The following is a 115,343-nucleotide window of genomic DNA, read 5'->3' on the forward strand; positions in this document are numbered from 1 at the left end:
TCGTATGGCCGATGAACTGATATCGATGGACGGATCAATCCGGCTCGAACTTTCGCCGGCCGGCAAAAAACAACCCCTCGCTGCCGATTAGAGAAAGCTGGCACATCACACAGCGAACATGGACCTCGCGTATATGATGGCCATGCTTTGATATTCCGATCGCCGGCGACGGATTGTTAACCACACCGGAAGCACAACACTGCCAGAGGTGATGCGTCTGCCGAGGTGATATTTCATGCGTCGATGGCTAGAAAAAAGAACGGCGGCAAGCTACCATCTGGTTATCGCGATCTGTGGCTGCAGCGAAGCTGTTGGCGTTAGAAATCCGGTGCAAAATCGGGACCCTCAACGTAAATCGGCCAACTGGAACTGGTTCTCAAACGTTTTCATGAAGATTTCATAGTGACGATGATGTATTATAAAGTCCGTGAGCCTATACTGTATACGGGATTGGAAAGGGAATCGGTGTTGCTCAACTTGGAGTCGGGCGGATATTTCTCTGTCAATTCTGTAGGAGATAGGGTTTTGTCTATCTTGATGAAACGACCCAGTACGGTAGAAGAGTTGACCTATGAGATCACGCTGGAATACGCGATCTCGCGAGAAAGTGCTGAGCGGGATATTCAAGGATTTGTCCAGGATCTGGTCGAGCAGGGACTATTGGAAACAGTAGATGGTCGAGACGGCTCGTGAGCACATTGTGCAGAAGCTAACCCGTCTATCATGGCCTGAAAGGTTTATTGCGGCCGAGGCTTGGCTGAGGATGCTATGGATTGCGGGCCTCCTCAGAACGCCTTTTCGCAAACGTCTCTTCGTGACCAACTCCTCGACGGGAGAATCCAGGCTGTCGCACAGCCAGGTCGAACGCATGGCTTGGTTGGTGAATGCGACGGCAAACAGGCATGTCAAACCGATGACGTGTTTGGAGCGCGCTTTAACCTTGCAATCCCTCCTTGCTAGGCACGGTTGCCACGCCAGCCTTCGATTCGGGGTTCGGAAAGGTGATGCAACTGTCGAGGCGCACGCCTGGCTCGAAGGCGTTCCCGGTCTGAGTGACCCATTGAGTTTTGATTTCATTCCACTCAAGAATTTCAGTGAACGGCATTGCCAAAATTGACTGCGGGCGCTCCGCCGAATTCAAAAAATTCTTGCGCATTCGTCGGCCTCTTGGCCGGCGTCCGAGTGTTCAGCAATCAGCCTGTTCCTGGTCTGGCGCAATGTGGCTACTACGACCTGGATGTGGAGATCCTTTTTTACAGCCAGGGACGCACCAACGCCGCCCCGTCAGCCGGAAAAGGAAACGGGGTTCCATTCCATCGCGCTACGGGCCTGAGGGGGCATATTGCAGAGGATGGCCGTTGGGCTGCAATCGACGAAGGCTCGGATCAATGGCCGGACCGCGCCGTGTGCATACGTCGTGTTCTCCCATTTTTGGCTGCACTTCAGGGGAAAGTTACACTTCACGCTTCAGCGGTGGCGACCCCAGCGGGGGTCTATGCATTTGTCGGGGCGAGCGGCGCCGGCAAGTCCACCCTTTCCTCCTGTCTCGAGAAATTTGACCTGCGCGCGGTGGCTGATGATCTGCTGCCTTGCCGAATGCAGGGTGACTTCGTGGCTGTACCCCTCGGCCAAGATGACACGCTACCGCTGCGGGGACTGTATTTCCTCTCCAGGCAAGACAGTTTGGAAAGCGCCCGCCGCACACCATTAAACAGCGCGGACTGCCTGAAGCGACTGCTTGTTCACGGTTTCGGTGAGATCAGCATAAAGACAGCATGGGCGACACAGTTCGCGGCATATACCAGCATCGCGCGTACTGTTCCCTCTTACGATCTGGTGGTGCCAGACGCTCTGCCCCGTCTCAATGCCAGTGTGGCCGCAGTTAGGGAAATGATTGCCGAGCAAGCATTCCAAGCCGTTTCACACCCGGCGGAAACCTGAAGATGGCCGGCATAGCAGGCATCGCCCACTGGGGTTCGAGACCGGCACCACGCGATTTGGTTGAAGGTATGCTGGAGGTGATCCGACACCGCGGCCCCGACGGGCTCTTTGCTGGGGCACGGAAGAATATTGCTCTCGGGCATGCCCAGTTCAATCTGAACGAGCGCGAGCGCAACAAGACGCAGCCAATTTGGCTGCCGGACGGCTCCTGCGGCTTGGTGGCCGATGCGCGCTTGTACAATCATGAAGAACTTTGGCGGGCTCTCGGTTCCGTCACCTGGTTCAGGGATACCCCGTCCGACGCCGAATTATTGCTTGCCGCCTACCAGCGCTGGGGCGAGCAGGCGGTGCTCAGGCTCCGTGGTGACTTTGCTTTCGCTGTCTGGGACGAACGAAAGGGACGGCTGTTCGCGGCGCGTGACCCTTTCGGAGTAAAGCCATTCTTCTACCACACGGATTCGGTCGGAATCCGCTTTGGTTCGGAGCCTAAGCAACTGCTGAGGCTTCCTGGTGTGACCACCGAGCCGCATGATGGGGTAATAGCGGATTACCTTTATCGCGGCATACACCGCGCCTTCGAGGAAACATTTTTCCTTGGAGTGAATCGCTTACGAGCCGGACATTTCCTAATCGCCGCCAACGATCGCTTGTATCAGGAGCGTTTTTGGCCGGCATCTGCATCGCCTGAGGATTTCCGCGGCTCGCCTGGTGAGTGCGCCGAACAGTTCTACTTCCTGTTTCGGGAGGGCGTGCGGCAACGGCTGGACATGGATGCTTTGGCGGCCATGGAACTGAGCGGCGGCTACGACTCGTCCGCGGTCGTGCTGGCTGCGGCCGACATTTTTAAGTCGCGGACGCCGTCTTCGCCACGACCCGTCACCATCTCCCAAACCTATCCCGAATTCGCCTGTGATGAAAGCGTCTACAGTGATGCCATTGCCGCACAGACCGGCTTCGAGCATCTCCGTGCCGTCGCGCCGTGTGAAAATTTCGCGCCCGGCCTGCTGGGGGAACTGCAGAAGGTTGACGCTCCCACCCCAGAAATCTTTTGGCAACGACGCTCGGAAGCCACAGCCTTGTTGCGCAACCGCAACTGCAAGGTAGTCCTGACCGGACAGGGGGGGGACGATCTGGTTTGGGATCCGGACTACGAACTGGATCTCTGGCGTTCGCGTCGCTACCTGAGCGCGATCCGGTATTGCCTGTACGATCCCAGGGTGATTCGCGAAAAAGCCACGCGGTCGTGCCTGAAGCGGCTCGTCCGCCAGTCCATAGGTCCAAGGCTCATTCGGATTTTGCAGCGCGGGCGCGAAAAGCCCGTCAGGGAAATCTTTGACTGGATCAACGTCAGCCTGTTGGAAAAGCATCAATCCTATCTGGACCGAAATGCGTTTGCCGGGGAGAGGCCCGTCTACGCTGACCTTGCCCGCGACTCGATCAGCAACTGGCTCACCGAGCCGGCGTTTTTGCGCATGATCGAGCAGGAAGAATGTCTGTCCGCATATGCAGGCGTTGAATTGCGCCACCCTTTTCTCGACCAGAACCTTGCCGAATTCGTTCTGTCGGTTCCTTTCGAGACACGGCTGCAACTGGCGCCTTCATTCAAGGCCATTCTTGTTGCCGCGCTGGGACATCGTTTGCCGGAGAAAGTGCGACGTCGAGCCTCCAAAGCCGCTTTCGATGACTACTTCATAAGCTTGCTAACCACGAGCCGGCCTGCCCTGCTGAATATGGTGTCAGATACGACTCGGTTGGCTTCGGAGCGCTACGTGAAGTTGCAATGCGCAGCTAAACAATGGGACAGGCCGCTGTCAGCCGATTCCGGCTGGTTTGCCGGCGCGCGGAGCGTGTGGCAGCCAGTTTTTTTGGAGATCTGGTTGCAAAACCTGGGCGATGCCACTAGGACATTCTGAGGGCGGGTGCACATCTTTGGAGAAGCACCTCATGAAATGCAGCGAGAAGAATGCCGATTCTATGGGTACCGTTCCAGTTAAGTGCGTTTACGACAAACCTACACTAACCCGCTAGGCTACCTGCCGCAGGCGACCCAGAAATCCGAACCTACTGTGGACGCATCACCGACCAATCCGAGTAGACCTTAGCTAGAACTAATCTACTTCGATTCGGGCTCATGTCCAATGCGGGAGTGGGTAATCGTAAATTAATGCCACTAGGACATTTTGACGGTGGTGCAGATCTTTGGAGTAGCACCTCATGAAATGCAACGAAAAGGAAGCCGATTCTATGCGTACTGTTCCTGTTAAGCGCGTTTACGAGAAACCTGTACTGACCCCGCTGGGCCACATGGCGCAGGTCACTCAGAAATCAGGGGCTAATGTCGACAACGTGATAAATCCGACTCGTGCAAACTAACCAGTGTGCGGTCTGCAACGATTCGCACTCATTGTTACTCTATCTGGGACACTTGGTCTAGACGCCTGGGAGTCGGATTCGATGTCCTCCAACAAGGGTTGTGGCTGGGTTTACTAGACAATCAGCACCTGGATGAGGTCGGGCGTGTTCAGTACGCCTGCTGGAGCAAATACGGCGACGAAGCCTACAATCTATCGGGCTTACTGCCATGGGAGGAGAGGGTAGTAGGAAACTACTACCCCAGCAACTGTTCCATTCTCGTCGGCGCGGCAGGTGGCGGGCGCGAGCCGGTCGCCTTGGCGCGCATGGGTTATCGTGTGGACGGTTTTGATAGTACACCGGTGTTGGCCGAATGCTATCGGCAACTTATGGAGCGCGAACAGCTTCCGGGCAAAGTCTTCGATGCCGGCGCAGGCCGCGTGCCCGACGACGTAAAGGGTCAGTATGACGGCGTTGTTATTGGCTGGGGCGGCTATATGCACATCCCCGGTCGTGGGAACCGGGTCGCCTTCTTGACTGCCCTGCGCAGGCACGTTGCCGCCGGAGCCCCTCTGCTGCTATCCTTTTTCTGCCGACGCGAACGCTCACGTCGCCACGATTGGATTTACGCCCTCGCTCTCCGGGTACGCAATCTGCGGCGCAGCCGTGATCCTGTGGAGTACGGTGATACGCTCGCCAGCACTTTCGATCATTTTTTCACCGAAGCTGAAATCCGCACCGAACTGGCGGAAGCTGGGTTCGAGCTCATCGATTACCGTGAGTCCCCTTACGGGCACGCCGTCGGCCGCGCCGTCTGAGCGATCGTCTCCGAAGCACCGAGTTCAGTTGAGCCAGCCTAGGCGACGCTGAGGCGTCGTGTGGACTTACTCGGCGCTTGTCATAATGCCCTCGTCCAGCTTGAACACCCGATCAGCCAGCGCCAGGCTCGCCGGTCGGTGGGTTATCAAAAGCACCGTCCTCTGTCGCAGCACATCCACGCATGCCTGCAAGAACTCGCGCTCCCCCTCTGGATCGAACATAGCGGTCGCTTCATCGAGTATTAGAATCGGCGGATCTTTTAACAGCGCCCGAGCCAACGCCAACCGCTGCTGTTGCCCTCCGGACAGCCGCACGCCCCGATCGCCGATTGGCGTCTGGTAGCCCTGCGGCAGTTGCATGATGAAATCATGCGCGCGGGCCGACCGTGCTGCTGCCTCGACGTCATGCTGTGTGGGCTCAGGCCGCCCATATGCGATGTTGTCGCGGACGCTGGCGTTGAACAGCAACACGTGCTGAGGCACAACCCCTATCTGGCTGCGCAGGCTATGCAAGGAAACCGTGGCAATATCAACGCCGTCGATGAAGATGCTTCCCTTGGAGGGCTCATGCAATCGCATAAGCAAATGCGCCACCGTGCTCTTTCCTGCGCCGTTGGGACCTATGATTGCTATTGTCTCGCCCGCGGCGACGGATAGATCGAGGCACCTCAGTGCAGGCTCACGCCCCGGGTAAGTGAACGTGACACCGCGGAATTCGATATTGCCGTTTATTTTTCCCATCTGCCGGCCCGCATGCCAACTCGGCTCAGGCTCTTCGGCCAAGACTCTTGCGAGCCGGCTCAGCGCTCCGCGCGCGCGCTGGGTCTGTCCATAGACATCTGCGAGCCCGGCCATCGGCCGCGCCATTACCTGGGCGTAGAGGAGAAAACTCACCAATTGAGGCACGGTGAGAGCCCCATCGCCAATTTGCCTTTGGGCCAACCAAAGCATAACAACGACCGCGGTCGCCGTTACAAGCTGAACCCCCGGCCCCAATGCGGCATGGATGGCGCGCTCCTTGGCGCTCAGGCTGACGACGCGCTCGATTTGGCTCCGATAACGCTGCGATTCTTGCTGTTCGCGCGTGAAGGTCTTGATGGCGGGAAGCATGCTGAGGTTTTCCTCAGCAATGGCGATGGCAATGGCATGCTCCTCCTGAAGTTGGAGAGCCAATGGCCGCATGCGTCGTCCGAAAATTTTAAGCAGTAGATAGAGCAATGGAATAATGATTGCAGCGAACATGGCGAGAAGGGAATCGATTCGGAACATTAAAGCCAATGCCCCGCTGACGGTGAAGAAGAGCGGCAAGGCAGCAAGTGCAGTGCCGCTGATGTAATCGCTCACGACATACACATCATGAGTAAGTAACGCGAGCGTATCGCCGTGACGCCGCCGGTGGGAGAAGGCAAGCGGCAACGCCTGAAGATGGTCGTAAACTCGGATTTTCAAGTCCGCCAGTATTCGTGTGGTCGTCCCGCCAAGCAGGTATATATTGCTGAATTTTAAAACGGCCTGTACCGCGAACAGCGCCAATGCTCCTAGAAAAAGTACCTGGATATTGATCGTGCTGCTGCCTACTCGTTCCTGGAGAAACGTTTCAGCAAGCCTGCCACCAAGCCAAGGCATGACCAACAAAGCAGCGCTTTCGCATAGCATCAATATAATGCCGACGGCCAACGCCAGGCGATAAGGTGCCGCTAATGTCAGCAGCATGTTTGTCTCACTAATTTTCGACAATCTGTTCATAGTTCCACAAGAGATCGATCGACGTGATCTGCTGGAGTGAGCACCAAGAGGCAGGCTGCATCCTCAACCGCGGTAGAATTTCTTACGATTTCGGAATCACGCGCCCGCAGGGAGACTCAACTATCCCGGCCGCGTAAATACTTCAAAGACCCGGCTAGGGCCCGGCGTAAGTAGAGCCAGGGCAGCCACGATAGGTTTGCCTGGCGATATTTTTGCCTCATATGGATTGCCGGCGGGAAGAAGAGTTCGGCCAGAAAACCGGACCTGTTTCGCACGCCTCTCGCGGCCTGGAAGTCCATCCATATTCGGTTCGACCTGGACCCACTAAGATAGCGCGAAGCGGTTTCTGTCGGCCCAGGACGGGAAAGCGCGCCGGACACGGCTTCTGGTATAGTGGTATGAAAACGGGCTTGGCTCCCCTCAATGCCGTCCAGGCAGGTCGCCCGCAATCCTTTACGCTCGGCAAGTTCAACAAATTCATTGCGTTGCGAAGGCGTTAGCATCGAAAACAGAAGCTGAATGTCGTAGAACCAGATCAGTCGATCGCCGCCATAATGGGCCGCGTCATCGACGTAATACAAAGCGTGCTTGTGGACCGCTCGATGCATGCAGGCGAGCACGAGCGCGTGCACTGGATCAGCTGCGAGGGCACTCGCGCCGAGGTTCGGCAGTGGCCGGGCCTCGGAGCGCAATTCTTCATACGAGAACAAATCTGACAGGAGTGTGGAATTGGCGATCCGCCAATGCAAATCGAGCGTGTGTTCCTGATTGGAGGCGGGGTCTGTCCAGCTATAGCTCGTCTGACCGCTAATGACATCCGCTCTTATTCCCAGTTCACGAAACCCCAGGGTTTCTAATGCCTTGGCTACCCGATCACGCGTGCCCGACGGCACAAGGAGGTCCGTGTCACCTCTTGTACGCAGGAAAGGCGCCGGATAGACATCGTAGGCTAAGGCCGTGCCTTTGAACAGAATTGGATGGATGCCAATGGCCACTAGCCGCTCCAGTACTTGATTCAGCATGTACTGGTGACGCATCTCCCACATTGCTTGAGCAGTGGCCTGCTGACGACAAGTAGCCAAGACAACGTCCGGCCAACCCAGATCTCCGCGTTCGCGATCTGCAATATAGTGATGAAGCAGCGCCTGTACCCCGTGATAAGCACTTCGCTCGATGAAGCGGTTCACGAAATTATTGTCGCCGTATTCCGGCCAAGTCGGATTTTCGCGACGTAGGGTAGCACAAAGCAGCTCGTCAATTCCCTGCATGACTAGAGCTCCGTTGCAGAGATCCAACAGCGCCCTTGGGGCCCGGCGCTCTGGCAGATTGTTGTCATTCGTTCGGGCCTGGCCATCTGTTCGCTGCTGCGTTCATCGCAAGCTTTGACATCGTCTGATGGGCATTGGGGACGAGGCTGTCAAGTTGGCAGCGGGGTAGCGTGCCGCGAGAGCGCTGTCGCATCACTAACGTGCTCAACTGTCGCATTACTAAACGGCTGCTACACATTTGTCCGGGTCGGACAATGTGAGCGATGGCTGGGCTTCCTGGAAGCTTTTCGAACTTTCTGGCTCGCGCCTCAGCCCGCATTGCGTGTGCTTATGGGTGATATTGGGATACGAGAATCGGTTTTGGGAAAGATTTGACGAGGCATCGACTCTCTGGCGCCCGTCCCACCGGGAAGTGAACGGCAGCACGATACCTCCGCCAGGTTCGTCATGCTGAACGGCGGCATGCGCCGCATGTCGGCCGTAGAGGGGATCTTTCCTGTTACCCGATAGCAGACGTTGCCGGCGACCACCCTGGACATCGTAGTTACGCCATTTGCCGACCTTAATTGCGTTTCTCCAAACCTGCCGTTCGCGCTACAGCCTGATACGACCCGTAGCTGACCTTCCTGCGGAGAAGAGCGAAGGCAAGCTTCCTCGTGCGCGCGCCGTGCCGGGTGTATGTTGCTGATATGAGTTTGGCCGACGCCCATTAGGCTCTCACGCGACCTAGCAGGGCGGGTCAGCAACGGGAGGAAGTTATGGCAGACGTGACGCTAAGGAATCAGAACTCCGAGCTTGTTCGGCGCGGTTATGCCGCGTTCAACTCGGGAGACATGGACACGCTCACGCAAATCATCGACGAATCCTGCGCGTGGCATACTCCGGGGAAAAGTCCGATCGCCGGAGACTACGAAGGCCGCGAGGCGACCTTTGGCCAGTTCGGCCGCTATGGCGGCGAAACCAAGGGGACCTTCAGGGCCGATCTTTTGCATGTGATGGCGAGCGAGGACGGACGCGTGGTCGGCGTCCATCGCGATACCGGGGAGCGCAACGGCAAACGGCTGGATGTGCTCTGTTGCATTGTCTTCGACATCAAGAATGGCAAGTTGATTGACGGCCGGGAGCACTTCTACGACCTCTACGCCTGGGATGCGTTCTGGGCTTAGCCTCGCGAGTTATCCCGGGCGGCACGCGAGACTGCCCCGGGGTCCGGCCCGGATGAGTCAGCTCAGGGGCGCTACTTGCTCGTTGGGACGAGACCAACGACCGCTTCCCACCCGATTGCGACGCTGGTTCTTCGAATGGGTTCCAATTCGCCCGCCGCTGGTAGGCTTGTTCGCGCCAATAGCCGAAATTCCTGAGATCGAGCATCATGACCACATCGCCGCGAGCCGGCTGAGGGGAGGCGGATATGATAAGGATATGATAATCTAAGATGGTGGCTATGCCTGTCGCGCTGGCGCTATTTAGGGAGGTCAAACCAAATGAGCGGTGGGCTGCAATTTGACGAAGAGACCAGCCGAAAGGTCGAGGCGCTCTATCTAACTCCGGACGTGGTCGCACAGCGGTGCCAAGTGTTAAAGGCTCTGCAGCTGAGGGAGGGTGAACGGGTTCTCGATATCGGTTCCGGCCCCGGACTCCTGGCCTATGACATGGCAGCTTCAGTCGGGCGTGACGGCCGTGTGTGCGGCATTGATATCAGCGAAGACATGCTAGCCATGTCGAGAAAGCGCTGCGCCGACCTGCCTTGGACCGAATACCAGCGGGCAAATGCAACCAACCTACCGTATCCGGATAGCAGTTTCGATGCCGCAGTATCGACTCAGGTCTACGAATATGTTGCGGATATTCCGGCAGCCCTTGCGGAGCTTTGTCGGGTAACGTGTCCGGGCGGTCGCGTGGTCGTTCTGGACACGGATTACAGGTCGTTGGTGATTCACACGGAGGACGAGGCGCGCATGGGGCGGGTGTTATCGGCCTGGGAAGAACATTTCGTACACGCCGGGCTACCCCGCATCTTGTCAGGGCACCTCCGCGACGCCGGTTTCACGATCCGACAACGCAACGTGATCCCGATGTTCAATCCCGAATACCACGATAACACCTACGGCAAGCGTGCGCTGGGTATCATGGCGTCGTTTGCGGTCGGACGCAGAGGCGTGTCCCAGGAGGAAGCAAACGCCTGGCTTGCTGAATTCGCCGAGCTTGGCAAGCAGGGGAAGTTCTTCTTCAGCCTCAATCGTTACCTCTTTGTTGCGGACAAAGTTGCGGCTGCGTGACTGGGACAGTTCCAGTGGAATCGCAATGTCACGGTAGGGCCATCAGTGCTGGTTGCCGCGAAGGTCAGCTATCGGGCAGCAAAACAAGCTGATGAAGGGCCGTTCAGGGTCAGTTCACGTCGATGCACGCAGCCCACCTGAAGGTCCACATCTGACATTCCGAGCCTCTAAGCGGCAAGTCCGCCAACGGCCCCGATCAGGTCGTTCGGTGCATCGCCGCCCAGGCGTCCGCAAGTGCGGCGTTGTGCCGTTTCGGAATGGATGTCCTGGGGCAGGATCACTGATCAATATAGGGTCAAAGTCGCATAGATATGCAACATGGGACTGACAATCGCAGAAGTTCAATTATGGAGGTGGCACGCTAGGCCGCGCTGTCCTTGACTACTCGTAACTTGTGCTTACGCAGCCTTTGGGGAGCGGCTGCCTTGCCTTCGCCGCTTGTATGCTGCGCAAACTCAGCTATGGGACAGGGTCGGCCGAGCAAATAGCCCTGCATTTCATCGCAGGCTTCCGCACGCAGAAAGCTCAGTTCCGCGTCAGTTTCGACACCCTCCGCCAAGACGGGGAGCTTGAGACCTCGAGCAAGCCCGAAGACCGCGCGCATGACGGCGGCCGCCTCGTCGCTGGTATCCACCGCACGGACAAGGGACTGGTCGACCTTGATTTTGTCGAACGGGAAGGCCCGCAGGTTTGACAGCGATGAGTAGCCGGTGCCGAAATCATCCATCGCGATCTGGACGCCCAGGTCTTTGAGCTTGTGCAAGACCGCGAGGGCCCGCCCAATATCCTTGATCAGCGACGATTCTGTAATTTCCAGCTCGAGGCGGGACGGGTCCAGGCCGGTTTCTTTCAGAACCTCCTCGACCAGCTCCGGGAGATTGCCGCCATGGAGTTGTACGGCCGAGACGTTGACGCTGACTCCCAGTGGTCGGTCCCACGTCGCCGCCTCGGCGCAGGCCGTGCGCAACACCCATTCGCCGATCTTCAGGATAGCGCCGCATTCCTCCGCGATCGGAATGAACACCGTCGGGGCGATGGCACCTCTCGTGCCGTTATCCCAACGAAGGAGCGCTTCGAAGCCGAAGACCCTATTGGAGTGAAGCTCTGCTTGCGGCTGAAAGACGAGACTGAACTCGTTGCGTGAGATCGCATGACGGATGTCGTGCTCGAACTGACGTCGATCGTGTAGATGCTCACCCATAGACGGTTCGAAAACGCGATAGATGCCGCGCCCTTCCAACTTGGCCTCATAAAGCGCCGCGTCAGCATGGCTCAGAAGGGTCGCGCGATCGGGCGCATCGTTCGGGAAGACAGCGATGCCGATGCTGGTTCCGATAGTGACGCCGGCGGGTAGGTTCACGCCGGTCTCGTCGAAAGCGTTCAAAATGGCTTCAGCGGTGCGCGTCGCATACGCTGGGCTCGGCAGGCCTGGAACGATCACAGCGAACTCGTCGCCTCCCAAGCGCGCGACCATATGCTCCGGCTTGAGGACGTTCTTAATCTTCTCGGCCACACACTGGAGTACGGCGTCCCCGATCAGATGGCCGAAGAGGTCGTTAATCTCTTTGAAGCGATCGAGATCGAGGAAAAGGACGGCAAGGCACCTGTCGGTCCCACGATGCGCCGCGAATTCTGCCTCCAGCTTCTCGTTGAAGCTCGTGCGGTTCGGGAGCTTAGTCAGGGGGTCGTGGTGAGCAAGGAAGTGAATTTGCTCCTCCGCCCGCTTACGCCCGCGGATATCGCGCACCGCCACGACCTGATGCTGCTTACCGGCATAAAGGATGTTATGTCGGATCAGCTCGACCGGGATCATACTGCCGTCGGTTGCGCATAGCTCGGCCTCCAGCGGCTTTCGGGCGGTGGCCGTGAGTTCGCCCTGCGAGACGGTGGGGAAGAAAGACTCGAGCAAGCGGCCGACAGGCTGAGAGCCATCGACACAGGCAAGGGCGGCGAAGCTGTGATTGGCTGCCACGATCGTCGTCTCGTTGTACACAACCAGCCCCTCGACGGCGGCGTCGGCCAGCTCTTGCATACGCGCCGTCTCCCCAGCGCGACGAAGATCGCGCAGATCGAGGACAAGACCGACAAGGGCCAGAAGAATGATCACGATCGAAGCGAGCGCAAGTCCGATTGCCATCCATTCCGCTGGCAGCGCCGTGGCCGAAACGACGATGCGAGGATCGGGCACGATCGCGGCCGCGCCCATCGCAGTGAAATGATGGCTGCAAATCGCGACCGTCAGCACCAACGCCCCGAGTGCCTTCCACTTGATCGTGTTGGCCTGAAGGGCAACTGGCAAGGCTGCGGCACCGAAGAGTCCACCGAGGGCGATCGACACTGCGACGAGCGGCATATCCCAGACGACGCGGCCCGCGATCTCGAAGGCAGCCATCCCAGTATAATGCATTACGGCGATACCGCCCCCCACGATCATCCCGCCGATCCAGCGTGCATACGGAACGCGGGGCGACATGCCGACGGTGAGGCCGGTTCCCGTCAAAGCGATCGCGGCGACCAGCGAGACGATCGTCAAGGCGATATTGTAGCCGCTCGGCACTGCGGGCTGAAAGGCCAGCATGGCGATGAAATGCGTTGACCAGATGCCGAAACCGGTGGCGACCGCAGCTACTGCGAGCCAGATCCGTCGCATTTCGCGTTCGCTGCGCCCGACATGATGGAGGAGGTTGACGGCCGTGAACGAGGCCAGGGCGCAGACCAAGGCCGCCAGGGCAACCAGACGCAAATCATGCTGCGTCGCAATGCAGGTGTAGACTTTCAACATGCTCTCCCCCGAAGTCGGTTACGAGCTTCGGAGAGAAACCTAGGGTCAAACCTTGAAGAAATGCTTATGAGGGCAATTCAACTTGACGACTTCTTCCCTGGGATGGGCATTCGCGCGACCGCTTTAGGGCGCTTTTCTGACATTCAGTCAAAATCAAAGGCGGAAAGATGTCGGTCTCCACGCGTTGGCCGGGGCTGTAACTGCCCTTGGCGTGCTCGGAGGTTAGGGCAAGTGGAACGATGTGCCCATCGCAGTGTTAAATGGCGAGAAGAGTTGAGGCAGTACAGATGGATGATCTCAAAGAGACGGCATTGATCGCGCGGCTTGCGGCGCGGCACCAGTTGTCAAGGGACGCGGTAAAAACCGTGCTGCGTGCCCTGCGCTCGGGCGGCGGTTCCATGGCGCAGTTCAGCCATGCCGAATTCGGCGGCATGTCGCAGTGGTCATCAGGCATGACAATGGTCGGCGACATGTTCAACGATGCGCTGAGGGCGAAGCTGAACGCGGTGGCCACCGATCTAGCAGCTTATCTACGGGAGAATCCTGAGGTCGCCCATAAAGACCCTGCCGAAGTGAGCTATAGATCGCAGCAGCAGGTATCTGAAAGTTGGCCGGGCGGACTCGGCACACCCTCATCGACCGGATCGCAGAACCATTTGCGCTACGCGATCTATCCTGACACGCGGCGACTGGTCATCGAGGATGCCGGGCAGCGTACGGTCTACGACACCGGCGATCACGTTATCTCGGGGATCGTCCAGGCGCAAAGTACGGATGCGACACTGACATTCCGCAGCCAGAACGGCTTTGTGCGGCTCTCGGAGCTGAAGAAGGTCGATGCTTAAGGTGTGGCCTTATTAATGCCTCGCGGTGGTGCTCTCGGCCGGCGCCACTCATCGCAGCGCGAGGCGCCTAAAGACGTCCTTCTTCTCCATGTTGCGTTTCCGCCGCCACTCCGTCTGCGGCGCGCTCCAGGGCGACCATTTTCTTAATCAAGGCCAGCAGATCGCGACCGAGGGCGCCCCCCTTGCTGACCATCGGTGAGGGCCACCATCGCGCCCGGTCACAACCGCAGCACGACCAGAAAAGCGCCAAGTTCGGATTTTAAGGCGTTGTTCAGCTGATGTTCAGGCTCGATTCTTGCAACTCGGCCACATTCGCCCCGTGGGGCGCGGCAGAAGGACTTACACCATGAAAGCGCTAGGCATCATGACTGCCGTTGGCATCGCCCTCATCGCATGCATGGGAGTAGCGGCGGCCGATCCGTGGAAGGATGAAAGCGACAACGGGCGCTGGCTCCGCAGCTACGAACGTGGCGACGACTATTGGCGCGGCGGCGGACACCGCTATAATCGCGAGGGCTCCTACAAACGTGCGTACAAGGAGGAGTACCGACGCGGCCGCTGCAAGATCGAGCGGAAGTGGGACGACGACGAGTATAAGGAAGAGATCAAGTGCAAGCGCGGCGGAAGGCGTCCCGTCTAAGACTATTATCGGTACTGACGAATTCAAGTTCTCATTTGTCGAGGCGATTCGGATCGAACTCGGCTGTTCACGTTTCGGACGCGCTTGCGCACTGTTGATGAACGCGCAGGAACGACCCCCCTTGCGGGACCTTCCCCGAGGGCAAGAGCATGGGCAAGTCCCGACCTCATAGCAGACATCCTTACTCGTCAGGCCACCCGTTCCACGGAATATCTCCGCTTCAGCGGCCTCATCCAAGAGATTTCCGCCTACTCCATCAATCTGGGGTATAGTTGGGAGAACAGGGCAGCCCCCGCAGCCGAAGAGGAGAAGGGGCGTGGATATCGCGGCATGGCTACGGAGCCTCGGCCTGCAGCAATACGAGCCGGCTTTTCGCGACAACGATATTGAAGCTGAAACGCTTCCTCAGCTCACGGCCGACGACCTCGTGGCGCTCGGGGTCACATCGATTGGTCACCGCCGCAGGCTGCTCGCCGCCATCGATGCCCTACGCGCGACTTCGGATACGGCGGCCACGTCGACCACGCGATCCCTGGCGGCGGTCTCAGGGGCAGCCCCGCCGTTTCCAGAGGCTGAGCGGCGGCAGCTAACGGTCATGTTCGTCGACCTCGTTGGCTCCACGGCGCTCGCCGCGCACCTGGACCCCGAGGACATGCGCGAGGTGATCGGGACCTACCACCGCCGCATTGCCGAGACGGTTGGTCGCTTCGGCGGCTTCGTCGCGAAGTACATGGGCGATGGAGTCCTGATCTATTTCGGCTGGCCCCAGGCCGACGAGGCCGATGCCGAGCGCGCAGTACGCGCCGCCTTGGCCACGCTGGAAGCGGTTGGCCAGATTGCGCCCGCCGATGAGCGGTTGTCCGCACGCGTCGGCATCGCCAGTGGCCTCGCCGTCGTGGGCGACCTGCTGGGGGCCGGGGCCGCACAGGAGCAGGCTGTAATCGGCGAGACCCCGAACGTTGCCGCGCGGCTACAATCCCTTGCTGATCCTGGATGCGCAGTGATCGACGCGGAAACACGGCGGCGCATCGGCGGCCTGTTCGAGTGCCGCGAGCTTGGTGCGGTTCACCTCAAAGGGCTAACCGGCCCTGTCCGCACCTGGCAGGTGCTGGGCGAGGCCATGGTTCAGAGCCGCTTCGACGCGATGCATCCGGCCGCCCTCACGCCGCTGGTCGGGCGCGATGACGAGCTCGATCTGCTGCTGCGCCGCTGGCGGCAGGCGAAGGGCGGCGAAGGGCAGGTCGTGCTCATCGCCGGCGAGCCCGGCATCGGCAAGTCCCGCCTGATCGCTGCGCTCGAGGAGCACGTAGCTGGAGAGGTGCATCTCAAACTCAAGTACTTCTGCTCGCCCCATCACCGTGAGAGCGCCCTCCAACCGATCATCGCACGCTGGAAGAACGAGGTAGGCTTCGTGGACGGCGAGCCTGCGGAGGCTCGGCTCGACAAGCTGGAAACCCTGCTACACCCACTCGCCGCCTCGCATGAGCTGGCGCTCATTGCCGAGATGCTCGGCGTGCCGGGTGGCGAGCGGTACCCGCCACTGGCTCTCGGCCCGGAGCGCAAGAAGGAGCAGACCTTCGGGGCACTGCTTCACATCCTCGATGAACGGGCCTGCCGATCCCCCGTGCTGATGCTGTTCGAGGACGTGCATTGGGCCGATCCAAGCTCGCTGGAGCTGTTGGACAGGTTGATCATGCGCTTGGCCTCGCTGCCAGTGCTGGTGGTCATCTCCTTCCGGCCGGAGTTTGAGGCGCCCTGGGTCGGTCTGGCGGGTGTGACCTTGATGGCGCTGAGCCGTCTCAGTCCGCGTCAAGCCGCGACGCTCGCCTCTCAGGTGGTCGTGGGCCAAGCATTATCGGCCGGAATGCTGGATCGGATCGTGGCGCAGACCGACGGTGTGCCCCTGTTCATCGAGGAGTTGACCAAAGCCGTGCTGGAGAGTGCCAGCCAGCCCGATGCTGCTGTCTCGCCGCTTCCGATCCCGAGCACTTTGCAGGCTTCACTGACCGCTCGGCTGGATCGGCTGCCGGCCGCCAAGCAGGTGGCGCAGATCGGCGCGGCACTCGGCCGGGAGTTCAACCATGAGCTGCTGGCCGCCGTGGCGGGACTACCCGAGGCAGCGTTGGCGCAGGGACTGGACGAGCTCGTCAATTCTGGTCTTGCGTTCCGGCGCGGCACGCCGCCCGAGGCGACCTACACGTTCAAGCACGCGCTCGTGCAGGACACCGCCTACGTGAGCCTCCTGCGTGGCACACGCCAGAAGTTGCACGCCCGGATCGCCCAGGTACTGGAAGAGCGCTGGCCGGAGGTGGTCGAAACCCAGCCTGAGCTGCTGGCCCATCACTTTACCCAGGCGGAACTGACCGAGCGGGCTGCGGACTACTGGCAGCGGGCCGGGGAACGCACCTTCCGGCGCTCGGCCGTTGCGGAAGCCATCGGCCATCTCACCCGGAGCATTGACCTCGTGCGGACCTTGCCCGAGAGCCGCGCCCGGGCAGAGCGCGAACTTCATCTTCAGACTATGCTTGGTCAGGCGTGCATTGCCCGGTACGGCCACGCAGCACCTGAGACCGCCTCCGCTTTCGCCCGGGCGCAGGAGTTGGTAGAGGCCGTAGGCGACGCATCACAACAGTTTCCTGTGCTGTATGGGTTCTGGGCTGTCCAATTCGTACGCATGGCGCTTCCCGAGCAGCAGAAGCTGGCCAGGCAAATTCTCGCCTTGTCCGAGCTGCACCCAGACCCGGAGCGGCTGTGCTTGGCGCACCGGATGTGCGGCGCGACAGATGAGGTGGGGGGCGAGCTGCTCGCCGCCCGCGAGCACCTCGAGTGTGCCGTTGCGCTGTACGACCCGGAACGGCATGGTTCGACGGCCTTTGTTTTTGGCCAAGACCTTGGCGTGTCCGCGCTCGCCCACCTGACCTGGGTGCTGTGGCTGCTGGGCTACCCGGATCAGGCATCCCGCCGACAAGCCGAGGGATTGGCCTTAGCCCACCGGGTCGGCCATAAGAACACCCTCGGGTTTGCCCTGATGTACAGCGCGCTGGTGGGGGCTTTTGGCCGCGACGACAGCGCGGCCGCGGCGCATGCGGCGGTGTTGCTGGAGCTGGCCCGGGAACACAAGTTGGATCTATGGGCCGCCAGCGCGACGGTGGTCCAGGGCTGGGCCATGGCTCGCCACGGTCAGGAGGCCGCCGGGATAGAAGCGATCCAGCGCGGGCTTGCGGATTGGGGGAAGAGCGGCGCGGCGTGGATGCGTCCGTTCTTCCTGGGCCTGCTGGCCGAGGCTTGTGCCCTCTCGGGGGACATGCAACGGGGGCTCGGTGCACTGGATGAGGCTCTGGCAGTGGTCGAGGGGACAGGGGAGCGTTGGCCGGAGGCCGAACTGTATCGCTTGCGCGGGCAGCTTCTGGCAGCCCTGCCGGACGGAAGACCAGATGAGGCGAGCGCCGCATTTGAGCACGCGATCGAAATCGCCCGACGTCAATCCGCGAAGTCCTGGGAGTTGCGTGCGGCCACCGGTCTTGCCCGGCTCTGGCGCGACCAAGGCAAGCCTGCCGATGCCCACACCCTGCTCGTGCCCGTGAATGAGTGGTTCTCCGAGGGCTTCGAGACCCCCGACCTCAAAGGGGCCAGGGCGCTGCTCGACACCTTGAGGTGAATAGAGTCCACGCTACCCCTTGGCAGCATTCGAAAAGACCACCCGTCCCAGCCATTTACCGAAGCGAGACTAGGGGGAAATTCTGACATTGCAGAATCATTGTCGAGTAGCTCAGCCAGTCAGCTTTCGCCCTTACAGATACGGGCGGGCGGGAGCAAAGCGTCCGAAACGCGATATTCGAAGTGGTCACAGCGAACGGTGGAGAAATGGCGCTCCTTGCTGGTTTCGATGGGTGGTACGGCAGGTTTCCACCCACCGAAATGCCTTTCGCGGAGCCGGGTCCCGACCGTTTCCACGCGCTCTGAGGCGCTGTGGCGCAAATGGGTTTCCCGCCTCCCGGTGTCGAGCGGTCTTCGCATACATCGCGATTGCCCTTCCCAAACTCGAATTCCAACGCCTCCGCTGATCTCCGCCGCTAGCTGTTAGCGGCTGCAGGCGATGGTTCTCTGTAGCGTTCGCCGCTCGTCATGATCGCCCCAGATCATACGCGCCATCTTGTTGGCGAGCGCGACCGCGGCGACCTTTGCCGTGCGACGCCCAAGGAGTTGGACCAGCCAAGGTCGCCTGGTTCCGTGGCGCTGCGCATACAGAATGACTGCGAGCGCGCTGGTGCGCGAACACCAGGCGCTGCTCTCCATTGCGGCGCGGCTTGAAGATGTCGGACGTCTCGCGGCGGAAGAGGCACTTAGGATCCTGCGCGACGGGGCGAACCCCGGGGACCTTCCGATCGTGCGGGCGACGGACTTCGCTTATGTCGTAAATGTGGAGGTGGCCAAAAAGCTGGGCCGCTACCCACCCTTCGTCTTTCTGCAAGTGGCCGAGGCGGTGAACAACTGATCCTGGGCGTAGACGAAAAGCACCCCGGGGTTGGGGAATGAACGCCCGCTTCTGGCGCGACCGGCTCGTTTCAGCGACGACTGCAGACTGACCTTGTTTATACCGAAGTGCAGCGACCACTTGCTAGATCGCTCTTCCCGCGCCTCCATGTTCAGCACGCGCTCGTAGACACGGCACGTGGTCGCGACCTCGTTAACACAGAGCACAATATGCTCGAGCGCGTTTGCATGTCTTCAGTTTATCCCCCGCCGCGATCAAGCGCGAGTTGGTGCGCAAGACTGTGTCGACCCTTCCGCGACCGCCGGAGAAATCGATGGCCAAAACCTGACCCCAATGCCGTTCTGCTGACCTCTGACCCAATGCAGCGATTCGGTTGACTCCGGATTAGCCCGGAACCCCAGGCTATGATACCTTTTCCGCAGTGTATCCGGCGTCATTTCTGTAAATCGTGTGACGCACATGGGCTTTCTCATGGAACGCAAGCTTGCGGCGATCCTTGCCGCTGACGTCGTAGCCTACTCGGCCCTCATGGAAGCGGACGAAGCGGGAACATTCGACCGGCTGAAGGCGGGCCGTAAGGAACTGTTCGAGCCCGAAATAAATAAGCACCATGGCCGCATTTTCAAACTGATGGGCGACGGCCTGTTGGCGGAATTTGGTAGCGTTGTCGATGCTGTCGAATGCGCGGTGACTCTCCAGCGCGGCATGGCGGAGCGCAATGCCAGTGTCCCCGAAGGCAAAGGCATCGAGGTCCGTATCGGAATCAATCTGGGAGAGGTGATCGTCGAAGGCGAAGATCGCTACGGCGAGGGCGCAAATGTTGCAGCGCGACTGCAACAGCTCGCTGAGCCGGGTGGCATCTGCGTGTCAGGGAAGGTATCGAAAGAGGTCGAGAAGAAGCTGGCCTTCAGCTTCGAGCCGATGGGCGAACAGCGGATGAAGAACATCGCAGAGCCGATCGCCTGCTATCGCGTGAATCTGCAAATCGCACCGCCGGCTCAGCCTGACCGACCCGTGTCGGCCGCGCCCAACTGGCCCAAAAGGGCGGCAATCGCCGTTTTGCCGTTCAACAACATGAGCGGCGATCCCGAGCAGGAGTATTTTTCTGACGGAATCACCGAGGACATCATTACCGATCTGTCGAAAATCTCCGGCCTCCACGTTGTCGCCCGCAACACCGCGTTCATCTACAAGGGCAAGCTAATCAATGTGCAGCAGGCGGCACAGGAGCTCGGTATTAGATTCGTGCTGGAGGGTAGCGTCCGCAAGGCCGGATCGCGCGTTCGTGTTACCGGACAGCTCATCGACGGCAAAGACGGCAGCCACGTCTGGGCGGACCGCTACGATCGAGAGCTGACCGACATATTTTCTATTCAAGACGAAATCACGCACGCCATCGTCGATCAGCTGAAGATCAAGCTGCTGCCCGAAGAGAAGAAAGCACTCGCGGCAACTCCGACAGAGAATGTCGAAGCCTACACCTACTACCTAAGAGGCCGGCAATTCTCCCACATGTGCTCGAAGTCATACGTGCTCCTGGCGCGGCGCATGTTCTCTAAGGCGGCGGATTTGGATCCGAACTATGCTCGCGCCTATGCTGGAATTGCTGACTGCGATTCGATCCTTCAGTCGTGGCATCATCACGCTGATGTCTCCATCGATGGCATCCTGGCGATGAGCGCCAAAGCACTGGCGCTCGATCCCAACTTGGCCGAGGCACATGCCTCCCGCGGGCTTGCGCTTCAATTTGGTGGGCGCCATGAGGAGGCGATCGCCGAATTCGAGCATGCGCTCGCACTCGACCGCAATCTTTACGAAGCCAATTATTTCTATGCCCGGTTCTTCTTCGAACAGGGCGATTTCCAAAAGGCGGCCGAATTCTTCGAACGCGCCGTTCAAATCCGGTCCGACGACTACCGCTCTCCTGTTTTGCTTACAGCTGTTTACCGCTCGCTTGGACGGCATGTGGACGAGGAGCGGTCGGCGCGGCTAGGGCTGGAGAGGGCTGAACGCGAACTCAATCTGCACCCTGAGAATTCAGGTCCTGCCCAATTAGGCGCGCTTGCGTTGGCGCATCTCGGCGAACGTGACCGGGCAAAGGATTGGGCGGCCCGTACCTTGGCGATAGACCCCGATGACCTCCTTGGCCAGTACAATATTGCATGCGTCTATTCGCAGCTGGGCGACCTTGACGCGGCAATCGACCTGCTGGAGAAGGTGCTTCCTCACAGAAGCTCCGAGCAGATCCTGTGGTTCAAGAACGACTCCGACCTGGACCCCATCCGCAGCCATCCGCGTTATCAAAAGCTGCTTGAGTCGATCGGGGCCTAGCGAGCGCCGACTAAGTGACCACATTTTAGATGACATCGCCGAGGGCGGGCGAGACCTCTCGGGTTCCGGTTCTGGCGCTATCGAGGCAACGCCCGCTTCAGGTTCTCAGCATGCCGACATGATCGTCAAAGGGCCGGGTCGGGTCGATTCGAGCCGTGCGCGAGGGGCAGCTTTTGAGAAGGGCCATGAATGTCGCGATATGGCGCATCTTTCCAATTGGGCACAGGCAGGGCACTTCCGCTCCCACGAGTGAGAAGTTCAGCGAACTTCCGTCTATCCGTTTCGTGTTCGCGCTTTGATCTTCCTTAGCGTTGTTTAGCGGGAACCCAGCGCTAGCCCTCCATTAGGGGATTATTGCCCGTGGCCAACCTGAAACGTCTTCAGTGAGTTTGGTGAGCCGTCATTGCGCCGCCGTTCCCGCACGCCAAGGACGTTTCCTTCGGCTCCGGATAGGCCGCCGTTAATTTCTTGGCACAATCTTGGCGAATTCGCACCGCCCGCGCCTCCGCAGACGATGCGAATTTCGACGCTTCTGCGGTATTGCTTTCGGCAACTCCGCTGCAGAAATCACTGCCTAACCGGCTGCCAGCTCAATATCGCACGCCCTCGCCAGCTCAGTATTTGGCTTTTCCGCGCCAAGCGGCGTGGCCCACCCAGCCTTCTCAATGACACCGCGCCGATTGTAGCCCTGTGCGGCTTTGAGCTCGGCAAGCAGCTCTACCGACCGGGGATCGCTTTTTGACTGTGCCAGGCAATATGGTGTCATGGCGGACGCCACGGCTGCGACAGAGGCGCTTTCCGCCATCTTCTGAGCGGTGCCGCCTGTGACCCATCCGCCCCAAGTAAAACCAACAATTGCGAGCGCAATGGCTCCGGCACCCGCGCCGAAAAGGCCGGGTTTCGTCCATGTGGGGATTTGCATGATGTGTCCGATCTTGATCTGGACAAGCGCGCATGATTGCGCGCGAGACGTTAACTGTATCACCAAATTGTTGCAGACGGTGAGAATTCGTGAGGCGTTAGCCTAAACGCGGCCGGCATCAGAGGCGTGGGAAGCAAGCAAGTCCGCTGGACAGGTCTATTTCCGTGCAAACTGCGCCCGCAGCAAATCAACTCGGGACCGGACGTCGCTGAATTTCTCTGTCGCGTAGATGCCGTGGCCCGGCGCTGCTGCTGAAAAGTTTGTCCCGCCGCCAGAACTATTTGGCTCGAACTTGATGATCTGATCAAAATTCAGCATGAACTTGGTGCCGTTCGAGTCGGTCAGATCGCACGCTGTTTCCTTCCCGACGTTCGCTTGAACGCCGAGCTCGCTAGTTCCGTTTTGAACCAATGGACGCTTTCCGTTGCTGTTGCACTTTTTCGCCAGAAAATCGAGCAGTGCTCGAAGTGCAGCAGGCTGGTGGCGGTTGGCCGGAAACACCGCGTTGATGCTGCCGCCCTTGCGCCCATAAGCCGGTAGGACGCGAACGAGCGAGCCCCCGTCCAGATAGGGCTGTGTCATGGCGTCAGGCAGGATGGCGATGCCGATGCCCGAGAGGGCGGCGCTTAGCTCCGCATGCGGGCCGGTCACACTGATGCGGCCCTTGACCTCAACTTCAACCCGGCCGTCAGGCCCATCCAGTTCCCAGATCTCTTCGCCTCGGTCGGAGGTGAAAAGAACGAAGTCGTGGTGGGCAAGATCGCCAAGTCTGCGCGGCGCAGGATGGTCTTGGAGATAGGCCGGACTCGCGACCAAAATCATCGACGAAAGGCCGAGACGACGCGTGAGATAGGTCGAGTCCGGCTGCTGACCGGTGAGGATAGCGAGATCGGCCTGCTCCTCCAGCGGATCGACCGCGGTGTCCGTGAGGCGAAGCGCAATTCTCACGCTCGGATGCAGGGACAAAAACTCCCGCAGCCACGGAATGAACGACATAGTCGCGAAGGTGATCGGAGCGGTAACGCGCAAGAGGCCTGTCGGCTCGGCTCGCGATGCCGCCACTGCTTCACCCGCCTCCGCGATCAGCGCCAGTCCGCGCGAGGTCGTTGTGTAGAAATTGCGGCCTATGTCCGTGAGTTCGACCTTGCGCGTGGTGCGATAGAGCAGTTGTGCGCCAATCGCCATTTCCAGCCGGGCGACGATTCTGCTGATGGACGCGCGTGGCAGACCGAGCGTGCGCGCGGCGGACGTAAAGCTACCCGCCTCGGCCACTTGGGCGAAGACCGCAACGTCGTTAAGGTCAGGAATTTGTTGTCCGACTGGCAACACTGTTGTTCAACTGTCCTGTCTACAGCGACAATACTTCGCGTGCCACGTTCCCGCAAGGCGCCGTCCTTCTGCGGCGCGAAGTAGGAAGGAGCAGGGTCATGACTGCCAAAGAGAACAACAAATCAGGTTCCATCAATCGTCGCATCGTGTTGCAATCGGGCGCTGCGCTTGGATTGCTTTCGATGACCAGGCCGATCTGGGCACAGACTGTGAGTGAACCTGTGGTGCTCATCACAGGCACCAGCACTGGTTTCGGCAGACTGATGGCGGAAGGGTTTGCCAAAAATGGTGCGCGGGTAATTGCGACGATGCGCGACCTGAACGGCAAAAACGCCGCGGCCGCGCAAGAGTTGCGATCGCTTGCCGGCTTCGCAACGCCGATCGAAGTTGTCGAGATCGACGTGCTCTCCGATGAGTCTGTAGCAGCCGGCGTTGCTCGGGCGATGGAGAGTGCCGGCCGCATCGACATCGTTGTCAGCAATGCCGGCATCGTCGTGCCCGGCCCGGTCGAACTTCAGCCGCCTATGGCTTTTGTGTCGAACATAGACACCAACCTAGGCGGCGCGCTGCGCCTCTACCGCGCAGTTGTCCCGCATATGCGGGCGCAAGGCAGCGGCACGATTATTCAGATGTCGAGTGCGCTCGGGCGCGCAATAGATCCGATGCTCGGCGGATACTGTGCCTCAAAACTCGCCGTCGAAGCAGCAGCCGACGCGCTGGGTTATGAGGTCGCTGCCTCGAACATAGAGGTTGCGGTGGCGCAGCCGGCCGGCGCCTATCCGACACAGCTCCAGGCCAATGCCATCCGCTACTGGGAGCGAATGCTGACGACCCTGAACGAAACGGACCGAGTCAAGCTCAAGACCTACGCCCCGCATATCGAGGCGATGCTGACCGACCTGGCACCTGACACCGCACTCGATCCACGTGAGGTGTCGGACGCTGTCATTGCTCTCGCGGCAACAAAATTCGGCACGCGGCCGGGCCGGCTGACCGTCGGTCCTTACAGGGATGGCATTGATCCCGTGAACGCTGCACATGAGCAGCTGCAAAACGACATGATTTCGCACAATCGCATCGCCGATTTGCTGATGCTGAAATAATGATGTGCGCTCTGCCGGCCGGTGGTCGAAAGCCGCCGGCTCGCGCACAATTGAACCACCAACCGTCGCGCCGCGTTGTATGCAAAGCGCTTCGAGTTTGGTGACCCGGATGATACCCGAAAACACGACGTCGACTGCCTTGGAACACTATCTGGCCTGCCCATCAAAATGGTCGAGTGTGGGCAACTACAAAGGTCCGCTCGTCCTGCGCAGGCGCGTCGAACCTGCTCGGGTGGACAGCTGGTTCATTCCAGGTACTCCCGACCCGTGGATTGTGTTGATGACCGGCGGCAAGCGCACTGTCGAAGTGCGCGACGGCAAACGATGGCGAAAAGCGATATCGGGTCCAGGCCAGGTCGGTGTCACCTCGCCAAGCACGACGACCGAGATCCGCTGGCGGAGCGAAAGCAGCGCACCGGTCGAAACTATCCACCTTCATATCGATAGCGTTTTCTTCCGGCGGGTTACCGCCGAATGCGGCCGCGGCGATCCGAATGCGATCGAGATCACCAACGCCTTATCCGAGTCCGATCCTCTGATCGAGCGGCTACTGAGCACGCTGGTTCCGCAACTGCGCGGACCTGATCCTTCGGGCCATATGTTCGCAGACGCCGCTGCCGAAATGATCGCGATCCATCTCTTGCAGCGCTACTCCACTAGGTCTGTCATAGTGCGAAACGCCGAAACAATATCGCGCAAAAAGCTGCGGCAGGTGGAAGACTTTGTCGACGCGAACCTCGGCGAAAACGTGACGCTGGACGAAATGGCGCGCGTGGCCTGCATGAGTGTTTTTCACTTCGCGCGATCATTTAAGCAGAGCACGGGCGAAACGCCGCATGCATTCGTCCGTCTGCGAAAACTTGAGCACGCCAAGCGCATGCTTGCCGAAACCGACTGGGACGTTCGCCGCGTGGCGCGCGCGGTCGGCTACACGAATGCCAGCCATTTCGCCGCAGTGTTCCGCGAGAAAAGCGGGGTCACGCCCGCTGCCTACCGACAGTCGATCCGCTAGACGAAAACAAAAGCAAGACGCCGGCATCGGCAGCAAAAACCCGGCATCGGGTCATTCTAATTTAGCTGGAGACAACCGCATGACAGGAGTCTCCCATGAGCATGCCTTCTCAGCAGACAGCTTTCACTGTGAATCGACGTAGCCTGCTTAAGAACATTGGAGCAGCGGGCGCAGCCGCCGCAATCTTACCTGCAAATAGCCTTGTCGCCGGCCGCGCTTTCGCCCAAGAGCCACAAGGCGATGTCGTGATGCGCCCGATCCCGCGCACCGGCGAAATGGTGCCGGCGATCGGACTTGGCACATTCATGACATTCGATGTCGTGCCTAGCGGCGAACGCGCGAAAATTAGCGAGGTCGTACGCCTCTTCTGGGAAGCCGGCGGACGCATGTTCGACACCTCGCCCCTTTACGGCATGTCGGAAGTGAACCTAGGCGACTTTGCCTCCGCTCTTCAGATCAGCGGAGATATGTTCATCACCAACAAAATCTGGTCAACCGGCGACTATCTGGCCGATGACAGCCATGCTGAGCGCAGCCTCGAAGTCTCAATGGAACGCCTGTGGCGCAAGCATATCGACGCGATGCAGTGTCACAGCCTGGTCAACGCCGAGATCGTTATTCCGCTGCTCAATGCCTGGAAGAAAGAGGAGCGGATCCGCTTCATTGGCGCGTCACATCACGATCCAGCCTATTTCGACCCGCTTGCCACTTGGGTCGAGAGCGGCCAGCTCGATTTCGTGCAGGTGCATTACTCCATCCATACCCGCAAAGCCGAGGAACAGGTGCTGCGCGCCGCAGCCGATCAAGGGGTCGCCGTCGTCGTCAACATGCCGCTGGAAAAGGCGCGACTTCACAAGATCGTCGCCGGGCGGCCGCTGCCAGACTTCGCCGCAGACCTTGGAATCGAAAACTGGTCACAGTTCTTCCTGAAATGGGTCATCGCACACCCGGCCGTCACCTGCGCTATCCCGGCTACGTCCAATCCGGAGCATGTCCTTGAAAATGTCGGCGCGATGCGCGGCGAATTGCCCGATGAAAAAATGCGAGCAAGAATGGTCGCCTTCATGGAAGAGCTCCCCGGTTTCGCTGAGCTCAACGAAAAGGGCGCTGCGTCCTGGTATCCGAACAAGAACTACAATGGCCTCGTCGGACAGGCGCAAGCGGAACTGCGCGAGCGGACTTGAACGACGTCAAGTCAATCAAAGCAGCGACGGGCGCTGGACAAGCGTCCGCTGCTGACCCTGAAGTCGACCCTTGCCACGGAGGCTAACGAAAGCGGAATCTATTCGAGTCTTCGCGTTTGCCAGGGCAGACGAGTGGCTCATGAAGCCGGATCAGCCACGCGTTGATGCAGGGTTCCTCGATACACTGCAAACCGAAATCCCGCCCGAAGGTCGGCTGATGGTGGGAGTTGACATCCACCCAGAATGATCAGAGCCATAGCGGCCGCTTCCAACGGTCCGGGCGGCGACAGGCTACTCGTTCCAGCGGCCTTCTCGGAGCTTGTGCTGCCATTGCCGGCGGTCACGAGTGCCGTCAACAGTCGGCGCGATGTTATAGGCCGGCGCCCATGTTCTTGTTGATCTCCCAATCCAGCGTCAGCCGGTAGAGCCGGACGACTTCGGACCAAGGGGTGTGAAGCGGTCCGCACATTGTGTTCTGCCTCAGTTTGCCGGGATGTTGGGAACTTTGATGAGACCGCGCCTCCAGCGGCCGTCGCCGCATCCGTCCTCATCCAGGCATTCGCTCCTTGCCATCACCACTGTCCTGCTCCGCGTCGAAGTGGACGCCGCCGGGTTATCTCCCTGCCGGCAGCTGAACTGCGGGCGATTAGTGTGCGACCGCTTGCCGAAGCAAAGATGATCGGCAGGTGAGCTGGCGGGATGAATGCAAGCCGCGTTCCCGGATTGGAAGCGGCGGGCCTCGGAGCGCTATGAGTCTCGCGCCCCGGCACTAGCTAGCCACAACAACAAGGTCCAGACGCTATTGTTCCCACCCTGAGCCCAAGCCGTCGGACGCGCCCAGTAGGAAATTGAACTGCCGGGTGGACGAACTGCAAAAAGCCCGCTGCGGGAGGAGGTGCAGCGGGCTCTCTATTTGGGCGAACTCGGGAGAAGGTGAGTTCGCTGTTTGTCAGCATCGCATCTGGGAGGAGTAGATGGCCAACAGCAAAAAACTACGGACATCCAATTGAATTCGCAATGCACAATAAATTTATCGCACCTGCGAAAGGGTCGCAGAGCTTGCTGGAAAGCCACCGGAGGCAGCTTCGTCACGCGGATTCCTGTCGAAGCGTTCGGTCGCGTCCCTACAGGTGGTGTAGCTCGGCGGTAGCGAAGCCGCTCGCGAGCGCCCTCGATAGCGCTGTAGCGAGCGAGCGGCTTTGCGGTGGTCATCGACAGTTCGCCGGTAAGGTCGGGTTGCTGACACCAACCTGATTCGAAGGAACCATCGATGACCGACGACATGATGAACCTGCGCGCGCTCGTGGAAAAGACTCCGGATTCCGATCTTTTGCGCGAGATGATTGGCTTTGCCGCCGAGCGGCTGATGGAGCTGGAGGTTGGGGCCGCCACCGGCGCCGCCTATGGCGAGAAGAACCCGTTGCCCCCGGCCCAGCGCAACGGCTATCGCGAGCGCGACTGGGAGACGCGCGCCGGCACCGTCGAGCTGCGCATCCCCAAGCTCAGGAAAGGGCTCCTACTTCCCCGGTTTCCTCGAGCCGCGGCGCATGGCCGAGAAGGCGCTGACCGCCGTCATCCAGGAGGCCTACGTCCAGGGTATCTCAACCCGCTCGGTCGACGACCTGGTCAAGGCCATGGGCATGAGCGGCATCTCCAAAAGTCAGGTCAGCCGGCTGTGCGAAGAGATCGACGGTCTCTGCTTCATCCGAGTGCCCGAGCCCAATTAAGCAGCGATGCGCTTCCTCGGAAAGGTTGTCGATGTAGTTCTTGGCCATCAACACCTTGATTCCGTGCATGAACTTTTCCGAGGAGCGCGAGTCGCGCGATAGCACGACGCTTTCCTTGACGAGGTGGATCTCAATCTCCAATTCGTCGAGTGTCACCCAATCCTTGAGGTTGCGGTAGAGACGATCGGTCTTCTCAACCAGGATGATGCGTACGTTGTCAGACGCAGTACAAGCGCCTCGAAGATCGCCTCCAGGCTATGTATCTGGATAAGCTCGACGGACGTATCGACAATGCTTTCTATGATCGCATGTCGACGCAATGGCGAGTGGAACAGACGCGTCTGCTACGCGAGATCGAGCGGCACAGCGAGGCGCAAGAATCATACATGGAGGACGGCCTGCGGCTCCTGGAACTGGCCCGTGATGCCAGCCAACTATTTGCGAAACAGGCCGCAAACGAGAAAAAACGCCTCCTGAATTTAGTGCTGTCGAACTGCAAATGGGATCGCGGTGAAGTTCGCGCAAACTTCAGGCAACCTTTTGACTTGCTTGCAGATTCAGCGGCTGCAGCGGCGTCGAGCGATGCCACCAGGGCGAAAATGTCCACAGGGCATCCAGTTTGGCTGGGGCGCCAGGATTCGAACCTGGGATTGTCGGTACCAAAAACCGATGCCTTACCACTTGGCTACGCCCCAGCAACGGGAACATGCCCGTTGCGCGCGGCCTTATAGGACGAGCCGACGGAAAGCTCAATGCCGAGAATAGCGGCTATGCACAACTGGGCTGTAGCCAGAGTTTCGGTCCGCAATCATCGTCCTGGATGGGGAACTCTGTCGCTATTCACCCCAGACGGCCATTTCATTGCCGGCCGGATCGACGAAATGGAACCGCCTGCCGCCGGGAAATGAGAAGATCGGCTTGACGATCGTGCCGCCGGCATTTTCGACCGCGCCCAGGGTTTCTTCCAGGTCTTCGGAATAAAGCACGGGAAGCGGCTTGGCGGGCGCTTCGCCGGCATCAGCCTGGAAGCCTCCGTCAAGACCTTCCGAAAACGCCGAATAGGTCGGCCCGTAGTCGGTGAACGACCAGGAAAAGGCGGCGCTGTAGAAAGCCTTGAGCCTATCCAGCGTTCCACCAGTTGCCGGCATTTCCAGATAATCGAGTTTTCCGGTCAGTCTCATGGCGTTAACCCTGGTTCCTGTTATGTTCTACTTAAATGGCCATCGAGCCGCAAGTCTTTTTGCCATCGCTTTTTCTTAATCGATTGTAGAAGCCGGCTGGCTTTGCCGACGCTTGCCTTTCGCACTGCAGCATCATATCGCTCGGATAGGGACACGGCGGAACTTCGGCTTCGTCAATCATTTCAATCTCCTGCAACCGGAGAGCAAGCATGACCAAATGGGTCTACACCTTTGGCGACGGCGCTGCGGAAGGCCGTGCCGGCGATAGGAACCTCCTGGGCGGCAAGGGCGCCAATCTGGCCGAAATGTGCAGCCTCGGCCTGCCCGTGCCTCCAGGGTTCACCATCACCACCGAGGTCTGCAACGCCTACTACGCCAACGGCCGCACCTACCCGGCCTCGCTGGAGGCGGACGTCGCGATTGCGCTTGACCACATCGGCCGGCTGACTGGGCGCCGTTTCGGCGATCCCTCGAAACTGCTTTTGGTGTCGGTGCGTTCCGGTGGCCGCGCCTCGATGCCCGGCATGATGGACACCGTGCTCAACCTCGGTCTGAACGACGAGACGGTCGAGGCGCTGGCCGCCGATTCAGGCGATGCGCGCTTTGCCTATGACAGCTACCGGCGTTTCATCCAGATGTATTCCGATGTCGTCATGGGCCTTGATCATGAGGTGTTCGAGGAAATCCTCGAGGACCAGAAGGGCGGGCTCGGCCATGAACTCGATACCGAACTGACTGCCATCGAATGGCAGGGCGTGATCGCACTCTACAAGGCCAAGGTCGAGGAGGAACTCGGCAAGCCGTTTCCACAAGATCCGAACGAGCAGCTCTGGGGCGCGATCGGCGCCGTGTTTTCGAGCTGGATGAACAACCGCGCCATCACCTATCGGCGCCTGCACGACATTCCCGAAAGCTGGGGCACCGCGGTCAACGTCCAGGCCATGGTCTTCGGCAATATGGGCGAGACCTCGGCCACCGGCGTCGCTTTCACCCGCAATCCGTCGACCGGCGAAAAGATGCTCTATGGCGAGTTCCTGGTGAATGCACAGGGCGAGGATGTCGTCGCCGGCATCCGCACGCCGCAAAACATCACCGAGGCGGCGCGCATTGCCGCCGGCTCCGACAAGCCTTCGCTGCAGAAGCTGATGCCGGATGCCTTCCAGTCTTTCGTCACCATCTCCGACCGTCTGGAACAGCACTACCGCGACATGCAGGATCTCGAATTCACCATCGAGCGCGGCAAATTGTGGATGCTGCAGACGAGGTCCGGCAAGCGTACCGCCAAGGCGGCGCTCAAAATCGCCGTCGACATGGCGCGGGACAAGCTCATTTCAAAGGAGGAGGCCGTCGCCCGCATCGATCCGGCCTCGCTCGACCAGTTGCTGCATCCGACCATCGATCCGACGGCGGCGCGCGATGTGATCGGCATCGGCCTGCCCGCATCTCCGGGCGCTGCCACCGGCGAGATCGTCTTTTCCTCCAATGACGCCGAGGAGCTCAAGACGCAAGGCCGCAAGGCGATTCTCGTGCGCATCGAGACCAGTCCCGAGGACATCCACGGCATGCATGCGGCGGAAGGCATCCTGACCACGCGTGGCGGCATGACCAGCCACGCCGCGGTGGTGGCGCGCGGCATGGGCAAGCCGTGTGTGTCGGGCGCGGGCTCGCTGCGCGTCGACTACAGAGCCGGCACGCTGATGGCGATGGGATCGACGTTCCGCAAGGGCGACATCATCACCATCGACGGCGGTAACGGCCAGGTGCTGAAAGGCGCCGTACCGATGCTGCAGCCGGAGCTCTCGGGCGATTTCGCCGCCATCATGGAATGGGCCGATAGCGTGCGCCGCATGAAGGTGCGCACCAATGCCGAAACGCCGCTCGACGCGCGCATGGCGCGTTCCTTTGGCGCCGAAGGCATCGGGCTTTGCCGCACCGAGCACATGTTCTTCGAGGGCGACCGTATCGTTGCCATGCGCGAGATGATCCTGGCCGACACCGAAAAGGGCCGGCGAACGGCGCTCGCAAAACTCTTGCCCATGCAGCGCTCGGATTTCCTCGAACTGTTCGAGATCATGGCCGGCCTGCCGGTGACGATCCGCTTGCTCGATCCGCCACTGCACGAATTCCTGCCCAAGACCGAGGAAGAGGTGGCCGAAGTCGCCGCCGCCATGAGCGTGTCGCCCGACAAGCTCAGGCAGCGCACCGAGGCCCTGCACGAGTTCAACCCGATGCTTGGCCATCGCGGCTGCCGGCTTGCGGTTTCCTATCCCGAAATCGCCGAGATGCAGGCGCGCGCCATTTTCGAGGCGGCCGTCGAAGCCGGCAGAAAGGCCGGCGCGCTGGTGGTTCCGGAAATCATGGTGCCGCTGGTCGGTCTGGTGAAGGAACTCGACTATGTCAAGGCGCGGATCGACGCCGTCGCCAAGAGCGTGATGGAGGAAACCGGCGTCGAGATCACCTATCTTACCGGCACGATGATCGAACTGCCGCGCGCCGCGATCCGCGCTCATGTCATCGCCGAGGCGGCCGAATTCTTCTCTTTCGGCACCAACGATCTGACCCAGACCACTTTCGGCATCTCACGCGACGATGCGGCCTCGTTCCTGGAGACCTATCGCCAAAAGGGCATCATCGAGCAGGATCCGTTCGTGTCGCTCGACATCGAGGGCGTCGGCGAACTGGTGCGGATGGCGACCGAAAAAGGCAGGGCAACGCGGCCGGAGATCAAGCTCGGCATTTGCGGCGAACATGGCGGCGACCCGGCCTCGATCCATTTCTGCGAAGAGGTCGGCCTCGACTACGTGTCGTGCTCGCCCTACCGCGTGCCGATCGCCAGGCTGGCTGCCGCGCAGGCGGCGGTACAGGCTGCAAAGAATGGCCGCAGGTAAGGGGCACGACGTCGGCAATGACTGCACCACCGACTGATCGGCAGGACAGGTCTCGAGCCGTCCGTGCTCAGGCTGGTTTGGCTTCGATCGTCACCTTGTTGGGATAGAACGCGCCGTGATCGCGGATTTCGACCATCTCGTCGAAAGGCTGCTCATAGGCCCACATCGCATCCTTGCCTGCTTCCGCGGCAGGCAGCACGCTCCAATAGCTCGCATCGCCCTTGTAAGGGCAGTGGGTCGTCAGTTCCGTCTTGCGAAGCTGGTCGAAATCGATGTCTTCGAACGGAATGTAGAGGACCCGGGGGTAGGGGGATTCGGTCAAAACCTTGGCCCTCGTGGACGAGGCAATGACCGCGTCGCCGGCGCGTACGGTCACAGTTCCATTGTAGGGCTCGATAGTAATCACTTTATCCGGGTTGCGCTGAAAGCCGGGTGACGGATTGGCGATCTGGTCCATGACGGGTTCTCCTTGCGTCGACCTAAGAGACTTTTCGAAATTCGCTCTGGCGAGTCATGTGGTGGTGGTTTCGAGAACCGGCGCGCAGCGGACATTTGGGTCCGTGAGCACCGGAAGCGCAGAAAACGCCATCAGATGGCCGCCAGAGTAGAGTTTCCAAACGGTCTCTTAGGTGTGTCGGGCGTGCGCGCCACGCAAGGCCGCCGTCGAATGCGGGGCTCGAAAACCATCGCCTTTGGCGTTGCCGGGTCTCTTGTCAAGCCGGCTGTGCCGATGACCAATCAGGCGGCAGCCTGAAATGCATCCATCAGCCCGGCATAGGCGGCGGCGATACCGGCGACCGGATTGGTGCTTCGCGAGGCGGTTTCGACCTTGAGCGCACCACCGCCGGTCGGCAAGGTAAGAAGCAGGAACTGGCGGTCGCCGCCATCGCCGACGCATGCCGCGGCAACATGCTGGCCTTCGCCTTCGTTCTGAACGCACATCTTGAACAGCAGCGTGCCGCCGACCGCCTCAAGGGCGCCGCCGACAACTTCGACGAATTCGTCTTCGGAAACGGTTTTGGCGTCCGGCACCAGATCAGCCAGACTTTCGGCGAGCGTACTTTCGAGAGTCTTGTCGTCGAGTTGCGCGTCCATGCGAACCTCTTTCATTCGCCAATCGCACCCCTGCCCATTAATCAAAGTTAACGCCGACGATGGCCGGATTGTGGCGGTTTTCCCTGTCTTTTCGATCAATGTACTGCTTCTGCCCGGTCATGGCTGGACAATCCGCTTGTTCGTCCCACAATGGAACGAAAAGCCGATGGGAGGAAAAGCATGCTCGGACTGATGCAGGAATGGCCGCTGCTTTGCCACAAGCTCATCGACAACGCAGCGAGGCAGCACGGCGAACGCGAGATCGTATCGCGCTTGATCGAGGGCCCGATCGTCCGGACCACTTACGCCGAAATTCATCGCCGCGCCTTGCGGGTCGCCGAGCGGCTCGAGCGGGATGGCTTTGGGCTTGGCGATCGCATCGCCACATTGGCCTGGAATACGGCGCGCCACATCGAAGCCTGGTACGGCATCATGGGTGTCGGCGCGATCTATCACACGCTCAATCCGCGCCTGTTTCCCGAGCAGATCGTCTGGATCATGAACAATGCCGAGGACAAGGCGATCTTCGTCGATCTGACATTCATGCCGCTGCTTGAAAAGATCGCCGGCGCGGTCAAATCGCTGAGAAAGGTGATCGTGCTGACCGACAAGGCGCACATGCCGCAAACGGCGCTGCCGAACGTCGTTGCCTACGAGGAATGGCTTGACGAAGCCGACGGCGCCTTCACCTGGAAGACGTTCGATGAAAACACCGCCGCCGGCATGTGCTACACCTCGGGCACGACAGGCGATCCGAAAGGCGTCCTCTACAGCCATCGCTCGAACGTGCTGCACGCCATGATCGCCGCGATGCCCGACGCCATGGGCCTCTCGTCGCGCGACACCATACTGCCGGTCGTGCCGATGTTCCACGCCAACGCCTGGGGCCTTGGCCAGAGCGCGCCGATGATCGGCGCCAAGCTGGTCATGCCTGGCTGCAAGATGGACGGCGCCTCGATCTACGAGTTGCTCGACACCGAAAAGGTGACGTTCAGCGCCGCCGTGCCGACAGTGTGGCTGATGCTGCTCCAGCATCTGGAGGAGACCGGCAAGGAACTTCCCTATCTGAAGAAGGTCGTCATCGGCGGCTCATCCTGCCCGCGCGCGATCACGACGAAGTTCCAGGACAATTACGATGTTGAGGTCATCCACGCATGGGGCATGACCGAAATGTCGCCGCTCGGCACCTTGTGCACCATGAAGCCGGGCTATGCCGGGCTTGAAGGCGAAGCCAGGCTCGACGTCCAGGGCAAGCAGGGCTATCCGCCTTTCGGCGTCGAAATGAAGGTGACTGACGATGACAACAAGGAGCAGCCGTGGGACGGCAAGACATTCGGACGCTTGAAGGTCCGCGGACCGGCGGTCGCGCGCGCCTATTATGGCGGCATCGGATCCGAACAGTTCGATGAAGAAGGCTGGTTCGATACCGGTGATGTCGCCCATATCGACCCGAGCGGCTATATGCAGATCACCGATCGCGCCAAGGACGTCATCAAGTCGGGCGGCGAATGGATTTCGACCATCGAGCTCGAGAACCTCGCGGTCGGTCATCCTGACGTGGCGGAGGCGGCCGCCATCGGCATCCAGCATTCGAAATGGGGCGAACGGCCGTTGCTTGTCGTCGTCTGCAAGCCGGGCCGGGAGCCGACCAAGACGGATATCCTCGCCTTCATGGACGGCAAGGTGGCGAAGTGGTGGATGCCGGATGACGTCGCCTTCGTCGGCGAAATTCCCCATACCGCTACCGGCAAGATCCAGAAGACCACCTTGCGCCAGCAGTTCGGGGACTATCGCCTGCCGACGGATTGACTGACATGACGACCTTCGCCTTCAAGCCGCCGCTAAACGGCTCAAAGCGCCCGTTCGGGGTGGAGCAGTGCTGAAAACAAGGGAAAGTCCCGGGCGACAGACGTCGAAGGCGGCCGGCTGGTCGCGGCGGACAGGCGCTTTTTCGGCGGTCCTGCTCCTGACCGTTCTTGTCGGCCACCGATATGAGCTTGTTGAAACGCCGGCCTTCCTTTGGGTGCTCGGCATTGTCGCGCTGCTTGCCGCCTTGGCGCTTTTATTCGCCGGATTTGCCTTTTCGAGATTCTGGAATTTCGGCGACCGTGGCGGTCGCGATCTCACCGTCGGCACGGTACTGGCACTGCTGGTGCTTGCTCCCTTTGGTATCGCTGCCTACTGGGCAGCGACTTCTCCGCCGCTCAGGGATATCTCGACGGATTTCGACGATCCGCCGGTGCTCGACACCAGCACCCGGACCGGGGATATGAACGCACTTTCGCCGCCGACCCCGGGCGAGCAGCGCCTGCAGACCGAGACCTATCCGCTTGTCACCGGACGCAGCTACAATCTGCCTTTCGATCGGGTCCTGGAAGCAGTCGCAACCGTGCTCGACCGTCGGGATTGGCAGCTAACGGCGCCGTTTCCCCGTGCGATCGGGCAAAGCGAGGTGACGATCAACGCCCTGGCCAAGAGCTTCCTCCTCAGCCTTCCCGCCGACGTCGCCATCCGTGTGACCGACGATGGCGTTGCGATCATCGTCGATATGCGTTCGGCCTCCCGTTATGGCCGCTACGACCTTGGCGACAATGCGGCCCGCATCGTGGATTTCCTCACCGAGCTGGATCAGGAAGTCGCCGGCCAGGTCGGCACGGCCCCGGCCGAGTGATGTCCAGAGCATTTTACGGCCAAGCGGTATCGCTCGGCGCCACAGAAAATGCGGCTGATACAATCAGAGGTTGCCGGGGTCTATTCCCTTCGGTCCGCGGGCAGACTATTCGCCAGGGTCGAATTCACCCTTGAGCAAGATTGTCTCCACCGGCCCAAGCGGATTGATGATCCGGTTCTCCAGGACTTCGATAAGTTTGCGTCCGACACCCGCCATATCCACGGAATGAATTCCGATCTTTGCCGGCAGGAAGCGTGCCAGCCGCGTGCTGTCACGAGTGACAATGTGGACGTCGCTCCCCGGCACAAGACCTCTTCTGCCAAGAGCGTGTAACGCCCCTAGAAGGCCCAGTTCGTTGGCGCATGCCAAGCCTGTCGGCGGATCTGAACAAGCCAGCAAGCGATCGAACCAGGCTGCGCTCGATTCCATGGTGAACATGCCATGACCGATCAGCGATTGGTCGATCGGAATACCGGCCTCGGCCATCGCCCTTCCATAGCCGGAAAGACGCGTGGCACTTGCCTGATCCTCCGGAACCAGAAGTTGCAGTGCAATGCGTCGACAGCCCTTATCGATGAGCCGTCGGGTTGCCTCGTAGGCAATCTGTTCATTGTCGACATCGACATAGGGATACGCGGCATCCAGGTCGGTTCTTCCAAACGCGACGAATGGCATGCGTTTATCCAGCAGCAGCTTGACGCGCGGATCACCCGACACCAGGCGCGTGATGATCAGTCCGTCTGTGCTGTGCGCCTGAAGCTGCCGCTGCACACTCTCGACGGGATCGTCGTCGGGAGTGGTGGAATAGATGGACAGACTATAACCGGCTTGCCGCGCCGCCAGCGTCATGCCTTCGATTAAGGGAAGCTTCAACAGATCGGACAGATGGTCTCGTGTCTCCATCGGGAGTACTGCCGTCAGCGTCAGCGTTCGACCGGTTTTGAGCGCACGACCATGATGGTTTGGTAGATAGCCGACCCGCTTAGCCGCCTCCTTGACGCGGGCTATGGTCGAGGGCTGCACTTCCGGCCCATCCTTCAGAGCGCGGGACACCGTGGTCACCGAGAGGGAAAGTTCCGCCGCGATCTGCTTTAGATTGGCCATTGTTCGCCCGACTTCATTTTGCGAAAGCGCCGGCTGATTTTGCTGACCGCCATAACGTTACCGGATTCCACATCCCGGTCAATCCAAACGCCCATAGGAAGCAGCTTGACTCCAGCGCATTCAGATGCAATCGTAACGTTACGATTACAAAAAAATGGCCATTTCGAGCAACATTTGATAAAAGTTGGGGAGGAGAACCTATGTCCTGGCTACGCATTTCCTTAACAGCATTCGCAATCTCGGCTGCCTTGCCCGTCCATGCGCAAACAGTCACCATCACGACCGCAGGTGGCGATTATGGCAACGCCATGAAAGAGGCCATGTGGGGCCCTGCTGCAAAAGAGCTTGGCTATGATGTCCGCGAGGAGACGCTAAGCGACGGCCTGGCCGCCTTGAAGATGCAGGTCACCTCGGGTGCGGTCACGACCGACGTCATTCACCTGGGCTCACCGGAAGGCGCCCAGGCGGCCGCTCAATCGCTGCTGGAGCCGCTCGACTACAAGATCATCGATCCCAAATCCGTGCCGGACGGCGCAAAGTCCGACTACTGCTATCCGTTCGATTCCTATGGCACCGTCATGTCGTGGAACACCAGGACCTTTGGCGAGAACCCGCCGAAGACCTGGGCCGAGTTCTGGGACGTTGCCAAATTCCCGGGCCGCCGCGCATTGCGCGCCAATGCGCAGGACTCGATCGAGATCGCGCTTCTCTCCGATGGCGTGGCGCCGGCCGACGTCTATGCCGTTCTCAGCACGCCGGAAGGGCTGGAGCGCGCCATCAAGCGGCTTGAAGCGATCAAACCAGATGTCGCGGTGTGGTGGACCTCGGGAGCCCAGTCGGCGCAGCTGCTGAAAGATGGTGAGGCGGATCTGGTCGTTACCTGGAACGGACGGGCAGAGACCGTGAAAAAAGATGGCGGCGCGGCTGACTACACGTTCAAGGGTTCGGTCATCGGCACGGACTGCCTCGGGGTGCCGAAGGGAGCGCCGAACAAGGAAGCCGCGATGAAGCTCATCGCAGCGATGACGCAGCCCGCGCGTGTTGCGAAGCTGACCGATTTCATCGCCTATGGCCCGGTCAATCCTGCGGGATATGAGGGTGGCCTCATTCCCGAGGACCGTCTGAAGACGCTTGCGACCGCACCTGAAAATGCCGGCACTTCGGTGTTTTCGAATTCAGAATGGTGGGTCAAGAACGGCGAGGCTGCCCAACAAGCCTTCGACGAGATGATGGCCCGCTGAGTCTCAGCTGACAAGGCTGGAGCAGATGATGAAGTCGCTCCCGATCACCATCGACAGCGTCAGCAAGGCTTACGGGTCCTACGTCGCACTGGATGATGTTTCGCTCGACATTCAAGCTGGCGAATTCCTCACGCTGCTAGGGCCATCGGGATCTGGCAAAACCACGTTACTCATGGCTCTGGCCGGTTTTGTCCGGCCGGATTCCGGTAAGCTCTTGTTGGGCGATCGGGACATCACTCGCCTGGCGCCCAACAAACGGGACATCGGCATAGTATTCCAGAATTACGCCTTGTTTCCCCACATGAATGTCCTGGCGAATGTCGCGTATCCGCTGGCGCTGCGCAAGACGCCGAGAGCGGAGGCGCGTCAGCGGGCGCTTGCCACCCTGGCCCGCGTGAAGCTGGATGGTCTGGCGGAGCGCAATGTTGCCGCACTGTCCGGCGGCCAGCGCCAACGGGTGGCATTGGCGCGGGCGATCGTCTTCGAACCACGCGTGATGCTGATGGACGAGCCGCTGTCGGCGCTCGATAAGAATCTGCGCGAAACCATGCAGTACGAGATCCGGCGTCTGCACGACGATCTGGGGATCACCACAATCTACGTGACCCATGACCAGCGCGAAGCGCTGATTATGTCTGACCGGATTGCGGTGATGGACTCCGGCCGCATCCAGCAGATCGATACGCCGCAGCGGATTTATGATCGTCCATCGACCCGCTTCGTCGCGGAGTTCATGGGCGAGGCTAACATTGTGGCTCCAGGCTCGGTGCGCAGGATCGATGGCGCCGAAGCGTCACGCGAGACTTTGATGATCCGCGCCGAAAGCCTCCATCTTGATGCGAAGCTCGTCGGGCAAGACGGAGTGGCGCTCGAAGGGATACTGCGCGCCAAGGCGTTTCGCGGCGAAAACTGGCTTTTGACGCTCGCGCTCGACGGTGGGCAAGAGGTTCTTGTCTGCATTCCGTCAGCGCTGGCCGGCGGCTGCGCCGAGCTTGCCGCCGGTCAGCGGATGACCGCATATGCACCGGCGGCGAAGGTTCACGCGATACCGGGAGAGACAGCGTGACCGTCACTGTGGATCCTGCGCTCGCCGCAGATGCGCGACGCGAGCGGCGGTTCTTCCTTTCGCTTTCGCTCCCGGCGCTGTTCATCGTTGGACTGGCGGCGATACTGCCCATCCTTTGGATCATCCGGCAATCTTTCCTGACCACAGGGGGTGAGTACACTGTCGGCAACTACGCGAAAGTGCTTTCGAGCGGACTGACATGGTCGGCGCTCGTCACAACCCTTGAACTGTCCCTCGGCACGCTGGCGATCTGCATTCTTCTAGGCACCCCGCTGGCACTCGCTTTGGCCAGCGCCAGACCAAGGGTGGCCAACGTACTGATGGCCTTCGTCATGCTGCCGTTGTGGACCGCTATTCTGGTGCGCACTTATGGCTGGCTCGTGCTCTTGCGGCGTGATGGCCTGATCAACGCGGCGTTGACCGGTTCGGGCCTGACGGCGGAGCCTTTGCCGCTGGTCTATAACTTCACCGGAACGCTGATCGGCATGGTTCACTACATGCTGCCGCTCTTTCTGCTGCCCGTTTATGCCGCGATGCGCGATATCGACCAAAACCTCATTCGCGCGGCAGCGAGCATGGGAGCCACACTCGGGCAGGTGATGCGCACAGTCATAATGCCACTTTCGGCGGGCGGCATCTTCTCGGGTTCGATCATCGTTCTCATCTATTCCATAGGTTTTTTCATCACGCCGGCGGTGCTTGGCGGCGGCAAGGTAAATCCTCTCTCTACCCGGATCGAGCGAACGCTATCGACCTTTCAGGATTGGGGGTCGGCGAGCGTCCTGGGCATTCTGCTCCTCGTTCTGATGGCGCTGATCGGTGTGATGTTGCTGGCGGCACGCCGCCTGCTGGCCCAGAACACAGTTGATGCCTCCCATGCTTGAGGCGTACCCGCACAACAGACTGGCCCGCATTGTCCTCTGGGGCTTTGCTGCTCTTGTGATGGCATTTCTGATGTTGCCGACGCTCGTGGTGGTGCCGCTTTCCTTCTCGGCGTCGAATCTTCTCGAGTTTCCGCCGCACGCCTACTCGTTCCGTTGGTACGAGAACTTCTTCGGCTCGGCGACGTGGATGGCTGCACTCAGGACGAGCCTGATCCTTGGGACATTGACGGCGCTGATCGCGGTGCCTTTTGCGCTGCTCGCCTGCATCTCAATGAATCGGCTGGGCGGGAAGACTGCTGCGGCCATCCAGAGCGTCCTGCTCACCCCCTCGATCACCCCAGGAATCCTGCTTGCGATCGGCCTCTTTTTTGTGCTGGCGGCACAACGTTTGGTCGGAACGTTGTTCGGTGTGCTGGTCGGACATGTGGTGCTGGCCGTTCCGGTGGCGTGCATTGTGTTGCTGCCCGCCCTGGCCCGCTTTGACTGGAACCAGGTTCAGGCGGCGCGTAGCCTCGGTGCGAACTGGGCCAGGGCTATTGGCGGAATAATCGTTCCGCAACTTCGGATCAGCTTGTTGTCGGCGACATTGATGGCCTTCCTGACGTCGCTCGACGAGTCTGTGATTTCGATCTTCGTCGCAAGTGGTCGCAACAGCACGATGCCGAAGCTCATGTTCGTGTCGCTGCGCGATCAGATCGATCCGACCATTGCGGCGATTTCGACATTGTGGACCGCTATTGTTGTGGTCGTCGTCCTGATCGTGGCCCTTCGCCAAAAATCCTGACCGAGACTGGAAGCATGCCTGCAAATCATCACGCAGCCGGTGCTCCGGCGGATCAATCAACTGATGTACCTCAGGTAGGGTTGGCCATCATCACCGGGTCGGCAAACTGGGGGCTTGCCTTCCCGGAAGATGTCGAATTCGATGGTGTTCGCACGTTGCGGCGCGACTTGAGTTTTGAAACGCCTTTCGGTCGTACCGACAACTGGAAGCTGCTCGAGTTCGATGCATCGATTACAGCCGAAGGGAGAGCGAAGCGCGCGCTGTGCATGTATTCGCACGGCAATCCCCGCGACCATATCGACCATTCCTGCCATCGCCGCGCGTTCTGGGTATTGATGCGGGCGGGTGTACGGCAAGTTCTCGCCTGCTCGACCGTAGGCGCCGTCAACAAGGCGATCCAGCCTGGCGACATGGTGGTGACCGCCGATATCATCGAACTGACGCAGACCCCGTTTTCACTGCTTCCGGACCGCCAGAGCTTCGACTGTTCGGGCAAGCAGATCGTATGTCCAAGATGTGCGGCGGTTCTGGTCGAAACGGCCCGCCGCCATTGGCCAGCCGAATGCCGCGTTCATGGCATCGAACAGCAGTTGGTGGCTGCCCACTGTTATGGGCCGCGACTGACAACCCCCGCCGAGGCTTTGGCGTATCGCGGCATGGGGGCGGATGTGCTTAACCATTCCATCGCCCCTGAGGCCACCCTGGCGCGCGAGATCGGCGCCTGCTTCGTGCCCTGTGCGTTCGTCACGGCGGGCTTCAACGACTATATGGACCGCAATCGCCGGAAATTGCTGCAGGAGGACGTGCTGCCCAATCTCTCCATGACAGCCTCGCGGGTCGCGCTGGAGACCGCCGCGCGACTTCCGGCCAATCCGGAATGCTCTTGCCAGGATCTGAAGTCGCCTCAACCGGCAGAGCGTTCCAGCCGGTTCTGAGCTTTTGGGAGCGTAGTGCGAATTCGTGGCGGGATCTTAGAGACTGTTTCGAAAGTCGCTCCGGCGAGTCATATGGTGGTGGATTCGAGAACCGGAGCGGAGCGGACATTTGGGTCCGTGAGCACCGGAAGCGCAGAAAACGCCATCAGATGGCCGCCGGAGTAGAGTTTCCAAACAGTCTCTTAGCCAGGCGGCCTGAATATGCCGTCGATTGCCGGGTCGCCGTCGGTGCTCACCAGGCCGCGGGCCACCAGGTCCTCGAGATGGGCAAGCACCGACAGGCCGGCCGCGCCGTGCAGGCGCGGATCGGTATCCCTGTAGATCGCCGCGACCATCTCCTTGATCGTCCGGTCGCCGCTTCTGATCTGCTCCAGGATCGCGCGTTCGCGCATTCGGCGATGCGTCTTCAACTCGCGCATGAAACTGCGCGGCGCGGTCACCGGCCCGCCATGGCCGGGCAGCAGCAGGCGGTCGTCGCGCTCGATCAGCCGATCCAGCGAGGCCATATAGTCGGCCATGGCGCCGTCCGGCGGCGCAACGATGGAGGTCGCCCAAGCCATGACGTGATCGGCCGAGAACAGGATACCGGTGCCTTCCAGCGCAAAGGCTGCGTGATTGGCGGTATGGCCCGGCGTCAGCACCGTTCTGATCGCCCAACCGTCGCCGTCGACCATCGAATCGTCGGGAAGCGCGATATCCGGATTAAAGGCGGTGTCGGCGCTGGCGTCTAGCGGATTGATTTCGCCTATGCGTAGTGGCCTCGCCGGCCGATGCGGGCCTTCGGCCAATACGATTGCGCCGGTGTGCTGCTTCAGCCGCGCTGCCAGCGGAGAATGGTCGCGATGCGTGTGGCTGACGAAAATGTGGCTGACCGGCCTGTCTCCGATCACCTCGAGCAGCGTCTCGAGATGCGCGTCGTCATCCGGCCCCGGATCGATCACCGCCAGTGTCTTGCGCCCGACGATGTAGCTGTTGGTGCCGTAAAAGGTGAACGGGCTGGGATTTTTCGCGGTAATCCGGAGCACGTCGGGCGCAACCGTCACGCCCTGGCCGTAGGACGGGTCGAAGTCTGTGTCGAATTTCAGCGCCATGGCGAATATCGTTCAGCTCTGTTCCAATGCATGTCGCGCAAAAGCATGCCCTCGGGCCTGACCCGAGGGTGTGCAGCGGTTTTGCGATAACGACATGCATAAAAACAACGACCTAAGGCGCGTCGCATGAGGCCGGTCAAACGCGACGCGCTTTAGAGACGGCAAAACCGATTGCCGCATAACACGGAAGCCAATATAGGAAAACGCAAGGCCGCGATCTGCGGCAGTCCGGAATGAGGAAGACCATGGCAATTGCAACGACACCGCTTGTTTCTCTCGCTTTGCCTGAAAAGGGCGCGGCCCGCCTGGCGACGCAGCTTCTGCTGGCGATCGTTGGAACGCTGGTGCTGACCTTGTCGGCCAAGACCAGAGTTCTGCTCGGGCCGGTCGACATCTCGATGCAGACCCTAGCCGTCTTTCTGATCGCCGCAGCATTCGGCATGCGCCTCGGCGTCGCCACGCTGCTTCTCTACATGGCGGAGGGCGCCATCGGCTTGCCGGTCTTCCAGGGCACGCCGGAAAAGGGCATCGGCATCGCTTACATGCTCGGCTCGACCGGCGGCTATCTTGCCGGCTTCGTGATCATGGCGGCGATCGTCGGCTCGGCCGCCGATCGCGGTTGGGATCGCCATCCGATCAAGCTCTTCAACGCGATGCTGGTTGCCGAAATCGTCATGATGGCGATGGGCTTTGCCTGGCTGGCACTGCTCATCGGCCCGGAAAAGTCATGGCAGTTCGGCGTCGTGCCCTTCATCGTCGGCGACCTGATCAAGGTCGGCCTGGCGGCGAGCCTTGTGCCGGCCGTCTGGTCGCTGCTCAAACGCCCCTGAACTCTGGTCGATAGATCGGGCGCGGGCACTGATCGAGTCCCACGCAACCACAGATCGTGGAATGGTCCCCGTTTCAGCGAACGGCCTGCCGCGAGTTCTCGTGAAAGCAGGCCGCCGCCAAGCGGTCGGTAACGCTTTGCTAACGATACCGTCACACTATGTTCAAATCGACCGATTAAGGACCAGAACAGCCAGCGGTTCGTCGCGAGTCAGCGTAACCAGGCAGCTACATATCGACGCAATTGCTCGATACCGCTGCTGGATAGCTAAAAAAGAAAGCGGCGCGATGACTTTTAGGCGCAGCTAAAGTAGTGGACAATTAACAGGATTCGATCAACCGCATCGATTCTCGCGACATGGTTGCTTGCTGGTATCTTCGCGCTGTCGTAACGCTTGCCGTCAACCATGCCGAGAACCGCCGAGAGCGAGACGCGTGACCAGCCCGAAAAAAACAACTGTTAAGGCCACTGTATCGTCGCAACGGCCCGCAACCGGCACCGCAGCACGCTGGTATGCCGCCAGCGTATTTCCGGGAAAGGAAGACGTCGCCGAACGGCATCTCCGGATGCAGGGGTTTCACCCGTTTACACCTCGCTGCGAGAAGACCACACGTCATGCCCGGCGCATCGAGACGCGACCGGCGGCCTATTTTCCAGGTTACATGTTCATCGCCCTCGATGTCGCGCTGCAGCGGTGGCGCTCGGTCAATGGAACGTTCGGTGTGCGCTCACTCATCATGCAGGGCGAGCGGCCATTGCCGGTCCCGTCGGGGTTGGTGGAGCGGTTCATTGCCCTGACTGGCAGGGATGGCCTGCTTGATTTCAGCGAAGGCCTCGCTGCGGGCGCATCGGTTCGGATTCTTTCAGGTCCTTTCGCGGAGATGATCGGTCGCCTTGACCGGCTCGATCCAGCCGGAAGGGCCCGAGTCCTGGTTGCCATCATGAATGGCGAGATCCCTGTTGACATGGATTCAAGGGAACTCGCGATCGCATAACCGCAGCTGACGCCAGGTCATGCGGTGCAAGTGCTGCAAAGTCGGCTCTCGGGTTCACCCGGGAGTGCGGTAGCCATTGTTGGAGCCGAAGGATGTCGATAGGCGTGGCAATGCAGAGCTGTTGGTTGCCTTCGCGGATGATCAGTTAAATTGGTTAATGGCTTCACGAATTTGAACACCTCCACTATCAACCTGCCCAGCCAGAGGCATCTTCTGCTTCGGATGCGCTTTCAGTTGCTTGGCGGATTGACGTTCGCGATCCTGGTCCCCGCGATGGTCCGCATGTCGTTCGATCAACAAGTAATCTGGTCAACGAACATGCAAGCTACGATTCTTGCTGCCTTCATAGCTCACACATCGGGTTACCTGCTTTACAAGCGCATCGGCAATTTTCCGGGTGTGGCGGCGGCTGGTTACATCCTGCCCACCTTCGCCCTGACTTACGGCCTCGTATTCATGGCCATCTTCTTTTTCAGGTTCGACTATAGCCGCTTCCAGGCCGCGGCGAGTCTCTTTCAGTCGACATTGTGGTATTTTGGTCTGAGCTTGGCCACACGACGGCTCGACCCATACCGGTTGGCAGTAATCCCCGGTGGAGATGTCGATAGGCTGCAAAGCATACCAGGCGTTAGTTGGCACCGGATTCAGTCGCCCGAGACGATTGTCGAACATGCCAGCGGTGTGGTGGCCGATCTTCGAGCCGATCTTTCGGATGAATGGGAACGGTATATTGCCGATCGCGCGCTCTCGGGAACGCCGGTCTACCATGTCAAACAAATCAGCGAATCGCTTACAGGCCGAGTGGAAATACAACATCTTTCCGAAAATACATTGGGATCTCTGAATCCAAACCAGGCTTATTTAAAGATCAAACAGGCGGCTGACTGGATTGCGGCACTAGTTATTCTTGTTGGTTTTTCACCATTGCTCTTGTTCGTAGCGGCAGCGATAAAATTTGACTCGGCTGGTCCGGCCTTATTCAAGCAAAAAAGAATGGGGTACAGAGGAAAGATCTACGAGGTTTACAAATTTCGGACGATGAAACTCGGCGCCGCGGTTGGCGATGAAAAGGAAGAGGCCATTACCAAGACCGGCGATGCGCGCATTACACGCCTTGGGCAGTTCTTGAGAAAATCCAGGATCGATGAATTGCCGCAAGCCTTCAACATCCTGCGCGGTGAGATGAGCTGGATCGGACCGCGCCCGGAGGCACTCGTACTCTCCAAGTGGTACGAGGCGGAGCTGCCATTCTATCGGTACCGCCACATCGTGCGGCCTGGCATTACCGGATGGGCTCAAGTCAACCAGGGCCACGTTGCGGCCGTGGGCGATGTTCTGGAAAAACTCCACTACGACTTCTACTACATCAAGAATTTCTCCCCTTGGCTCGACGTGCTGATTGTGTTTCGTACGATCCGAACCATGCTGACAGGATTTGGTGCTCGGTAGGCCCAAGAGCCCTACTGATTGCGGGCGGATGATATTATTCGCTTGGAAGACATCCACAATTGCGTTCCAGAAATCGCCGGAGAAGCACTATGACCAGGAAGACCGCACTCATTACCGGCATCACCGGCCAGGATGGTGCCTATCTGGCGGAACTTCTTCTGGCAAAGGGCTATGATGTCCATGGCATCAAGCGGCGTTCCTCGTCGTTCAACACCGGTCGCATCGATAATCTCTACCAGGATCCGCATGAGAAGGACGTAAGGCTGTCGCTGCATTATGGCGACATGACCGACGCCACCAACCTCATCCGCATCGTCCAGGAAGTGCAGCCGGATGAGATCTACAATCTCGCTGCACAATCGCATGTCCAGGTGAGCTTCGAGACCGCGGAATATACCGCGAATGCTGACGCGATCGGCACATTGCGTCTCCTCGAAGCCATCCGGCTGCTTGGCCTGACAAAAAAGACGCGTTTTTATCAGGCCTCGACTTCCGAGCTCTACGGCAAGGTGCAGGAGATCCCGCAACGGGAGACGACGCCTTTCTATCCTCGGTCGCCATATGCGGCGGCAAAGATTTACGCCTACTGGATTACCGTGAATTACCGCGAAGCTTACGATATCCATGCTTCCAACGGCATCCTGTTCAATCACGAAAGCCCGATGCGCGGCGAGACGTTCGTTACCCGCAAGATCACGCGCGCGGCGGCTGCAATCAGCCTCGGCCTTCAGGACAAGCTCTACCTCGGCAATCTGTCGGCTGAACGGGATTGGGGCCATGCCCGCGATTACGTCGAAGGCATGTGGAGAATCCTTCAGCATGAAGTGCCGGACGACTATGTCCTTGCAACCGGCGTAAAGAATTCGGTCCGCCGCTTTGTCGAGCTTGCATTCAGCGAGGTCGGGATCGAGATCGAGTGGGTTGGTTCCGGTATTGACGAAAAGGGCGTCGATGCAAAATCAGGCGCTGTCCTGATCGAGGTGGATCCGCGCTATTTCAGGCCGACCGAAGTTGAGCTGCTGATCGGCGATCCTTCGAAAGCGGAGCGCGTTCTCGGGTGGAAGGCAACAACCTCGCTCGATGCGATGGTCCAGGAAATGGTTCAGTCCGACCTCGAAACGGTAAGACGGGAATCCGAACACCGGCGCCTGGATGAGGATCGAATTCGCGTTGCGGCACAGTAAGCGCCGTTGGGCCGGGTCGACATGAAAATCTCGGTCTTGACCGTCTGTTGGAACTCTGCGGCGACGATCCGGCATACGATCGATAGCTTCCTGGCCCAGGATCATCGCGACAAGGAACTGGTGGTCATCGACGGCAATTCGTCGGACGAGACGTTGTCAATTGTCCGGTCTTACCCACCGGACCAGATCCGGCTGATCAGCGAGCCCGACAGCGGAATGTATGATGCACTCAACAAGGGGCTGCGTCTCTATACCGGTGACGCGGTAGGCGTGCTGAATTCAGACGATTGCTTTCACGATCGCACAGCGCTGGGACGGATATCGGCAGGGCTCGAGACCGCCGACATCGTGCATGGTGACCTGGATTTTGTTGAAGACCATCTGAGCAAACGGGTCGTACGCCGTTGGCGTGCTGCGGCCCGACCCGCCAAGGGCTTTCGGACCGGATGGATGCCGGCCCATCCAACGTTCTACGTCAAGCGGAAGGTTACGGACGCAGTCGGTGATTTCAATACTAAGTATAAGGTGGCGTCTGACTATGATTGGATGCTAAGAAGTATTGAATTGCATCCCTTTATCGTTGCCACCGTGGATGGTACCCTGGTTGATATGATGGTAGGAGGAAAAAGTACAAAAAATCTATCATCTACTATTCATCACAATTTAGAGGCGTTGCAGTCACGCAGAATGTGGCTAAGGAGCTGTTTAATTGATTTTGCTCTTATTGCTAAGCCTATCCGAAAAGTCAGACAATTTATTGTGCGATGACGTCTAAAAAAACAGGTAAATGAGACGGATATAGTGAAAAGGTATTTCTATAGCGGCGGGGCTGTTTTTGCAGAAAGCATTGTAATAAATTTATTTGGGATGATTGTGCTTGCTTTTGTGGCGAGAAGCCTCGGACCAAGTGATTATGGCCTGTACGCATACGTATTCTCACTCGCATCAATTTTCGGTTTGCTTGGCCAGTTAGGACTCGATGGAATTTTAATCAGAGAACTCGTAACAAGCAGACAACCATCAAGCGTTATACTTGGAACTACGCTTGCGTTGCGCCTTGCTGGATACACGCTTGGCGCCCTGTTGATGTTTGCTGCCGTTCCTTTTTTGGCATCAAAGGGTGAGAAAGAGGTCCTTCTATACGTATCAGCTTGTATATCGATAGTGTTAATTTCACCGACCGGTATATTTTCAAGTTGGTTTAGGGCGAAGGTAGAGTCTGAAAAAGCAATGGTCGCCAATGTTATAGCGTCGGTTATTTCTGGCCTTGCAAAGATAGTTCTAGTTTATTGCGGATACGGTGTCGTTTCGATCGGATTCTCGCAGGCCTTTGGCGCAGCAGTGGGAGTATTGCTTCTTTTCGTGTTGTTTGGTCATGGTAGCGGTCCACCGTTGAAGGCATGGCGTGTCGACTTGCCCTATGCGCGATCTCTACTATCACAAAGCTGGGCCATTTTCCTTGGAAGTGCCCTAGCGCTGATTTATTTGAACATCGATCTGACAATGCTTCGAATCATATCAGGTCCTGCAGTCTCAGGTGAATACGCGGCTTCGGTGAAGCTTATCCAAGCACTTTACATTATTCCCGCTGCCTTCAGCGTCACCCTATTTCCGTACTTGGCAACGGTAAACTCTGAAAGCAAAATACAATTCTTTCACGCGATGCGGCTAGGTTATTCCGCTATCGCAGTAATGTCATATGTCAGTATTGTGGCTCTATGGCTGTTTGGTGACTATCTGGTTAGGGGTCTTTTTGGAGCAGATTACCTGAACTCAGTAAACTCGCTTATGATACTTTCGCTGACTCTGCCGTTTTCGTTTTCCAGGTACCTTACAACGAGATGGATAGTCATAGAAAGCAAGGGTAGGTATCTGATATTAAGCGAAGGGGCAGGGGCTATTATAAATATACTTTTGAATTTAGCTTTAATTCCGGAGTATGGGGGGGCTGGGTCTGCTTTCGCGACGTTGGCAGCGTTTGTTGTGTCCTCGTACCTGTCCTTAGCTTTTTCCAAAAGCGGTCGTGAACTATTCGCGATAATTACCATCTCTTTTTTCAATCCGTTCTCGATCCTATTCAGAGAGATCAGGAAACGACTTTCATAAGGAGAACGTCAAGTGTCATTCGTTGGCAGTTATATTCGTACGAGCGTCCTCACCAAGATCGACTCGTATAGAAATTCGGTGCTCGATTGCCGGGCGAGCGTGGAACTGGCCAAACTAGGGCTGAAGTTCCTACCTTGGACCGTATCCGCAATGCGCCCATCGGCTGTAGTTTCGCTGGTTAATGAAATCCTGATCAACAAACGTAGGACGATCGTTGAGTTTGGGAGTGGTATCTCGACTTTATATCTTTCGAAGGCTGCAGAAATGGTTGGCGGAACCGTGATCTCTATAGAAGACGATCCGGACTGGGCGTCTTTGGTTTCTGATATGCTGAAAGCCGAGGGCCTTTCTCACGTAGCACAGGTTCTGGTTGTGGGGCTTCGGGACTGCATCTACTCGTTGGATGGCTCGGTTTGGTACGACCCAGAGATGGTCTCCCGTGCTATTGCCGGTTCGAAGGTTGATCTGGTAGTGGTCGACGGCCCACGTGCTCACACCCGCGATTTAGCGCATGCCAGATATCCAGCCTTGCCCGTGGTCCTTCCCCACTTATCGCCACGGTGCGCCATTGTGCTCGACGACATTGGCCGAAGCGGTGAGCAGCATATCGTCAACAAATGGGAAGCGGACAGTGGGCTAAAGTTCGATCGACTCGCTGCCCGGGGCGGTTACGCTATTGCGCGGCGGGAAGCCTATTTCGTTTCGTCGATATAAGCCATGGGCGCGAACTCGTTAAGAGTACTTCATATCCTCGGCGGGGCGCTCGGCTCTGGGGCCGGTCGAGGCGCCCTCACCCTGCATTTGGCCCTGCGGGCGCGCGGAGTGGATTCCCGAATTCTCGGTAGAGTGGAACGACGTACACCTCCGGACTACCACGCTGTGCGCTTGGGAGGGGTAGCAAGACTAATCACGAGCGTCAGGACGAGGATATACTCGTGGCGCCTAAGTCGCAATATTGTTGATAGAGGAGCACCCTACTTCCCAATTGGTGTAGGACTCAATCCGCACAAACACCCCCTTTATTCGTGGGCAGATATTATTCACATCCAGTGGGCTCATGCCTCTACCATGGGTCCAGAATTCTGGGAGGTGTTAGCGAAAGAGGATCGACCTGTTGTATTCACGCTGAGAGATATGTGGCTATTCACCGGTGGTTGTCATTTCTCGAGCGGTTGTAGCGGTTACCTCGATGGCTGCCAATCTTGTCCAATCCTAAAGCCCGAGGCACACTCGGTAGCGTCAGACGACCTTGCCAGAAAGCGTCGCACATATACCTCTGGAATGGCCTTTATTGCGATTAGCAAAGACGTAGCGCAGAACGCACAGTTGAGCACTGCGTTGGCGAAACACAAGATCAGAGTTATATCGAATGCCATTCCGATCGATAAATTTGCTATAATTGATAAGTTCATCGCGCGTGATACTCTTGGATTAGACAGTTCGAAGTATGTTATCGGTATTGGTGCTATTGATCTGTCCGACCCGCGAAAGGGAGGTGACATAATCCCTAGGCTCCTGGAGGAGTTTTCGGAGCATTCGGATGTCGAGTGGGCTGTATTTGGTGGAAACTTTTCGTATAAAAATGACAACATAAGATACTTTGGCATGGTAAAGGATTACGAAACCCTCAATATGATATATTCTGCAGCCGACTTATTCGTAATGCCCTCTTTGCACGAAACATTTGGTAAGACGACGGCTGAAGCGATGGCTGCTGGCACCCCTGTTGTTGCATTCGCGAGTACCCCAGCTCAAGAAATTATAGAGGAGTCTGTAACTGGTTGGACGGTCCCTCACAACGATGTCGAAAGTCTTGTTACCAAAATCCGGAATGTCATGGCGATGGACCGCGGGAAACTCAGGGCAATGGGTGTTAAGGGGCGAGAGGCAGTAACGAAACGATACTCGCCGGATGTGGCGGCCCTTGAGCATATTAAGTTATACTGCGACCTCTTGGGCTTGGCTGACGAATCCTAATTTTTTGCTTGGGCCAGGAATTGCGCCTGAGCCTTTTGTCTCCTGGTGATTTGGATGAACCACAACAACTCTTCGGTATTGGTCGTACACGTTGGTCGCCGAGACAACTATGAGGTTGTCCAAGCTCTCTACGATGCCGGCTGGAAGGTTAGCCTTCTAACCGATTTTTATTATACTCCTGGGACATTCATCGGGCTGGTGTCTCGCTGGTTAATGGGTGATGCGGTATATAGGAGGTACCGTAAGGGACTAGATATCACCGTTTATACGACCTTCATATTACTTATTCTGGACTATTGTGAAAGGATTGTTCCCAGGAATAAGCGCATCAACCAGCTAAGAAGCTTCCTGTTAGGCAGAAAAGCTCGGCGCCTGCTATCATCATTAAAATTCAAATTGGCTATATTTTATTACAACTCGGGCATAATATACGCTGCAGGTAATGTTAATGACAATTGCAAGCTTGCGCTTTTCCAAATGCATCCGCATCCGGTAATGCTCCGTACAATATATCACGATTATGCGGCCAAGAGACCAGAAATTGCAATTGATATGTTCTCTCAAGAGGAGGAGATGACAAATAGCACGTCATACCTGTCGAAGCTGTCCCATGAAGTCAGTGTGTCTGACACAATAATATGCAGTTCGTCATTCGTACTTCGGACCTTGATCAAGGCTGGTGTGCAGCAAGACACAATCAAAGTGATTCCCTACGGCGCGCCGAGCAGGTCGGGCGCTCTGCCAGCGGAACAGTCGGTGCGAGGTTCCGTTAGTGACTATGCAATTGACCTTGCCTTCGTCGGCCAGTTCGTTGTCAGAAAGGGTGTGTACGAACTTCTAAAGCTGGTGGCAAGGCGGCCGGATATTCGCCTGACCATCTATACCCGGGAGTTGCAGCGAGCTCGGGAGAAGACAATCGAATGGATTTCGGAAATTCCTAAAAACCTCGTCTTAAGGACTATTCTTGACGATTCAATCCTTTGGTCCGCGGCGAGCGAGGCAGACTTCTTAATTCTGCCAAGCTTGGCCGAAGGCTTTGGACATGTTCTACTCGAGTCTATGAGTGCGGGGCTACCAATTATCGCTAGTTGCAATACCGGAGCGCCAGATGTTTGCGTTGATGGCAAATCGGGCTACCTTATGAAGGGGTTCATGGAGGACTGCATAGAGGGAGCGGTCGATCGAGCCATACGCGAACGTGGCCGATGGCCTGCGATGCGAGCTTTTGCTCTTGCTGAAGCAAGTACTCACACATGGACGGCATTTCGTCGAAACATCGCGGACCATCTTTCGAGTTCGGGCTGACAAGGGAGGAAATGGGGCTGCATCTCTGTGGATTGAATCTACGCTGGTGCCCGGTTGACAGCAGCAATGGTCTTATCGGGATCGGCGGCCCAAGTGAAAGGTTTGAGTTGCTGGTTGTGCTCGGCGAGGTAGCGGTTGATTGCAGCTTGGAGATCGACGACGGAGTGGAAGACACCTCACTTGGGCGACGCTTCGATAATTTTGCGAAGAAGCCCTCGACTGCGTTGAGCCATGAGCATGACGTCGAGGTGAAGCGGAAAGTGGAGCCAGATAAGCACCTTGGGGGTGCTTGTGAGCAGCGCAGGTGTCGAACAGCGTGGTGGTGCCATTGCGCTTGCAGTCGTGAGTCATAGTGCGGAGGCCTCCCTTCTTTCAGAGGCAGAACGACGTCGCGCAGCTTGTCGACGAACTGCGGAACGTTGGAGAGCTTGAATCGGCCCCAGCGGTTGGGCTGCAGCCCGTGAGCCTTCCAGGTCCGGCGCACCGCGCTGGCGCTGGGGCCGGCCGCAGCCGCCATCATGTCGGCGGTCCAGTGCGTCGGATCGCCCGGCGGATCCTGCAAACGTCAGCGCCACCACGCGCTGGGCTACTTCAGGCTCAAGAGGGGAATCTCTTGTCGCGCAACAGCCCTTCGAAGCCTTCCGCTGCGACGCACCTCGTGCCAGCGCCACCCGCAGGGCTTGGACTTGCCGGTTTGCCGCATGATCGCGACGGTGCCCGCGCCGTCGCTGATCAGTGCGCTGAGGCGCTCGCGATCAATAGACGAAACGGTGAGAGATATTCCTGTGTGCATCCGCCAGAGTGGCCTGTGCACTTGCGAAAGGGAATCCCAAACCGGCCTCTTAATGTCAGCCCGTCACCACTAGCTAGGTTTGCGATGACGCCTGCTAACCTCAAATGCTATCCGCCGGAGTAATGGTGATGCTGACACTCACAATATTTCTCTCGCTCTCTTGGATATTATACTCATTCTACCGGTATGGTGTCGCATCATTTCCGTTCCTTTATGTTGTATCGAGTTTGTTTTATCTGATATTGCTTCCGCTGCTTGTTGGCGATGTAGACCTCGTCACTGGTACGTATGCACGACCAACCGAGGTATACTATTGGTCAGTCATTGTATTCTGCGCGTGCTACATGATTGGTTTTAGAGTGACTGCTCCTTTGGCATTCACGCGCGTATCGACTGAGCGTTACTTGCCTCGGCATGGGAGGTTAGGAGAAAAGATCGTTCTCTGGTCACTTTGTGTATTCGCAGGCGCACTGGTTGCGTTTTCGCTTGTGTCGAGAAATATCTTCCGAGCAGATGGACCATTCCTATTCACAATTATTGGTTTCGATATATTGTTAGTGTGTTATTTTATCGGTAGGAACGAGAGAAGCAATTTCCTCAATATTGTATTTATTTTGATCCAATCAGTAGTGTTTCTTTATGCTGGTTTTAGATATAGGCTCGCGATTCTGTTTTTGTCGGAGTTAATGAATTTGCCAGGAAGGGGATTTCGACCGGTTCGCGCTGCTGTGGCTGGCGGAATTGCGTTGATGTTAGCTCTGGGGCTTGGTGCGTTAGGCCAAGTAAGGAGTTATGGTACCTTTTCCGTTGTAGATTTGGGTGATCTTGCGTTTGCACCACTTGAGTTTCTAAAGCAAAGTGGGGAGCAGACGGTGGCGTTTGCGACGATCAACATAGTGGAGGGAATTGATCGGCTTCAGCTCGTAGGGCTGGAGCCGATCACGGTTTTGACTACTCAATTTGTTCCCGCTGCTCTTTACCCCGACAAACCACGCACGACTTATCTTGGTTCCTATTTGATTGTCACAGAGGGACTGCAGGACACCGGTGCAGCATTCCACGATCTTGGGCAAGCGGCGCTTATGTATGGGCTCTATGGCCTGCCATTTTCAGCAGCTCTCCTGGGTGGAATAGCTGGTCTGTTTTTTCAGAGCACATTGAAACGGAGTCCCAATGTCTATTATTCCTGTGGCGTTATTGTATTGTATGCTGTGTTGATTCCCACCCGAGGATACTTAGCTCAGCAGATGACATGGGCGTTGACGTTCTTAGTGCCACTCCTTGCGTTGGATCTGGCCCGAAAGGTCTTTGGGGATGGCATCAGGCACTCCGATGGCAAAACCTACCGAACTTGGTACGGCAGATAGTGAGGACTGCCATTGAGAATGGTCCTGTTCAACAAGGTTTGAGCGCCACAATGTCCCATGGCCTTGCGGAGCACTGTGTTAGTCGTGTCGGAAATCGGTCGCACCATTACCCTAGGAAGAGACCGCCAGCTTCCGGTTTGGGGTCGACTTGTTAGGATGCACCACTTCCGCGCAGACCGACTCGCTTCCCAAATCTCTGCAGGTGGCGGAATCTCCGCCAAGGCTAAGTCACAATGCCCAAAAACATAGCGTCGCCCTTATTTGCGCGGACGGCTAGCGGAGAAGGCATGGACCTTCCGAGAACTACACCATCTAACAGTGCTCCTCTCTTCGTCGGAGCAGCAACCGGCCTAATCACCGGTCAAGCCAAGGCGTTTAGAGAGGCGTGCGCGGCTGTACCTACCGCACGCGTTGTCGACGCATCGTTCGAGCGTAAACTTGACGTTATTTCTTTTCCAGTTCGTTTGTTCGTAGGGTTCATTCAAACAAATAGCGCAGTGTATTTTACCAGCAGCCGAAGTTGGCGGGGTTTTTTGACTAGAGATATTCCAGTAATTTTACTTGGAACCGTGTTCAGACGACGGATTATAAACCATCTACACGGAAACGATTTTGAATCGTTCCGGACCGGAACCGGCCGACTTTCTCGTTGCCTCATAGACATCATGTACTCACAGATAGACACATCCGTCGCTCCTGACAAAACACTTCTGTCGCAATACAGCATGTTTGAACGAATGAAGCTGATCGAAATACCTAATTTCTTTGACGACGACATCGCAACGACACAAATGAAGAAAAGCCGCGATGAAGTGATCAATGTACTTTACTTATCGAACTTAATTTTTTCAAAAGGTTTCACGGTTGCCGTAGAGGCGGTCGACATACTGGTATCTGAGGGATTGCCTGTCAAACTGACGATCTGTGGACACCCCATTGGAGATGCCGACATGTCGGTCGACCAAATTGAGACTTATCTGCGAAATATAGCAGCTAAAGATTACATCACCGTTGCCGGCCCAGTGTACGGCGCAAGGAAGGCAGACGTTCTTTCGAAAGCCGACGTGTTCGTCCTTCCGACTACGTATCCAACCGAAGCTGCACCGATAAGCATTATTGAGGCATTTGCGGCCGGGTGCTTCGTGGTGTCATCAGATCACGGCATGATTTCGCGAATGGTCGACGGGTTTCATGCGGATCTTGTGCAGCCCACGCCGCATGAAATAGCTAGCTCGATCTCTCGGTTCTACTTCTCGGAAGCCCGCGCCGATATATCCCTATCGAATAGGACGAGGGCAATGGCAGTTTACTCGTCTGGGCGATATCGCAGCGGAATAAGGAATCTGTTTAATGGCGCGTAACTTTTCGATTTCGATAGTCATTCCAAACTACAATTACTCGGAGTTCTTGAAAGACCTACTAAGAAGAATAAACGAAAGTACAAATAGAACAGAGATACAGCTCATCGTCGTGGACGGCGGCTCGACCGACAATTCGAAAGATGTTGCTAAGGCCTATTTGAAACCACATGATAAGTTTGTCTGTGAACCGGATGAAGGCCAGGCGGATGCGATTGCCAAGGGCTTGACGATCGCCGATGGGCGCTGGTTTATGTTCCAAAATAGCGACGACATGTTCAACATTGATGTTCTGGATGATTTTGTCGAGAATCATAGCGACAGCAGTGAAGAGGTGATGGCGTATGATCAGGAAACATTGGTGGATGATGGATCTAGCCTTAAACACTTCTCATCGTTTAGACACCTGTATCCCGTTCGATGGAGGCAGATGTTTGTCAACATATACTACACGAATCAGTCTACAATATATGACACTCAGCTCGCTCGCAAAGTCGGCTTCGACAAATCCTTTCGCTTTGCTTTGGATTATGATTTTGCGGTAAGGTTTTTCAAGGCGGTGCATCCGAGAGTAAAACTTGTTAGAATGGTACTTGGGATGCAAAGACTTCACGGTGACACGAAGACATCAAAAATGCAGGACGTGTGTCGGGTGGAGACGAAGCGTGTTAGGGATCGAGAGTTTGCGGTAATGGACCGCTTGTTTGGTGTGACTCAGGCTATGCTTTACCACGCCTTGAAGGCATTTGTTAACTTGCGCAACAGAGGAGTGCGTCGTTACCGCGCCTGAATGGAAGTGCCTTATGTCCGGAGAGAGAAACAGCGTGTGGGAGATGACATGAAAAATGTACTCAAGAAGGCCATTCTAGTCGTTTCGCGAAAGGCCATTGCTGTGCTGGAGTACATTTCAACAGATGTCTACATGATTGCTTATACCTGGTATTTGAGAAGAATCGGAATTAATATTTCTGGGCATCCGAGATACATCAGTAGCTCAGTATACTTTGATGGGGCCGATTACTCGAAGATTCATTTAGGAGACAACGTTACAATATCGCGTGAGGTTATGTTCCTAACGCATGATTACTCAATTACCACTGCTCTGGCGAGCATTGGAAAGATGATCCCAAGAGGACCGGGAGAAGTGTTTATATTGGACGATATAGTTATAGGGAGAAACTGCTTCATAGGCGCGAGGGCTTCGGTTTTGCCTGGCGCCCGAGTTGGAGATAACGTCGTAATCGGAGCCGGAAGTGTTGTAAAAGGCAATATTGCAGATGGCTCCATCGTGGCTGGGAATCCCGCTAGGACAATTGCGTTAACCGCAGAATGGGTTGAGAAGAAGATGCTGTCAGGTAAGTATATCGTTCAGTAAGTGAATGAGTATGAGGAATGTTGGAATATGAGCGCATACGAGTCGGGTCGATACTGGTCTGTCATCAGTGATTTCCATGACGATCACGGACAGCCTAAAGCCGAGCGGGTTCACGACCTCATCCGCGGTCTCCCTATAAATTCGATTCTCGACATCGGATGTGGGAGCGGGCGCGCGCTTATGACCCTTTGCAATATGACCCGCGCCAAGGGCTACGGGATCGATCTCTCGCCTGAACCTATAGCGTTTGCCAATCAATATTATGCCAACGATCAGGTCGGCTATGCTGTAGCTGACCTAGGTGCAGTCTCCGGAACTACTTACGATCTTGTCATGCTGCTTGACGTGTTTGAGCACGTCGACGATTACTTGGGGTTCCTGAGGTCTGTGCGCCCCCTCGGTCGCTACTTCGCCTTCAGCATTCCACTCGACATGAATGTTACGTCCATCCTTTTCGGTGGCTATATGCGCGCCCGAAAAATGGTAGGGCATCTTCACTACTTCACCAAGGAGTCAGCCCTCGCCACCCTGGAGTACGCTGGATTCAAAGTGATCGGCTATCGATACGCGGACCCGGGAATCCAGTACGGAAGTGCCGGCGGATTACTTGCAAGTTGTCTTCGTGTAGCTGCGCGCCAGCTGTCGCACGACGTGGAGACTAGACTTTTCGGCGGAAACGGAATCTTTGTCCTCGCAGAACGTACTAGTTAGATAACAAATTTGCGCGAATGGGTAACCGCCGCCCTTGAGCCGAGCGTGAATTTCAGCGAACATTGGTATTTAGCGCGCTCCCAGGGCTTCCTTGGAGAGGGGCAGTCTCGCCGAATAGCGGGCCTGTCAACAGCGGACATCAGCAACCCACTGTATCCGGAACGGTTGCTCGTCAGCCCCGAGGTATGGTTATTCATCTGTGTTTCAGAAGCAGGGGAGTACTATGGCGCCAAAAGTTAAGAGAATTGCAGGTGGTGCACTTAGAATCGTACTCTCGCGGACTTTGCCTGCAGAGATAGACCGCGCAACATGGCTATTTACCCGTCATCGGCCGAGCCCCAAACACTGCCCGTGTTGCGGGACGACTACGAAGTTCAGAATATTTGGACTGCCGCCGCGGCTCGATGCCGAGTGCCCCAAGTGCCACTCCATGGAGCGTCACCGCTTACAACGCCTCTATCTCGACGAGAATCCAAGCTTGATCGAGGGGAAGGACGTTCTGCACTTTGCGCCGGAATCATTTGCCCGTTTGTATATTAGCGAACGCGCATTATCATACATTGGGGGCGACTTAAACCCAGCGCCTGGAGACGTATTTGTCAACATCGAAGCGATGCATTTTCCTGACGATTCTTTTGATCTCGTCATCTGCAATCACGTTTTGGAGCATGTCGACGATAAAAAGGCATTGGCCGAATTGCGCCGCGTGCTGCGGCCCTCCGGCACCCTGCTCTTGATGTTCCCCATCATAGAGGGATGGGCGACAACATACGAAAATCCTGACGTACTGACTCCGCAGGCCAGGCTTGCTCACTTCGGACAAGAAGATCATGTCCGCTATTTTGGCGCAGACGTTCGGGACCGGATAAGAACTGCCGGATTTAGGCTTGCCGAGTTTACGGCCGAGGAGCCCCTCGTGTGCAAGTTCGGACTCCTTAGAGGTGAGAAGCTCTTCGTTTGTGGCGGCGCTCTCTAGCTGTGAACTGGATGGGGCCGTATGTGCCGTCAGCCAGTGCATCCGAAAGCGCATCGAGGAGGCGTTCGGCTGGATCAAGACGATCGCCGGGCAGGAGAAGACTTAAGTTACGTGGCCGCGGCCGCGTCGGATGGGCCTTCCACCTTCGCGGCCGCCGCCTACAATCGGGTGCGATTGCCAAAGCTGCTAGTGGTGCCGGCATGACCGTGCCCGAGGCTGCCAACTGATCGACCGCTGGCGGATCATCGAAGCCGACCTGTTGGGATCGCGGCTACCTGAACCTCAGCGGCCCCGCCATGATCACGATCGGCGGCGACAACAACGACGAGATCGCCTTTGGTGCCCTGCAGCCTCGATCTGAGCCATGGTCCCTCGAAAGTTCACTTCAAGTGGGGCGGATGTGACGAGATGGACGAAGTCACAGAGATGGCCATGCCGAATTGCTCGACGACGGCCCGATCGAGATCACGTTGCTCGACAATATCCGATAATTCGATCGCTGCCATTCACGACTATATATCTGTCAGCCACTACAGCAGTTACGCTAAGACCGTAGTGCATTGAGCTTTGCTTCCAGCTCACGACAATATTCCAGAAGCTCCACCACCGTAGGGGTATCGGCATTGGCAATAGTTACCGTCCCGTTCGCGGTCGGAAGAGTCCCGCTGGTTGCAGACACAGTAAGCGGCGCAACATTAGAACCGATTTGGAAGGTGGCAGCGTTGCCGGATATTGGCCAATATTCTACGACGATGGCATAGTTCTGATCATCGGCATAGCTTGCCTCGCTGACAAACTGGATGGTCTTCTCCGGCGCGTCGGCATCGTTGTTGAAAGCCGATCCGTAAAATCTGCCGTTCGGAATTTCCGCCCATTTTCCCGCGGTGAGGCTGTCAGTTATCTTGCGAACTGACGCGATTTCATCGATCAAGTAGGCCGCCATCAACCCGGTCGTGCTTTCGATGTAGATCCACAGCCGGCGCAGCACGCCGTTCGCGATTTTGACGTTTCGCGTTGTGCTCGGCGAGAGCCTGCCAACGATGTGGCTCGTGACCCAGCCACCGGGCGACATGAAGGACACGTCCCTCTCGACATCGGCCCAGCTTTCTACCTTGTCCAACTCAATGAGGTTGGGCTTATTGAGTATTCGCAGCCGCCTTAACCGGTATTCGGCTGGCGTGCCGCCTGTGCTCACTACATCGGCGGTGGCCTGGAACCCGAGCGTCAGTCCGTCCCACTCGATGTCGTAGGAACCACCAGAGACATGCAAGAGTGCCTGCGAAGTCGAAAAATCGTCATCAATGAGCGTGGAATTGACAACTTTAACGCCCCGGCACCAGTTCTCCCAGAAGAACCATGACCCACGGTCGCTACTAGTGCCATTAACGTTCTCGATCAAAACGTTCTCAAGCTGCCATCCAGTGAAGATGCGGCCATGGCTGCTGTTGCCGGCCCTAATCACCCGGGCGTTGATGTTCGTGAATTTCAGATTGTAACTGTTGAGCGGATTGAAAATGATCCGGCCCTTAACTGCACGAATGTTCTCAAAAATGCAGTCGTGCACGTACCCGATCCAGCAATGCACGTCCGGTGTGGTCGCATCCACATAATCGATGACCAAATTGCGGATCGTGACCCCCGCAACCTCGGTCGTGACTAGGCAGAAGAAATGGCTGTGGCCGTTGATTGCATACGGGGTCACGACATCGACCGTAAACTGGCCCGCGGACGCCGCCGTCACCTTGCACATTCGGATGAAATGCTCCTCCTGAGCGTCGTGAGGATCTTGCCCAAGCGCTAGAAGGACCGTGTCACCAACCGCCAGTGTATTCGTGACCCTGAATGTGCGAACGCCCGCCCCAATCGTCCCGGTCCATTCCACCGCACTACCGAGCGTCGAAAGGAGGTCAAAATGACGATTGTTTGGGAACGTTGAGTTATTAAGTGTGACCATAGAGCCGCAGAAATCGACATTGACGGATCGATTGAACTTCAACTTGGAGTTGATGCGGTAGTTCTTACCTTTCCCAAAATATAGCCAGCCGCCGACCGGCACCATATCATAGGCTGCTTGAATGGCTGCCCTATCATCTGTCTCGCCATCGCCTAGCGCACCAAATTGCGTGACAGTGAAATCAGAACCGATGATCTCCCACCAAGCCCCGTCTGCAGATCTCAACTTGCCTTGATTTGAAGGTTCGGCCTCTACCTTCTTGTAGAGCGCTCCACCACCGTCGCCAGCCGTTATGTAGCCCGCAGTTCTGATATAGTTGACGGCCATCGGGATCGTCTCTGCCGCCCCTGCAGCGCGGGAGGTATACAAGGGAAATTGCCCTCCTGCCACGGTTCGATCCTCGGAGAAATCTGTGGCACGGAAAACCGACAATTCATGATGCATCCTGACGGACGGCGCAGCGCTTGGATCCGGCAAGGCCGCCCCGCCAAGTAGGCCAAGAAAGAATCGCCGTTCCATTCAGGTCGCGTATGCGTGAATTTTGCCCGAACGATGGCGAGACGTCAGGTGAGCGACTGGCACGAGCCGGTTCGGCGTTCAAATTTTAGCGGACTGGCCTAATCGGACGAAGAGTGGGCGCTAGCGGCGTGTGAGAAAAACTCACTTCGAACACAGCTTCTGCGGTCAGCACAACGGTCGCACCCACCTGGTCCGAGACCATCGCCAGGCGCTGAAAGTGTCACTGGGATGGCGATCTCGATGGCGGCTGCGGTATTGCGCTTTACGGGTCGAAATGGCGTCTAGGACCCTTCGGCGGTGGAGTGTGTGACGCCGGTTGCGATCCGGCGCCACTGCGCTTCGCCAAACTCTCCAGTATTGAGTTATCATCATCCGTGTTCCGACTGCGCTCTGCCGCTATCGCGAGCCGGATTTGTGGTGTAGTGGAGGCGACCATCGAGACCATGGAGGATTGCGAACGAGTCAGTTTATTGTTCTGGAATCGACGATCTGTCCGGGTGCGACGGAGGAGATCGTGCAGCCGATTTTCGACCGCAAAGGCTGAAAAGCGGGCAAGGATTTCCTCGGCTTCGCCCGGGGGCGAGGCCCTCGAACGCGATTCTCAGGGCTTTAAGGTGATTTGATTTTTGAAACGAGGTGCATTGCCATTCGTGGAGCGGCGGCAGCGACGAAGCCCTCGCACTTCGAGGCGTGGTCAACCACGGTCGAGGAAGCGAAGTCGCTGGGCACGCCGATGTTGCTGTCCGACATTCCACTGCATCGCGAGCAGGCGCCGGAATCGCTCTTTTTCGCACCCGATAGTGCAGAAGCGCTGGCGCAGCGACTCCTGGAAGCCGGGCAGCGCCCACGCTTGGCCCGCGACAGTGTCGCCGTGCTACAAGGTCGGCAACAGATGCGCCGCCGAGACTACGCGGCAGCGCTCCTTGCCTTGTTTGAAAATGTCAGAGGTGTCACCCCATGACCGAGCGGATCGTCAGTTTTGTCATGAGTGGCGGTATCGGCTCACGACTGTGGCCGCTGTCGCGCGAGGACAATCCCAAGCAGTTCCATGATTTTTCCGGCGATGGCTCGATGCTGGCCAAGACGTTGCGCCGGCTGACGGCGCGGCCGAAGGGCGAAACGCCGGTCTTCCTGATTGCATCGGAGCGGCACGCCGACCGCGTCCACGCCGATCTCGCCGGCCTCGACCTTTCCGGCGGCGGCCCGTTGTTCGAACCGACCGGCCGCAACACTGCCGCCGCCGTTGCCTTGGCGACGCTGCGCACCTTGTCCGAATTTGGCGACAGCCTGGTGCTGGTGGTGCCGTCCGATCATGAGATCACGACCGCACGGCAATTCTGGCAGAGCGTGGAAAACGGCGCCAGTGCTGCGCGTGCCGGCCGGCTGGTGGTGTTCGGCATCAAGCCCGGCCAGCCGGAGACCGGCTACGGCTATATCGAGGTCGCCGACGAGAAGGATGGCATCTACGATGTCTCGCGTTTCGTCGAGAAACCAGACCTCGCAACCGCGCAGAGCTATCTGGCGGCCGGCAATTTCTACTGGAACACCGGCATCTTCCTGTTTCGCGCCAGCGCCATGCGCGACGCCTTCACGGCTTTCGAGCCCGAGATCTGGAAGGCCACCGAACTTGCCTATCAGGCGGCGACGTCAGATCTTTCCGGTCTCTACATGCCTCTGGAACTCTACGCCGCCATTCCCTCGACGTCGATCGACTATGCGATCATGGAGCGCGCCAGCCACATCGCCATGGTGCCGGCCGGCTTCCGCTGGAACGATCTCGGTTCCTGGCAATCACTGCTCGATGTCGGTCCGTCCGACAATGACGGCAACGTCATCGTCGGCGATGTCGTCGCCATCGACTGCGAGAACTCCTATATCCGCAGCGACAGTCGCTTGCTCTCTGCCATCGGCTTGAGGGACGTTGCCATCGTCTCGACCGCTGATGCCACTTTCGTCGCCCCGGTCAGCCGCAGCCAGAACGTCAAGAAGATCGTCGAGCAGCTCGAAAAGAGCGGCCGGCTGGAAACCAGGTTCACACCCGCCGGCGACCGCGTCATCGAAAGCGGCGCCTGGCGGCGCCGTGTGCACCACTGGCTGTTTGAAGAGACGGTGCCGCTGTGGTCCACCGTCGGGGTCGATGAGCGCCATGGCGGCTTCCACGAGGCGCTCGGCTTTGACGCCACACCGCTGAAAAAGCCCAAGCGCATGCGCACCATGGCCAGGCAAGTCTACGCCTTCGCTGTCGCCAAGGCGCGCGGCTGGGACGGGCCCGCCGACCGGTTGATCAGCCACGGCATCGAATTCATGAACAGGAACGGCCGCACCGACAATGGCGGCTGGGTGCGCACGCTCAATGTCGACGGCACGGTCGCCGACGCAGCCGAGGATGCTTATGATCATTCCTGCGTGCTCCTGGCGCTGGCGCATGCCCATATGGTCGGCAATCCTGATGCATTGCGGCTTGCCGAAGAAACGTTTTCGTTTCTCGACGCGCATCTCGAGGATCACCGCATGACCGGCTTTCTCGAAACGTCGAGCGGCGTGGGCGAACGCCGCTCCAACCCGCACATGCATCTGCTCGAGGCTTTTCTGGCCTGGCATCAAGCGACCGGCGAGCTCGCCTATCTTCGCCGCGCCGCGCGCATCGTCGATCTGTTTCGCAGCCATTTCTTCGATCCGGAAAGCTGGACGTTGGGCGAATATTTCGATGCCGAGTGGAGGCCGGCGGAGGGCGAGAAAGGTATATGGACGGAACCCGGCCACCATTTCGAATGGGCCTCGCTGCTGGTCGACTTCACTGGGCGCAGCGGCCAAAGTGACCTGACCGGCTTTGCCAGAAAGCTCTATGCATCGGCCATCGCCAATGGCCTCAATCGCGCCACTGGCCTTGCCTATGGCGCCGTCTCGCGGCAAGGCCTGCCACTCGACCTTGTCTCGCGCAGTTGGCCGCAGGCCGAAGCAATCAAGGCGGCGATTGCACTGGATGGTTCAGGCGGTCCCGATCTCAAGCCCGAGATCGAAGCGCGTGTCGGCCGCCTCTTCCGTTGGCACATCAATCCGGCTCCACTCGGCCTGTGGATAGACCGGATCGACGAGCGGGGCCGCTCGCTGGCGACTGATGTACCGGCAAGCATTTTTTATCATCTGGTTTGCGCGCTGACCCAATATCTCGACAGCACCGTCGGCGAGCCTCGGTAGATCGCCCCGTTTGGACACGCAAAGACGCTCCAACTTTTTGGCTCTGCGCATGACCCTTTCTGAAAAACCGATTCTGATTTCCGGGCGGTAGGGCGGTAGACGGAATAGAGGATCTCTTCGATTGAAATAGGCCGCTTGTTCGGACAGCCCGCGCAAGCGGCTTCGACCTGCAAATCTTGCTTATCGGGTTCGTAGCTCACGGCTTCGCCAACTGCCCTCGCGGCCGTCACTCCTACGAATCGGATGTCATAAAACGAAGGCAGGGATTGTGCGATAACGTCGAACAGAGTCGACCATAATCCTGTACGAAGCACGGCGCGATGGCGGCCATCAAAGGCCACGAAATAGACCTGACTTTCCGACAATTTCCAGAGGGGCCGGCAGCAAAAAATGCTAAGTTCAAAGCTGCCAGGTGAGTGTGTCCAATGAAACACAGCGGAAGCCAAAAAGTCATCTCGCAAATGCCAAACAGATTGGAATCAAAGCAAAAAGCTGTTACGCGCTTGGTCAATACCTTGGTACTTGGGCGGGGCCGAGGTGCGGCGGGACAAAAAGGATCGAAACGAATGAACGTTATAGTTAAAAGTGCGTTAGCCGGATTTGTCGCCTCGATCGGTTTCGGCCCGGTTTCGTCTTTCGCTCAGGACACGCCATGCACTTGTACGACTCCCTATCAGGGAGCGGGGAATTCGATTGGTTCCATCGGGCGCGCCAATGGCGACGTCATGGTTTCGCAAGCCGCCGGCTATGGCCCTGCCAAGGCGGGAAGTGCCCTGGATTTCGGCAGCCGCGTAGTGGTCGGGGCCAGGGGATCGGCTTCCGTCAATATCGGTGGCTGCAACCTGGATGTGCCGGCGAATTCAAGCCTCGACATTTCCCGTGTGGAGAACAATATCTGCCTGAAGGTCGTGGGCTCCGAGCAGTCGGCTGCCGTTGGTGTGAGCCCTGAGCATACGGGGCAGATTGCCCCGGGCGCGGCCGCCAACTCCCGCCTTCCGCTCTTTCTTTTTGGGGGCATGGCTGGCACGGCTGGTGTTCTTTCTGCAACGCAGGATGACGGCGACAGCGTCAGCCCTTAAGCCGCCGCCCAGTGTGTAAAATAGCAGAGGCGTGTGACTGCCCTGTTGTATTGTAGCCGATGCCTCTGTGCATCAGCCTTAGTGCGCCGGGTGGAGCCGGAGATGCTGATGAAATTCATTAACCATACCGCTCACTTTAGTTGAAGCTGAATGCGCTTCATCTTGGGCGATTTCATCCCATCTGTCAGCGAATAGCTTGAGTTCTACCTGCACTGCATGGACTTGATGAATGCGTCATTCGCTATCGTGCGGATGGCGCATTCACCTGTTATCCGGGAGAAATCGTCACGTTGCTTCAATGCGGCCACAAACGTCAATGATCGACCTGCATTCCCATATCTTGCCCGGTCTTGATGACGGCTCGCCCAGCCTTGCTGAGTCGCTGGAAATGGCGCGGCTGGCGGTGGCCGATGGAACGACGCATATGGCGTGTACGCCGCATATCGTGCCAGGCATGTACGAAAACGGATCGGCAAATATTGCGCGTGCGGTTCAAGAGTTGGAGCAGGCGCTACATAGTGCGGCAATACCGCTTGCGCTTTACGTCGGTGCCGACGTGCATATAGCGCCGGATCTTCCGGAGCAATTGGCGCTGGGTAGCGTGCCGACCTTGAACAGATCTCGTTATTTTCTATTCGAACCGCCGCATCACGTTCTACCGCCAAGACTGGAAGATCTTGCTCTGCGCCTCATAAACGCCGGGTTCATTCCGATTCTTACCCATCCTGAGCGGCTGACCTGGATCAAGACGAATTACGATGTTGTCGAGAGGTTGAATGCAATCGGCTGCCTTGTTCAGCTTACGGCAGACTCGATTGTCGGTGCGTTTGGACGCGCAGCACTTTACTATTCGGAAAGGCTGATTGACGAAGGTAGGGTGGATGTCATCGCATCGGACACCCATGGCGCCACCCGCCGGCGTCCTGGGCTTACGCAGGCCGTCGCCGCGGCGGCGAAGCGATGTGGGGAAGACGAGGCCCGCAACATGGTGTTGAAACGTCCAGGCGAAATATTGGCGAACCGGACTCTCGAGCCGGTCGGAAAGGCACGCTCAAAAAAGCCAAGCCCCGGCAACGTCGGTCGCTTCGCGGGATTGGGTCGCTTATTAAAGGGTGGGACAGCGTGATGGGCGTTTTTCATTTCGCAAAAAGCTGCACGATATGTGTCTTGCTCGCTTCGCTCTCTATGTCTGCCTGCACGAGCAGCTCGTCGACGACATCGTCTTCGCCGACTTCGGTCGATGCGCTGCAACTGACGTCATCGTCGGCGCCGCTCTCGGGCGGCGGTGCCCTGCAGGTCGTAAAGGAACTGCCTGCGCCGCAGAACTCCCAGAACGGCAATGAGCAACCTTTGTCGCCGAACGATGTGCTCGAGGTGAATGTGTTCCAGGTCGACAATCTGAACAGAACCGTTCAAGTCGACGCCGGCGGGCAAATTTCGCTTCCACTTATCGGGACCGTCACCGCGGCAGGGAAGACCGTCCGTCAGTTGGAGCAGGAAATCGAAACGGCCTACGGCGCCAACTATCTGCAGTCGCCCGATGTGTCGGTCTACATCAAGGAATCGATCGGACAGCGCGTTACCGTCGATGGCGAAGTCACCAGGGCCGGTATCTTTCCGGTGTCGAGCAATTCCTCCCTCATCGACGCGGTCGCCCTTGCCGGAGGGTTCAATGCCGTTGGCGATGCAAAAAAGGTGTTTGTTTACCGCAATATCGGCCCAAACACACTGGTCGCAAATTACGATGTGGAGCAGATTCGCGCCGGCAAGAGCCGCAATCCACGCATCTATGGTGGCGACAAGATTGTCGTCTTCGCTTCGAAATCGAAAATTGCGATGAACAATCTCAAGGACGCTCTCGGAGTTGCATCAAGCGCAGCGAGACTTGCCGTAGTCCCCGGATTGTAAATCACGGCCGGTCAGAATTAAGCCCAGAGACAAACCCAAGGTTGTCACGCAATGCTCGATCGTAACAGGCAGCATCAAATTGCAGGCCCAGGGCATGGCCAGGCCTTGTCTGCCGACCTGTATTATGACGGTGCGCAAAACTATAGCCCGTACGGTCGCGATTACGCGGAGCAGGACGAGGGCTTCAATCCACTCAGGCTGTTTTTTTACGCTGTTCAGTATCGGTGGCTGATCGTCATGATGGCGGCGGCCGGGCTTGTCGCCGGCATCGTCGTTACCATGATGCAGACGCCAAAATATCGGGCAACAGCGCAATTGGAAGTGCTGGTTCCTTCGGCCAAAGTCTTCCAGGACATTGAGGTGATTTCCGAAAGCAGCGACGTGCGAGCCTTTCTGACGGCCCGCGAGAAGCTGAAAAGCCGCGCATTGGCGCAGCGCGTGGTGTTCCAGCTGGGGCTTAGCGAAAAGCCGGATTTCCTGTTTCCGACGCCGAGCTTCTCACTTAGCAATATTTTCTATCGTGCGTTCGGAATTTCCAAATCGCCTGCCATTGAAGAGACAACCCCGGAGGAACGCGAGAAGATTGCAATCGGTCGCATTCTCGATGACCTCACGGTCAATCTAGTTACCAACACTAGCCTGCTGTCGATTGCGTTTGCCGACCAGAACCCAAAATATGCAAGTGATATAGCCAATCAGGTCGCGCAAAGTTTTATCGACCAGCGCCTCGATCAGACCAGCGAAACCTCGGACCTGGCACGGCAATTCATCCAGGAACAGGTTTTGCAGGTCAAGCAAAAGCTGCAGAAATCCGAAGAGGAACTCGTCGCTTATGCAAAGGATGCGGGCATCACGATAACCGGCGACGAAAAGTCGCTGATTGGGTCGAATATCGAGGCTTTGAATACGGCGCTCGCGACAGCAATCCAGGAACGTCTCGATGCTGGCCGGGTCGTGGAACAAATCGATAAAGGTCGCGGGGCGAGCCTTGGCGCGATCCTGGAAAGCGAAGGTCTGCAGAAGCTCAGCGACAAATTAGCCGAGTTGACCAGCCACTATCAGCAGAAGCTGGGCATATTGAAGCCTGGTTTTCCGGAAATGCAGCAGCTTCAGGCGCAGATCAAAGAGTTGCAACGCCTCTATAATAATGGCGTTTTGACCATAACCGATTCGCTGCGGCAGAAGTACCAGGAGGCCCAGAACAAGGAGGCCGACCTCAAGTCAAAGCTTGCCGAGATGGAAAGGCAACAAGTTGTTTTCAACGACAAAAACATCAAATACACGATCTTGAAGCGAGAGGTTGATTCGAACCGCTCCCAGTATGACAATCTTATTGCCAAGCTGAACGAGGTTGGCGTGAGCTCTGAGCTCAAGTCACAAAACGCCGCAATCGTCGATTTCGCGGCGATACCAGGTGGACCTTATTCTCCGCGCCTGATCATCAATCTTACGATCGCTCTGGCTTTTTTCATGGCTTTGAGCGGATCAATTATCTATATCATCGAGTTGTTGAACAACACCTTCACCAATCCTGAGCAGGTCGAAAAGGAACTGGGATTGGCGATGCTCGGCGTCCTGCCGCTTGTCGATGACCGGGAACTCATAGCCAGCATCGCTGATCAGAAGTCAGGACTGTCCGAAGCCTATCGTTCGCTTCGAACGTCATTGCAGTTCTCCGGCGCCGAAGGGGCGCCGCGATCGCTGCTGGTCACGAGTTCGGAACCCTCGGAAGGCAAGTCGACCACGTCGTTCAAGCTCGGGCAGGATTTTGCAGCACTCGGTGCAAGGGTTCTCATTGTCGACGGCGATCTGCGAAAGCCCAACCTTCATCGGCTGTTTGGCCTCGACAACACGATCGGGCTGAGCAATCTGCTGACAAACACCGTCCGCAAGGAAGATCTGGCAAGCATTTTCAGGGCGACGAAATATCCTAATGTGACCGTTCTGACTTCCGGAACGATCCCGCCGAACCCCGCTGACCTGCTCTCTTCACCGAAGATGGCGCTGATCATAACGAATCTCGGCAAGCGCTTCGATCTTGTCATAATCGATGCCCCGCCGATCGTCGGCCTTTCAGATGCACCCATCCTCAGCCGGCTTGCCGAGGGAACGTTGATGGTCGTCTCTACCAACCAGGTGACACGCAAGTCGGCGAAGACGGCGTTGAAGCGCCTGCGAGCAGCCGGCGCGAATGTGGTCGGAGCCGCGATGTCGAAGTTTGCAGTGAACAAGTTCGACTACAACTACGCCTACAAGTATATGAACTACCAGTATTACGACTACGGCACCCCGAAAATTGAGGGCAAAGTCGATGACGGAGCAGGCCAGCCCGCTTATGCAAAATCTCCGGCGTTCAGGCGTTTGGTTCGTCGCATCCGTTCTAGCATTGGCGGCTTCGTCGATCGGGCTAAGTCGATTTCTTGAGACCGAAACGCCGGCCGTTTCCGTCGCGCTGGATCCGTTGAACGTCAATGCCTTAATAGGCGAGATTACCGACGACCTGAACGATACAAGCAATGCTCCCGATCTCGACGCATTGCTTGCCAAGGCCGAAAGCGCGTTGGGCTTTGATCTTGCGGACGCACGTCTCTATAGCCTGATCGGCGAGATCAAGTACCGACAGGGTGAAAAAGACCAAGCCTATGAATTTTTCGATCAAGCTCGAAAATTATCCAAGACCGAGATCCACGCGCTCCAGAAGTCGATAGGCCGCTCGATCGAAACGGGCGATCTGCCAAAGGCCGTCGGCGAGATCGACATTTTGCTGCGGCGATGGCCGGATCAATTTCCTGAAATCGCCGAGGGGCTGCCGACAATCCTGTCAAACCCCGGCGGATACCAGGCCGTGCTTGGAGCAATCAAGGCCGGGGCACCTTGGAGAGGCAGGCTGCTTATCGCTCTTGGAAATACTCCCGTTGGGTTAGAATTCGCAGAACGGCTGCTGCTCGATTTGAGGGAGTCAAGCGCACCACCGAGCTCGAACGAACTAGCCTCGGTGATCAGTGGCTATATTCGTCGGAAGGAATATCAGCCGGCCTATCGGCTGTTTCTTTTCACGTTGTCTGATGAAGAACGGAAGTTGGGTGGGTACATTTTCAACCACACGTTCAAACCGGTGCGCAGTGGCAAGCCTTTCGACTGGCAACTCCGCGATCAGTCTGGCTTAGAGATTACGTTTGCAACATCTCAGGATACGGCCGAAGGCGAGGGCGGTGCTACTGTCCGCTTCTTGAACACGCCAGTCAGGAACATAGCATTGCAGCAGTATATTGCACTGCCTTCGGGGTCTTACAAGATTTCCATGATCGCCTCTGCACGAAACCTGAAGCTTCCAAAAGATTTATTCTGGGCGGTCAGATGCGAGGGTCCGGGCGGCGAGATCGCACGGTTCAACATTCCGGAGGGCACATACACCCGTCAAAACCTGACCCAAGACTTTTCGATTGGACCGCTTGCCTGCCCTATTCAATTGTTGACGCTGCAGACTGCCGCTATTACAGGAAGCTGGCGATTTCGCTACGTCGGCACGTTGGTAATGCATAAATTGAACATCGAGAGACTTTGATCTTGAGCGATCGACCCTCGGAATGGGATAAATATCTCCTCGGATCGGTTCTGTTTATATCGCTGCTGATCGGCGGTGGCACTGCAAGCGGCCTTTACACGGACACGCTAATTGAGGTCGCAGCAATTATCTCAGCGGCGGCGGTCTTTTCACAGTCCTCTGGTCAGAGATTCCCCCGTTCTGTTCTGTGGTTGCTTATGTTCGCTGTAGGGCTGGTGATTTTACAAATCGTCCCGCTGCCTGCGGCTATATTCAGCGGATTGCGACCGGAGCTGTTGCTCGGAGATCCAAGGCTGGCGGGAGAAAGGGATTTTCGCTTCGTCAGCGTCGGCGTCGGACGGACGATCGAATGTCTGTTGTATCTGGTGGCGTCAGCCGCGTTTTTCTTGAGCGTGTTGCGCTTGCGTACCGAGCAGGTTCACGCACTTCTTCCGTTCTTTTTTATGGGTGTCATTTGTAATGGCTTGGCGGGAGTGATTCAATATTCACTCTCTGACGGCATAGCCATAGAGGGACTACTGCCTTTCACGATCAATGCCGGACTCTTTGCCAACGAGAATCATTTTGCGGCATTACTTTTTGTGTCTATCCCCTTTGTCGCTTATTACGGTCTGTTCCGAGGACATCTTTTGTCCGGATCGCTCGGGCTGGTCACGCTTTTGCTGCTCCTTTTGGCCGCCGGTTCGCGTGCCGGCGTTCTGATCGGATTAGCGATCACCGTACTGTCCATAGTCTTTCTTTCAGCGCGTTCCAGGGTGAGTCGGCTCAGCATCCTTGCCGTTTTCATAGGTCTTTCGGCCTATACGATAGGCGCATGGACGAAGATCGAGGCCGACGCGATTGACCCGGCTTTCGGGCGAGGAGAGTTTGCTCGCACCACCATTGAGGGGATCAAAGAGAATTGGGCAACCGGCGTTGGGTTTGGAAATTTTCAAAAGGCCTACCAGATATATGAAAAGGAAGAGATGATTTTCAAGCAATATGTAAATCATGCTCACAATGAATATCTTGAAATAGCTTTCGAAGGCGGAGCTCTTGCTATTCTGTTAATGGCGCTTTATTTTGTAATGCTTTTTATGGCGCTTACTAAAGTTCGGCGCGATCCCCTTCAAAAGGCGGCGTTTCTCTCGGTGTCGTTTCTTCTCATCCATTCACTCGTCGATTATCCATTGCGGACCGAGGCGCTTGCAATGACGTTCGCCTTTATGAACGCCATTATCTTCCACAAAGGATTTGCAGGCCGTTCGGCCCAGAAGAACGAATTGATCGAGATCGACCACAACGGCGACAAGTTGTTTGTTCCGATCGGAGCTTCGTCGTAGCGCCTCTTGGCCACGGCTCCGCTCTTCCATCGGCGGCAGGTAGGTAGCGTCCTGACCCCAGGATATGTCCCTGAAACCAGGAAGATCATCAGGACTGCGTCCAGAAGAGGATTGCGATTGTCCCAGCGCCGCACAGGCTGATCTCGGCCCTTCCGGGATATTTTTCTTGGACCGCCAGACCATCGCCCGCTGAGCAGGAATTTGCGGGTTCTGGTCCCCGCGTGGAAAATTCATTCCCGAACCACTCCAGGTCAGGCCTGTCCCGCATTGTTATAAACCATGGCGATCTGCTAGAACGCCTGCACGAAAATGAGATCGTCCAGAAGTGAAGCTTGAACCGGGCCGCTGAAAATTGCGCCTGATGCATCGATGCAGGCTCTGGATTGGCACGAGAGAACGTTTGCAGTCCATGAACATCGCGCTTACGCACCTTCAGCGGCTTGAGGCTGAATCCATCCATGTCTTTCGCGAGGTAGCGGCGGCCTTCGCCAAGCCGGTCATGCTCTATTCGGTCGGCAAGGATTCCTCCGTGCTGATGCATCTTGCGATGAAGGCGTTTTATCCGGCCAAGCCGCCCTTTCCCTTTCTCCACGTCGACACGACCTGGAAATTCCGTGAGATGATCGCGTTTCGCGATCAGATGGCGCAGAAGCTCGGCTTCGATCTGCTGGTCCATGTCAACGAGGATGGTGTGCGCGACAACATCAATCCCTTCGACCATGGCTCGAACACCCATACGCATGTGATGAAGACCGTGGCGCTGCGACAGGCGCTCGACAAATACGGCTTCGATGCAGCCTTCGGCGGGGCGCGGCGCGACGAGGAGAAATCGCGCGCCAAGGAGCGGATATTCTCGTTCCGCAACGCCCAGCACGTCTGGGATCCGAAGAACCAGCGGCCGGAGATGTGGAAGATATTCAACACCCGCATCGCGACCGGTGAATCGATCCGGGTGTTTCCGTTATCGAACTGGACCGAACTCGATATCTGGCAGTACATTCTCCAGGAAGACATCCCGATCGTGCCGCTCTATTTCGCCAAGGAGCGACCGGTCGTCGAACGCGACGGCATGCTCATTCTGAAGGATGACGACCGTATGGAACTGCGTCCCGGCGAGACGGTGGAGAACCGGCTGGTGCGGTTTCGCACGCTCGGCTGCTATCCGCTGACCGGCGCGATCGAATCCGACGCCGATACGCTGGAGGCCATTGTCGGCGAAATGCTGACGGCGCGCACCTCCGAACGGCAGGGCCGCCTGATCGACCGTGATGAAGCCGGTTCGATGGAAAAGAAGAAGCGCGAGGGGTATTTCTGAGCATGCGCCACATCATGGCCGAGAGCCTCGCCCGCACCGACGGCATTCGTGACTACCTGGCGGTGCAGGAACAAAAATCGCTGCTGCGCTTCCTGACCTGCGGTTCGGTAGACGACGGCAAGTCGACGCTGATCGGGCGCCTGCTTTCGGATACCAAGCAGATCTTCGAGGACCAGCTTGCCGCGCTCGAGCGTGATTCGCGCAAGCACGGAACGACGGGCGACGACGTCGATTTCGCGCTGCTGGTCGATGGCCTCGAGGCCGAGCGCGAGCAGGGCATCACCATCGATGTCGCCTATCGCTTTTTCGCCACGCCGAAACGCAAATTCATCGTTGCCGACACGCCCGGCCACGAACAATACACGCGCAACATGGCGACGGGCGCATCGACCGCCGATCTGGCCATCGTGCTGATCGATGCCAGGCAGGGCGTGCTGCGCCAGACCAGGCGCCACTCGATCATCGCCTCGCTGCTGGGCATCCGGCACATCGTCCTGGCCGTCAACAAGATCGATCTCGTCGGCTTCGACAAGGCCGTATTCGAACGGATCATCGAGGACTATCGGCAGTTCTCGCACAAGCTCGGCTTCGAGACGATCGTGCCCATCCCGATGTCTGCCCGTTACGGCGACAACGTCACCAGCCGCTCGGACAAGACGGAATGGTATTCCGGCCCGACGCTGATCGAACATCTGGAAACCGTGTCGGTCGATGACGCCGTTGTCGAACTGCCGTTCCGTTTTCCGGTGCAGTATGTGAACCGCCCCAATCTCGATTTTCGCGGTTTTGCCGGCACGATTGCGTCCGGCTCGGTGTCACCAGGCGACGAGGTCGTTGTCGCCAAATCCGGCAAGTCTTCTCATGTCAGGCGCATCGTCTCGCATGGCGGCGATCTGAGCCAAGCGGTGGCCGGCCAGGCCATCACTCTTGTCCTCGACGACGAGGTCGAGGTCTCGCGCGGCAATATGCTGGTGTCGCCATCGGCGCGGCCGCAGGTCGCCGATCAGTTCGCCGCCAACATCGTCTGGTTCGACGAGCATGCGCTGTTGCCTGGCCGCTCCTACATCCTGCGGACCGAGACCGATCAGACCAGCGCCACCGTCACCGACCTGAAATACCGCGTCAACGTCAACGACTTTGCTCATGAGGCGGCCAAGTCGCTCGAAATGAACGAGGTCGGCATTTGCAACATCTCGACGCGGGCGCCGATCGCCTTCGATACGTTCGCCGAGAACCGCACGACGGGCGCCTTCATCCTGATCGACCGCATCACCAACGCCACGGTCGGCGCCGGCATGATCCTGCATTCGCTGCGCCGTGCCGAAAACATCCACTGGCAATCGCTCGATGTCGGCAAGCACGGCCGCGCCGATCTGAAGAACCAGCGGCCCGCAGTGTTCTGGTTCACCGGGCTCTCGGGCTCGGGCAAGTCGACCATCGCCAATCTTTTCGAGAAGAAGCTGTTCGCCACCGGCCGCCATACCTACATCCTGGATGGCGATAATGTCCGCCATGGCCTCAACCGCGATCTTGGCTTCACCGACGCCGACCGCGTCGAAAACATTCGCCGCGTTGCGGAAGTGGCGCGCCTGATGGCCGATGCCGGGCTGATCGTCATCGTTTCCTTCATTTCGCCATTCAGCGCCGAGCGGCGCATGGCCAGGGAATTGATGGCCAACGGTGAATTCGTCGAGGTGTTTGTCGACACACCTTTTGAGGAATGCGCCAGACGCGATCCGAAGGGCCTTTACGCGCGGGCGTTGAATGGCGAAATCAAAAATTTCACCGGCGTCGATTCACCGTATGAAGCCCCGGAAAACCCCGAAATCCATCTCAAGACACTCGGCAAGTCTGCCGAGGAGATGGTAGAGGCCCTGGAACTCTGGCTGAACGAGCGCGACATTGCCGAAAACCAATACGATAGCGGCGGCGGCATCTGACGACGAAGCGATGCTCGGCGTGTTCGAGCGCCTTGCCTTGGCGGCGGGGCGAGAGGTGATGCGCGTCTTCGATGCCGGCTGCGCGGTCGACCAGAAATCAGACAGCTCGCCGGTGACCGAAGCCGATCGCCAGAGCGAAAAGATCATTCTCGCTGGGCTGCGCGCGGCGTTCCCCGATATCCCTTGCGTGGCTGAGGAAGAGGCATCGGCCGGCATCGTGCCGCCCGATCTCGACGACGCCTTCTTCCTGGTGGATCCGCTCGACGGCACCAAGGAATTCGTCAATCGCAGGACCGACTTCACCGTCAACATCGCGCTCGTTCGCCACGGCGTGCCGGAGATCGGTGTCGTCTTCGCGCCATGCACCGGACGCTTCTTTTCCGGCCGGCCGGGCAGTGCGGAAGCAATCGAAGTCAATGGCGACTACCAGATCATCGGCCGGCGGCCGATTTCGGTGAGGGCGGGTGTGGCGCCACTGACCATCGTCGCCAGCCGGTCCCACAATACGCCGGAGACCGAAGCCTACATTCGCACGGTGGGCGCTGCCGAGATCGTCTCGGTCGGCTCGTCGCTGAAATTCTGTCTTGTCGCCGGCGCCGAGGCCGACGTCTATCCGCGCTTCGGCCGCACCATGGAATGGGACACCGCGGCCGGCGACGCCGTGTTGCGCGCTGCCGGCGGGATGACGCGCACGCTCGATGGGCAGCCGTTGGCCTACGGCAAGCGCAACCAGGGCGATGACGTGGACTTCGCCAATCCGCATTTTATTGCAAGCGGCAGGCCTGCGGGCCAGTAATCTCCCCCCTTGAGGGGGAGATGTCGCCGAAGGCGACAGAGGGGGTCGCCTCAGCAGGTGCGACGCATATGGAAACGAAAGAGGGAAAGTCGGCGCTTCACGCGTGGCGACCCCCTCTGGCCTGCCGGCCATCTCCCCCTCAAGGGGGGAGATTACGCGCTTACGCCGCGGCGATTTGCGCCGAATTCGAGCCGATATAGTTGCGGATCGTCTCGATGATCCGGTCCTGGTCAGCCTCGCTCAGATAGGGGTGCATGGGCAGGCACAGGATACGCTTCGGCAGCCCCTCCGAAACGGCAAGGCCCGTCGGCGTCCGCGGATAGTCGCGGTAGGCGATCTGGCTGTGCAAGGGCTTCACGTAATAGATCACCGACGGGATGCCTTTTTCCCCGAGATGTGCCTTCAGCCCGTCGCGCTTCGGCGTCTCGATGGCATATTGCGCCCAGGCCGAGCGGCCGCCGTCCAGGTTGCGTGCCGCCTTGACGATGTCGCCGAGGCCTTCGGCATAGCGATTGGCGACCGCTTGCCGGGCAACCATCTCGTCTTCGAGAATGGCCAGCTTCTCGATCAGGATCGCCGCCTGCAGCGTATCGAGCCGCGAATTGATGCCGACGCGGACATTGTCATATTGGGTTTCGCCCTTGCCGTGGAAGGCGAACGAGCGGAGCTGTTCGGCCAGCGCATCGTCGTTGGTGAACATCGCGCCGCCGTCACCATAGCAGCCGAGCGGCTTTGCCGGGTAGAAGCTGGTCGAGCCGACCGCGCCGAACGAACCTAACATCTTGCCGTCGATCGAGCCGCCGATCGCCTGCGCGGCATCTTCGATCACCATCAGCCCTTCGCGGTTGGCGATGGCCATGATCGCCTCGTAATCGGCGGCGAGCCCGAACAGGTCGACGGGAATGATCGCCCTTGGCTTCAGCCGGCCTTCTGCCTTGATCATGGCAATGGCCGCTTCGAGGCTGGCGATGTCGATGTTGTAGGTCTGGGGATCGACATCAACGAAAACCGGCTCGGCCTTGGCCAGCGCCACCACTTCCGCCGTGGCGGCGAAGGTGAAGCTCGGCACGAACACCGCGTCACCTGGACCGATGCCGGCCGCAAACAGCGGCAGCAGCAGTGCGTCCGTGCCGTTGGCGCAGGCGACGACATGCTTGGTGCCGATATAGGCGGCGAGCTTGTTTTCGAATTCGGTGACCTGGGGGCCGAGAATATAACGTCCCTCGTCGACGACGCGGTCGATGGCTGCCTTCAGCCTGTCGCGGATTCGCTCGCGCTGCGCGCCTAGATCGATGAACTGCATGTCGGCCTCAAAACGGTACTAGCCAGAGAATGGCCGCTGGTAGCAGAGTTGCGCCAGCCGAGAAAGCTGCACGAACGAAACCGCGAATTGCTCAAATGTCGCAGCCTGTTACCTCTGATTCCGACAGGTCCGCGTCGGACGCCGGAAATCCGGGGCTTTGTTGCGCACGATACGACACTTGTGTCGCACGCGCTCGGCTGGGCGAAACATAAAGTGATCGATGTCCAGCGCGTCTTCAGCGCATCGCCGTCCAATCAGGCGATTTCATGCCGCCAGGGCGGATTCGCGCCTGCGCGCGACACAGTCACCGCCGCAGCCTTGGCGCCGAGCGCCAGAGCCTTGTGGATGGCGTCTTCCGGCAGATTGGCGATCGCCTCCTTCGACAGCAGGCCTTGCTCGTGCAGCGAGGCCAGGATGCCGGCGTTGAACGTGTCGCCGGCGCCGACCGTATCGACCACCTCAACCTTGTCCGGCACGACCGTGACCTTGTGATCCCTCGTATAGCCGACGGCGCCTTCGCTGCCATGGGTGACGACGATCAGCGTCGGGCCGCGATCCAGCCAGTTGCGGACGACGTCCTCATGCGAGCCGGCTTCGCCGAACCAGTTCAGGTCCTCATCCGACAGCTTCACGACATCGGCCATGGCCATCATCGAGCGGATGCGCCTGAGATGCTTGGCCTTGTCCAGTATGAAATTCGGCCGAATGTTGGGGTCGAGCATCATGAGGCGGTGGCTGTGCTCGCGCCGCATGAATTCCTCGTAGGCTGATCCGGCCGGCTCCGAGATCAGGCTGATGGCGCCGAACAACATGGCTTCGACCTCGCTGCCGAGTTTTGGCAGATCGTCGATGGTCAGCATGCGTCCGGCTGTGTTTTCATCGTAGAACGTGTAGGTCGCCTGGCCGTTGTCCAGCCGCACGAAGGCGAGCGTGGTCGGCCGGGGCGATGCGTGCGCATAGGTGGAACTGACCTGGCTTGCCCTCAGCGCGTCCTTGAACTGGCTGCCGAACAGATCCGTCGACAGGCCGGAAAAGAAACCGGCGGGCGCTCCCAGCCGGCCAAGCGCTATTGCCGTGTTGAAGACCGCGCCGCCGACATAGGGGGCAAAGGCCGGCTCGCCCTGTGTCGTGGTGCGTGGCAGCATGTCGATCAGGGCTTCGCCGCAACAGAGGATCATGATTTCCTGGTCTCCGGCGGATAGATCACACCCTTGCGGATGATGATGTTGGCGTAGAGCCGCGGCTCGCTCGTCGCGACGATCGCGTGCGCGGACCTGACCCGTAAATAGAAGTCGGCGCCGGCAAGCGCAACCACCTTGCGGCCCGGAGCACGCGTGGCGCAGATCGCCTCCATCTCGTGATGAACGGGATCGGCAAGCATGGGATCGCCTTTGACCGAGGCGCGAAACAGCGCCGCCGGCACGGCGTCATCGACAGGCAATACCCTGAGGACAGCGTCGAGCATCGGAACAAGATGGTGGCCGTCGGCGCGGATGAGCCGGTGTGCCTGTTCCTTCGCCGGGTAGTTTCCGTCGACAAGGGCGATCTCGTCGCCATGGCCCATGGCACGCAGCATCGCCAGCAGCTCCGGGCCGAGCAGGGCCGGAATTCCGATCAGCATTCAGGCACTCCTGGAAATCGTGGTCGAGCCGATGAGGAAGCGCTCGGAAAGCGGCAGGCTGGCACCGCCCAGGGCACGCGCATGGATGCCGACAGTCCCCTCGCGAACGTCCGGAAGCTTCAGGCCTTCACCATCGATCTTGCCGATGGCTTCGATAACGGCATCGACGAGCCGGCGCCGCACAGCCTTCGGCATCCATCCGTCGATCACCGCTGCCTCGAAATCGATAACCGAGGACGCCGCCACGATAGCATAGGCGAGCGCCTGCGAGGCGCAGGCGATCCAGTCGTCGAGCTCGACGCCGATCTCGCCCCAATCCTCCGGTGACGTCCACAGATGTGAGGCTTCGACGCCGCGCGCGTTGAGCGCCTTTTCCAGCATCGCGATCGACGCCACGTCGATCAATTGGGTCGGCTTGCCGTCCGGTCCGGGCACCGGCATCGAACCCAGCGCGCCGGCATTGCCGGTCGGTCCGCCGAAAAGGTGACCGTTCAGCACGATGCCGCCGCCGGCGAAGGCGCCGATATAGAAATAGACGAAGTCGCGCGCCGCGCCCGCCTTGCCGAACACCAGTTCGGCGCCGCAAGCCGAGGTGGCGTCATTCTGCAGGTAGACCGGGAATTCGCACTGCGCCTGGATGTCGGCGCGGATGTCGCGGTTGCGCCATTCGTCCATGACGTCGCGCGGCGCACCTGCCGTATCGGCCCAGTTCCACAATTCGAACGGCATGGCGATGCCAAGTCCGGCAATGCGCTTGTCCTGAGCAGGGGTGAGTTCGCCGCGCATTGTCTTCATGCCGGAGGTGACGAATTCGACCGTCTCGCGCGGTGCCGGATAGCGGTAGGAATGCTGCAGCATCGAGCGCACATTGCCGAGAAAGTCGATCAGCACGAGTTCGGCGCTGCGACGGCCGATCTTCAGGCCGATGAAAAAGGCGCCATCGGGATTGAGCGCCATCGGAATGGAAGGCTGGCCGATCTTGCCGCGCAGCGGCGCCTGGCGGACAAGGAGGCTGTCCTGCTCGAGCTCGCGCATGATAACGGAAACCGTCTGGGCCGAAAGCCCGGTCATGCGCGCAATGTCGGACTTGGGGAGGCTGCCGTGCTGACGCACTAGCGACAGCACCAGCCGCTCATTGTGATCCCGCATGCCGCTCTGGTTGGTGCCGCGGTGAATGCGGCTCTCGGCTGCCTCGGGCGAACCGTGCCTTGTAATGCCGGTCTCCACCCCTGTTCCTCTCGTCTTTTCCCCTCAATCCTTTTGAGCCAGAATGAGTGAACGATGCAGCGCTGTCAATAATAAATAAGAGTGATTTAATTATTGACAGGAGCCTCGGTCTGGTATTCTGTTGGGGCAGGCGTCCACGCTGGGAGAAGTCGCTGGATGCTTTGTGCAGATGCCGGTTGGCCGGCATCCGAAATGGTTCCACTGGGAGGAAGTCATGGGAAAACTGAATATTCTAAAGGCGGCCGTCGCGGGTCTTGCCCTTTATGGTGTGACGGTCACGGCCTCGTACGCGGCTGATACCGTCGGCCTGATTACGAAGACCGAAACTAATCCATTCTTTGTGAAAATGCGTGAGGGCGCGCAGGCCAAGGCTAAGGAGCTTGGTGTTACCCTGATCGCTGCCGCAGGCAAGTTCGACGGCGACAATGACGGCCAGGTGGCGGCGATCGAGAACCTGATCTCGGCCGGCGCCAAGGGTTTTGCCATCGTGCCGAGCGACTCGAAGGCGATTGTGCCGACCATCAAGAAGGCGCGCGACGCAGGCCTCATGGTAATCGTGCTCGATACGCCGCTCGATCCGATGGACGCCGCAGATGCGACCTTTGCGACCGATAATCGCAAGGCCGGCATGTTGATCGGTCAGTGGGCGTCCAAAGCACTGGGCGACAAGGCAGCGGACGCCAAGATCGTATTTCTCGATCTCGCGACCAACCAGCCGACCGTCGACTTTCTGCGCGATCAGGGTTTCATGCAGGGCTTCGGCATCGACGTGAAGGATCCCAACAAATACGGCGACGAAGATGACAAGCGCATCTGCACTCACGAAATTAGCCAAGGCGACCAGGAGAAGGGCCGCACGGCAATGGAAAACGCGCTGCAGAAGTGCCCGGACGTGAACGTGGTGTACACGATCAACGAACCGGCAGCGGCTGGCGCCTGGGAAGCGCTGAAGGCGGTCGGCAAGGATGACGGCAGCGTGATGATCGTTTCGATCGATGGCGGTTGCCCGGGCGTCAAGAACGTTCAGGCGGGTGTAATCGGCGCAACCAGCCAGCAGTATCCGCTGAAGATGGCGTCGATGGCGCTCGAGGCGATCGTCTCGGGCAAGATTCCGGACATCGATCCGAAGATGGGCTTTCTCGACACCGGTGCGGAACTCATCACAGCCAAGCCGGTTGAGGGCGTGCCGTCGATCTCGGTCGAGGAAGGCCTGAAGCTCTGCTGGGGCTGAGTGCCTTCCAACATCGTTCCACGAAGACTATTGTCAAGAAACTCGGAGGGGGCGCTCGTGGCGCCCCTGACGATGAGGCGTCGGAGAGGATTGCCTGATGAGTGATGATACCGCGGGTTCGGCCACAGCCGAACGCGGGCTGAAAGGCGCCACAGAAGCCTTGGCCAGTTTTGATGAGTCGGATGCCGGCGCGATCCGCCGTGTCCAGGCTTTTCTTCATCAGTTTCCCACATCCATTCCCTTTATCGTTCTGCTGTTGGGTGTGGCCATCTTCTCGGTTGCTGCGCCGGACAAGTTCTTTGCTCCATTCAACTTTTCGTTGGTGCTGCAGCAGGTTACGATCATCGCCGTGCTCGGCGTGGCCCAGACGCTGATAATCCTTACGGCCGGCATTGACTTGTCCGTCGGCGCCATCATGATCCTGTGCTCGGTGGTGATGGGACGAACCGCGGTAGTCTATGGCGTTCCGGTATTGATCGCCTTTCCGCTCGGGTTGCTCTGCGGCCTGGCATGCGGCATCGTCAACGGCCTGATCGTGACCATGCTGCGCTTGCCGCCCTTTATCGTCACGCTTGGCACCTGGAGCATTTTTGGCGCGCTGAATGTCTGGTATTCCCGTAGCGAAACCATTCGCCAGCAGGACATGGAGGCGGCGGCGCCATTCCTGCAATGGACGGGTACGATCTTCAAACCTTATGATTTCTTCTCAAAAACGCTCGGGCTCGACTGGATCTTTTTGAAAGGCTGGGTGCTAACCTACGGTTCGCTGGTCATGCTGATCTTAGCGTTCATCATTTGGTACGTGCTGAACAGAACGGCGTTCGGGCGGCATATCTACGCCACTGGTGATGATCCGGATGCAGCCAGACTGGCCGGTATCAACACCAAACGGACCCTGATCGCCGTTTACGGGCTGGCCGGTTTCATCTGCGCGATCGCCGCCTGGGTGCTGATAGGGCGCATCGGCGGCGTAAGCCCGCAGGCAGGCCAGACCGCAAACCTCGATTCCATCACCGCTGTCGTGATCGGCGGCACCTCCCTGTTCGGCGGCCGCGGCTCAATCGTCGGAACGCTGATCGGCGCCTTGATCGTTGGTATCTTCCGCAACGGCCTTGCGCTTTCCGGCCTCGAGTTGCTGTGGCAGGACTTCGCCGTGGGCGTGCTGATCATCGTTGCTGTCACCATCGACCAATGGATTAGGAGAATTTCGGCATGAGCGACACTCCGGTTCTCCAAGCCAAGGGTCTCAACAAGCGCTACGGCAGGGTTGTTGCCCTCGACAATGCCGATTTCGACCTCTTGCCAGGCGAAATCCTCGCTGTCATCGGCGACAACGGCGCCGGCAAGTCGACGCTGGTCAAGGCGCTGTGCGGGGCGGTCATTCCGGACTCAGGCACGATTGAGCTCAATGGCCAGCCGGTGCATTTCCGCTCACCGATCGAGGCGCGTGTGGCCGGCATTGAGACCGTCTACCAGAACCTTGCGCTGTCGCCGGCGTTGTCGATCGCCGACAACATGTTTCTCGGCCGCGAGATCCGCAAACCTGGCTTTGTCGGGCGGTGGCTGCGAAGGCTCGACCGCTCGGCGATGCAAAGGATCGCCCGTGAAAAGCTTTCCGAACTGGGGCTGATGACCATCCAGAACATCAACCAGGCGGTCGAAACGCTCTCCGGCGGTCAGCGCCAGGGCGTTGCTGTGGCGCGCGCCGCCGCATTCGGCAGTCGCGTGGTCATCATGGACGAGCCGACCGCCGCCCTCGGCGTCAAGGAGAGCCGCCGCGTGCTCGAGCTGATGCTCGACGTCAAGAAGCGCGGCCTGCCGATCGTGCTTATCTCGCATAACATGCCGCATGTCTTCGAGGTGGCCGACCGCATCCACATCCATAGGCTGGGTCGTCGCCTCGCCGTCATCGATCCCAAGCAATATACGATGTCCGACGCCGTCGCCTTCATGACCGGAGCGACGCGTCCGCCGGAGGCGGCACTGGCGGCCTGATGCATATCGCCCAAAAGTGCTCAGCGGTTTTGGGATGACGACATGCATCAAAGAGAAATACATGTCGCCCAAAAGCATGCCCTCGGGCGTGAACCGAGGGTGCGCAGCGGTTTTGAGACAACGACATGCACATAAGTAAGAACTTAAGGGGCGTCGCAGAGGCCGCCCAAACGCGACGCCTTTGAGTTTCTAATTGCCGCTCGGTAAGCTGCCCCGCGGCAATCTAACTCGATTGAACGCTTAACAATATGCGCTAGCATGGGCTGGGAGGAATGGTGAAAGCCGGTATGATCATGGCAACCGCACGAGAGGCAGCATGACGCGCGCGATGACATCCAAAGCTCCCATTCTCGAAAACTCCGATCCCAAGGCGCTTGCCGACGAAGTCTTGAAGGCCCTCAAATACAGGCTCGGCAAGGGTACCAGCGTCGCGACGCAATACGACTGGCTCACCGCCTCGATCAAGGTCGTGCGCGACCATATCGTCGATCATTGGATGCAGGCAACGCAAGAGGCCTACGCCCATCAGGAAAAGCGCGTCTATTACTTGTCACTGGAATTCCTCATCGGCCGCCTGATGCGCGACGCCTTCTCCAATCTCGGCCTGATGGACAATATGCGCGAAGCGCTGCGGTCTCTCGGCGTCGACCTCGACCTCATCGCGGCCCTCGAACCAGATGCAGCGCTTGGCAATGGCGGTCTCGGCCGGCTCGCCGCCTGCTTCATGGAAAGCATGGCAACCGTCGACATTCCCGCGCATGGCTATGGCATTCGCTACGCCAATGGCATGTTCCGGCAGGAAATCCATGGCGGCTGGCAGGTTGAGCTGCCCGAGACCTGGCTCGATCACGGCAACCCCTGGGAGTTCGAGCGGCGCGAACGCTCATTCGAGGTCGGTTTCGGCGGCTCGGTGGAATCGATCACCTCGAAGGACGGCAGGCTTGAGCGCCACGTCTGGAAGCCGATCGAACATGTTCTGGCGGTTGCCTACGATACGCCGGTGGTTGGCTGGCGGGCCAACCGCGTCAACACGCTGCGGCTCTGGTCCGGCATGCCGATCGATCCGATCCTGCTCGACAAGTTCAACGCCGGCGACCACATCGGTGCGCTCGCCGAAAGCAACAAGGCCGATGCCTTGTCGCGCGTCCTTTATCCTGCTGATTCCCACAAGGCCGGTCAGGAGCTGCGGCTCAGGCAAGAGTATTTCTTTTCCACCGCATCGTTGCAGGATATCATTCAGCGTCATCTCAGCCAGTATGGCGACCTGCAGTCGCTGCCCGACAAGGCGGCGATCCATCTGAACGACACCCATCCGGCCATCGCAGTGCCCGAGCTGATGCGCCTGTTGATGGATGTCCACGGCATGGATTTCGACCAGGCCTGGAGCATCACCAAGCGCACTTTCGGCTATACCAACCATACGCTGCTTCCAGAGGCGCTCGAAAGCTGGCCGGTGCCGCTGTTCGAGCGGCTGTTGCCGCGCCATATGCAGATCGTCTACGCCATCAACGCAGAAGTGCTGCTGGAGGCGCGCGCCTCCGACCAGTTTTCTGACGAGCAGATCAGTCAAATCTCGCTGATACAGGAAAACGGCGAGCGCCGCGTGCGCATGGGCAATCTGGCGTTTGTCGGCTCGCACTCGATCAACGGCGTCTCTGCCCTTCACACCGAGCTGATGAAGGAAACGGTGTTTGCCGAGCTCCACCGGCTCTACCCCGACCGCATCAACAACAAGACCAACGGCATCACGCCGAGGCGCTGGCTGATCCAGTGCAATCCCGGTCTCACCGCGCTCACCCGCGAGGCGATCGGCGACCGCTTCCTCGACGATATAGACGCGATCAAAGAGCTCGATGCCTTTGCCGACGACGCCGCCTTCCGCGACAGGTTCGCGGCAGTCAAGCGGGCGAACAAGGCCAAGCTTGCCAACCTCGTGGCCGACCGCCTCGGCATCAAGGTCGATCCCTCGGCGCTGTTCGACATCCAGATCAAGCGCATCCACGAATACAAGCGCCAGCTCCTGAACATCCTCGAAACAGTCGCCCTCTACGACCAGATCCGCTCCCATCCCGAGCGCAACTGGATGCCTCGCGTCAAGTTCTTCGGCGGTAAGGCGGCGCCCAGCTATCATAACGCCAAGCTGATCATCAAACTCGCCAACGACGTCGCCAAGGTTATCAACCGCGACCCGGCCGTTCGCGGCTTGCTCAAAGTGGTGTTCGTGCCGAACTACAATGTCAGCCTGGCCGAGATTATGATGCCGGCCGCCGATCTTTCAGAGCAGATATCGACTGCCGGCATGGAAGCCTCCGGCACCGGCAACATGAAGTTCGCGCTGAACGGTGCGCTGACCATCGGCACGCTCGACGGCGCCAATGTCGAGATCAAGGAATGCGTCGGCGACGACAACATCTTCATTTTCGGCCTGACCACCGAAGAGGTCGCCGAGCGGCGTAGCAACGGCTACGATCCGCGATCGGTGATCGAAGCCTCTCCCGAACTGGCGCAGGCAGTGGCTGCTGTTTCGTCGGGCGTCTTTTCGCCTGACGATCCGGAACGCTATCGCGACCTGATGAACGGTCTCTACCAGAGCGACTGGTTCATGGTCGCCGCGGATTTCGATGCCTACGCCTCAACCCAGCGTGATGTCGACTCCGTCTGGCGCAACAGCCCGGATTGGTACGCCAAGGCAATCCGCAATGTCGCCCGCGTCGGCTGGTTCTCGTCCGACCGCACGATCCGCCAATATGCGAAAGAAATCTGGAACGTGCCCGTCTGATATGATTGCATGAGGCCACGAACAACGTGGTCCGGGGAGGGTCACTGCCTGATGAGGAAGCCGCGCGCGACCGCTGCGACAAGCGGGCCGGATGGACTGGCGTCAGCCGGTGATGTCGCGGCAATTGTCGCTGGCACGCATGGCGACCCTTTCGCTGTGCTGGGTGTGCACGAGGTTGACAAGGGCTTTGTCGCCCGCTGCTTCGTTCCTCATGCCGAGTTCGTCACTGCCTACACGCTGACCGGCAAGAACGCCGGCGAACTCTCCAAGCGCGACGAAGGCGGCTTCTTCGAGGGCAGCCTGTCGCTCAGAAAGCGTCAGCCGCTGCGCTATCACGCGCGCAATGCCGGCGGTGACTGGTGGCTGACCGATCCCTATTCGTTCGGTCCGGTACTGGGTCCGCTGGACGACTATTACATCGCCGAAGGTTCGCACCTCAGGCTGTTCGACAAGCTCGGCGCGCATCTCATCGATCACGAGGGTGCGTCCGGCGTGCATTTCGCCGTCTGGGCGCCCAATGCAAGGCGCGTTTCGGTGGTCGGCGACTTCAACGAATGGGACGGCCGCAGGCATACGATGCGCGTCCGCCGCGACACTGGCATCTGGGAGTTGTTCATTCCCGACATCGCCGCTGGCCGGCCCTACAAATACGAGATCATCGGGCCCGATGGCGTGAGGCTGCCGCTGAAGGCCGATCCGTTCGCTTTCAAGTCCGAACTGCGCCCGGCCACCGCTTCGGTGACGGCGCTTCCGCCGGTGCATCAATGGGGTGACGAGGCGCACCGCAATTTCTGGCGCAATGCCGATCCCAGGCGCGAGGCGGTGTCGATCTACGAGGTCCACGCCGGCTCCTGGCAGCTTCACGACGACGGCAGCTTCCTGTCATGGGACGAGCTTGCCGGCCGGCTGATCCCGTACGTCGTCGACACGGGCTTCACCCATATCGAATTCATGCCGATCTCCGAACATCCCTATGACCCGTCCTGGGGTTACCAGACGACGGGCCTCTACGCGCCGTCGGCCCGCTTCGGCGATCCGGACGGTTTTGCCCGGTTCGTCGACGGCGCCCACCGCGCCGGCGTCGGCGTTATCCTCGACTGGGTGCCGGCGCATTTTCCGGTGGATGCGCATGGCCTGGCCAATTTCGACGGCACCGCGCTCTATGAGCATGCCGACCCGCGCAAGGGCTTCCATCCCGACTGGAACACCGCGATCTACAATTTCGGCCGGCGGGAGGTGGTCTCATTCTTGGTCAACAATGCGCTGTTTTGGGCCGAGAAATACCATGTCGACGGTTTGCGCGTCGATGCCGTGGCTTCGATGCTCTACCTCGACTATTCGCGAAAGGCCGGCGAATGGATTCCCAACGAAAAAGGTGGGCGCGAAAACCTTGAGGCGGTCAGCTTCCTCCAGAGGATGAACAAGGAAGTCTACGGCCATCATCCGGGTGTGATGACGATCGCCGAGGAATCGACCTCATGGCCAAAAGTTTCGCAGCCGGTGCATGAGGGCGGGCTGGGTTTCGGCTTCAAGTGGAACATGGGCTTCATGCACGACACGCTGGAGTATTTCTCCAAAGAGCCGATTTTTCGCAAGCATCACCACGGCGACATCACCTTCGGCCTGGTCTACGCCTTCTCAGAGAATTTCGTGCTGCCGCTCTCCCATGACGAGGTCGTGCACGGCAAGGGGACGCTGCTTAGCAAGATGGCCGGCGACGACTGGCAGAAATTCGCAACATTGCGCGCCTACTACGCCTTCATGTGGGGCTACCCCGGCAAGAAGCTGTTGTTCATGGGGCAGGAATTCGCCCAGCGCCGCGAGTGGAGCGAGGCGCGCGCACTCGACTGGAACCTGCTCGATTTCCGGGCCCATCGCGGCGTCTGGCAGACGGTGCGCGATCTCAACTATCTCTACCGCTCACGCCCGGCGTTGCATGCGCGCGATTGCGAGCCGGAGGGCTTTTCCTGGCTGATCGTCGACGATAGCGCGAACTCTGTCTTTGCCTGGCTGCGCAGCGCGCCGGGCGGAAACCCGGTCGCCGTCATCTCCAATTTCACACCGGTGCCGCGTGATGATTATCGCGTGCCGTTGCCGACGGCTGGAAGATGGCGCGAGATCATCAACACGGACGCCACCGACTATGGCGGTTCCGGCAAGGGCAATGGCGGTGCCGTCGAGGCTCGGGCGGAAGGAGGAGGCATCTCGGCGACGATGCTGTTGCCGCCGCTGTCGACGATCATGCTCGAACTTGCTCCGGACTGAGCGATGTCTCGCAGCGCGTAACTTGGGAGGATAAAAATGGCAGAGATAAAACGGACCCAGCCGCTGGCGCGCGATGCCATGGCCTATGTTCTGGCCGGCGGCCGTGGCAGCCGCCTGAAGGAGTTGACCGACCGGCGCGCCAAGCCCGCGGTCTATTTCGGTGGCAAGACGCGCATCATCGATTTTGCGCTCTCCAATGCGCTCAATTCCGGTATTCGCCGCCTCGGCGTCGCCACCCAGTACAAGGCACACTCGCTGATCCGCCACCTGCAGCGCGGCTGGAACTTCCTGCGGCCCGAGCGCAACGAGAGCTTCGACATCCTGCCGGCCAGCCAGCGCGTATCGGAAACGCAATGGTATGAGGGGACGGCCGATGCCGTCTACCAGAACATCGACATCATCGAGGCCTACGACCCCGAATACATGGTCATCCTGGCCGGCGATCACGTCTACAAGATGGATTACGAACTGATGCTTCGCCAGCATGTCGACGCCGGCGCCGACGTCACCGTCGGCTGCCTCGAAGTGCCGCGCATGGAGGCGACCGGCTTCGGCGTCATGCATGTCGACAAGAAGGACACCATCATCTCCTTCATCGAGAAACCCGCCGATCCGCCCGGCATTCCCGACAAGCCGGATTTTGCCCTGGCCTCGATGGGCATCTACGTGTTCAAGACCAAGTTCCTGATGGAGCAACTGCGCCGCGACGCGGCCGAACCGGGCTCAAGCCGCGACTTCGGCAAGGACATCATCCCCTATGTCGTCGAGCACGGGAAGGCGATCGCCCATCGCTTCGCCAAGTCCTGCGTGCGCTCGAACGCAGAGAACGAGGCCTACTGGCGCGATGTCGGAACAGTTGACGCCTATTGGGAAGCCAATATCGACCTGACCGACATCACGCCGGAGCTCGACCTCTACGACCGCGACTGGCCGATCTGGACCTATGCCGAGCTGAAGCCGCCGGCAAAGTTCGTGCATGACGAGGATGGCCGCCGTGGCTCGGCGGTATCCTCGCTCGTCTCGGGAGATTGCATTGTCTCGGGCGCTTCGCTGAAGCGAAGCCTGATCTTCACCGGCGCACGCATCAACTCCTATTCGACGCTCGAGGACGTCGTCATGCTGCCCGACTGCCACGTCGGCCGCAGCGCGAGATTGAAGCGCGTGGTGATCGATCATGGTGTCAGGATTCCCGAAGGCCTCGTGGTCGGCGAGGATCCCGTCCTCGACGCCAAGCGCTTCCGCGTTTCCGAAAAGGGCATCTGCCTCGTCACGCAGGCCATGATCGACAAGCTGGGATTGTAATGAATGCAGGTTCTGTCGGTTACGCCCGAAATATTCCCTCTGATCAAGACTGGCGGGCTTGCCGACGTGACCGGCGCGTTGCCCATCGCGCTCGCCGGCAAGGGCGTGGCGATGCGCACGCTTGTGCCCGGCTATCCCCAGGTCATGGAGGCCTTCAAGAAGAAAAAACCCGTACACCACTATCCGCTGCTGCAAGGCGGCAAGGCTTCGGTCCATGCCGTCCAGATCGCCGGGCTCGACCTGTTCGTGCTCGACGCGCCGCATCTGTTCGACCGTCCCGGCGGCCCCTATGGCAATGCGGCCGGCGCCGACTGGCCGGACAATTGGCGGCGTTTCGCGGGTTTGAGCCAGGCTGGTGGCGACATCGCCGGCGGCGCCATCTCGGGCTACCAGCCGGATATCGTCCATGCCCATGATTGGCAATCGGCGATGACGCTGGCCTATATGCGCTATGGCAAGGCGGTCGGCACACCGTCGATGATCACCGTCCACAACCTCGCTTTCCAGGGTCAGTTCGGCGCCGGCATCTTTGGCGAACTCGGTTTGCCGGCGGCGGCCATGGCGCTCGAGGGCGTCGAATATTATGGCGGCGTCGGTTTCCTCAAGGCTGGCCTGCAGGCTGCCTGGGCCATCACCACAGTCAGCCCGACCTATGCGCAGGAGATCCGCTCGCCGGAATTCGGCATGGGGCTCGATGGCCTCATCAACATGCGGTCCGTCGATCTCTATGGCATCGTCAATGGCATCGACACCGAGATATGGAACCCTGAAACCGACAAGCATCTGGTCTCCAACTACACGGCCAAGACATTGAAGGCGCGGCACCCCAACCGGACCGCCGTCGAGGATCGTTTCAATCTCGACCGCGACGACAGTCCGATCGTCTGCGTCATCAGCCGGCTGACTTGGCAGAAGGGCATGGACATACTGGCAGCGGCCGTCGACGGGATCGTTGCCAGGGGTGCGCGCCTGGCGATCCTGGGGTCGGGCGATGCCGGCCTCGAAGGCGCGCTGCTGGCCGCCACCGCCCGCCATCGCGGTCGCATCGGCGTCGTCATCGGTTACGACGAGGCGCTTTCCCACACCATGCAGGGCGGCTGCGATGCCATCGTCATCCCATCGCGCTTCGAGCCTTGCGGACTGACGCAGCTTTACGGCCTGCGCTATGGCTGCGTGCCGGTCGTTGCCCGCACCGGCGGTCTTGCCGACACGATCATTGACGCCAATGAAGCGGCCGTTTCGGCAGGTGTGGCGACCGGCTTCCAGTTCGCGCCCGCAGATTCCGGCGCCTTGCTGCACGCCATCCGCCGGCTGGTGGAAGCGCACGCCAACCCCACGATCTGGACGTCGATGCAGCGGCAAGGCATGAATGCCGATGTGTCGTGGGACAAAAGCGCGCAAAAATATCTCGAACTCTATCGCTTGCTGCTTTCAAAAAGGGCTGTCTGACGCATGATACGCACCGTCGCCACCAAACCCTACTTAGACCAGAAGCCCGGCACTTCCGGGCTGCGCAAGAAAGTGCCGGTGTTCCAGCAGGAGCACTATGCCGAGAACTTCATCCAGTCCATCTTCGATGCGCTGGACGGATTTAGGGGCAAGACCCTGGTGATCGGCGGCGACGGCCGCTTCTACAATCGCGAGGTCATCCAGAAGGCCATCGCCATGGCGGCGGCCAATGGCTTCGGCAAGGTGATGGTCGGGCAGGGCGGCATCCTGTCGACGCCGGCCGCTTCCAACATTATTCGCAAATACAAGACCTTCGGCGGCATCATCCTGTCGGCCAGCCACAATCCGGGCGGCCCGCACGAGGATTTTGGCATCAAATACAATGCCGGCAATGGCGGGCCGGCGTCGGAAAAGCTGACCGACGCGATCTTCGCCAAGACCAAGATGATTTCGAGCTTCAAGATCGCCGACATCGGCACGGTCGATCTCGACACGATCGGCACGGTCGAGGCGGGCGGCATGACGGTCGAGGTGGTCGACCCGGTCGCCGATTATGCCGAGCTGATGGAAAGCCTGTTCGATTTCGATGCCTTGCGCGCACTGTTCAAATCGGGTTTCCGCATGCGCTTCGACGCAATGCATGCCGTGACTGGTCCCTACGCCAAGGAGATCCTGGAGAACCGGCTCGGCGCGCCGAACGGCACCGCCCGCAACTTCATTCCCCTGCCGGATTTCGGCGGCCACCATCCAGATCCGAACCTGGTCCACGCAAAGCACCTCTATGACGAGATGATGGGACCGGACGCGCCGGATTTTGGCGCTGCTTCCGATGGCGACGGCGACCGCAACCTGATCATCGGCAAAGGCATTTTCGTCACCCCGTCGGACTCGGTGGCCATGCTCGCCGCGAACGCCCATCTGGCGCCGGGCTACAAGGCCAGCCTGAAGGGCATTGCGCGTTCGATGCCGACCAGCGGTGCGGCCGATCGCGTCGCCGAAAAGCTCGGCATCGGCATCTATGAAACGCCGACGGGCTGGAAATTCTTCGGCAATCTGCTCGATGCCGGCATGGCAACGATCTGCGGCGAGGAAAGCGCCGGAACCGGTTCCAACCATGTCCGCGAAAAGGACGGGCTGTGGGCCGTGCTTTTGTGGCTCAATATCCTTGCTGCCCGCGGCGAAAGCGCCAAGCAGATCGTCACCGAGCACTGGGCCGCCTATGGCCGCAATTACTACTCGCGCCATGACTACGAGGAGATCGAGACCAACCGGGCCAATGCGCTGGTCGACGAATTGCGGGCGAAACTCGCTTCCTTGCCCGGCACCAGCGTGCGCGGCATGAAGATCGGCAGCGCCGACGATTTCGCTTACCATGACCCGGTCGACGGCTCGATAGCCAGGAACCAGGGCATCAGGGTGCTATTCGAAGGCGGATCGCGCGTCGTCTTCCGTCTCTCCGGCACCGGTACCTCGGGGGCGACGCTGCGTGTCTATATCGAGCGCTACGAGCCGGACAAGTCCAGGCACGATCTCGACACGCAGGAGGCGCTTGCCGATCTGATTGCGGCAGCCGATGACATCGCCGGGATTCGCAGCCACACGGGCCGCGTCAAGCCGAGCGTGATTACGTGAAGCTGGCGCGGCGCGCCTTTCCTTCTTCCCTTGTGGGAGAAAGTGGATTGGCGCGTAGCGCCGAGACGGTCGAGAGGGGTTGGACGGATCGTCGCAGGTGCCAGGCTGGTGCACCCCTCATACGTCGCCTTCGGCGACACCTTCTCCCACAAGGGGAGAAAGGGGAGCCAACCTGCCAACCCCTCAAACCGTCTAAGATCTGCTGTTGTGAGTGCGCGTGAGCCAGCTCGGCGCAATCATCACCAAAGAAGGCGTTCGCTTCGCCGCATGGTCGTCTGCGGCTAGCCGCATCTGGGTCTCGATCTTCGACGATGAAGGAACCCGGGAGATCGACCGGCTCGAACTCCAGTCGGAAGGCGAGGGCGTTCACGCGGTTTTCGTTGCCGGCCTCGCCGCCGGCACCCGATACGGATTTCGGGCCGATGGCGACTATGCGCCCGAGCAAGGGCTCTGGTTCGATCCCGACAAGCTGCTGGTCGACCCATATGCCGTCGAGATCGACAGGCCCTATGTCTATGACGGCAGGCTCGCCGCGCGCCGGGGCGAGGGGACAGATACCGCACCGCTACTGCCGAAGGCGATTGCCGCCACCCTGCCGCAACCGGTGCCTGCCTTGCCGCCGCTATTCCAGCCCGGCGGTCTGATCTACGAAGTGCCGGTGCGCGCCTTCACCATGCTGCATCCGGACATCCCGAAGCCCCAGCGCGGGACGATTGCAGCGCTTGCCCATCCGGCTATCGTCGAGCACCTGAAAAAGCTCGGAGTCGGGGCGGTCGAACTGATGCCGGTGACGGCATCGATCGATGAGCGGCATTTGCCGGCGCTCGGGCTGCGTAATGCCTGGGGCTACAATCCCGTGACCTTCATGGCGCTCGATCCGCGCCTGGCGCCCGGCGGTCTCGCGGAATTGCGGCAGACGGTTGCCACGCTGCGTGAGGCCGGCATCGGCGTCATCCTCGATCTTGTCTTCAACCACACCGGCGAAAGCGACAGGCTTGGGCCGACGCTGTCGCTGCGCGGCCTCGACAGCCGCGCCTACTACCGGCATTGGCCGAACGGCAGCTTGATCAACGACACCGGCACCGGGAACACAGTCGCTTGCGATCATCCGGTCGTCCAGGAAATGGTCCTCGACACGCTTCGTCACTTTGTCTGCCATGCCGGCGTCGACGGTTTCCGCTTCGATCTTGCGTCCATTCTGGGTCGGGTCGATGGCGTATTCGACGCCGAGGCACCGTTGCTCATGGCTATTCGGAACGACCCGGCCCTTGGTGACAGGGTGCTGATCGCCGAGCCTTGGGATATCGGCCCGGACGGCTATCAGCTTGGCAATTTTCCGCCGCCCTTCCTCGAATGGAACGACAGATATCGCGACGACATCCGCCGGTTCTGGCGCGGCGATAGCGGCATGGTCGGCGCGCTCGCCACCCGGCTTGCCGGCTCGTCCGACGTGTTTGCCAGGGCAGGCCAGCAGATAAGCCGTAGCGTCAATTTCATCGCCGCGCATGACGGCATGACGCTGGCCGACCTTGTTGCCTATAAGCACAAGCACAACGAGGCCAATGGCGAGCAGAACCGCGATGGCCACGACGACAATCTGTCCTGGAACAATGGCGTCGAGGGTGAGACCGGCGACCGGGCGATCGTTATGGCCCGTTTCGATGACCAATGTGCGCTGCTGGCCACGCTGTTTGCCTCGCGCGGCACGATCATGCTGACGGCCGGAGACGAATTCGGCCGCACCCAGAGGGGCAACAACAACGCCTATGCGCAGGACAACGAGATCACCTGGCTCGACTGGGGCGGTCGCGATCAGGCTTTGGAACAATGCGCCGTTTTGCTCACCGCGATGCGTCGTTCCGTGCCGGCGCTTTCCGACACGCGCTTCCTGACCGGAGAGCCGTCGCCCGGATCAGAAAAACCGGACGTCGTCTGGCTCACTGAAACCGGCACGCCGCTCGACGAGGCAGGCTGGGACGATCCGGGGCGGTACCGCCTGGTCATGATGCTCGGCGGCGATGATTGCCGCCTTGCCGCGGTCATCAATGGCGATCGCCGGGCGTGTATGTTCACGCTGCCGGAGCGCGACGGATTTCGCTGGGAGCCAGCCATCGAAACACCGGGCGGCGCAGCAGGAATTTCACGGCCTGTGCCAGGGCGAACGGTGATTTTCATGATCGAAGCCGCGCAACCTCAGATAAAGGAGAATGGCGATGGCAAGTGACAATGCCGAGTGGTGGCGCGGCTGCGTCATCTACCAGATCTACCCGCGCTCGTTCCAGGACACGACAGGGGACGGCAGCGGTGATCTGCGCGGCGTTGCCTCAAGGCTGGTTCATGTCGCATCGCTTGGAGTCGACGCCGTCTGGCTATCACCCTTCTTCAAGTCGCCGATGGCCGATATGGGCTACGACGTATCCGACTATACAGCCGTCGATCCGATGTTCGGCACATCAGAGGATTTCGATGCGGTGGTCGCCGAGGCGCACCGTCTCGGCCTGAAACTCATTATCGACCAGGTCCTGTCGCATTCGTCCGACCGGCACGAATGGTTCGTCGAAAGCCGTACGAGCCGCGATAACCCCAGGGCGGATTGGTATGTCTGGGCCGATCCGAGGCCCGACGGCACCGCGCCCAACAATTGGCTGTCGGTCTTCGGCGGCCCAGCCTGGGAGTGGGACGCCACCCGCAGGCAATATTGCATGCACAATTTCCTCGCCTCGCAGCCGGACCTCAATTTCCACAATCCGGAGGTTCAGGATGCCCTGCTGGAAACGGTGCGGTTTTGGCTGGAGCGCGGCGTCGACGGGTTTCGGCTCGATACGGTCAACTACTATGTCCATGATCGCTGGCTGCGCAGCAACCCGCCTTTGGCATCGAGCGTTGCCGGCACCATACCGAAACCAATCCCTACCTCTATCAGGAGCATCTGTTCGACAAGACGCAGCCCGAAAACCTCGCTTTCCTCAAGCGTTTTCGGGCGCTGCTCGACGAATATGAGGGCCGCGCCGCCGTCGGTGAGGTTGGCGACGAAGCCCGCTCGTTGCAGACGCTCGCCGCCTATACCGGCGGCGGCGACAAGCTCGACATGTGCTACACATTCGACCTGCTTGGACCGCAATTCTCGGCCGCACACGTGCGCGGATGCGTCGAAGCGTTCGAGAGTGCTGTCTCCGACGGCTGGGTCTGCTGGGCGTTTTCCAACCACGATGTCGTTCGCCATGTGACACGCTGGACGAGGCCCGGCGGCAATCCGGAGGTGGTGGCGAAATTCTCGATCGCGCTGCTGTCATGCCTGCGTGGATCGATCTGCCTCTATCAGGGCGAGGAACTCGGGCTGGAGGAAGCCGAATTGGCGTTCGAGGATCTGCGCGATCCATACGGCATCCGCTTCTGGCCCGGATTCAAGGGCAGGGATGGATGCCGCACGCCGATGGTCTGGGAGAGAGGCGCCGGGAACGCTGGGTTTTCAACAGGCAAGCCGTGGCTTCCGATCCCGGAAAGCCATCGCGCCCGCGCGGTCGATATCCAGAACGGCGAGGAAAAGTCGGTTTTAGCCAGCTATCGGGCGATGCTGGCGTTGCGCAGGCAGCATGCCGCTCTGGTACAGGGTTCGATCCGCTTTCTCGATGCTGAGGGCGATGTGCTTGCCTTCATTCGCGAAGGCGGCGGCGAGAAGCTGCTCTGCCTCTTCAATTTCGCCGAGGAGCCGGCCAAATGGCCGTTGCCGTCGGATCTCGCCGCTGTCGAGGCGGTCGACCTTGGCACCACCGGTACGGTCATTAGCGAAGAGGGATTGTCGCTGCCGCCGCTTGGTTACTTTCTGGGGCGAGCCGGCTGGGCTGCCAACCGATCAGCGTCCACCCCAACAAATGCTGTCTAAGGGGGTGATTGGAATTGCAAAGGCCCTAGGGGAGGTTCACCCTAGTCAAACATTTAACGAGGGTTTGTTATGCTCATCGAATTCACGAATGAAGTCGCATTCGGGGAGCCGCCGCCATCTGTAATTATGTCTTGTACGCTTCGCGAGGTACGAGAGCTGTCTTCGAAGTTATTGCTCCACGACATTGTAGACGTTTCATCTGGATTCAATGCAGATTTTTCAGGAGGGATATCTGGTTTTCAGGTTGCGATTGTCGAAGATAATGAGCACTTAGTGAAGGTAGAAGACGGAAAAGTATTGATATCATTGTCTAGAGAACACGCTCGCACGATTTCAGCGATGCTTGATCGCGTCTATGCACGAGGGCAGACTATATACGTTGACTTCGATGGCCTGAATCTCTTTGAAGAAGCAAATTTGATTATCTGTACTATCTGACTATTGAACGAGCACGGAGCGCCCGCAAGTCGCGCCCATGACCCGGACATCTGCCTCGCCGACATGCACGCCCAGTGCCGCAAGCACGTTATAAACCAATTCGTCGACCGGCGCCGTCACGGCGTTCAGAGCCGCAATCACCGCCGGCTTTACCGTTCCAAGCAGGGCGGTTACGCTCAGCAGCCCTAGTCCCAACGCATTGATCGAGAGCGACAGTTCATCGACGAGCGATGTCGTGAGGGATTGCGTCAGGTTTTTCGTAGAAGCGGTTTTTATCGTCTTGTTGGCGATTTCGGTGCTGTTGAAGGTCAATGTCGTCGGATCGTTGTTGGTGATATCAAGCGCTGCAGACCCGTTCACCGACAGCAATGGAATGAGCAAAAGCCTCACTGCCGCGATCTGGGCATTAGAGAACGACTGTGGATTGCTGAAATCGGCAAAGGCGGTGGGGCTGCTGTCGGCATCGCTGGCGGCAAGATGCAGCGAGGCAACGCCCGGACATGCCGCGATGGAAACCTCCAAACTGCCCGGGCGCCCCGTCGGGCAACTGATGTCGGTCAGCTTTGGCCTCGGCGTAGGCCACTTCGATATGCAGCGGAAGATTGACGGCCAGGAGAGTGGTGCCGCCTCCGAGATTCGAATTGCCGATGCCGACGGAGGCTACCAGCTTGATTCGTGTCTGCGCCGTGCGCACCACGGCGCCCTTCTCGCCGATTGTCAGCCACGGCGAGAATTGCGCAGGTTCGCCGATGGCGATGGCAAGCGTGGTCGAGGTAAGCCCCGGAACGGTGGCTCCGAGATTGAGCTCGACCTGCTTCGAGCCGTTGGCCAGTGCAGCGGCGGTGGTCAGCATACCCATGGCGCTAGCGTCGACGGAAAAACCGGCCGACTGTTGTCCGAGGCCGAGTTGGCCCATTGATCCAAGGTCGACAAGGCGATTGAGCGGTATCTTGACCGTGCTGGTGGTCCTTGACGCGATTGTCTGCAAAGCAAGCTTGCTGGTGCTGCCAACGGGTGAAACATCAGCCATGGCGGTGGCTATCTGGCCCACCGTCGCTTTCGAAGCCAGCACCTCCGAATAGCTGACACCTGTCAGCTGCAACTGGACGGCAAGTGCGTCGAAGAATGAAAGCAGGTTGACGTCGGCAGCGATCAGCGCGTTGTAGTCCATCACGCTGAGTGAAATGTTGCCGCCCAGGAGCTTGCTGAGAAGAGCGTTGAGGATGCCGCCATTGACGCTGAGCAGCCTGGACCCGACTGAGAACATCGCCTGCGGCGCTACGCTGGCAACGGCTTGGGTGCCGATGACCGGCGTAGGGATAAGCGAACTTGCGAAATAGCGGGCAGGAATCTTTTTCAGCGTGACATGGACGGCGTTGTAGGGCGTCTTGCCGGCCTCGAAACGCTTGTCGACGCCGAGCGACGACTCTGGTGAATATCGGCCGGCGGTGACCGACACGACGGTTTTCCCGAGGGCAGGGGCGATCGTCTGCCCTGCCTTCTGAACAACGATACCCGGCATTCCGTTGTCGCCGAGCGTGGTCACCACCGCCGCCTCAATGTTGTTGATGTTGGAGGCGGCGGTGATTGCCGCAAGATCGACCAGCGACTGAGCCTCCCGGCGCTCCACATAGATCGAGCCTTCATCGATGGCGAAGGCGGCCAGCGCCAGCGCGAACGGCGCGCACAGCGCCGTCATGACGGTGAAGTTCGCCCTCAGGTCGCCAAGCATCGAGCGGGCGGCCCGGCCGATTCTCCCCGGCAAAGTTTCCGACATTCAGATGCCTCCGACCCGTATTGTCGACTCGCGTGAGATCGTGGTTCCAGGCATGGGCAGCGCCGGGAACAGATTCCAGACCGGCAAGTTACGGGCATCGTATTGGATGGACACGACGAACTGGTTTCTGTCGGCTGTGCTGTCCTTGGCGTGATAGGTCAGCTTGGTGGAATCGACGAACGGATATCCGCCGGCATTGGTGTTGACGAAACTGGTCACCAGTGCCTGGCGCTCGCCTTCATTCAGCCCCGCTATCGCCATGCGGGCGGCGTCCGCTGCGATTTGCTGCACGGAGTTGCTTGCACCAAAATAGATACCGTATGCAACCATTCCGAGCAAAAGCAAGATGAAAATGGGCGAAAGCAGCGCGAATTCGATGGCGGAAGTTCCGGACTGTTCTCTAAATTGGCATAATTTGAGTCTTAGCTGGCGCGTATTGCGCCGCTTTATAGAGATTTTCTCAGTTTCTGCGCTGTTCATTTCCTTCGCCCATCGAGACATACCGAAGCCCGCGAAGATGTAATTCATGGTTGCTTAAAGACGGCTTAAGACCTTTCGGCAAAGTGGAATAGACGACAGATTTCCTGCCGGTGCCGAATGCTTGAAGTGTTGGGAAACGAAGCCAAGTCCATGGTTTCGACTGCTGTTCTGCCGGCCGCGAAGTGGCTGTCAGCGCGCCTTACTTAGGGTGACCTCACGAGTCTGTTGAAATAAAAAATTGCCACGTTACTGTTTGGCCACCAGCTGCCGGAGAGGGAACCGGCGGCGCGCTCAAAGGGACCATCTAATCGGTTTCGGGGCGTCAACACTCAAGAGGCGTAGCTAAAGGGCCGCCTCGACAGGGAGAACTTCATGCTGAAAAACATGCTGAAGGCGACGGTGTTCGCCACAACCATGGCCTTGGCCGCCGGCACGTTCTACGCGCCGGCCTTCGCCGAGGTCGTCTATAACCGCGGCAGCGCCGCCGAATCGGAGTCGCTCGACCCGCACAAGACCTCGACAATCTACGAAGCCAATGTTTTGCGTGACCTGTTTCAGGGGCTGACCATGCAGGACGCAAAGGCGAACCTCATCCCGGGCGCCGCCGAAAGTTGGACAGTATCGGACGACGGCACCGTCTACACCTTCAAGCTGCGCAAGGACGCCGTCTGGTCGGATGGCGCTCCGGTGACGGCAGATGACTTCGTCTACGCTTTCCATCGGCTGGAAGATCCGGCCACCGGCGCCGAATACGCCTCGATGCTCTATCCCGTGAAGAACGCCGAGGAGGTGAACACCAAGAACGCCAAGCCCGAGGAGATGGGCGTCAAGGCAATCGACGCAAATACTCTGGAAGTGACGCTGAAGGCGCCCACGCCCTATTTCCTCGAAATGCTGACCCACCAGGCGACTTTTCCGGTCAGCAAGGCCTCCATTGACAAGCTCGGCGCCGATTGGATCAAGCCGGGCAATTTGGTCTCGAACGGCGCCTTTACACTGGCGGAGTGGGTTCCCAATGACCACATCAAACTGGTCAAGAATCCGAAATTCTGGGATGCTGCAAGCGTCAAGCTCGACGTCGTCAACTACATCCCGACCGAAGATCGTTCGTCGGCGATGAAGCGCTTCGAGGCCGGCGAACTCGACAGCTACGACGACCTCCCGACCGAGCAGCTTGCCGACCTCAAGGCCAAGTTTGGCGATCAGATTCGCGTCGGGCCTTACCTCGGCACCTACTATTTTGCGATCAAGACCGACAAGGCCCCGTGGGACAACGTCGAACTGCGCAATGCCATCTCCATGGCAGTCGACCGCGATTTCCTTGCCGAAAAGGTCTGGCAGAACTCAATGCTGCCCGGCTATTCGATGGTGCCTCCAGGCATTGAGGGCTATACGCCGGCATTGGCCAAATACGCGGAGATGTCGCAGATCGACCGCGAGGATGAGGCCAAGAAGGTACTCGAGAAGCTTGGCTATACGCCCGAGAAACCGCTGAAGATGGAAATCCGCTACAACACGTCGGAAAACCACAAGAACACTGCGGTCGCCATCCAGGAGCAGTTGAAGCCGCTCGGAGTCGAAGTCACGCTGCTCAACACCGACACCAAGACCCACTACTCCTTCCTTGAGCAGAAGGGCGACTACGACGTGGCGCGTGCCGGCTGGATTGCGGATTACAAGGATCCGGAAACCTTCCTCGGCATCTCCCGCAAGGCAAGCGGCAACAACTATTCGGGCTACAACAGCCCGGAATTCGAGAAGGCTATGGACGAGGCTGCCGCCGCCGGCGGCAAGCCCGAAGAGCGCATGAAAGAACTCGCCGAGGCCGAGCGCATCCTCGTCGACGAGGTCGGCAACATCCCGCTTCTCTACTATAGCTACAAGGATATCGTATCTCCGAAGCTTCATGGCTTCGAGGATAACGTTATGGACGTGCATCCGTCCCGCTTCATCTCCAAGGACTGATCTCCTTGGCCGGACTGCCGCTCCTTTACAGCGCCGCGCGTCCTTCGGGACGCGCACAGGGCCCTGTAACGCCTTGATTTTGCGCGTGATCCTTTCGGAACCTTCGGTCCGGGTCATGCGTTAGGGGCGGCGGCTCCGGTTTGCCATCGCATCGGCCCGAAAATCGGAATCGATTTTCGGGAAGCACGATGCGAAGATTGAAGCGGTAGAGCGTACTTTGTGCGTCCAAGTGGACGCACGTCGCTCTAGGTCAAGCGGGGAACCGATGCTGCGATACGTATTCCGGCGGCTCCTGACCGCCATCCCGACGCTGTTCGTCATCGTGACCATGGCGTTCTTCCTGATACGTGTCGCGCCGGGCGGCCCGTTCAATCAGGAGCGGGGCCTGAGCCCCGAGATCAAGGCCAATCTTGAAGCGCAGTTCGGCCTCAACGACCCGCTCTGGCTGCAATATGTCCACTATCTCGGCAATCTGCTGCGCGGCAATTTCGGTCCGAGCTACAACATGCCGGATTTCACCGTCACCGAATTGTTTGCCAGGGGCCTGCCCGTTTCAATCCAGATCGGCGCCTCGGCCCTCGTCCTGGCACTGCTGCTCGGCGGCCTCCTCGGCACTGTTGCCGCGCTCAACCAGAACAAGCTTGCCGACTATTCGGTGATCGCGCTGGCCGCCGCCGGCAGCACCATCCCGACCTTCGTCATCGCCCCGGTGATCCAGCTTTTGTTCGGTCTGACCTGGAAGCTGCTGCCGATCGGCGGCTGGGGCGATGGCGCCCTGCTCAACAAGGTCGGGCCGGTACTGACGCTCGCCTTGCCGCAGATCGCCATCGTTGCCCGCCTGATGCGCGGCTCGATGATCGAATCGTTGCGCTCTCACCACATCCGCACCGCACGCGCGCTCGGCCTGTCGGACTGGTCGGTCATCGTCAAGCATGCGCTGCGCGGCGCCATACTGCCGATCGTCTCCTTCACCGGCCCGGCGGCTGCCGCGCTCCTCACCGGTTCGATCATCGTCGAGACGATCTTTTCCATTCCCGGCATCGGCCGCTATTTCGTCGATGCCGCGCTCAACCGCGACTACACGCTGGTCATGGGCACTGTGGTGGTGATCGCGCTGTTCACCATCGTCTTCAACCTGATCGTCGACGTCATGTATGCCTTCGTCGATCCGAGGGTGCGCTATGACTGACATCGCAGCCACCGCTCCGGCCGTCGTCGGCCGCTCCCTGTGGGGCGATGCCTGGGCACGGCTCAAGGCCAATCGCGCCGCCATGTTCAGCCTGTATTATCTTGCCTTCATCGCTGTCATCAGCGTGTTCGGGCCGTCTTTGCTGCCGCATCGATACACCACCATCTACGCCGACCATGTGCGCACGCCGCCGAGCTTCTCGGCCTATCCGAAGGCCGACATGATCGAAACCGCGCTCAATGAGGCGATCAAGCGCATGCGTGTCGACATTAAGGAGTGGCGGCAGGAAGGCAACCGCATCTTCGTCACCGTCACATCGCCCAAGCCGATCGACGACCGCAATGTCCGCTACCTCGACCGTTCGGATGCCTTCGATGACACAAAGATCGAGGGTAAATCGCCTGACGGCCTTGAAGCGGTGATGAGCGCTTCGATCAGGCAGCAATATTTCCTGTTCGGCACCGACAATACCGGCCGCGATCTCCTGTCGCGGACGCTGATGGCCGGGCGCATCTCGCTGGCCATCGGCCTGCTCGCCGGGGTCGTCGCCGGCGTCATCGGCGTGCTCTACGGCGCTACGGCCGGCCTTGCCGGCGGCAAGGTCGACGAGGTGATGATGCGCATCGTCGATGTGCTTTATTCGCTGCCGTTCATCTTCTTCGTCATCATGCTGGTGGTGTTCTTCGGCCGGAACTTCGTGCTGATGTTCCTGGCGGTCGGCGCCGTGCTGTGGCTCGACATGGCGCGCATCGTGCGCGGTCAGGCGCTATCGATCCGGCGGCAGGAATATGTCCAGGCGGCTGAGGCGATGGGCATCGGCCAGCGCGGCATCCTGATCCGCCACGTCATTCCCAATCTGCTTGGCCCGGTGGTCATCTACATGACGCTGCTGGTGCCGCATGTCATCATCCTGGAGAGTTTCCTGTCCTTCCTCGGGCTCGGAGTGCAGGAACCGATGACCAGCTGGGGCGTGCTGATCTCGACCGGCGCCAAGAACATCGGCACCGCCAACTGGCTGCTCTTGTTCCCTGCTTTCTTTCTTGTTTCGACGCTGTTCGCGTTGAATTTCGTCGGTGACGGCCTGCGCGATGCGCTCGACCCCAGGGATCGTTGAGATGGTCGCTTCCGAAACGATCCTCAGCGTCAAAGACCTTCGGGTCCGCTTCCGAACGCTCGATGGCGCGGTCGAAGCCGTCAAAGGCATCAACATCCACGTCAATGCAGGCGAAACCGTTGCGGTGGTCGGCGAATCCGGTTCCGGCAAGAGCCAGACGATGATGGCGGCGATGAGCCTGCTGGCCTCGAACGGCGAGGCGACAGGCGTCGTCGACTATCGCGGCCGCAACCTTCTGACCCTGAGCAAGTCCGAGCTCAATCAGATCCGCGGCCGCAAGATCAGCATGATCTTCCAGGAGCCGATGACCTCGCTCGATCCGCTCTATTCGATCGGCAATCAGCTGATCGAACCGATCCGCCGGCATCGCGGGCTTGGCGCCGCCGAGGCACGCGAAGAGGCGCTCAAGCTTTTGCGTCTGGTCCATATTCCCGATCCCGAGCGGCGGATGAAATCCTATCCGCACGAAATGTCGGGTGGCCAGCGACAGCGGGTGATGATCGCCATGGCGCTGGCCAACGATCCCGACATTCTGATCGCCGACGAGCCCACGACGGCGCTCGACGTGACGATCCAGGCGCAGATCCTCATGCTGCTTGCCGAACTGCAGCGCAAGCTCGGCATGGCGATCGTCTTCATCACCCACGATCTCGGCATTGTCCGGCGCTTTGCCGACCGCGTCTATGTCATGCGCTATGGCGAAGTCGTGGAGGAGGGCGAGGCGGAAGCAATCTTCGTCAACCCGCAGCATGCCTATACCAAGATGCTGTTGGCCGCCGAGCCGACCGGAACCAAGGCGCCGCCACCGCCAAATGCGCCCGTTCTGCTAGAAGGCAGAAATGTCGAAGTGACCTTCAAGATCGGCGGCGGGTTTCTCGCCGGCGAGCCGCTGATCCTGCGCGCAGTCGATCGCATTTCGATCCGGCTGAAACGAAACCAGACCATCGGCATCGTCGGCGAATCGGGTTCGGGAAAATCGACGCTCGGCCGGGCCTTGCTGCGGCTGCTGCCAACCGACGGCCTCATCCGCTTTGGCGATCGCGATATTTCCGCCGCCGACCGTCAGGCCATGCGGCCGCTGCGGCGCGAATTGCAGCTGGTCTTCCAGGACCCGTTCGGTTCGCTGTCGCCGCGCATGACCGTCGGCCAGGTCATCACCGAAGGACTTCTGGTGCATGAGCCGACCCTGTCGGGAAGGCAACGCGACCTGCGCGCGGTCGAGGCCTTAGGCGAGGTCGGGCTCGATCCGAATGCGCGCAATCGCTACCCGCACGAATTCTCCGGCGGCCAGCGCCAGCGCATCGCCATCGCGCGGGCGATGATCCTCAAGCCCAAAGTGGTCGTCCTCGACGAGCCGACGTCGGCGCTCGACCGCTCCGTCCAGAAACAGATCGTCGAACTGCTGCGCAAGCTGCAGGCCGATCATGAACTGTCCTACCTATTCATCAGCCACGATCTCGCCGTCGTGCGCGCCATGGCCGACTACATCATCGTCATGAAGCAGGGCAAGATCGTCGAGGAAGGGCCGACCGAGGCGATCTTCAGCAATCCGCAAGCTACCTACACGCAGACGCTGATGGCCGCGGCCATCGACGTCACACGGTTTCGCTTGAGCGCATAGCGCTTCCGGTGGGGACTGCAGCAGGTGGTGGGTGAAAGACACGTCCCTCGGTATCCTGCATCAAGAAACACACGAGGCAGCGCTGAAGCGCGAGGCCGAAACGGAAGCTCAGGCTATCCGCGTTAGCGTTCAGGATGATAAGGTGGATCTTGAGGGCAAGGTCGAGACTTGGCCCGAGTGCTACCGAGCCTGCCGCCTGGTCGTCGCCGGCCCGAGAATCTGGACACGGCGATTTCTTTGAGGCCGCGTCCCTGCGATCGACAGACGCGGCAGGCCTTGCATGAACATCGTGATGTTTACCAACACATTCACCCCGCATGTCGGCGGCGTTGCACACAGCGTTGCGTCGTTGTCGGAGATGCTGCGTGAGTTGGGGCATGCAGTCCTGATCGTCGCGCCGGACTATGCGGAAGCAGCGCGATCAGAAAGCGATATCCTCCGCGTCCCGGCGATCCAGAATTTTAACGGGAGCGATTTTTCAGTGCCGATCCCGTTCACCCGCTCCCTTGAGAAGACACTGAACGCCTTCGAACCGGATATCGTCCATTCGCACCACCCGTTTCTTCTCGGCGACACCGCCCTTCGCATCGCGGCTTCGCGAGCGTTGCCGACGATATTTACCTATCACACCCGCTACGAACTCTACGGCCACTACGTTGCGCAGGATGCACCGGTCCTCCAACGGCTCGTGCTCAGCCTCGCGGCTGGCTACTGCGATCTGTGCGAGCATATCATCGCTCCAACTGGCAGCATTGCCGACCTCTTGCGCCACCACGATGTCACCAAACCGATCACCATAATCCCGACCGGGATCGACTTGGCCAGGTTCGCCGAAGGAGATCGGCTGAGATTGCGGAGCCGGTTGGGACTAGCGGAAACCGATTTCATCGTCGGGCACGTAGGCCGGCTGGCGCCGGAGAAGAACCTGACTTACCTCACTGAAGCAGTTTGCCTGTTTCTTTCGCAAAATCAGCGCGCGCATTTTGTTGCCGCCGGCGACGGTGCGTCAGCGTCCGAGATGCGCCGAATGCTGGACGAGGCGGGTCTTCAGGACAGATGCCATCTGCTAGGCGTGGTCGAAGGCGCCGAACTGGCCGACGTCTATGCCGCCATGGACGTCTTTGCCTTCTCGTCGCGTTCCGAAACCCAAGGTCTTGTGCTTGTCGAGGCGATGGCGACCGGCGTTCCCGTCGTTGGGCTTAATGAACCTGGAGTCCGTGAGGTGGTACGCAACGGAAAGAACGGCTATCTCCTGTCAGCCGATGCGTCCCCAGGCCAATTCTCCAAGGCTCTCGCCAGAGTCCGCGCGATCACTGCGCCGGGCCGAGCGGCATTGCAAGAAGAAGCCAGACAGACTGCGGCCTCCTATGCACGATCCTCGACCGCGCAGCAGACCGTCGAGCTCTATTCGCAGGCTGTCGCAAGCCATGCCGGTGCCCGAGCTACCCGCACTCGTTCATTTGAGGCGACGCTCGAAGGTCTCAAGCAGGAATGGAGAATCCTCGCCAACCTCGCCAATGCCGTCAAGGACGCGGTGGCGACGCGCGGTGACTCCGCAAAGTGACGGCTGCGGGACGCCGCGTTTGCGCCCGGACTGCTGCTATCCGTCGTCGCCTGCCCTAGCCGTTTCGCTCAATGAGAATTCGTCGGCTCGATCCGTGCGCCAGTTGGTCTCGCGGCATTATCGATGTTTTTGGATGCGCGGAGGCAGATGTTCACCAGGCACCTCGCTCTCTCCTCTGCAGTTCCAGAAACAGTTGCGCCTCATTGAGGCGAGGCGGCTCATTCTGTCGCGGGACTGCGAGCGGCGCAGCGTTCCCGGTCGGCTACGAAAGCGTGTCGCAGTTCACCCGGGAATATGGTCGTCTGTTCGGCCGGACGCCTGTTCGGGATGCCAAAGAGACAAGAGGTACAACCTTGGCCGCCGCTCGAGATGCCGAAACCCTGGAGCTTGTACCTGAACCGACGAGCATGTGCTCTGTAAGTGGCGGGCGAGCGAGGCCCTGTCTGCGCGGCAGGGGACTCCGCTGACGGGCATGTGGCGGCTTACCGAGGGACGGGGGCGGAGCATCAATTCCTCATTCTAGGCCTCTTGGGCGGTGGGTTTGGGCAGATGCGGCAACATTAGCAAGTGGAACAATCCGACAGCCGGTGAGTTTTCAAGATGAAGGGCGATCTGTTTCGGAGGAAGACCAGAATGAAACGCGTCCTTGCACAAAATGCGGTACGACTGATGCTGGGCGGCGTGACCGCCTGTCTGCTTACGGTCGTCGAGATTCCCAACCCGGTTGCGCCATTGTCGCTTGTGTCCGAGGCAAGGGCTGCCACCGATGTTTCCATTTCGATCAGCACATTCTATGACGACCTGTCTTCCCACGGTGATTGGGTTTCGTACCGGGGAGCGACCGTTTTCGTCCCGGTTGATGTCCCTGACGATTGGCGTCCGTATACCATTGGACACTGGGTCTATACCGAGCAGTATGGCTGGCTCTGGGTGTCCGATGAGCCGTTCGGCTGGGCGACCTACCATTACGGCCGGTGGGGCTATGCCGACGACATCGGCTGGTACTGGGTTCCCGGCACTCGTTGGGCGCCAGCATGGGTGAGCTGGCGGCGTGAAAGGGAGCACATCATCTGGGCTCCGCTGCCGCCGCGCCGCGATCCCGATTTGATTTCAATCGAGGTGACCTTCGACACCACGCCGGATTTTTACTGGGTCGTGGTCCCCACCCGCGAATTCCTTGCTGAGGACATTTCCGTCGTCGTTATCCGTGATGAGCCGGAGTTTGTGCGCATTGTCGAAGCGGCCGAGCCGGCCGCCGACGTGACGATCCAGAACAACGTGGTGATCAACAAAGTCATTGATGTTGATGTGATCGAGAAAGAGACGAGCCAGGAGGTGACTGTCGTCGAGGTCAGCGAGACCGAGACGCCCGAGCAGGCCGGCAAATTGGAAAACAATACGGTCACGGTCTTTGAAGGTGAAGTGAAAGCCGATCCCGATGCCAAACCAGCTGAGCTCAAAGACATCGAGGAGGTGAAGCAGGTCCAGGCAGGCCGGAAATCGAAGCCGACCGAAGGCGCAGCAACGACCGAACAGGCGCCGGCGACCGGCGAAGAGGTTGAGCCGGAAGAGACCGCCAAGCCTGAGAAGCCGACGAGCGAGGAGCAACCGACCGTTGAGCAGCAACAGGCCGAGCCGGACCAGGCGGCCAAGCCTGAGAAGCCGAAGGCCAAGGAGCAGCCTGCCGCCGAGCAGCAGCAGGCCGAGCCGGAACAGGCGGCCAAGCCTAAGAAGCCGAAGGCCAAGGAGCAGCCTGCCGCCGAGCAGCAGCAGGCCGAGCCGGAGCAGGCGGCCAAGCCTAAGAAGCGGAAGGCCAAGGAGCAGCCTGCCGCCGAGCAGCAGCAGGCCGAGCCGGAAGAGACCGCCAAGCCTGAGAAGCCGAAAGCCAAGGAGCAGCCTGCCGCCGAGCAGCAGCAGGCCGAGCCGGAACAGGCGGCCAAGCCTGAGAAGCGGAAAGCCAAGGAGCAGCCTGCCGCCGAGCAGCAGCAGGCCGAGCCCGAGCAGGCGACCGAACCCAAGCCACAGAAGCAAGAAAACAAGGCGTGCGATCCGCAGACTGGGGCGAACTGCTAGGGTGCGGGTACAGACTAACGGCACCGCGATCGTTCCACCGCGGTGCCCGCTGAACGGCATCGCGCCAAAGCTGCGACCCCTTGCCATGCGGACGATCGCGTCCTTGACGGCTCGGCGCGGCAATCGGCGGTAATGGGGCAGTCATTCGCGGAATGTCGCGCCATTCAACGTTCTCCGCCGCGCACGAGCGTGTGGAGTCCAGTCCGGAGTATCCACTGCGAGCACCTCTCCGGAGCGGGTCTAAACCATCTCGCCGTCGGTACCCCGAACCTGTCTTCAAGAGCGTTGGTGGTAGTTCTCGCGAGGTCAACTTCTAGCGTTCACCTCAAGCACCCCGAAAGACCGCTATTGGGGCACTTGCCGACATCGCTCAGTTTCGAGGACCTGTGCCTTGCCTCGCTTGACAGAGGACTTCTCGCGACCGCAAGGTCTCGTGATGCAGACGATTAGTTGGAATAGAATTGCGCGTGGTGCGGCCGTCGGGGCAATCGTGCTGATGATTGGCACAAATGTGCCTGGGTCGGCGCGTGCCGACGGCTCGCTCCTTCTCACAAGCCCGTCTCAGCCAGCCAACGTCGGCGACGCAATGCTGGCGGCCGCCAGTTATCATGATTCCGGCGCATATGATCGCGACCTTGCCGCCGTGGCGAAGCAGGCCGGCGATTGGGTCGTCGAACGCGCAATGGAGGTGCCTCGCCCCGCACTGGTGCTCGATATCGACGAGACGGCTTTGGCCAACTGGGAAGTGATCACACGTGACAATTTCGGCCGCCCGATCGGCGGCGCCTGCGACATCGCAATCGACGGTCCCTGTGGCTGGGCCGCCTGGGACCAGCTCGCGAAGGATCCGGCCATCGACCCTGTGCTGGAGGTCTTCCGGCAGGCGCGAACGGCAAAAGTCGCAGTATTCTTCATCACCGGACGTCCGGAGGACCAGCGTCAGGCGACCGAACAGAACCTGCAATCGGCGGGCTATGCCGGCTATGAGCAACTTTATATGGTCCAGCCGGGAGCCAAATATGGTTCCGCCGCTGATTTCAAGGCACCCGTAAGAGCCGAAATCGAAAAGGCCGGCTACACGATCATTGCCAATGTCGGTGACCAGCCATCCGACCTGTTCGGGGGACACGCCGAGAAGCTGTTCCTGCTGCCGAATCCGTTCTACAGGGTTCGCTGACGACGTGTACGGCTCAAACCCGACCGCTAGGGCCCTTGCCGCCCAACGGCAGGCCGTGACCGTTGTTTACCTTGAGCAGCAACGAACGAACGACGGCTGTCGGGCGGGCAGACATGCCGATCATATTCATCTCCGGGTACGGCAACGTGGCGATGTCAGCCCAGCGCTCTAAGTTTGACAGCCGCATATTGGCCCGACCAAGACGGGGCCCCTGGTCGGGCCCGACCACAGACGATCGATTGCGGCTAATGTCATGGCTACCCCTAACATAGCGAGGCAGCAGATAATCGGCGATTAGATCGGTGTCCCGTTGCTGCCATCTGACGCGCGAGCCAGCGTGGCTGATCTCGGACGCCGGTTTCACTATCCAGCGCCAGGAAAGAAGGCGGTTTCCCGCGCGACTCTGGCAGCTCGCAGTCCACACCGCGCGGAAAGCGCTCCCCGGCGCTGAAACAAACGAAACACTTCGCGTTCGGCGTGGAAAAACGCCTGAAACAGGGATGGTTTAAATGCAATGGCATCGCTGCACCCGCGGCGCCAATCAATGGAGTGTTGCAATGTCGATAATGCGAGCAGCTTACCGCTCTTTCCGGGACTACCGGGTTCACCGTATGGCGGAACGGACGCTTGCGGCGATGGACGATGCCTTCCTGAGGGACATCGGGATCAGCCGGTCCGAGATTGGTTTGGTGGTCCGCGGCTTGAAGCGCGGCCAAGAAGACAAGGCGGGCTGAACCATGAAACTTTCATTTAGGCTCCCGCTACTGGCCTGTGCGAGCGCGGCCGCCCTTCTGGCGGCGCCCGCCGCCAATGCCCATGAAACGGGCGTTCCGTATCGCCAGGCCAAGGCGGCGGTTGCAGCGGATTCGACAAGCGTTCCGCTGTTCGAAAACCTCGGCAGTCATTCCTACCCTGTCACCACTACCAACCCGCTGGCGCAGGCCTATTTCGACCAGGGCCTGCGCTGGGCGTGGGCGTTCAACCACGCCGAAGCGCAGCGCGCTTTCAGGGCCGCGCAGAAGCTGGACCCGACCTGCGCCATGTGTTTCTGGGGCGAGGCCTACGTGCTCGGCCCCAACATCAACGCCAGCATGGGCCAGGAGGCGGCCGCGAACGCCGCCGAAGCCGTAGCGCAGGCGCGCAAGCTAGCGCACCTCGCCTCCAGCCGGGAAAAGGATCTTATCGCCGCGCTCTCCAAGCGCTACAGCGCCGATACTTCGGCCGATCAGGGTGCCCTGAACCAGGCCTATGCCGCGGCGATGGCGGAACTGGCAGACCGCCATCCGCAGGACGACGAGATCGCCACGCTCTACGCTGACGCGCTTATGAACCTGATGCCGTGGGACTACTGGCTTGACGGCGGAGCAACGCCAAAGCCGGACACGGTCAAGCTTGTGGCCTCGTTGGAGCGGGTTCTGGCGCGCAAACCGGATCATGCCGGCGCGATCCATCTCTATATCCATGCCGTCGAAGCATCCGCGACGCCGGAAAGGGCCGAAGCCCATGCCGACCGGCTTGCCGCCCTCATGCCCGGCGCCGGACACATCGTGCACATGCCAGCGCACATCTATCACCAGGTCGGCCGGTGGATCGACAGCCTGGAGATCAACCGCGAGGCGGTGGCAGCGGACGAGGCCTATTTCGAGCGTGTCGGCATAGCGCCGGAGAGCACGCCCGGTGTCTACACGGACGGCTATTATCCGCATAACCTGCATTTCCTGATGACCTCAGCACAGATGGCGGGCGACGTCGAGGCAATCGCCGAGGCGGCCAAAAAGCTCGAATCGCTGGTCTCCGACACCATGGCCAGAAAGGTGGCCGGGCTGCAGCCGATCAAGGCGGCTCCCTATTTCGCGCACGCCCAGTACAGCGATCCCGAGGTCATACTCGCGCTGCCGCTGCCGGCAAACGCCCTGCCTTATGTCGAGGCAACCTGGCGATATGCGCGGGGCGTCGCCTTCGCCGCAAAAGGCGCGAGCGAGGCGGCGCGCGCCGAGACCGCCGCAATCCGCAAGCTCGCCGCCGAGACCGATTTTTCCACGGAAACGGCGGGAGGACTTCCGGCGCCGGATTTGCTGGAATTGAGCGCGCTGATCGTGGAGGCCCGCATTGCCCAGCACCAGGGCAACCTGCGGGAAGCGCGCGATAAGCTTGAGGCGGCGGTCGCGATCGAGGACGGCCTTGCCTATATGGAACCGGCCTACTGGTATTATCCGGTCCGACAGACCCTCGGCGCGGTCTACATGGCCATGGGTGAGCACGAGGCGGCCGCGGCAGCCTTCGAGCACGTGCTGGAGCAGACTCCAAACAACGCCTGGGCGTTGTGGGGCCTGCGCGAGGTTTTCCGCAGGACCGGCGGGACAGCGGACGCCGAAGAGATGGATGCGCGCTTCAAGGCCGCCTGGGTGGGAGCGCCGGATTTTCTCGGCATCGAACGGCTCTGACCCGCGCTTAAGGTGCCGGCGTCGTTGTCGGCTCAGGAAACGTGTCGCAGCCTCGCAACCCGGTTGCGACACACAATCCCAGGTCGAAAAAAGACCTGCGTGGCCGGTACGCCTGCCTTTCAGTGCCACACGTCATAGTAGAAACGCAACGCAGCTGGATCCCGAAAATCAGAAGTTTGAGCGGGCTATCCCCTGGAGCCACAAAGTCGCATAAGCCGAAAGGGCTGAGGCGCTGGTCCAACCAGCCAGCGGCGCGCTCAAGCGTAGAGGTAACCCATGCCGCGGATCGTCCTGATCACCTCCGGCTTGGAGGGATCGACCTCGATTTTCTTCCGCAGGCGCGAAACGCGAATGTCGATGCTGCGATCGAAGGGATCCCAGCCGCGGTCATGGGCGAGCTCGAGCAGTTGATCACGGTTGAGTACTCGTCCGCGATGTTCGCTGAATACTTTCAGAAGCCGGAACTCCATCGCGGTGATCGCTATTTCGACCCCCTCGGCGTTGTATAATTTGTGTTCGTCAGGGTCGAAGCGGCACTTGCCGAACTGGACCTGGTGAGGGCCCGGAGTACTCGACTTCTCCGCAGCGCGTTCGCTCGCCGATGTTCTGCGCAGCACGGCCTTCACCCGCGCCAGCAGCTCCCGAAGGTCGACGGGCTTCGCGACATAGTCGTCGGCGCCAATCTCCAATCCGACAACGCGGTCGACGATTTCCGCCGATCCGGTCAGCATGATAATGGCAACGTCTGAGTGCTCTCGTAGATATCGCGCCAGGGAGAGGCCATCCTCACCTGGCATTCGGATATCCAATATGACCACATCGACGTGCTGGCTATCAATAAGTTCACGCAGTGCAGGCCCCGCGTTGGCCGGCGTCACGGCATAGCCATGATGCTCCAGATATTCCGCCACCGTGTCGCGGATATCCGGTTCGTCATCGCAGACAACTACGTGTGCGTGCGTCGTCAAAATCGACCACCGAGCAACTAGCCTAATATAAGTTGCCCCTGAAGTGACGTGCAAATCAACGGATCTGTCAAGTATTGTTGTTGACCAGATTCGAGACAAACGAACGGAGCT

At 59.2% G+C, this 115,343-nt stretch carries 92 protein-coding genes, 1 tRNA gene and 5 pseudogenes (1 of these 98 cut by a window edge); 72 read left to right on the forward strand and 26 right to left on the reverse strand.

Features of this window, described 5'->3' with window-relative positions:
* Positions 1-411: 411 nt before the first annotated feature.
* From BQ8482_RS08965 to BQ8482_RS08985, 5 genes are all read left to right on the forward strand, one after another.
* Positions 412-693 (forward strand): PqqD family protein, encoded by a 282-nt coding sequence (locus tag BQ8482_RS08965; RefSeq protein WP_244602707.1) that lies wholly within the window; start codon positions 412-414, stop codon positions 691-693.
* A gap of 70 nt (positions 694-763) precedes the next feature.
* Positions 764-1,117, forward strand: a complete 354-nt coding sequence (locus BQ8482_RS40515) for a lasso peptide biosynthesis B2 protein (RefSeq protein WP_425294087.1) — start codon at positions 764-766, stop codon at positions 1,115-1,117.
* 65 nt (positions 1,118-1,182) lie between these two features.
* Positions 1,183-1,941, forward strand: coding sequence for a hypothetical protein (locus BQ8482_RS08975; protein ID WP_133254713.1), 759 nt, complete (start codon positions 1,183-1,185; stop codon positions 1,939-1,941).
* 2 nt (positions 1,942-1,943) lie between these two features.
* Positions 1,944-3,854 carry an asparagine synthetase B family protein gene (locus BQ8482_RS08980; protein ID WP_123147114.1) on the forward strand — a complete coding sequence of 637 codons (1,911 nt, stop codon included), beginning with the start codon at positions 1,944-1,946 and terminating at the stop codon, positions 3,852-3,854.
* Positions 3,855-4,412: 558 nt separating this feature from the next.
* Positions 4,413-5,111, forward strand: a complete 699-nt coding sequence (locus tag BQ8482_RS08985) for a class I SAM-dependent methyltransferase (protein ID WP_123147115.1) — start codon at positions 4,413-4,415, stop codon at positions 5,109-5,111.
* 66 nt (positions 5,112-5,177) lie between these two features.
* On the opposite strand, the gene BQ8482_RS08990 is transcribed toward BQ8482_RS08985, so the two are convergent.
* Both BQ8482_RS08990 and BQ8482_RS08995 read right to left on the reverse strand, forming a co-directional pair.
* Positions 5,178-6,857 (reverse strand): ABC transporter ATP-binding protein, encoded by a 1,680-nt coding sequence (locus tag BQ8482_RS08990; protein WP_123147116.1) that lies wholly within the window; start codon positions 6,855-6,857, stop codon positions 5,178-5,180.
* Positions 6,858-6,973: 116 nt separating this feature from the next.
* Complete coding sequence (locus BQ8482_RS08995) at positions 6,974-8,125, reverse strand: nucleotidyltransferase family protein (protein WP_123147117.1); 1,152 nt, start codon at positions 8,123-8,125, stop codon at positions 6,974-6,976.
* A 758-nt stretch (positions 8,126-8,883) separates the two neighbouring features.
* On the opposite strand from BQ8482_RS08995, the gene BQ8482_RS09000 reads away from it, so the two are divergent.
* Positions 8,884-9,291, forward strand: a complete 408-nt coding sequence (locus BQ8482_RS09000; RefSeq protein WP_123147118.1) for a nuclear transport factor 2 family protein — start codon at positions 8,884-8,886, stop codon at positions 9,289-9,291.
* Positions 9,292-9,609: 318 nt separating this feature from the next.
* Complete coding sequence (locus tag BQ8482_RS09005) at positions 9,610-10,404, forward strand: methyltransferase domain-containing protein (protein ID WP_123147119.1); 795 nt, start codon at positions 9,610-9,612, stop codon at positions 10,402-10,404.
* Positions 10,405-10,765: 361 nt separating this feature from the next.
* On the opposite strand, the gene BQ8482_RS09010 is transcribed toward BQ8482_RS09005, so the two are convergent.
* Complete coding sequence (locus BQ8482_RS09010) at positions 10,766-13,186, reverse strand: bifunctional diguanylate cyclase/phosphodiesterase (protein WP_123147120.1); 2,421 nt, start codon at positions 13,184-13,186, stop codon at positions 10,766-10,768.
* A gap of 311 nt (positions 13,187-13,497) precedes the next feature.
* On the opposite strand from BQ8482_RS09010, the gene BQ8482_RS09015 reads away from it, so the two are divergent.
* The 4 genes from BQ8482_RS09015 (at position 13,498) to BQ8482_RS37630 (ending at position 19,166) form a co-directional block, all read left to right on the forward strand.
* Positions 13,498-14,031, forward strand: coding sequence for a hypothetical protein (locus BQ8482_RS09015; protein ID WP_244602664.1), 534 nt, complete (start codon positions 13,498-13,500; stop codon positions 14,029-14,031).
* A gap of 346 nt (positions 14,032-14,377) precedes the next feature.
* Positions 14,378-14,671 (forward strand): hypothetical protein, encoded by a 294-nt coding sequence (locus BQ8482_RS09020; RefSeq protein ID WP_123147122.1) that lies wholly within the window; start codon positions 14,378-14,380, stop codon positions 14,669-14,671.
* Positions 14,672-14,987: 316 nt separating this feature from the next.
* On the forward strand, positions 14,988-18,329 hold the full coding sequence (locus tag BQ8482_RS09025) for an AAA family ATPase (protein WP_123147123.1): 3,342 nt from the start codon (positions 14,988-14,990) through the stop codon (positions 18,327-18,329).
* 591 nt (positions 18,330-18,920) lie between these two features.
* Positions 18,921-19,166 carry a hypothetical protein gene (locus BQ8482_RS37630; protein ID WP_165848461.1) on the forward strand — a complete coding sequence of 82 codons (246 nt, stop codon included), beginning with the start codon at positions 18,921-18,923 and terminating at the stop codon, positions 19,164-19,166.
* Here the strand turns inward: BQ8482_RS37630 and BQ8482_RS40300 are convergent.
* Entirely contained in the window at positions 19,118-19,372 is a 255-nt protein-coding gene (locus tag BQ8482_RS40300) for a VOC family protein (RefSeq protein ID WP_123147124.1), read from the reverse strand. The two genes, BQ8482_RS37630 and BQ8482_RS40300, sit on opposite strands and share 49 nt — an antisense overlap.
* 265 nt (positions 19,373-19,637) lie before the next feature.
* Between BQ8482_RS40300 and BQ8482_RS09040 the strand changes: the two genes are divergently transcribed.
* Positions 19,638-21,497: a TPR end-of-group domain-containing protein gene (locus tag BQ8482_RS09040; protein ID WP_123147484.1), complete on the forward strand. Its 1,860-nt coding sequence runs from the start codon at positions 19,638-19,640 to the stop codon at positions 21,495-21,497.
* Between the two features lie 574 nt (positions 21,498-22,071).
* On the opposite strand, the gene BQ8482_RS09045 is transcribed toward BQ8482_RS09040, so the two are convergent.
* Complete coding sequence (locus tag BQ8482_RS09045; RefSeq protein ID WP_123147485.1) at positions 22,072-22,419, reverse strand: hypothetical protein; 348 nt, start codon at positions 22,417-22,419, stop codon at positions 22,072-22,074.
* Between the two features lie 156 nt (positions 22,420-22,575).
* On the reverse strand, positions 22,576-23,748 hold the full coding sequence (locus BQ8482_RS09050; RefSeq protein ID WP_123147125.1) for a LysR family transcriptional regulator: 1,173 nt from the start codon (positions 23,746-23,748) through the stop codon (positions 22,576-22,578).
* 98 nt (positions 23,749-23,846) lie between these two features.
* Between BQ8482_RS09050 and BQ8482_RS09055 the strand changes: the two genes are divergently transcribed.
* The 4 genes and pseudogenes from BQ8482_RS09055 to BQ8482_RS09070 form a co-directional block, all read left to right on the forward strand.
* A complete protein-coding gene (locus BQ8482_RS09055) occupies positions 23,847-24,851 on the forward strand; it encodes an SDR family NAD(P)-dependent oxidoreductase (RefSeq protein ID WP_133254715.1) in 1,005 nt (334 codons plus the stop codon).
* A 4-nt stretch (positions 24,852-24,855) separates the two neighbouring features.
* Positions 24,856-25,863: a helix-turn-helix domain-containing protein gene (locus BQ8482_RS09060; RefSeq protein ID WP_133254716.1), complete on the forward strand. Its 1,008-nt coding sequence runs from the start codon at positions 24,856-24,858 to the stop codon at positions 25,861-25,863.
* A gap of 101 nt (positions 25,864-25,964) precedes the next feature.
* Complete coding sequence (locus tag BQ8482_RS09065; RefSeq protein WP_123147486.1) at positions 25,965-27,047, forward strand: aldo/keto reductase; 1,083 nt, start codon at positions 25,965-25,967, stop codon at positions 27,045-27,047.
* Positions 27,048-28,317: 1,270 nt separating this feature from the next.
* Positions 28,318-28,738: pseudogene (locus tag BQ8482_RS09070) on the forward strand (transposase); the annotation flags it as partial.
* Here the strand turns inward: BQ8482_RS09070 and BQ8482_RS39055 are convergent.
* The 4 genes from BQ8482_RS39055 to BQ8482_RS38040 all read right to left on the reverse strand — a co-directional run bounded on the left by BQ8482_RS39055 (position 28,649) and on the right by BQ8482_RS38040 (position 30,136).
* Positions 28,649-28,981 (reverse strand): recombinase family protein, encoded by a 333-nt coding sequence (locus BQ8482_RS39055; protein ID WP_342210939.1) that lies wholly within the window; start codon positions 28,979-28,981, stop codon positions 28,649-28,651. The pseudogene BQ8482_RS09070 and the gene BQ8482_RS39055 sit on opposite strands and share 90 nt — an antisense overlap.
* Positions 28,982-29,394: 413 nt before the next feature.
* Positions 29,395-29,469 (reverse strand) — tRNA-Gln (locus BQ8482_RS09080).
* A 141-nt stretch (positions 29,470-29,610) separates the two neighbouring features.
* The gene (locus tag BQ8482_RS09085; RefSeq protein ID WP_123147128.1) at positions 29,611-29,955 is read right to left on the reverse strand and encodes a VOC family protein; all 345 of its coding nucleotides are present in this window, start codon (positions 29,953-29,955) and stop codon (positions 29,611-29,613) included.
* Between the two features lie 31 nt (positions 29,956-29,986).
* Entirely contained in the window at positions 29,987-30,136 is a 150-nt protein-coding gene (locus BQ8482_RS38040; protein ID WP_165848462.1) for a hypothetical protein, read from the reverse strand.
* Between the two features lie 28 nt (positions 30,137-30,164).
* On the opposite strand from BQ8482_RS38040, the gene ppdK reads away from it, so the two are divergent.
* Positions 30,165-32,843, forward strand: coding sequence for a pyruvate, phosphate dikinase (ppdK, locus tag BQ8482_RS09095; protein ID WP_123147130.1), 2,679 nt, complete (start codon positions 30,165-30,167; stop codon positions 32,841-32,843).
* A gap of 67 nt (positions 32,844-32,910) precedes the next feature.
* On the opposite strand, the gene BQ8482_RS09100 is transcribed toward ppdK, so the two are convergent.
* Both BQ8482_RS09100 and BQ8482_RS09105 read right to left on the reverse strand, forming a co-directional pair.
* Entirely contained in the window at positions 32,911-33,300 is a 390-nt protein-coding gene (locus BQ8482_RS09100) for a DUF427 domain-containing protein (protein ID WP_123147131.1), read from the reverse strand.
* A 281-nt stretch (positions 33,301-33,581) separates the two neighbouring features.
* Positions 33,582-33,938: a hypothetical protein gene (locus tag BQ8482_RS09105; RefSeq protein WP_123147487.1), complete on the reverse strand. Its 357-nt coding sequence runs from the start codon at positions 33,936-33,938 to the stop codon at positions 33,582-33,584.
* Between the two features lie 180 nt (positions 33,939-34,118).
* Here BQ8482_RS09105 and BQ8482_RS09110 point away from each other — a divergent pair, with 180 nt between their 5' ends.
* Both BQ8482_RS09110 and BQ8482_RS09115 read left to right on the forward strand, forming a co-directional pair.
* Complete coding sequence (locus BQ8482_RS09110) at positions 34,119-35,747, forward strand: fatty-acid--CoA ligase (protein WP_123147132.1); 1,629 nt, start codon at positions 34,119-34,121, stop codon at positions 35,745-35,747.
* A gap of 67 nt (positions 35,748-35,814) precedes the next feature.
* Positions 35,815-36,609 (forward strand): DUF1499 domain-containing protein, encoded by a 795-nt coding sequence (locus BQ8482_RS09115; RefSeq protein ID WP_244602666.1) that lies wholly within the window; start codon positions 35,815-35,817, stop codon positions 36,607-36,609.
* A 105-nt stretch (positions 36,610-36,714) separates the two neighbouring features.
* On the opposite strand, the gene BQ8482_RS09120 is transcribed toward BQ8482_RS09115, so the two are convergent.
* A complete protein-coding gene (locus BQ8482_RS09120) occupies positions 36,715-37,713 on the reverse strand; it encodes a LacI family DNA-binding transcriptional regulator (protein ID WP_123147133.1) in 999 nt (332 codons plus the stop codon).
* A 200-nt stretch (positions 37,714-37,913) separates the two neighbouring features.
* Between BQ8482_RS09120 and BQ8482_RS09125 the strand changes: the two genes are divergently transcribed.
* The 5 genes from BQ8482_RS09125 (at position 37,914) to BQ8482_RS09145 (ending at position 42,623) form a co-directional block, all read left to right on the forward strand.
* Positions 37,914-38,954, forward strand: a complete 1,041-nt coding sequence (locus BQ8482_RS09125) for an ABC transporter substrate-binding protein (RefSeq protein WP_123147134.1) — start codon at positions 37,914-37,916, stop codon at positions 38,952-38,954.
* Between the two features lie 28 nt (positions 38,955-38,982).
* Entirely contained in the window at positions 38,983-40,020 is a 1,038-nt protein-coding gene (locus tag BQ8482_RS09130) for an ABC transporter ATP-binding protein (RefSeq protein ID WP_123147489.1), read from the forward strand.
* The gene (locus BQ8482_RS09135; protein WP_123147135.1) at positions 40,017-40,904 is read left to right on the forward strand and encodes an ABC transporter permease; all 888 of its coding nucleotides are present in this window, start codon (positions 40,017-40,019) and stop codon (positions 40,902-40,904) included. The genes BQ8482_RS09130 and BQ8482_RS09135 overlap by 4 nt, the downstream gene beginning before the upstream one ends.
* Positions 40,897-41,688 carry an ABC transporter permease gene (locus tag BQ8482_RS09140; protein WP_123147136.1) on the forward strand — a complete coding sequence of 264 codons (792 nt, stop codon included), beginning with the start codon at positions 40,897-40,899 and terminating at the stop codon, positions 41,686-41,688. Before BQ8482_RS09135 ends, BQ8482_RS09140 begins: the two co-directional genes overlap by 8 nt.
* 80 nt (positions 41,689-41,768) lie before the next feature.
* The gene (locus tag BQ8482_RS09145) at positions 41,769-42,623 is read left to right on the forward strand and encodes a phosphorylase family protein (RefSeq protein ID WP_244602667.1); all 855 of its coding nucleotides are present in this window, start codon (positions 41,769-41,771) and stop codon (positions 42,621-42,623) included.
* Positions 42,624-42,805: 182 nt separating this feature from the next.
* Here the strand turns inward: BQ8482_RS09145 and BQ8482_RS09150 are convergent, their stop codons facing one another.
* Positions 42,806-43,714: an MBL fold metallo-hydrolase gene (locus BQ8482_RS09150; RefSeq protein ID WP_123147138.1), complete on the reverse strand. Its 909-nt coding sequence runs from the start codon at positions 43,712-43,714 to the stop codon at positions 42,806-42,808.
* Between the two features lie 245 nt (positions 43,715-43,959).
* Here BQ8482_RS09150 and BQ8482_RS09155 point away from each other — a divergent pair, with 245 nt between their 5' ends.
* The 9 genes from BQ8482_RS09155 to BQ8482_RS09195 all read left to right on the forward strand — a co-directional run bounded on the left by BQ8482_RS09155 (position 43,960) and on the right by BQ8482_RS09195 (position 53,559).
* Positions 43,960-44,544: a biotin transporter BioY gene (locus BQ8482_RS09155; protein ID WP_123147490.1), complete on the forward strand. Its 585-nt coding sequence runs from the start codon at positions 43,960-43,962 to the stop codon at positions 44,542-44,544.
* Positions 44,545-44,977: 433 nt separating this feature from the next.
* Positions 44,978-45,538, forward strand: coding sequence for a transcription termination/antitermination protein NusG (nusG, locus tag BQ8482_RS09160; RefSeq protein ID WP_165848463.1), 561 nt, complete (start codon positions 44,978-44,980; stop codon positions 45,536-45,538).
* Positions 45,539-45,688: 150 nt separating this feature from the next.
* Positions 45,689-46,987, forward strand: a complete 1,299-nt coding sequence (locus BQ8482_RS09165) for a sugar transferase (RefSeq protein WP_244602668.1) — start codon at positions 45,689-45,691, stop codon at positions 46,985-46,987.
* An 89-nt stretch (positions 46,988-47,076) separates the two neighbouring features.
* Complete coding sequence (gene gmd, locus BQ8482_RS09170; protein WP_123147140.1) at positions 47,077-48,171, forward strand: GDP-mannose 4,6-dehydratase; 1,095 nt, start codon at positions 47,077-47,079, stop codon at positions 48,169-48,171.
* A 21-nt stretch (positions 48,172-48,192) separates the two neighbouring features.
* A complete protein-coding gene (locus tag BQ8482_RS09175; RefSeq protein WP_133254717.1) occupies positions 48,193-48,939 on the forward strand; it encodes a glycosyltransferase family 2 protein in 747 nt (248 codons plus the stop codon).
* Between the two features lie 33 nt (positions 48,940-48,972).
* Positions 48,973-50,277 carry a flippase gene (locus tag BQ8482_RS09180; protein ID WP_133254718.1) on the forward strand — a complete coding sequence of 435 codons (1,305 nt, stop codon included), beginning with the start codon at positions 48,973-48,975 and terminating at the stop codon, positions 50,275-50,277.
* A gap of 12 nt (positions 50,278-50,289) precedes the next feature.
* Entirely contained in the window at positions 50,290-50,991 is a 702-nt protein-coding gene (locus tag BQ8482_RS09185) for a class I SAM-dependent methyltransferase (RefSeq protein WP_123147143.1), read from the forward strand.
* Positions 50,992-50,994: 3 nt separating this feature from the next.
* Positions 50,995-52,254, forward strand: coding sequence for a glycosyltransferase (locus BQ8482_RS40025; RefSeq protein WP_123147144.1), 1,260 nt, complete (start codon positions 50,995-50,997; stop codon positions 52,252-52,254).
* Positions 52,255-52,308: 54 nt separating this feature from the next.
* Positions 52,309-53,559 carry a glycosyltransferase family 4 protein gene (locus BQ8482_RS09195; RefSeq protein ID WP_123147145.1) on the forward strand — a complete coding sequence of 417 codons (1,251 nt, stop codon included), beginning with the start codon at positions 52,309-52,311 and terminating at the stop codon, positions 53,557-53,559.
* Positions 53,560-53,597: 38 nt separating this feature from the next.
* Here BQ8482_RS09195 and BQ8482_RS09200 read toward each other — a convergent pair.
* Positions 53,598-54,352, reverse strand: a pseudogene (locus BQ8482_RS09200) (transposase).
* A gap of 128 nt (positions 54,353-54,480) precedes the next feature.
* On the opposite strand from BQ8482_RS09200, the gene BQ8482_RS37635 reads away from it, so the two are divergent.
* The 7 genes and pseudogenes from BQ8482_RS37635 to BQ8482_RS09235 all read left to right on the forward strand — a co-directional run.
* Positions 54,481-55,719 (forward strand): hypothetical protein, encoded by a 1,239-nt coding sequence (locus BQ8482_RS37635; protein WP_133254719.1) that lies wholly within the window; start codon positions 54,481-54,483, stop codon positions 55,717-55,719.
* A gap of 287 nt (positions 55,720-56,006) precedes the next feature.
* On the forward strand, positions 56,007-57,080 hold the full coding sequence (locus tag BQ8482_RS09210; RefSeq protein WP_165848464.1) for a glycosyltransferase family 4 protein: 1,074 nt from the start codon (positions 56,007-56,009) through the stop codon (positions 57,078-57,080).
* Positions 57,070-57,867, forward strand: a complete 798-nt coding sequence (locus BQ8482_RS09215) for a glycosyltransferase (RefSeq protein ID WP_123147148.1) — start codon at positions 57,070-57,072, stop codon at positions 57,865-57,867. The genes BQ8482_RS09210 and BQ8482_RS09215 overlap by 11 nt, the downstream gene beginning before the upstream one ends.
* Before the next feature lie 48 nt (positions 57,868-57,915).
* The gene (locus BQ8482_RS09220; protein WP_165848465.1) at positions 57,916-58,452 is read left to right on the forward strand and encodes an acyltransferase; all 537 of its coding nucleotides are present in this window, start codon (positions 57,916-57,918) and stop codon (positions 58,450-58,452) included.
* Positions 58,453-58,479: 27 nt separating this feature from the next.
* Positions 58,480-59,163 carry a class I SAM-dependent methyltransferase gene (locus BQ8482_RS09225; RefSeq protein WP_123147150.1) on the forward strand — a complete coding sequence of 228 codons (684 nt, stop codon included), beginning with the start codon at positions 58,480-58,482 and terminating at the stop codon, positions 59,161-59,163.
* 430 nt (positions 59,164-59,593) lie between these two features.
* Positions 59,594-60,139, forward strand: coding sequence for a class I SAM-dependent methyltransferase (locus tag BQ8482_RS09230; RefSeq protein ID WP_165848466.1), 546 nt, complete (start codon positions 59,594-59,596; stop codon positions 60,137-60,139).
* 25 nt (positions 60,140-60,164) lie between these two features.
* Positions 60,165-60,343: pseudogene (locus BQ8482_RS09235) on the forward strand (IS5/IS1182 family transposase); the annotation flags it as partial.
* Between the two features lie 340 nt (positions 60,344-60,683).
* Here the strand turns inward: BQ8482_RS09235 and BQ8482_RS09245 are convergent.
* The gene (locus BQ8482_RS09245) at positions 60,684-62,612 is read right to left on the reverse strand and encodes a glycosyl hydrolase family 28-related protein (protein WP_123147152.1); all 1,929 of its coding nucleotides are present in this window, start codon (positions 62,610-62,612) and stop codon (positions 60,684-60,686) included.
* 619 nt (positions 62,613-63,231) lie between these two features.
* Between BQ8482_RS09245 and BQ8482_RS38610 the strand changes: the two genes are divergently transcribed.
* The 4 genes from BQ8482_RS38610 to BQ8482_RS09265 all read left to right on the forward strand — a co-directional run bounded on the left by BQ8482_RS38610 (position 63,232) and on the right by BQ8482_RS09265 (position 68,015).
* Entirely contained in the window at positions 63,232-63,573 is a 342-nt protein-coding gene (locus BQ8482_RS38610) for a glycosyltransferase family protein (RefSeq protein ID WP_123147153.1), read from the forward strand.
* Positions 63,570-65,810 (forward strand): mannose-1-phosphate guanylyltransferase/mannose-6-phosphate isomerase, encoded by a 2,241-nt coding sequence (locus tag BQ8482_RS09255; RefSeq protein WP_123147154.1) that lies wholly within the window; start codon positions 63,570-63,572, stop codon positions 65,808-65,810. The genes BQ8482_RS38610 and BQ8482_RS09255 overlap by 4 nt, the downstream gene beginning before the upstream one ends.
* Before the next feature lie 425 nt (positions 65,811-66,235).
* Complete coding sequence (locus BQ8482_RS09260; RefSeq protein ID WP_244602670.1) at positions 66,236-66,889, forward strand: hypothetical protein; 654 nt, start codon at positions 66,236-66,238, stop codon at positions 66,887-66,889.
* 316 nt (positions 66,890-67,205) lie between these two features.
* Complete coding sequence (locus BQ8482_RS09265; protein ID WP_123147155.1) at positions 67,206-68,015, forward strand: tyrosine-protein phosphatase; 810 nt, start codon at positions 67,206-67,208, stop codon at positions 68,013-68,015.
* Between the two features lie 10 nt (positions 68,016-68,025).
* Here the strand turns inward: BQ8482_RS09265 and BQ8482_RS39065 are convergent, their stop codons facing one another.
* Positions 68,026-68,229 (reverse strand): hypothetical protein, encoded by a 204-nt coding sequence (locus BQ8482_RS39065; RefSeq protein WP_244602671.1) that lies wholly within the window; start codon positions 68,227-68,229, stop codon positions 68,026-68,028.
* Positions 68,230-68,239: 10 nt separating this feature from the next.
* On the opposite strand from BQ8482_RS39065, the gene BQ8482_RS09270 reads away from it, so the two are divergent.
* The 7 genes from BQ8482_RS09270 (at position 68,240) to cysQ (ending at position 77,735) form a co-directional block, all read left to right on the forward strand.
* Positions 68,240-68,797 (forward strand): polysaccharide biosynthesis/export family protein, encoded by a 558-nt coding sequence (locus BQ8482_RS09270; protein WP_244602672.1) that lies wholly within the window; start codon positions 68,240-68,242, stop codon positions 68,795-68,797.
* A 51-nt stretch (positions 68,798-68,848) separates the two neighbouring features.
* Positions 68,849-71,221, forward strand: a complete 2,373-nt coding sequence (locus BQ8482_RS09275) for a GumC family protein (RefSeq protein ID WP_123147158.1) — start codon at positions 68,849-68,851, stop codon at positions 71,219-71,221.
* Positions 71,109-72,362, forward strand: coding sequence for a tetratricopeptide repeat protein (locus tag BQ8482_RS09280; protein WP_165848467.1), 1,254 nt, complete (start codon positions 71,109-71,111; stop codon positions 72,360-72,362). The genes BQ8482_RS09275 and BQ8482_RS09280 overlap by 113 nt, the downstream gene beginning before the upstream one ends.
* A 2-nt stretch (positions 72,363-72,364) precedes the next feature.
* Positions 72,365-73,684, forward strand: coding sequence for an O-antigen ligase family protein (locus BQ8482_RS09285; protein ID WP_123147494.1), 1,320 nt, complete (start codon positions 72,365-72,367; stop codon positions 73,682-73,684).
* A gap of 409 nt (positions 73,685-74,093) precedes the next feature.
* Positions 74,094-74,999 (forward strand): sulfate adenylyltransferase subunit CysD, encoded by a 906-nt coding sequence (cysD, locus tag BQ8482_RS09290; RefSeq protein WP_123147159.1) that lies wholly within the window; start codon positions 74,094-74,096, stop codon positions 74,997-74,999.
* 2 nt (positions 75,000-75,001) lie between these two features.
* Entirely contained in the window at positions 75,002-76,939 is a 1,938-nt protein-coding gene (gene cysN / locus BQ8482_RS09295) for a sulfate adenylyltransferase subunit CysN (protein WP_165848468.1), read from the forward strand.
* Between the two features lie 10 nt (positions 76,940-76,949).
* Positions 76,950-77,735 carry a 3'(2'),5'-bisphosphate nucleotidase CysQ gene (cysQ, locus tag BQ8482_RS09300; RefSeq protein WP_165848499.1) on the forward strand — a complete coding sequence of 262 codons (786 nt, stop codon included), beginning with the start codon at positions 76,950-76,952 and terminating at the stop codon, positions 77,733-77,735.
* A gap of 160 nt (positions 77,736-77,895) precedes the next feature.
* Here cysQ and BQ8482_RS09305 read toward each other — a convergent pair whose 3' ends face one another.
* From BQ8482_RS09305 to BQ8482_RS09320, 4 genes are all read right to left on the reverse strand, one after another.
* A complete protein-coding gene (locus BQ8482_RS09305) occupies positions 77,896-79,038 on the reverse strand; it encodes a DegT/DnrJ/EryC1/StrS family aminotransferase (protein ID WP_123147163.1) in 1,143 nt (380 codons plus the stop codon).
* A gap of 254 nt (positions 79,039-79,292) precedes the next feature.
* The gene (locus BQ8482_RS09310) at positions 79,293-80,216 is read right to left on the reverse strand and encodes a carbohydrate kinase family protein (protein WP_123147165.1); all 924 of its coding nucleotides are present in this window, start codon (positions 80,214-80,216) and stop codon (positions 79,293-79,295) included.
* A complete protein-coding gene (locus BQ8482_RS09315; RefSeq protein ID WP_123147166.1) occupies positions 80,213-80,659 on the reverse strand; it encodes an RbsD/FucU family protein in 447 nt (148 codons plus the stop codon). Before BQ8482_RS09315 ends, BQ8482_RS09310 begins: the two co-directional genes overlap by 4 nt.
* Positions 80,660-81,886 carry an ROK family transcriptional regulator gene (locus BQ8482_RS09320; RefSeq protein WP_123147168.1) on the reverse strand — a complete coding sequence of 409 codons (1,227 nt, stop codon included), beginning with the start codon at positions 81,884-81,886 and terminating at the stop codon, positions 80,660-80,662. It lies immediately after the preceding gene.
* 214 nt (positions 81,887-82,100) lie between these two features.
* Between BQ8482_RS09320 and BQ8482_RS09325 the strand changes: the two genes are divergently transcribed.
* The 11 genes and pseudogenes from BQ8482_RS09325 to BQ8482_RS09375 all read left to right on the forward strand — a co-directional run bounded on the left by BQ8482_RS09325 (position 82,101) and on the right by BQ8482_RS09375 (position 98,860).
* Positions 82,101-83,117, forward strand: coding sequence for a sugar ABC transporter substrate-binding protein (locus BQ8482_RS09325; RefSeq protein WP_123147495.1), 1,017 nt, complete (start codon positions 82,101-82,103; stop codon positions 83,115-83,117).
* 97 nt (positions 83,118-83,214) lie between these two features.
* Positions 83,215-84,333 (forward strand): ABC transporter permease, encoded by a 1,119-nt coding sequence (locus tag BQ8482_RS09330; RefSeq protein ID WP_123147170.1) that lies wholly within the window; start codon positions 83,215-83,217, stop codon positions 84,331-84,333.
* Positions 84,330-85,112 carry an ATP-binding cassette domain-containing protein gene (locus BQ8482_RS09335; protein WP_123147171.1) on the forward strand — a complete coding sequence of 261 codons (783 nt, stop codon included), beginning with the start codon at positions 84,330-84,332 and terminating at the stop codon, positions 85,110-85,112. The genes BQ8482_RS09330 and BQ8482_RS09335 overlap by 4 nt, the downstream gene beginning before the upstream one ends.
* A gap of 316 nt (positions 85,113-85,428) precedes the next feature.
* A complete protein-coding gene (locus tag BQ8482_RS09340; RefSeq protein WP_123147172.1) occupies positions 85,429-87,891 on the forward strand; it encodes a glycogen/starch/alpha-glucan phosphorylase in 2,463 nt (820 codons plus the stop codon).
* Positions 87,892-87,942: 51 nt separating this feature from the next.
* Positions 87,943-90,156: a 1,4-alpha-glucan branching protein GlgB gene (gene glgB / locus BQ8482_RS09345; RefSeq protein WP_123147173.1), complete on the forward strand. Its 2,214-nt coding sequence runs from the start codon at positions 87,943-87,945 to the stop codon at positions 90,154-90,156.
* A 36-nt stretch (positions 90,157-90,192) separates the two neighbouring features.
* On the forward strand, positions 90,193-91,458 hold the full coding sequence (glgC, locus tag BQ8482_RS09350) for a glucose-1-phosphate adenylyltransferase (RefSeq protein ID WP_123147174.1): 1,266 nt from the start codon (positions 90,193-90,195) through the stop codon (positions 91,456-91,458).
* Positions 91,459-91,461: 3 nt separating this feature from the next.
* Complete coding sequence (gene glgA / locus BQ8482_RS09355; protein ID WP_123147175.1) at positions 91,462-92,907, forward strand: glycogen synthase GlgA; 1,446 nt, start codon at positions 91,462-91,464, stop codon at positions 92,905-92,907.
* Between the two features lie 3 nt (positions 92,908-92,910).
* The gene (locus BQ8482_RS09360; protein ID WP_123147176.1) at positions 92,911-94,539 is read left to right on the forward strand and encodes an alpha-D-glucose phosphate-specific phosphoglucomutase; all 1,629 of its coding nucleotides are present in this window, start codon (positions 92,911-92,913) and stop codon (positions 94,537-94,539) included.
* Between the two features lie 217 nt (positions 94,540-94,756).
* Positions 94,757-96,763, forward strand: a complete 2,007-nt coding sequence (gene glgX, locus BQ8482_RS09365) for a glycogen debranching protein GlgX (protein ID WP_123147177.1) — start codon at positions 94,757-94,759, stop codon at positions 96,761-96,763.
* Positions 96,753-98,422: pseudogene (bglA, locus tag BQ8482_RS09370) on the forward strand (beta-galactosidase BglA). The gene glgX and the pseudogene bglA overlap by 11 nt, the downstream one beginning before the upstream one ends.
* 69 nt (positions 98,423-98,491) lie before the next feature.
* A complete protein-coding gene (locus BQ8482_RS09375; protein WP_123147178.1) occupies positions 98,492-98,860 on the forward strand; it encodes a hypothetical protein in 369 nt (122 codons plus the stop codon).
* Here the strand turns inward: BQ8482_RS09375 and BQ8482_RS39070 are convergent, their stop codons facing one another.
* From BQ8482_RS39070 to BQ8482_RS09385, 3 genes are read right to left on the reverse strand one after another with little or no spacing between them, the layout of a single operon-like run.
* On the reverse strand, positions 98,861-99,229 hold the full coding sequence (locus tag BQ8482_RS39070) for a hypothetical protein (RefSeq protein ID WP_244602673.1): 369 nt from the start codon (positions 99,227-99,229) through the stop codon (positions 98,861-98,863). It lies immediately after the preceding gene.
* A 37-nt stretch (positions 99,230-99,266) separates the two neighbouring features.
* The gene (locus tag BQ8482_RS09380) at positions 99,267-100,637 is read right to left on the reverse strand and encodes a pilus assembly protein TadG-related protein (protein WP_244602674.1); all 1,371 of its coding nucleotides are present in this window, start codon (positions 100,635-100,637) and stop codon (positions 99,267-99,269) included.
* The gene (locus BQ8482_RS09385) at positions 100,638-101,087 is read right to left on the reverse strand and encodes a TadE/TadG family type IV pilus assembly protein (protein ID WP_244602708.1); all 450 of its coding nucleotides are present in this window, start codon (positions 101,085-101,087) and stop codon (positions 100,638-100,640) included.
* 402 nt (positions 101,088-101,489) lie between these two features.
* Between BQ8482_RS09385 and BQ8482_RS09390 the strand changes: the two genes are divergently transcribed.
* The 10 genes and pseudogenes from BQ8482_RS09390 (at position 101,490) to BQ8482_RS09445 (ending at position 114,264) form a co-directional block, all read left to right on the forward strand.
* The gene (locus BQ8482_RS09390; RefSeq protein WP_123147179.1) at positions 101,490-103,082 is read left to right on the forward strand and encodes a peptide ABC transporter substrate-binding protein; all 1,593 of its coding nucleotides are present in this window, start codon (positions 101,490-101,492) and stop codon (positions 103,080-103,082) included.
* A gap of 265 nt (positions 103,083-103,347) precedes the next feature.
* Positions 103,348-104,271, forward strand: coding sequence for an ABC transporter permease subunit (locus BQ8482_RS09395; RefSeq protein ID WP_123147180.1), 924 nt, complete (start codon positions 103,348-103,350; stop codon positions 104,269-104,271).
* Positions 104,264-105,385 carry an ABC transporter permease gene (locus BQ8482_RS09400; protein ID WP_123147181.1) on the forward strand — a complete coding sequence of 374 codons (1,122 nt, stop codon included), beginning with the start codon at positions 104,264-104,266 and terminating at the stop codon, positions 105,383-105,385. Before BQ8482_RS09395 ends, BQ8482_RS09400 begins: the two co-directional genes overlap by 8 nt.
* A 1-nt stretch (position 105,386) precedes the next feature.
* Complete coding sequence (locus BQ8482_RS09405) at positions 105,387-107,006, forward strand: ABC transporter ATP-binding protein (protein WP_123147497.1); 1,620 nt, start codon at positions 105,387-105,389, stop codon at positions 107,004-107,006.
* Between the two features lie 280 nt (positions 107,007-107,286).
* On the forward strand, positions 107,287-108,570 hold the full coding sequence (locus BQ8482_RS09415) for a glycosyltransferase (protein ID WP_123147183.1): 1,284 nt from the start codon (positions 107,287-107,289) through the stop codon (positions 108,568-108,570).
* 160 nt (positions 108,571-108,730) lie between these two features.
* A pseudogene (locus BQ8482_RS39075) lies at positions 108,731-108,932 on the forward strand (helix-turn-helix domain-containing protein); the annotation flags it as partial.
* Between the two features lie 238 nt (positions 108,933-109,170).
* The gene (locus BQ8482_RS09425) at positions 109,171-110,643 is read left to right on the forward strand and encodes a DUF6600 domain-containing protein (protein WP_123147184.1); all 1,473 of its coding nucleotides are present in this window, start codon (positions 109,171-109,173) and stop codon (positions 110,641-110,643) included.
* 496 nt (positions 110,644-111,139) lie between these two features.
* On the forward strand, positions 111,140-111,820 hold the full coding sequence (locus tag BQ8482_RS09430; RefSeq protein WP_123147185.1) for an HAD family acid phosphatase: 681 nt from the start codon (positions 111,140-111,142) through the stop codon (positions 111,818-111,820).
* 509 nt (positions 111,821-112,329) lie between these two features.
* Entirely contained in the window at positions 112,330-112,554 is a 225-nt protein-coding gene (locus BQ8482_RS09440; protein ID WP_244602675.1) for a YjiS-like domain-containing protein, read from the forward strand.
* Between the two features lie 3 nt (positions 112,555-112,557).
* Positions 112,558-114,264 carry a tetratricopeptide repeat protein gene (locus tag BQ8482_RS09445; protein ID WP_123147187.1) on the forward strand — a complete coding sequence of 569 codons (1,707 nt, stop codon included), beginning with the start codon at positions 112,558-112,560 and terminating at the stop codon, positions 114,262-114,264.
* Positions 114,265-114,521: 257 nt separating this feature from the next.
* On the opposite strand, the gene BQ8482_RS09450 is transcribed toward BQ8482_RS09445, so the two are convergent.
* Both BQ8482_RS09450 and BQ8482_RS09455 read right to left on the reverse strand, forming a co-directional pair.
* Positions 114,522-115,232 (reverse strand): response regulator, encoded by a 711-nt coding sequence (locus tag BQ8482_RS09450; protein WP_123147188.1) that lies wholly within the window; start codon positions 115,230-115,232, stop codon positions 114,522-114,524.
* 67 nt (positions 115,233-115,299) lie between these two features.
* Positions 115,300-115,343, reverse strand: the 3' portion of a protein-coding gene (locus BQ8482_RS09455) for a PAS-domain containing protein (RefSeq protein ID WP_165848469.1). The gene runs 3,517 nt beyond the window's last position; only the last 44 of its 3,561 coding nucleotides appear in the window; its start codon lies off the right edge, out of view; it ends in the stop codon at positions 115,300-115,302.

This window comes from Mesorhizobium delmotii, from assembly GCF_900149755.1.
Classification (GTDB): Bacteria; Pseudomonadota; Alphaproteobacteria; order Rhizobiales; family Rhizobiaceae; genus Mesorhizobium; species Mesorhizobium delmotii.

Coding starts and splice junctions, on each gene's coding strand:
- BQ8482_RS08965 (WP_244602707.1), top strand. CDS start 412: ATGTATTATAAAGTCCGTGAGCCTATACTGTATACGGGATTGGAAAGG.
- BQ8482_RS40515 (WP_425294087.1), top strand. CDS start 764: ATGCTATGGATTGCGGGCCTCCTCAGAACGCCTTTTCGCAAACGTCTC.
- BQ8482_RS08980 (WP_123147114.1), top strand. CDS start 1,944: ATGGCCGGCATAGCAGGCATCGCCCACTGGGGTTCGAGACCGGCACCA.
- BQ8482_RS08990 (WP_123147116.1), bottom strand. CDS start 6,857: ATGAACAGATTGTCGAAAATTAGTGAGACAAACATGCTGCTGACATTA.
- BQ8482_RS08995 (WP_123147117.1), bottom strand. CDS start 8,125: ATGCAGGGAATTGACGAGCTGCTTTGTGCTACCCTACGTCGCGAAAAT.
- BQ8482_RS09000 (WP_123147118.1), top strand. CDS start 8,884: ATGGCAGACGTGACGCTAAGGAATCAGAACTCCGAGCTTGTTCGGCGC.
- BQ8482_RS09005 (WP_123147119.1), top strand. CDS start 9,610: ATGAGCGGTGGGCTGCAATTTGACGAAGAGACCAGCCGAAAGGTCGAG.
- BQ8482_RS09010 (WP_123147120.1), bottom strand. CDS start 13,186: ATGTTGAAAGTCTACACCTGCATTGCGACGCAGCATGATTTGCGTCTG.
- BQ8482_RS09020 (WP_123147122.1), top strand. CDS start 14,378: ATGAAAGCGCTAGGCATCATGACTGCCGTTGGCATCGCCCTCATCGCA.
- BQ8482_RS37630 (WP_165848461.1), top strand. CDS start 18,921: ATGACTGCGAGCGCGCTGGTGCGCGAACACCAGGCGCTGCTCTCCATT.
- BQ8482_RS09040 (WP_123147484.1), top strand. CDS start 19,638: ATGGAACGCAAGCTTGCGGCGATCCTTGCCGCTGACGTCGTAGCCTAC.
- BQ8482_RS09045 (WP_123147485.1), bottom strand. CDS start 22,419: ATGCAAATCCCCACATGGACGAAACCCGGCCTTTTCGGCGCGGGTGCC.
- BQ8482_RS09055 (WP_133254715.1), top strand. CDS start 23,847: ATGACTGCCAAAGAGAACAACAAATCAGGTTCCATCAATCGTCGCATC.
- BQ8482_RS09065 (WP_123147486.1), top strand. CDS start 25,965: ATGCCTTCTCAGCAGACAGCTTTCACTGTGAATCGACGTAGCCTGCTT.
- BQ8482_RS09085 (WP_123147128.1), bottom strand. CDS start 29,955: ATGAGACTGACCGGAAAACTCGATTATCTGGAAATGCCGGCAACTGGT.
- BQ8482_RS38040 (WP_165848462.1), bottom strand. CDS start 30,136: ATGATTGACGAAGCCGAAGTTCCGCCGTGTCCCTATCCGAGCGATATG.
- ppdK (WP_123147130.1), top strand. CDS start 30,165: ATGACCAAATGGGTCTACACCTTTGGCGACGGCGCTGCGGAAGGCCGT.
- BQ8482_RS09100 (WP_123147131.1), bottom strand. CDS start 33,300: ATGGACCAGATCGCCAATCCGTCACCCGGCTTTCAGCGCAACCCGGAT.
- BQ8482_RS09105 (WP_123147487.1), bottom strand. CDS start 33,938: ATGGACGCGCAACTCGACGACAAGACTCTCGAAAGTACGCTCGCCGAA.
- BQ8482_RS09110 (WP_123147132.1), top strand. CDS start 34,119: ATGCTCGGACTGATGCAGGAATGGCCGCTGCTTTGCCACAAGCTCATC.
- BQ8482_RS09120 (WP_123147133.1), bottom strand. CDS start 37,713: ATGGCCAATCTAAAGCAGATCGCGGCGGAACTTTCCCTCTCGGTGACC.
- BQ8482_RS09125 (WP_123147134.1), top strand. CDS start 37,914: ATGTCCTGGCTACGCATTTCCTTAACAGCATTCGCAATCTCGGCTGCC.
- BQ8482_RS09130 (WP_123147489.1), top strand. CDS start 38,983: ATGAAGTCGCTCCCGATCACCATCGACAGCGTCAGCAAGGCTTACGGG.
- BQ8482_RS09140 (WP_123147136.1), top strand. CDS start 40,897: ATGCTTGAGGCGTACCCGCACAACAGACTGGCCCGCATTGTCCTCTGG.
- BQ8482_RS09150 (WP_123147138.1), bottom strand. CDS start 43,714: ATGGCGCTGAAATTCGACACAGACTTCGACCCGTCCTACGGCCAGGGC.
- BQ8482_RS09155 (WP_123147490.1), top strand. CDS start 43,960: ATGGCAATTGCAACGACACCGCTTGTTTCTCTCGCTTTGCCTGAAAAG.
- gmd (WP_123147140.1), top strand. CDS start 47,077: ATGACCAGGAAGACCGCACTCATTACCGGCATCACCGGCCAGGATGGT.
- BQ8482_RS09175 (WP_133254717.1), top strand. CDS start 48,193: ATGAAAATCTCGGTCTTGACCGTCTGTTGGAACTCTGCGGCGACGATC.
- BQ8482_RS40025 (WP_123147144.1), top strand. CDS start 50,995: ATGGGCGCGAACTCGTTAAGAGTACTTCATATCCTCGGCGGGGCGCTC.
- BQ8482_RS09195 (WP_123147145.1), top strand. CDS start 52,309: ATGAACCACAACAACTCTTCGGTATTGGTCGTACACGTTGGTCGCCGA.
- BQ8482_RS37635 (WP_133254719.1), top strand. CDS start 54,481: ATGCTGACACTCACAATATTTCTCTCGCTCTCTTGGATATTATACTCA.
- BQ8482_RS09210 (WP_165848464.1), top strand. CDS start 56,007: ATGGACCTTCCGAGAACTACACCATCTAACAGTGCTCCTCTCTTCGTC.
- BQ8482_RS09215 (WP_123147148.1), top strand. CDS start 57,070: ATGGCGCGTAACTTTTCGATTTCGATAGTCATTCCAAACTACAATTAC.
- BQ8482_RS09220 (WP_165848465.1), top strand. CDS start 57,916: ATGAAAAATGTACTCAAGAAGGCCATTCTAGTCGTTTCGCGAAAGGCC.
- BQ8482_RS09225 (WP_123147150.1), top strand. CDS start 58,480: ATGAGCGCATACGAGTCGGGTCGATACTGGTCTGTCATCAGTGATTTC.
- BQ8482_RS09230 (WP_165848466.1), top strand. CDS start 59,594: ATGGAGCGTCACCGCTTACAACGCCTCTATCTCGACGAGAATCCAAGC.
- BQ8482_RS09245 (WP_123147152.1), bottom strand. CDS start 62,612: ATGGAACGGCGATTCTTTCTTGGCCTACTTGGCGGGGCGGCCTTGCCG.
- BQ8482_RS09255 (WP_123147154.1), top strand. CDS start 63,570: ATGACCGAGCGGATCGTCAGTTTTGTCATGAGTGGCGGTATCGGCTCA.
- BQ8482_RS09260 (WP_244602670.1), top strand. CDS start 66,236: ATGAAACACAGCGGAAGCCAAAAAGTCATCTCGCAAATGCCAAACAGA.
- BQ8482_RS09265 (WP_123147155.1), top strand. CDS start 67,206: ATGATCGACCTGCATTCCCATATCTTGCCCGGTCTTGATGACGGCTCG.
- BQ8482_RS09275 (WP_123147158.1), top strand. CDS start 68,849: ATGCTCGATCGTAACAGGCAGCATCAAATTGCAGGCCCAGGGCATGGC.
- BQ8482_RS09280 (WP_165848467.1), top strand. CDS start 71,109: ATGACGGAGCAGGCCAGCCCGCTTATGCAAAATCTCCGGCGTTCAGGC.
- cysD (WP_123147159.1), top strand. CDS start 74,094: ATGAACATCGCGCTTACGCACCTTCAGCGGCTTGAGGCTGAATCCATC.
- cysN (WP_165848468.1), top strand. CDS start 75,002: ATGCGCCACATCATGGCCGAGAGCCTCGCCCGCACCGACGGCATTCGT.
- cysQ (WP_165848499.1), top strand. CDS start 76,950: ATGCTCGGCGTGTTCGAGCGCCTTGCCTTGGCGGCGGGGCGAGAGGTG.
- BQ8482_RS09305 (WP_123147163.1), bottom strand. CDS start 79,038: ATGCAGTTCATCGATCTAGGCGCGCAGCGCGAGCGAATCCGCGACAGG.
- BQ8482_RS09310 (WP_123147165.1), bottom strand. CDS start 80,216: ATGATCCTCTGTTGCGGCGAAGCCCTGATCGACATGCTGCCACGCACC.
- BQ8482_RS09315 (WP_123147166.1), bottom strand. CDS start 80,659: ATGCTGATCGGAATTCCGGCCCTGCTCGGCCCGGAGCTGCTGGCGATG.
- BQ8482_RS09325 (WP_123147495.1), top strand. CDS start 82,101: ATGGGAAAACTGAATATTCTAAAGGCGGCCGTCGCGGGTCTTGCCCTT.
- BQ8482_RS09330 (WP_123147170.1), top strand. CDS start 83,215: ATGAGTGATGATACCGCGGGTTCGGCCACAGCCGAACGCGGGCTGAAA.
- BQ8482_RS09335 (WP_123147171.1), top strand. CDS start 84,330: ATGAGCGACACTCCGGTTCTCCAAGCCAAGGGTCTCAACAAGCGCTAC.
- BQ8482_RS09340 (WP_123147172.1), top strand. CDS start 85,429: ATGACGCGCGCGATGACATCCAAAGCTCCCATTCTCGAAAACTCCGAT.
- glgB (WP_123147173.1), top strand. CDS start 87,943: ATGAGGAAGCCGCGCGCGACCGCTGCGACAAGCGGGCCGGATGGACTG.
- glgC (WP_123147174.1), top strand. CDS start 90,193: ATGGCAGAGATAAAACGGACCCAGCCGCTGGCGCGCGATGCCATGGCC.
- glgA (WP_123147175.1), top strand. CDS start 91,462: ATGCAGGTTCTGTCGGTTACGCCCGAAATATTCCCTCTGATCAAGACT.
- BQ8482_RS09360 (WP_123147176.1), top strand. CDS start 92,911: ATGATACGCACCGTCGCCACCAAACCCTACTTAGACCAGAAGCCCGGC.
- BQ8482_RS09375 (WP_123147178.1), top strand. CDS start 98,492: ATGCTCATCGAATTCACGAATGAAGTCGCATTCGGGGAGCCGCCGCCA.
- BQ8482_RS09380 (WP_244602674.1), bottom strand. CDS start 100,637: ATGTCGGAAACTTTGCCGGGGAGAATCGGCCGGGCCGCCCGCTCGATG.
- BQ8482_RS09390 (WP_123147179.1), top strand. CDS start 101,490: ATGCTGAAAAACATGCTGAAGGCGACGGTGTTCGCCACAACCATGGCC.
- BQ8482_RS09395 (WP_123147180.1), top strand. CDS start 103,348: ATGCTGCGATACGTATTCCGGCGGCTCCTGACCGCCATCCCGACGCTG.
- BQ8482_RS09400 (WP_123147181.1), top strand. CDS start 104,264: ATGACTGACATCGCAGCCACCGCTCCGGCCGTCGTCGGCCGCTCCCTG.
- BQ8482_RS09405 (WP_123147497.1), top strand. CDS start 105,387: ATGGTCGCTTCCGAAACGATCCTCAGCGTCAAAGACCTTCGGGTCCGC.
- BQ8482_RS09415 (WP_123147183.1), top strand. CDS start 107,287: ATGAACATCGTGATGTTTACCAACACATTCACCCCGCATGTCGGCGGC.
- BQ8482_RS09425 (WP_123147184.1), top strand. CDS start 109,171: ATGAAGGGCGATCTGTTTCGGAGGAAGACCAGAATGAAACGCGTCCTT.
- BQ8482_RS09430 (WP_123147185.1), top strand. CDS start 111,140: ATGATTGGCACAAATGTGCCTGGGTCGGCGCGTGCCGACGGCTCGCTC.
- BQ8482_RS09440 (WP_244602675.1), top strand. CDS start 112,330: ATGCAATGGCATCGCTGCACCCGCGGCGCCAATCAATGGAGTGTTGCA.
- BQ8482_RS09445 (WP_123147187.1), top strand. CDS start 112,558: ATGAAACTTTCATTTAGGCTCCCGCTACTGGCCTGTGCGAGCGCGGCC.